Source organism: Arcicella lustrica (assembly GCF_034930985.1).
In the GTDB taxonomy this organism is placed as follows: domain Bacteria; phylum Bacteroidota; class Bacteroidia; order Cytophagales; family Spirosomataceae; genus Arcicella; species Arcicella lustrica.
On sequence record NZ_JAYGIM010000001.1, the window covers coordinates 230,686 to 346,028 of the forward strand.

The window sequence follows — 115,343 nt, forward strand, 5'->3', positions numbered from 1 at the left end:
TCATAAAATATTTTTCATTTCCAACATGTAAGGATAAGGAACTCGCCGAGGCATTATTTTTATTTCCATCTTTTTCATTTCCACAACCGATGAATAAAGGAGCAATAATTAAAATTAAGTAAGTGATTGATAGCTTGTTGTTCATAAACAGGAATAATATTGATTAATAATAAGAAGAAAAAACTTATAAGGGTTTTCTGCCATTGTTCGTGTTTCACTAATAAAAAAGTGATAATGAATTAATGAAAATATATCAGAGAAACGCAAGTCGTCGAATTGTTTGTGGAGACACAAACAATGGCAAGACAACAGGAACAATGACAAGAGAGGTTTATACAAAAAAACTTACTTTTTAAAAACCATGTCTAATTTAATTGGTATTTCATCAGCGATTAGATGGTCTTTCGCACTTGAAAAAATATTAGAGGCAAACAGACTTGGGGCTTTATAGGTGATTCCAAAGCTAGAACGTAAGAAAAATAAACTTGCTTTAGCTGTAATGCTCTCTTTATTGTTATCAATAAAAGCTGTGAAAGCAATTTGATTAGTAATTCCCCTTATATTCAAATTACCTTGCACTGCATATTTATTAGGTTCAGCCGTTTTATTGATTTTGGTAATGATAAAAGTAGCCTGAGGGTGTTTTTGAACAGCAAAGAAATCATCTCCTTTTAAATGCGATTCTAAATTGTTGTCTCCTTTCTCCTTTGGATTTCGCTCACGCTCATTACTTTTAATTGTTTTCATATCTATCACAAAGCTACCTCCTTGTATTTTACCATCTTTCCCCATTGTGATGTTGCCCGAAGCAAATTTTAAAGTACCTTCATGTCCACCGTATTCAAATGCAGGTGTTCCTTTCCAAAAAACCTGACTTTCGGAAACTGATAAATCAAATTTCTGTTGCGTAAATCCAGATAAATAACTCAATAGTAATGATAATGTAATAAGCTTTTTCATGATAAATAAGGTTTAGAGAAGGAATTGTTTGGTTATTGTATATTCAGCAGATTTTCATTTTGAGGTAAAGTATATAGATTTGAACTCGTTAATAAAACAGAGGTGTCTTTCTTTTTACAGGTAACGGGTACATTATTAATATCAATTTTAGGAAAGATTTCATTAAACGAAAGCAACTTTTGTTCTGAAGGTTGGTCTTTGATAGCAATACGGTAAGGCATAACTAAACAAAGGGGATCTTTCGTTTCTTTTTTTGTTGATTTAACACCAGTGGTTTTTACAACTCCTTTGTTTTTTGATGATGGTTTACAACATTTCTTTTTGTTAAATTTTTCAATCATTGTTTTACTGTTAAACAGTACAGCTGAATAATTACTAGATGGAATTTGTGCCATTAAAGAGTAAGAAAATAGCACAAGCGAAAGGATGAGTGTTTTTCTCATGTTGATAATTGTTTATGTTTTAATTAACTAAGACAAACCTATCAAATTGAAAAGCATTGGTAGTAAATGAAATGTAAAAAAGTGTAAAAGCTATGTAAAAACCGTTACTAATAGCTATTTATCGTTTAAATTGCTAATGTTTATGAAATCAAGATTATACATATTGCCATTGTTGCTGATGATAGGCTGTTTTTTCTTCATTGCAACGAATCGGAAAAAAGGAGATGATTATGCTGAAAAGCATCTGACAGTGGTGCTTAGAGACATAGGACATCAGTTATTACTTCATGCAAAAGACTCTAGTTCTAGAGTTTTGCCCATCAAGCAAATTAATGAGAATACTTTTGAAATCGCTTTTCAAAGTAAATTTACTTTTGTGTCAGATACTTTGATCGCATTGGTGCATAGGCGTTTGAAATCGACCAATTTGCCTACTGAATATATCGTTAATGTGATTGATTGTGGGAATAAAGAATTGATTTTTGCTTATGAAGTAAGTAAAAAGACCGATAGTATTTTACCATGTTTGGGAAGACAACAAGATGTAGGCTGTTACTTGATTCAAATTGAATTTTTAAGAGCAGAAACTTTGGCATTCAGTAATTATTTACTCTTGCTGATTCCTTTAGGACTAATAGGTTTTATACTGAAAAGTAATTTTGTAAAAGATAAAAGAGTAGCAGAAAAAGACGTTGTACCAGAAGAAATAGATTATATCGCAATCGGTCAATATGCTTTTTATCCTGAAAAGAATAGCTTGAAGTATGGAACTGAAAACATAGAATTGTCTGAACGAGAAGCCAAATTACTAAGCATTTTTGCGGTAAACCTAAATCAATTAATTGAAAGAGAAAGACTTTTAAAAGAAGTTTGGGAAGATGAAGGTGTTTTTGTAATCAGTAGAAATCTGGATGTATTGGTATCGAAACTGAGAAAAAAACTCCAAAAGGATGAATTGGTAAAAATCACCAATCTGCATGGGAAAGGATATAAATTGGAGGTTTTGGAGGATGAGGTTTAAGAATAAAGAAATGAATTTTTATAGAGAACATCATGATGTATCGGCAACCTTTACGGTTGCCGTTTTTTGTTGGTTATATCATGAAATACGCTAACCGCAAGGATTTATCGCTACTTGTTTTGTTGTTTTTTGAATGTAATAGAATTTGTTAAACCTTTATCATTTTCTATTAGCTGGCGAATTAATTCGCCAGCTAATAGAAAAATACTGATTTAGGAAGCTAGTGTAGAAACAACATTTTACAATTGCCACAAACAAAAAACGGCAACCATAAAGGTCACCGTTATCTTATTATAATGTGTTAGAAATACTCTAGGCGAATTTAGAAAAACGTAAGTTTGATGCTTACTGATAATTCCAATTAATGTCTTTGATGTGTTATTCAGTATAAGCCTCAATAATATTCATTAATAATTGATTAATTAGCCGTAGGCTTTTTAACCTTCAATTCATCGGGAGCATCTTTGGTATAAGTCTTAAATTGTGATTTGTAGTTTTTATCAAAAAGGGCTTTGATTTCTTTGATGTCAACCGAACTAGGAGGATTGAATTGCGGAGAATTCATATAAGTTTTTAGACTATACAATAACTGACGAGCCACAAAACGTTTGTCAGGTTCTGAACTGAGGTCAGCGCTAGAAATAATCAGTTTGCCTTTTCCAACTTTCGCTTCTAAGATTAAACCCAATTTACGATTCAAGAACCAAGTATCAATGGGCTGAACAATAGGACGGAAGCCCGCAGGGAAACTATCCAACAACATTACTTGCGAACGGTTTGTAATTTCCCACCATTGTAAATTACTGTGGTATTCTGTTGGGAAGTTTTGGAAAGCAGGATGAGTAGGCTCGCAAAGAAAACCCAAAGTATGCGGAGGACGCATTTTGAACCAAGAAGTATTCCAGAAAACAGGTTGGAAATAATTCACAACTTCTTTCCCTTTTTCGATTTTACCAGCCGCTTCTAAGAATACTTTTCCACCATTTTGTAAAACCTCTTCTGCTTTGGCATCAAGCTCTTTACAGAAGTAAATTTCATCGGTATTGATCGTCGGAAGTTTTTCTGGATATACCCAAAACTCCCAATTATTCATAAAAGCAGTATCATCAATCCGTACTTCAAAAACCAGTTTCTGTGCTTTTTGAATAGCATTTAAAGCAAAAGATACTTTTCCGATATTAAAATTATTACCGATTGGAATATTGGTTTTATCAAATTTACCTTTCGCCAATACTTGTTTGTTTTCATCCAGAATTTGCCATGAAGCCAAGGCATTATTCAACACATCTTTGCCAAAATGATACATTTCAACATTTGCTTCGAAGCTCTCAGAGTTTTTGTACACAAATTTTGGAATCCGTGCTAGAGGAACAGTAGTGTTACAGAATTGAGCAAATTCAGCTTGTGAAATATATCCTTTTTCTTCCCAGAAAGAATCCAGAATGCCAACCAAAGCTGTTCCCTGACCAGAGTAATCGTTCAAACCAAGCATTTGAATTCCTGCTGAAATGGGCGTGCGAAATGCCATTTCAATTTCAGTTTTATAACTCAAAGCCTGTAGTTTTCCAGTAGCTAGAAAGAATTTTTCACCCAATTCTCCCATGTCTTTATCTTTCAAATCTTCTTGGAAAAGTTCATAATTCTTGGCTTTGTAAACGCCAGTATATTTACTGATTTCCTTGAAATTTGGAAAAACACACCATTGACCTAATTCATGGGTTAGATATGGTACTTTAAAATCTTTTACTTTATCGGCAAAGTCCTCAGTACTGCTTGGAAGTTTATTCCAAGGCAAACCTCTTGGACCAGATTTAATCATGTATTCATTGGATGGGACTAAAGGCCAACTCATTGCTACTGATGCGCCAGTATATTTACGACGAGGGTCTTTAGTCTTCCAATAGTTTATGAATTTGGTTAGGTAATCTACTTGTTTGCCTCCTCTTGGTTCATTTCCATAAGCCAACATACAAAAAGAAGCATAATTTCCGTAAGCTTTTGCCATACGGTTGGTTTCATCCATAATAAACTGGTCGATAGGATGCCCATCACCTAAAGATGAACCATGATTCGCCCAACTTGGGCCTTCTGGTTGTAGATATATTCCCACTAAATCTGCGGCAATAAAAGCTGCCTCTGGCGGACAATACGAATGAAAACGGAAATGGTTTAAACCATAAGCTTTCGCTTTTCTAAAAACTTTTTCCCAAGACGCTACGTCCATCGGAGCATAACCAGTTAATGGAAATTGGCAGTTTTCAACTGTTCCTCTTAAAAATATAGGGCGACCATTAATTTCAAAACGAGTACCTTTTATGGCAAAATCTCGCATTCCAAACTGTACTTTCCTAGCAGATTGTACTTGTTTTTTAACAATGATTTCGGCAGATAGATGGTACAAGGCAGGGGAAAATTCATCCCAAGTTTGGAAGTCATCGCCCATCGGATAATCAATGGTGATACTTTTTTCTTGTCCATCTATCTGGAAATCAGATAAAATTAATTTTGGAGAGTGAGCTTTAATGCTGTTAAAACTTTTTGCAGAAAGCTTAATTTGTCCTTCAACAGGCTTTTGCAAAGAATTTTTTAATACGATTTTTACCTTCGCTAAATGATTTGCCAAATCTGGATAAATCTGAATATCATCAAACCAGATTTTACCTTCGGCTTCTAGTTCTATTTTGCCAACAATACCGTTCCAGTTTCCTTGTGTGTGGTCGGTTAAACTATGTGAATCTTTCCCAACATTGATAGCCTTGATGCGATTATCAACACGAATTGAAATGGTATGCTTTCCTGTGGATAATTTATCCGTTAAATCAAAGGTTTGTGCAACGCACATTGAGTTTTCTAAACCAATTTCTTCATTATCTATCCATACTCTTGTTTCTGTGTGCGGTCTTTCTAAAGTAAGAACAATGCGTTTGTTTGACCAATTTTTAGGAACATCTATTGCTTTCTGGTACCATGCAGCGCCTACATAATACTTTGCGGGCGTTAACCAAAAAGGGAATTTTAAATTTTCAGGAGTACGATACTTCGCTAAATGTGGATTGAAGTACCAAGAACTATCGTAAATACTGCCAGTCCACTGTGTATGAATTGTTACAGGACTTCCTTTGCCATTTTCTAGCATCGAACCCGGTAATTTGATGGTTTCAGAAAATTTACTATTAAACCATTTATTTTTTACGCCAACGTCTGCTGAATCAATTTTGAATTGCCAATTTCCTGCTAAAGAGATTTTTTGAGCATTGATTGTATTGCCAAACAACAAGCATAAAATAAATAAGTAATTTTTAATCATAAGCTTTTAAACGTTTTTTGGCAGTAAGACTTTGCTCTTTTCGGATTAAGAAACCCTGCCGAACTTATCCTCAGCAGGGCTTAGTCTTTACACCAAAAAATCTATTTTTATAATGTTGATATTAATTATTCCAATGCAAACAAGGTATCGGAACTTTTAAGTTTATGAATGAGTATTTTCTCTTATAAAGAAAATTTTGAGAGTGACAATTTGTGAATATTCTTATAATTCGAAAATAATTTTCTGAAAAAATATTTATTTTCTTTTGCAAATATAAACTGTATAAATTTGATAACAAATATTGATTATCAAAGAAATTATACTATCCTGTGCCTTCCTGTTATAGCCTTTTAGCTATATTGCTGGTGTTTTATGTTGATTTTTTTGGTGTTTTTTGAATTGTATTTTTCTAATAAATCAAAAAAATGAAAATTGTTTTTTTGATTTACTTTTTTGAAAATTTTGTATTAGAAAAGTGCAAGGATTTTTTATGTCATCGTTATCGGGAACGTTGCCATAAAAAATCAAATATTGTATTTCCATGAAAATTCTCTTAAGAGGAAGTGCTATGCTTTTTACAGAAGAGAAATGCTTAGCTGTATTTTACCGGTATCATTCATAAAGTGGTTTTCTTCAACAGCTTGAAAAATAATTTCAATAATTTTTCAGTCAATTCTCGAAAAACTGGTAAAAACAATTTTTTCATTCAGAAAAGCACTTTTTAAAAAGTTATATAATTTCAAAAAATACTACCAAACGCATGACATCACAGGACGCCTCAGGTAAGTACTTAATTTTTCTTTGCAATAAATAACAAACCATATTTGATGAAACAGCATAAATCAACGAAAGCTTTTCAGACGCTTTTACTTTTATCAATTTCTTGTTCTTTGAGTTTCGGACAAGCAAAATGGAAGCCTATTACACAGCAATCCAAACCGTGGTCACGTTGGTGGTGGGAAGGTAACTCAGTAAATCCCAAAGATTTAACTTACAATATGGAAACCTACCAAAAAGCAGGTTTGGGAGGTTTAGAAATTACGCCAATCTATGGTGTGAAAGGTCAAGAAGCGAATTTTATAGATTTTCTTTCGCCAAAATGGGTAGAAATGTTCAAGCATACTTTGAATGAAGGTACTCGTTTAGGTTTGGGTATCGACCTTGCCAATGCTTCGGGCTGGCCTTTTGGCGGGCGTTGGGTAACACCAGAAGACGCCTGCAAAAACGTGAATTTCAAAACTTACCAGTTGAAAGAAGGAGAAAAACTTTCAGAAGTAATTTCTTTCCAGCAAAGTCCATTGTTGCGATATGTTTTGCCAAAAAAGACAGATATTTCAGCCTTGGAATATCCAGTTTCGAAGAATGAGAATCTCCAAGAATTGGCAATCGACCAAATTAAATATGAAAAACCTTTGCCTCTACAAACGCTCATGGCGTATTCTGACAAAGGAGAAGTAATCAATCTGACAGACAAAGTAAGTGCGATGGGACAATTGAATTGGGAAGCTCCCAAAGGTAATTGGACATTATATGCCATCTTCCAAGGTTGGCATGGCAAAATGGTAGAACGTGCTGGACCCGGTGGAGAAGGTGATGTAATCGACCATTTTTCAGAAAAAGCGATTCAGAATTACTTAAAAGAATTTGATAAAGCTTTTGCAAAAACGGATGTTTCAAGCATGCGTGCTTTTTTTAATGATTCTTACGAAGTAGATGATGCTCGTGGTCAGTCGGACTGGACGGAAGATTTGTTCAAAGAATTTCAGCAAAGAAGAGGTTATGATTTAAGAAATTATTTGCCAAATCTTTTTAGCAAAGAAAATACAGATTTAAACCACAGAGTATTATTCGATTATAGAACTACGATTGGCGATTTGATTCTAGAAAAATATACAGGAGAATGGGCAAAATGGGCGCATGGTCGTGGTAAAATTGTAAGAAACCAAGCGCACGGTTCGCCAGCGAATACTTTAGATTTATACGGATTGGTGGATATTCCAGAAATTGAAGGGACAGATTTATTGAGAATTAAATTTGCTTCTTCGGCATCCAATGTTTTGGGTAAAAAATTAACTTCCTCGGAATCAGCTACTTGGGAAAACGAGCATTTCCTTTCTTCTTTAAGTGATGTTAAAAAAGCGCTAGACTTATTTTTAGTCGGTGGCGTTAACCATATTTTTTATCACGGAATAAATTACTCTCCTAAAAACGAGGCTTTTCCAGGGTGGTTATTTTATGCAGCGGTGCATTTTACGCCACATAATCCTTTCTGGAAAAACTTTTCGACCTTGAATAATTACGTGGCTCGGACGCAAACCTTCTTGCAAGACAGTAAACCGAATAACGATGTTTTGTTGTACTTCCCAATTACTGACCGACTCACAGAACCTTCTCACAAAGGTTTATTAGAACATTTTGATGGAGTAACGCCAGAATTTAACGGAACTGATTTTAAAGAAGTTGCGCAGAAAATGATTGACCGTGGTTATGGTTTTGATTTTATTTCAGATAAACAAATTGCGAATCTGAAAACACAACATCAGCAAATTATTACGGGTGGTGTTGCCTACAAAACAGTATTGCTTGCGGAAAGCGAGCAAGTACCTTTAGAGACTTTAGAGAAATTAGTACAATTAGCAAAAGCTGGAGCAACGATTATTGTGCATCATAAATTACCTGCTGATGTACCAGGTTTAGGGAATTTGGATGAACGAAGAGCAAAATTTAAGGCACTTTTGGCTCAATTGAATTTTGTAAAAGTGAATGCTAAAGTAAATCAGGCGAAAGTTGGAGAAGGTTCTTTCTTGTTAGGAGAAGATTTGGAAGAAATGATGATTTACGCTAAAATCTATCGTGAAACCATGACGGATAAAGGTTTACAATTTGTTAGAAAAACCTCTGCAAAAGGTAATTATTACTTTATCAATAATAAATCTGATAAGGCATTTGAAGGCTGGGTGAAATTGGAAGTAGAAGCGAAATCTGCGGCTTTTTACAATCCAATGACAGAAGTTTTGGGAATGGCAAAAGTGAAAAACAATGAAGTATATCTGCAATTGTCTGTAGGGGAATCGTGCATTATCGAAACATTTAAAACAGTAGAAAAAGGTGCAACTTATCCTTATTGGAAAGCAAGTAAAGAAGCCGAAGAATTAAAAGGTACTTGGAAAATTTCTTTTATTGACGGCGGACCAACTTTACCAAAAGCACTTGAAACCAAAGATTTAGGTTCGTGGACAAATGCAGGAAATGCTTATCAAGATTTTTCTGGAACGGCATTATATCAATTGAATTTTGCAAAACCCAAAACTAATGCACAAGGCTATTGGTTAGATTTAGGTAAAGTTGCGGAAAGTGCATCGGTGACATTGAACGGAAAATATTTGGCTACTTTATTAGGACCAACATTCAAAGTTTTTGTACCCAATACTTTATTGAAAGCACAAAATGATTTAGCGATAAAAGTCTCTAATTCAATGGCAAACAGAGTAATTGCTTTAGAAAAAGAAGGCACTGTTTGGCAGAAATTTTATAATATCAACGTCTCGGCAAGACTGAAACAAAACTTAGGAAAAGAGGGCTATTTTACAACTAAAAACTGGACTCCGAAAGAATCAGGGTTATTAGAAAAAGTAACTTTAACACCTGTAGAGGTTTTGAAATAGAAGCTTGAAAATGGAGAGACGTTGAATGAATAGGGAATTTTCAACCATTTTATTCATACATAAATAACAAAACAATCATGTTAAAACGTCTTTCCATTTTCGCCATTTATTTGTTTATCGCCACTTTTGCGAGCATTACTTTTGCAAAATCACAGCCAGAATACTACGAAACTAGAGTATACAGTTTCAAAACGCTAGAGCAGAAAAAAGTAGTTGAAGATTATTTTAAAGACGCTGCTATTCCTGCTTTTAACCGATTGGGAATCAATTCAGTAGGTGTATTCAACGAAGCTGACCAAAAAGATGGAATAAAATTATATGTTTTGATTCCCTACAAATCTTTAGAACAATTCAGTAAAATAGGCAGTAAACTGGCTTCTGATGCTGTGTATCAACAAGCGGCAAAAGCATATTTAGATGCTAACTTCGCTACGCCAGCTTATGAACGTTACGAAAGCTCGCTTTCAGTTGCTTTTAAAGATTGGACAAAATTGAAAGTGCCAACCACATCAGCTCCAAAATCTGAAAGAGTATATGAGTATCGTTTGTACGAAAGTCATAGTGAAGTAAAAGGATTGAGTAAAATTCACATGTTCAACGAAGGTGGCGAAATTAATATTTTTGTAAGATTGGGTTTTAATCCAGTGTTTTATGCGCAAACTATCATTGGTGGAAAACAGCCCAATTTGGTGTATATGACTACTTTTGATAACAAAGCGTCGAGAGATGAACATTGGAAAGCATTCGGAGCAGATTCAGAATGGAACCGTATTAAAGTACTTCCAGAGTATGACCATGCGATGACCAAAGCCGAAATCCATTTCTTGACACCAACAGATTTTTCACAAATTTAAGGGTGAGTTTATAAGTCTATGAGTTTAAAGTTTATGAGTATAAATCGTAGATAAAGTGTAAGAAGAATAATCTCATAAACATTGAACTCATAGACTCATAAACGCTAAACTCATAAACATTAAACTTAAAAATGCAGGAAATCGCTTTTACGATGAAGCTCAAAAAAGGATTTGAGCAAGAATACAAAAAACGCCATGATGAAATTTGGCCAGAATTGTCACAATTATTAGTGAAATCTGGTATCATTGAATACGCAATTTATTTGGATGAAGCTTCAGGAATTTTGTTTGCTGTTCAGAAAAGAGTAGATAACCATACGCTTGACGAATTACCCCAAACTGAAATTATGAAAAAATGGTGGGCATTTATGGGCGATATTATGGATACTAATCCAGATAATTCTCCAGTAGTAAAAGATTTATCTTGCGTGTATAGAATGGCTTAATCGCTAGATTTAATTAGAAAAGCACAGATTTAAGGATGGTCAATGTCAAGATTGATGACTTAATCTGTGCTTTTTTGATGCTTAAATTCGATTGATATTAAAAGATAGAAAACCTTAAAACTAGCGGAAAAATATTATTTTAAATTGATAATTCATCCATCACTCTCAACTATTTATTGTATGAAAAACATTAGATTATTACTCTTTTCACTCGCCTCTTTTTTTGTGCAAGACACTTTTGCACAAAGTAAAATCAACCGAAAAGCTTTGGTAGAACGCCACACGGTTGTGGTTAATAAAATTGATACGTTGGCGTCATTGTCGATCGGGAATGGCGGTTTCGCTTTTACGACTGATGTTACTGGTTTGCAGACTTTCCCCGATTTTTATGCCAAAGGTATTTCTTTAGGTACTCAGTCGGTTTGGGGCTGGCATCGTTATCCAAATACTGAAAACTATAAGGTTGAAGAAACGTTAAAAGAAATCAATTCGCATGGTAGAAAAGTACCTTATGCCGTTCAAGCTTCAAACAGCGAAAGAGCAAAGGCTGCCAATAATTTCCTTCGTCAAAATCCACATCGTTTGCAATTAGGAAATCTTGGTTTTGAGTTATTCAAAAAGGATGGTTCAAAAGTAAATCCACAAGATTTAACTAATATTCACCAAACCTTAAATGCTTACACAGGTGAAATTACCAGTCAATTTTCGGTAGAAGGCGTTCCTGTAAAAGTAATTACGGTGGCACATCAACAAAAAGATTTAATTTCGGTAAAAGTACAATCTGACTTATTGAAAACTGGTCAGTTGAAGTATCGTTTACGTTTTCCGTATCCTACAAATCAATTTACAGATGAAGGAAATAATTGGAAAAATGCCGATAAACACCAATCATCGGTCGTACTTGCTAGCGAAAAATCTTTTGTTTTTAAGCATCAGTTAAACGATACGGAATATTTTGTAAAAATCGAGAGTAATCAAGATTCAAAGGTTTTACAAAGCGAAGCGCACTATTTTGTGCTGAGTCCAGATACGAAAGAAAGTACTTTGGAATTCAGCGTTATGTTCTCTGAAAAAATCTCAAAAGAAAGTATTCCAAATTTTACTAACACTTTATTGAGTACAAAAACGGCTTGGAAAACTTTTTGGAGTAATGGTGCTGCGGTTGACTTTGCTGGAAGTACCGATCCACGTGCAAAAGAGTTGGAGCGAAGAATTATTTTATCGCAATATCTTACCAAAATACAATGTGCGAATAACGAGCCACCACAAGAAACAGGTTTAACTTATAATTCTTGGTTCGGAAAACCACATTTAGAAATGCACTGGTGGCATGGCGTTCATTTTGCTTTGTGGAATCGTACTGATTTACTTGAAAAAAGTATGAGTTGGTACAAAAAAGTATCACCAGAAGCGAGAATCATTGCAGAAAGACAAGGTTTTGAAGGTGTTCGTTGGCAAAAAATGACCGACCCAGATGGGAAAGAAGCACCTTCGTCGGTGGGGGCATATTTACTTTGGCAACAGCCACATTTTATTACTTTCGCTGAGTTGGCTTATCGTAAACATCAAAACAAAGCAACTTTAGAAAAGTATAAAGAACTTGTGTTTAAAACAGCCGAATTTATGGCTTCTTACGCTTACTTCGATCCAGAAAAAGGTCGATATATTTTGGGTAAAGGTGTAATTCCTGCTCAAGAGCGTTTTAAACCTGAAGATACTTTTAACCCGACTTATGAGCTGGCTTATTGGCAATGGGCTTTATCAACAGCACAAATTTGGCGTGAACGTTCGGGTTTAAAAAGAAATGAAAAATGGGATGATGTTTTGAAAAAACTATCGCCTTTGCCTGTACAAGATGGCGTTTATTTGGCTACAGAAAATGCGACAGATTCTTATATGAATCCAGTGTTTTTAACAGACCATCCAAGTGTATTAGGTACTTTCGGAATGTTGCCAGAAAGTAAAATGCTTGATAAAAAAATCATGCAAGATACTTTCGATAAAATCTGGAAGATTTGGCATTGGGATGATACTTGGGGATGGGATTTCCCGATGGTTGCGATGACTGCCACTCGATTAAACCAACCAGAAAAAGCGATTGACGCTTTGATGATGGACATTAGAACCAACACGTATTTACCTAATGGACATAATTTTCAAGATGCTCGTTTGCGTTTGTATTTACCAGGAAATGGGGGATTATTAGCAGCAGTAGCGATGATGTGTGGAGGCTATGATGGATGTAAAACGATTAATCCAGGGATTCCTAAAAATGGAAAATGGAAAGTGCGCTGGGAAGGGTTTAAAAAAATGTATTAATTGTGAATGAGTGATTTAGTGATTTTTTAATAATCACTCATTCACTAAATCGCTCATTCACAACTCACAAATAACAATTATATGAAAAAAACCTTTTTAGCTATTTTTTTACTTAGCCAAACACTTTGTTCTTTTGCCCAAAAGAACCTGACACTTTGGTACAAACAACCAGCCAGAAACTGGAATGAAGCTTTGCCAATTGGTAATGGACGCATCGGAGCAATGATTTTTGGACGACCTACCAATGAATTAATTCAGTTGAATGAACAAACCCTTTGGTCGGGAAAACCAGTTAATACAAATCCAAATCCAGAGGCTCCAAAGTATTTGAAAGAAGTAAGAGAAGCACTTTTTAAGGAAGATTATAAAAAGGCAGAACAACTTACCCACAAACTTCAAGGACTTTATTCAGAAGCGTATCAACCACTTGGTGATTTACGTTTAGAACAAAATTTGAAAGGCGAAGTAAGTAATTATTATAGAGATTTAAACATCGCTAATGCCACTGCAAGTACTCGTTTCAAAGTAGGAGATACAGAATTTACTCGTGAATTTTTTGTGTCTGCCCCTGCACAAGTAATGATTGTTCGCTTAAAGGCAAGTACCAAAGGAGCATTAAATTTCAAGGCTTCAACCACAGCACAGCATCCTATTCAAAAAGCAGTTTTTGGCACCAATCAATTGGTAGTTCGTGGTAAAACGCCTGTTCATGCCGACCCAAATTATGTAGGTTATAATGCTCAGCCTGTTATTTACAAAGATTCTACAGGTTGTGGAGGCGTTCGGTTTGATTGGAGAATCAAAGTGAAATCTACTGACGGCAAAGTAAGTACTGATACTTCTGGAATTTCTATTTCGGATGCTAGTGAAGCTGTGTTGATTATTTCAGTAGGAAGTAGTTTCAATGGTTTTGATAAATGTCCTGATTCAGAAGGAAAAGATGAAAAAGCCATTGCTGAAAAGTATTTACAAGCCGCTTTAAATCAAAATGTGGATGTAATGAAAAAGGCTCACATTGCTGATTATCAACGTTATTTCAATCGTGTAAGTTTTACTTTGAATGGAAATCCAACTGTAGATTTACCAACCGATGAGCGATTAATCCAATATGCAAATGGAGCAAAAGATTCTGCTTTAGAAAGTCTTTATTTTCAATTTGGTCGTTATTTATTGATTTCTTGTTCTCGTCCAGATGGTATTCCAGCCAATTTGCAAGGTATTTGGAATAATTCAGTTCGCCCGCCTTGGAGTAGTAATTTTACCACCAATATCAATACTCAAATGAATTATTGGATGGTAGAAATGAGTAATCTATCAGAATTGCATACGCCATTATTGAAATGGATTGGTTATATGGCTAAAACGGGTAAAGAAACCACTAAGAATTTTTACAATGCTCGTGGCTGGACAGTTCATCATAATTCAGATATTTGGGGATTGTCAAATCCAGTAGGAGACAAAGGAAAAGGTTCGCCTGTGTGGGCAAACTGGGCAATGGGTGGCGCATGGCTAAGTCAGCATCTTTGGGAGCATTATGCTTTTACAGGAGATAAAAACTACCTAAAAAACAAAGCTTATCCATTGATGAAAGAAGCGGCTATTTTCTGTGAAGATTGGCTCGTTGAAGATAAAGATGGCTATTTAGTAACAGCACCTTCTACTTCGCCCGAAAACGTTTTTATCACAGAAAAAGGTGAAAAAGGTTCGGTTTCTGTGGCTAGTACGATGGATATGGCTATCATTTGGGATTTGTTTACGAATACCATCGAAGCGTCTGAAAAGTTGGGTATTGATGAAGCTTTTAGAAAAGAACTAATCGCCAAAAAAGCTAAACTTTATCCTTTGCACATCGGTAAAAAAGGGAATTTACAAGAATGGTATAAAGATTGGGAAGACGAAGACCCACAACACAGACACGTTTCGCATTTGTTTGCTTTGCATCCAAGTCGCCAGATTTCGCCATTGCGTACGCCAGAATTCTCAAATGCAGCAAAGAAAACCTTAGAAATTAGAGGAGACGATGGAACAGGTTGGAGTAAATCTTGGAAGATAAACTTCTGGGCAAGATTACACGACGGAAATCATGCTTATAAATTAGTCCGTGAGTTGTTAAAACTTACAGGAATGGAAGGTACAAACTATACAAAAGGTGGTGGTACTTATCCAAATTTATTCTGTGCGCATCCGCCATTCCAAATAGATGGTAATTTTGGTGGTACTTCTGGCATTTCAGAAATGATACTTCAAAGCCACGATGGTTTGATTAATATTTTGCCAGCTATTCCAGACGATTGGCAGGATGGTGAAATCAAAGGAATGAAAGCCCGTGGAGGTTTTGAAATAGACATTACTTGGAAAAATAAACAAGTAACGCAATTGGTAATTCGTTCTTCGATAGGAGGGAATTGTATCATCAAAACACCAAATACCTTAAAGTTAGTAGGAAACCAAAGCTTGAAAAAAGCTAAATTATTTGATGCTTACGACTTCCAAACTGTTAAAGGCGGAGTGTATGTGTTAAAAAGTTTGTAAGTAATCTTTAATATGGCAGGCATGAAACTAAATCATGCCTGCTGTATTATTTTAAAGCTTTTCCCTAGATTCTTCTCTCAAAGTTTTCGATGCAATTGTCATCTTGTTTGATGTAATTGTCATCTTGTTTCATTGAACGAGCATCTTGTTTGATGTAATGGTCATCTTGTTTCATTGAATGAGCATCTTGTTCGATGCAATTGTCATCTTGTTTCAATGAATGAGCATCTTGTTTAATGCAATTGTCATCTTGTTTCATTGAACGAGCATCTTGTTTGATGCAATTGCCATCTTGTTTCATTGAATGGTCATTTTGTTTGATGAACAGACTCAAATTATCAGGAACAAGGGAAAGAGAAGCATTAGGATGGCTCAAATATTTGATAGAGCTTTATATTTGATACAGCCTATTTTTTATTCCTCATCACTCTTCATCACAGAAGAATTTCGAACAATTAATTCTGTATATAATTTAAAAGTTCGATAGCTTTTAGGCAGTTTAGACGTATTTTCTATTAAATCAAATAACAATTCTGCTGAACGTTTGCCCATATCCAAAGCGGGTTGCACAATGGTACTAAGCGATGGTGCTAGGAGTGCTGCTACTTTTAAATTAGTAAAACCTATCAAAGCAATATCTTCTGGTACTTTTATGTTTCTTTTTTTCAAAGTACTTAAACAACCTAAAGCCAGTCTATCGCTTGCGGTGAAAATAGCATCGGGAGGCGTTTCGTTGGAGAAAAGTTGGTCAATTACAAATTCAATATCTTGCAAACCATAATTACAGTACTTTAGCAAAGATTCATCTACAGGAATATTATGTTTTGCCAAAGCTGCCAAATAACCTTTTACTCTTTCTTTGGAAATTGATAAATGTGGCGAAGCTGCGATGTGCGCAATCCTTTTTCTACCTGTTTTGATAAGATGTTCTGTGCCATTAAACGAGCCTTCAAAATTATCTGAAATTACTTTATGCGTATCGATTTCATCAGAAATACGGTCGAATAATACAATGGGTAATCCTTTGTCATGCAAGTTTTTTAGGTGTTCAACATTGGTTGTTTGTCCCGAAAGTGAAATCAATAAACCATCCACACGTCTTGAAGTAATATGCTGTGTATTAATTACTTCTCGTTCATAAGATTCATGACTTTGGAAGATAACTACTTGATAACCTTTATTATAAGCAATATCTTCAATGCCATTGATGGCTTGCGAGAAAAATGGATTATCAATTTCTGGAACGATTACACCAATAGACCTACTTTTATTTTCCTTTAAACTTAATGCAATTGGGTTGGGTTGATAATTGAATTTTTCGGCATATTCCATCACCGAACGTTTGGTGTCTGGGTTAATTTCATGGCTTCCTCTTAATGCTCTCGAAACGGTTGAAGTCGAGAGATTTAAAGCTTTGGCGATATCTTTAATTGTTATATGTTCCAAAATGCTGTTTCTTTGAATTGTACAAATTTTTTCTTCCCTTTTCCTGCTGGCATTTTTCTATTTTGATTTAAATCTTGCCGTTAAATAGCTTTGGCTTCTCTCAACGAAATATAAATTTACATTAATGGCAACGTTCCCGAAAAGATTTGGGAAAAATATTCAATAAAATGTTTGTATCCTTCTACTTTAAGAGATATGTTTAACTAAGCCTTTATACTTAGCAAGAAATAGCACAAAATGCTAATTCTTGAAATAATCTAGTAATGTGTTTTCTTGAATTTGTTTTTTTGAGGATAATTTTTTCAAAAATCTATTTGATACTATAAGGGAAAAATAAACTAAAATTACTTATACGTTGAGAATCATTTTTTTGAAATCAAGTAAAAGTAAAGTGTTTTTCTCTTTAATGAAAAGCATGATTAATGTCGTTTTTCAGATGAAACATTGTATGTTAATCAAATGATTTTACAGTCTAATCCCAAAAAAATGAACAAGACGATTGGTAAGTACCGTTGGCAAATAGTTGCTTTACTCTTTTTTGCTACTACCATAAATTATTTGGACCGACAAGTGATAGGTCTTTTGAAACCAACTTTAGAAAAACAATTTAGTTGGACAGAAACAGATTATAGCAGAATAGTGATTGCCTTTCAGGCTGCTTATGCGCTTAGTTTGATGGCTTTTGGTGGAATTATTGATAAGATTGGCACGAAATTAGGCTATACTATTTCGGTAATCATGTGGAGTTTTGCAGCGATTGCGCACGCTTTTGCCAAAAGTACTTTCGGATTTGGTTTAGCAAGAGCAGCTTTGGGTTTAGGCGAAGCAGGGAATTTTCCTGCGGCAATCAAAGCGACTGCTGAATGGTTTCCTAAAAAAGAAAGAGCTTTAGCTACTGGAATTTTTAATTCAGGGGCCAACATCGGAGCAGTAGTTGCACCCATCATGGTGCCTTGGATTTTGGGGGCTTATGGTTGGGAAATGGCTTTTATTATTACTGGAGGTATAGGTTTTGTTTGGTTGATTTTCTGGATTATTTATTACGAAATTCCATCAAGACATAAGAAATTAGAAAAGGCTGAATATGAGTATATTCATAGTGATGCCGAACAAGTAAATGCCAATGAAAAGCCTGTAGCTTGGTTGAAACTTTTTGGAATCAGACAAACGTATGCTTTTGTATTCGGAAAAATGTTGACTGACCCAATTTGGTGGTTTTTCTTATTCTGGTTGCCTTCGTATTTTTCAACAACCTTTAATCTGGATTTGAAAAAACCAAGTTTGCCATTGATTTTGGTCTATACAGCAACAACGATTGGAAGTATTGGCGGAGGATATTTATCTGGTTACTTTATCAAAAAAGGTTGGGCAATTCCGAAAGCTAGAAAAGTATCAATGTTCATTTTTGCTATTTGCGTGGTGCCAATTATGGCGGCTCGTTTTGCAACAAATATTTGGGAAGCTGTGGCATTAATCAGTATTGCGGCAGCAGCGCATCAGGCTTGGAGTGCTAATATTTACACGGTAGCTTCGGATATGTTTCCAAAAAAAGCAATTAGTTCTGTAATTGGTATTGGCGGAATGGCGGGTTCAGTAGGAGGGATGATTTTCCCAGTTATTGTAGGTTCATTATTGGATTCTTACAAAGCCGCTGGCGATATTAATTCAGGTTACAATATTATCTTTTTACTCTGTGGAAGTGCTTATATTTTAGCTTGGGCTATTATGCACTTTTTCGCTCCAAAGAACGAACAAGTAGAAATTTAAGTAATTGAGGAATTGAATGAATGGTGATTTAGTGAATGAGTAGTTTAGCGGTTAATAATTTATAAATCAATGAATTACTCATTTTAATTTTGTCGTTTGACTGATTACTGAACAAAACTGTTTTAATAGCCCAAAATGTTTTGTTGTTTATCTCAAATAAAATGTAGTGGAAACTCTTGCAGTTGCCTCGAATGAAACGACAACCGCAAGGGTTGCCGCTACCGCAAATTATTAGTTAAAAAACATTTTGAACATATATTTAATCCTTCGTACAGTATTAACTCAAAATTCATTAGCGTTCCTCAAACATAATTATTTAATCAAAAAATGCAAAAAAAACCCTTTTTTACCCTTCCAACTTTTAGCAAGTACTTTGTGATTCTTGCTGGGATTTGTCTTTTCTTTTCGAATACTTCTTTGGCACAAATGAAGTGGTCTGAAAGAATGGCAGATATTATGCTAGACGTTCATAAAGACTCTATTACTTACAAAGAAGAAGGAAAACGTGCTCGTTGGGATTATGAACAAGCCATTCTTTTAAAAGCTATTGAAAGAGTATGGTATCGTACTGGTGATGCTAAATATTATCGTTTCATTTTAAACAATATGGATTCTTATGTAAACGATAAAGGCGAAATCAAAACTTATAAATACGATAATTTCAATTCTGATAATATCACTGGCGGTCGTTCTTTGGTAATGCTTTACCGTGAATCAGGAAAAGAAAAGTTTAAATTGGCAGCTGATTTATTAAGAAAACAACTTTCTGAACATCCACGTACTAAAGAGGGTGGTTTCTGGCATAAACAAATTTATCCAAATCAAATGTGGTTGGATGGTTTGTACATGGTAGAACCTTTCTATGCAGAATACAGCAAAGCGTTTAATCAACCACAGAATTTTGATGACATCGCCAACCAATTTATTTGGATGGAAAAAAACGCTCGTGATGCTAAAACTGGTTTATTGTATCATGGTTATGACGAAAGTCGTGAACAAAAATGGGCAGATAAAACTACTGGACGTTCGCCAAATTTCTGGGGAAGATCAATCGGTTGGTACATTATGGCTTTAGCCGATGTGTTGGATACTTTCCCGAAAGAACATCCTAAACGCAATGAATTAATAGCGATTTATCAAAGATTAGCAGCTGCAATTGTGAAATACCAAGACCCTAAAGAAGGCTGCTGGTACCAAGTTGTGGATAAATTAAACGGTAAAGGCAATTATTTAGAAGCTTCTGGCTCTTCAATGATGGTTTATGGTTTGGCAAAAGGTGTTAGAATGGGTTATATCGATAAATCTTATTCTTTGAATGCTAAAAAAGGGTATGATGGAATTTTAAGAAACTTTATTTCTACAGAAAGTAACGGCATCAATCACTTAGAAAAAGTAGTACTTGTAAGTGGTTTAGGTGGAAATCCATACCGTGATGGTAGTTATGAATATTACTTGAAAGAACCAATCCGTCGTGATGATTTAAAAGGAATGGCACCATTTATCATGGCAAGTGTTGAAATGGAAATCGCAGAAGATTTAGCAGTTGGTAAAGGTAAAAAAGTAGGTTTAGATAATTACTTCAACCACGAAATGCGTACTACTCGTGAAGGCATTACCGAACCTTATCACTATACTTGGTATGATGGAAAAGACTCTGGTTTTACCTTATTAGGAAGTATTTTTGAAAACTACGGTGCAGAATTAAAAACAGTTTCAGCTGCTCCAACTACCAATACTTTGAAAGGTTTAGATGTGTATATCATCGTTGACCCAGATACTAAAAAAGAAACACCAAACCCTAACTATGTAGATGCACAAGACATTGCAGCGATTGAAAATTGGGTAAAAGCAGGTGGAAATTTAGTATTGATGGCAAACGATTCTGCTAATGTAGAATTGCCTCATTTCAATAAATTAGCGGCTAGATTTGGTATTCAGTTTACTGGAAAAAGTATCAACATGGTAAAAAATAATGTGTACGAACAAGGAAAAGTAACGATTCCTGCCAACCACAGTATTTTTAAGGATGTGAGCAAAGTATTTGTAAAAGAGCTATCTGTTTTATCGGTAAAAACACCTGCGAAAGCGGTTGTAACTGAAGGAAATGATAATATTATGGCGGTAGCTAAAGTTGGCAAAGGAACTGTTTTTGCAATTGGTGATCCTTGGATTTACAATGAATACTTAAACGGAAAACGTTTGCCAATGGAGTTTGAAAACTTCAAAGCAGCAAAAAACTTGGCCGTTTGGTTATTAAAAAGCAATGCTAAAAAGTAATTAACAATACATAATGTGCAAAAGCACAAAAACCTTGAACTAATGAAAACATTATTGATATTAGGCACCATTTTATTGGGAACAGTTGGGCTTAGCCAAGCACAATCTGACGAAGAAGCTAAAGTAGGAGCGGCTGTTGAAACTTTCAGAAAAGCAGTGGTTGATGCTGATAAAGCTACTTTAGAGAAAATTCTTGATGAAGGATTAACTTATGGGCACTCTGGTGGAAGTTTAGAAGGCAAAGCTCATTTAATCGAAACTTTGATGAATGGCGATTCAGATTTCAAAACAATGGATTTGACCGAACAAACCATTAAAATATTCGGAAAAACTGCTGTTGTTCGTCATAAGTTATATGCTGAAACCAACAATCGTGGTGTGGCTGGAACTGTGAAATTGGGAATTTTATTGGTGTTTCAAAAAACAAAAAATGATTGGAAATTAATTGCTCGTCAAGCGGTGAAAATTTAATCGTTCATTAAAAAGTCAATAAAAAAGGTTTGGAGTTAATCCAAACCTTTTTTATTGACTTTAAGCTGGAAAGCTAAAAATCTTATGTTAGTTTTGGCACGTTATTTGTCATTTTTGCAATGAATATTGTATCAGACTTAAACGCCTAATCTATTCAATAAATCTTTAATTGATTAATGAACAACAAAATCCTTAAAATACGTTTGCTTTTATCTGTGTTTTTTATCTGCACATTTGGGAATTTGTATGCTCAAACTAAACTTAAAGAGGCTAATTATCAGTTTGAAAAACTGAGCTATCTTGAAGCAATTCGACAATATGAGGACTTTCTAAAAGAAAATAAAGACCCTAAAGTCAAATTAGAAGTTTTAAAAAAACTAGCTTTTTCCTATCGTAAAATACAGGATACTCGTAATGCAGAAAGGGTATTTTCTAATTTAATCAAAGATTTTCCAGATGTTGAAAGCGAGCACTATTTGTATTATGCTCAAGCATTGGCTTCCAATCAGAAATATCGTGAATCTCAGAAATATTACTCTTTGTATGGTGAAAAACAAAAAGCCGATTTAAGAGGTAAACGATTTACGATTTCGTACATGGATATGAGCCACTTTTATCGTGATTCATCTTCTTACAAAGTAGAATACCTGTCTATTAATTCTCGCCAAGCAGATTTTAGCCCGATGTATTATAATGGTGGTTTGGTTTTTTCTTCTGCTCGTGACGAAGCAGGAATTATCAAACGTGTTTTTGGTTGGAATCAAACACCTTTTTTGAATCTCTATTTCGTAGCTGATACTGCTCTTTTGTCTTCAAAAATGGGTTTGCAATCAGCTTCAGCAGTGGGTGGAATGTCGGCAAGTAATAATGAAACGCCAGTACAGGAATCGCCTTTATCCAAGATTGAAGATTTCAGCAGAATTCTAAACACGAAGTATCACGAAGGACCAGTAAGTTTTTTTAAAGATGGTAAGAAAGTTATTTTTACCCGAAATAATTATAACAAAGGGAGAGCCAGAGAATCAAAAGATGGTACAAATCGCTTGAAATTGTACTCAGCCAATTTGAATAAAGAAAGTTGGAGTAATGTAAAAGAATTGCCTTTTAATAATGATGAGTTTTCGTGCGGGCATCCTGCTTTGAATGCAGATAATACAAAATTATACTTCGTTTCAGATATGCCCGGAGGTTTTGGTGGAACCGACATTTATATAGTTGAATATAACGATGGCAAATGGGGAAAACCAATAAATGCAGGTAGAGAAATTAATACTGAAGGCAATGAAATGTTTCCGTTTGTGGATGAAAATAATAACTTATATTTTGCCTCAGATGGTCATGAGGGTTTGGGAGGTTTGGATATTTTTTTCGCAGAATACAAAGATGGGAAATTGAGTGAAACTGTCGTGAATGTTGGCGCACCGCTAAACTCTGAAAAAGATGATTTCGGACTGATTACTGATGGTGGCAGAAACTCAGGTTACTTTTCTTCCAACCGAAAAAAGGGAATTCATGATGATAATATTTATAGTTTCAAAAAAGAATGCCATCCACTCAATATCGTTGTTTATGATGCTTTAACCAAATTGCCTTTGGCAGATGTGGACATTAGAAGTGTGATAAATGGAGAGAATCAGGAATTGAAAATAACCAATTCAGTTGGTTTGATGTCAATCTGTTTACAATCGCTTTCTGAATATGAATTCAAAGCCATTAAAGAAGGCTATTTGATGAATGCTATTACTTTTTCTACAAGAAGTAATACGGCTCAAAATACAACTTTAGCCATTTATCTTGAAAAATCGAATACTTCTGTTTTAAAAGGAATTGTAAAGTCTGAAGTAAATCAAAAGCCGATTGCAGGCGTACAGGTAACTTTAGAAAACCAGAAAGATAAAACCAAACAAACCGTAATTACAGGAGAAGATGGTGGCTATGAATTTGAAGTAAAACCTGATACTGAAAATAAATTAATCGCTGAAAAAGACAATTACGCTACCAATAACGAAGTAATTAAAAGTACTGAAAACAATGCCTCTCCGCTTCAAAATGTACAGAAAATGTATGCCAAAGGAGATGTGATTAGGCTGAAAAATATTTACTATGATAGAGATAAATTTTTTATACGTACAGATGCCGCTCATGAATTAGAAAAAACAATTTTACCAATTCTACAAAAATATCCAAGCATGAAAGTTGAGATTCGTTCGCATACAGATTCACGTTCGAGTGCGAGTTACAACTTAGAATTATCCCAAAAAAGAGCTAAGGCTGTAGTAGATTTTTTAGTTGAAAATGGTATAGATACAAGTAGATTAATGGCTAGAGGTTATGGCGAAACTGAGCCGATAAACGAATGTGTAGATGGCGTTTCTTGTAGTGAAGAACAGCATCAAGAAAACAGAAGGACAGAGTTTAAGATTTTATCAGTAAAATAATGTTATTGTGAAATAGCCTGATTAACTGCTGATAATATAAATCCAAGATTTACAGGCATTCATGCTGCGATTCACTATCTTAGTGAACATTTAGCGAATTGAGTATGGAAAAATATTACCTTTTTTATCTACTAGCATTAATAAGCGAAGTAATCGGAACTGTTAGTGGATTTGGTTCTTCAATTTTGTTTGTACCAATTGCTTCACTTTTTTTTGATTTTAAAGTTGTACTTGGCATCACAGCATTGTTTCATGTCTTTAGTAATATTTCCAAAATCGTACTTTTCAGACAAGGGATTGATAAAAATATTGCCTTCAAATTGGGTATTCCTGCAGTAATTTTTGTCATTATCGGAGCTATTTTAAATAAATACATCAGTCAGAGAGAAATCGAATTATTGATGAGTATTCTACTGATAGGTTTATCTGTTTTTCTACTTATTTATTCAGAAAAAACCTTAGCACAGACTAACCAAAGTCTTTTTTTAGGAGGAGGCATTTCTGGCTTTTTAGCAGGTTTGATTGGTACTGGTGGCGCAATTCGTGGACTTACACTAATGGCTTTTAATCTTGAGAAAAACATATTTATCGCTACTTCTGCATTAATAGATTTAGGTGTTGATTCAAGTAGAGCAGTGGTCTATTTTTTGAATGGTTATATGGCTACAGAATTTTTATTTACTATTCCTTTTTTGTTAATCATTAGTATTGTAGGTACTTGGCTTGGGAAAAAAATTATCAATAAAATTCCTCAAACAGTGTTCAGGTACATCGTTTTAATTGTTATTATCATTACTTCAATTGTACAAACAGTAAAGTATATTTATTCTTAAACAGAAGTTATACCAATTTTTGTTTGATTTTCGTTCCGTTAGGAACGAAATATTTTAGCTACATTAAGCTTTTGCTTGAACCCTTTAAGAAGGCTCTTTTTTATAAAAAATTAGGGTGACCCATGTTGAGAACACGCATTTAAATATTAATCATTTTTTGCACCTGCATCAATCCATTTTTTCACAACAGCTAGTTGGCAATCTGTTAGTTTACCAATAGGTGGCATCGGGGAATATCCCGTTAAATTATTAATTGCGCCAAATAATCTTTTATTATCTATATAAATTTTTACATTGGTATAGTTTTCAAGATTTATTCCTCCAGAAATAGAACCCGTTTTGTGGCATCCTAAACAATTGGTAGATAACAAAGGCATGATTGTTTTTGAAAAAGTAACATTTTGAGTGTCAACAACTACAGCACAATCTACATTTTTTGCCCCTTGTGTAATCCATTTGGCAATCATATCTGCTTGTACTTTGGACAAAGCTTGGGAAGGAGCTGGCGGCATCCTATCCACATCTGTTTTAATCATTACAGTATAAAGCTTACTTTTACTAGGGTTGCCAGCGGTGATACCTTTTTGAACAATCTTGGCGTATGAGGTAAACTCATAACCATCTGCACGAGTTTTGGCATCATGACAGCCACTAGTAGCGCAATTACTTACGAAAAAAGGAAGAATTTGTGTATTGAAGCAAACAGAATCTCCTTTGGAAACATTGGCAGTTGTGTTTCCACAATTATTGGCAGTGCCAGTTCCTCCAGTATTACTACTTGGATTTGTAGAATTGCCTGAAGTAATATCAGTTGGATTTGCTGGTGTTGCAATATCTGTTGGTGCGGGGTCACCTTTTGAGTTTTTACATCCAATTGTAAAGAACCCAATCATAAAAAGTATGGCGATAAAACTTGAATTTTTCATGATTAGAGTTTTTTAGGAGTTAATGTAAATTTGTTTTTAATAGCTATTGATTCTGCTATTTTTTCAAATACAAGTTTTGGAATGTCAATTTTATGGTCTTGTAGTTTTACATTGAAATCACTAGTTACACTTATACTTTCAGAGTCAACAATTATTTGGGCTTTGATAATGTGCTCTTGTTTTACACCGTGCATATCTAAAATTCCTTTCACAGACACTTGATAAGTACCTTGTTTTTGTAAATCAATGTTTTCGACTATTTTTCCTTTGAATACACTGAGTGGATATTTCTCTGACTCTATATAATTTTCGTTGAAATGCTCTTCCATCAGTTTGTTCTGAAATTTGAAAGCCACATTTTGTATTCTTACTGCAACTTCTTTTGTTGTGATATTCAAAGCAACCAAGGTACTTTTATTTTCTGCACTGATATTTTCTAAAGGAGTTTCAGAGAAAAAACTTGTCTGACCATTGAGTGTCATAAATACTTGACCAAACGAACTTGCTTGAATCATTAAAATGATGAGTAGGATATTGATGAGTATCTTCATTTGTTTATTTGTGTGTCTTATTTGCATTTTTATCAAAACTGAAAATTCTTGAAATATTGAATCCATAAAAAAATCACCGTTAGCATGAACCTTTTCATAAAGCAATTTTATAGCATTAATATGAACTTAAAGAGAGACTAATTACTTACCGTCAAGATATTTCCAGTAATGCTTACTTTAAATACTTTGATGCCACCACTTCCATTTCCATTAAGTCCTTTTCCTGAAGTATTGAATGTAGCACCATGAGCAGTACAATAAAATTGATTATTGGTGAAAGTAATTTCACTTTTACCTTCATGACTACAGATTTGTGTAACGGCAACATAATCAGTCGCATTTACTTTGGCGACAACCACATTGTTTTGTCGGATGTATCCACCAACAGTTTTTAAAGCCGACGCTACTGTACTAGTTAAATCTAAATTGAGGAGTTCGCCTGTTTGTGTTGGACTGATGCTAGATTCATTTTTACAAGAAGTTAGGCTAGAACCCGTGCAATAAATAGCGAGAAGAGCAGCACCTTTTACGCCTAAACTTTTTAAAAATTCGTTACGATTAATTTTTTCTTGATTACTCATTTGGAAGAAAGTTAATGTGGTTTTGTTTTGTTATTTCAGATAAGATGAGAATTGAAAAAAAAGGTTGGGTAAAGGCAAAAAAATAAATGCGTTAGTGCCAGAAATCACACTAACGCATTTATTTATCGTTTTTTCTAAATTCTATAAGACATTAAAAATGCCATTTTAGTCCAAATTTTGCACCAAGGTTGTGGATATATGACTTTAAAGGTAAATCACGTACAAAACTGTCTATCGTTTTATTATAATTTGGCTCAATCCAAAAAGAAGCATTATGTGTTAAATCTATGGAGGCGCCGAATGCTAAATTATATGCCCAAAATGACTGTGTATTGTTGAAATTTCCAAGTGTTGTGTAAAAGTCATGACCATCTGCTTCATATATTTCTACGTTCAATTTTTGATGAGATGGTAAGTTGTAACTAATTCCTCCGATTCCATATAAGGATAAATACCGTTGGTTACGTCCTCCCTTTTTTAATTTCCACTGAAAAGCATTGTATTGAAAAGATAATGGTAATCTGATAAAACCAACAGTATGCTCATCCTCCGACTCTAAAGTAATAGGATTACCAATGGCAGGAACAGTTGTCATTTCTTCCGTTGGAATTGTAGCTACACCAAATACTGTTTTGTACAAGTAAGAGACTTGTCCATTGACTGATTCCGCTTGAATTGGAAATTTCCTGATTGAACTTGCAAATTGAATATTAGCCCATTCAATACCTGTCAAAATACTCAACTTAGGATTAATGTCAATACTTGCTCTTAAACCATAAGAATTTGACTGTGCTATTTGCTCATTTCCATAATTAAAAGCTTCTGGTTCAGAGCGATAAACGGTTAAATTACTGTACTCTGGCGAATAAAAAGCAGAAACAGCAATTCTGTTCATCAATGGTATTTTAGGTTTTTCTGGTTTTTCAATAGTTACTTCTGGATTAGGTTTATTTGATTGATGATAAGCTATTTTAAGAGTATTGAAATAGCCATTAATCGGCTTGTAATCAAGCTTTTTTAATGGAATCCTTACTAATTCTAGCGATATAGATTCATTGTTGGAATTGATTAAATTTGCGGATTCGCCAAAAGGTGGGATATTATTTTTTGAATGCTTTGAATCCTTATTTGTTAAAGTAAAGTTTTGTTCATCGGCAACTACTTTTAGATTGTTATGAATGGTTTGGTTTTGAAGAGAATAGTTGTCTCCTTTACTTACTTCTAAAGTATTTGTCAGATTTTTAGATGAAATATCTTCTGAAATGGCATCATTTTTTTCTTTTACATAAACATATTTTACTCTATCCACAAAAACAGTATCATAGTCATGAATATTAACAAGTTGATTTTTGTAAAGTATTTTGGTGGCTGGGCTTTCCGAATTCTTTAGTAATAAAAGATAAATTGCTCCACCCAAAAGTATCGTAATGATACTCGAATAAATACTTATCCATTTAGTAAAACCTTTGTATCGTGCTAGTTGAGTCTGTAATGCCAACAGACGGAGGCTTTCCCAAACACCATTTGGAGGTGCCATTGATATTTCTTCAATAGCATTTTTAAAAACCTTTCCTATATCTTCTGATTCTTGTTCGTTCATTGCTGTTAATATTTTATTTCTTTCATCATTTCTGAAACCAAACGTTGTAAAATTTTACGAGCATCAAATAAATTAGATTTCGATGTCCCTTCTGATATTCCTAATTGATTTGCAATTTCTTGGTGTTTAAAACCCTCAAATTCGTAAAGATTAAAAATCATTCTATAAGTTGGTGGAAGTTTCTGAACTAAGTTGAGTAAATCTCTCGCATGAATATTACTTAGAATGTCTTCTGATGAAATAGGATGTTGTTCTTCATAATCGGAGGAAATTTCATAAAGCTGTCGTTGGTTAGTATTTTTTCGGTAGAATTCTAAGGCCACATTCACAATAATTCTTTTAATCCAACCTTCAAATGAGCCTTCTCCTTTAAATTGATTGAGGTGTTGAAAAACCCTAATGAACCCTTCCTGTAAAAGATCTTTAGCTTCTTCTCGGTCATGAGAATACCTTATACAAACAACCATCATTTTTGAAGCATATTGATGATAGATTGTGCTAAAGGCATTTTCATCTCCTTTCAAACAACGTTTTATAATTTCAGATTGAGTTTTCAAATAATTATATTTTAGTCCAAAGAGTATTAAATAAAATTTTTACATTTTGAATGATAGGTTTATGTTTTTGATGAAATTACTTATTTTAACGTAGATGAAATGGATATAAAAAAGTTGGGTGAGCTTTTTATTATTTTATCAATTTTATATCTATTTTTTTTTGATTAATCCTTTAAGATGTGAAAGTTTGTGAACATTTCAATATTTATTTGTAAATTTCCACAGTTATCATTTGTTGTTAACAGTCAACATAATTGTCTTTGTCCTCTTGTCTATGAAATTATCAAATCTTAATCCAGAAAACTATACAGACCAATTGATGTGGTTGCGGTTTCTTGAAGGGGATAAATTGGCATTTGAAGCCTTGATGAAAGCTAATTTTTCGTCTTTATTTCATTATGGAACTAAGTTTTCGAAGGATAAAGAATTTATCAAAGATTGTATCCAAGATTTATTTTTACAATTGTGGGAAAGACGTGAACATCTGTCAGATGATATTGCTGTTAAACCTTATTTAATGGCTTCGTTGAGAAGACGAATTCACAGAGCTTCTTTACAATTACGTTATTCTGACCCTTATACTGAAGCAAATGATATTTTTGATATTGAGTTTTCTATCGAAGAAAAGTTTATTCAAGATGAAACAAGTTTGGTATTGACTCAGCGCATCAAACAAGTCATAGAAACTTTACCTAAACGACAAAAAGAAGTTATTTATCTTAAATTTTTTCAAGAATTAGAGCGTGAACAAATCGCTCAAATTATGGACATCGCTCCGCAGACTGCTTCCAATCTTCTTCAAATGGCAATTAAGCAACTCAAAAAATACTGGACTACCGAGTTCATTGCCTTGTTGTTCCCCTTTTTGTTCCAATAAAAAGGCTCAAAATAGAATAATTTAATTTTTTTGATATTTTTTTTAATAATTCATGGTATCTGAATGCCATTGATGTCTAACGCTATATAGAAAGGTATTATTAAGCTATATGAAAAACTATCGTGACTTCGATACAGAGGACTTTGTTTGGGATATTAATTTCCGCATTTGGGTATTAAGTCCAAACAGAGAAGTGAATGCCTTTTGGGAAAAATGGTTGGAAGAAAATCCTGACAAAACAGCTCAGGTAGATAAAGCTAAATCAATTATTCAAGCATTAGTGATTAAAAATGTCGCTTTTGAAAATGAAGAAGTAGATGAATTAGTAAGCCAAACCATTGCCAAAATAGATGAAAATGCCAACAGTACAACTAAAAAAATAAAATTGTTCTATACCAAACAAAACCAGTGGCTTAAAATAGCAGCATTGATAGTTTTGATTATTGGCGTGAGTATTAGTTATCAACAGATTTTTCATCATTCAATTCAGCCTAAAGGTGTTTATGAAAAATATGTTGCAGCCAGCACCAATCAGTTGATAGAAGTAAAGAATGAAAATGACATTGCTTTACCGATTCAATTAATAGATGGAAGTTTGGTACTGCTCAAAAAAGGAAGTAGAATTAGTTATTCAAAGGATTTTGTTGGTAATACTCGTGAAATATATCTTTCTGGAGAAGCTTTTTTTGAAGTAACGAAAAATCCAGAAAAGCCATTTTTAGTATATGCTAATGGATTGGTAACCAAAGTATTGGGTACAAGTTTTACCATTCGTGCTTATGATAAAGAAAAAGAAGTAACGGTTGAAGTAAAAACAGGGAAAGTATCAGTTTTTGCACAGTCGGATGCAAGAGTTGAGGAAAAAGCTACAAGTAGAGAATTAAAAGGAGTAGTATTGACGCCTAATCAAAAAATAGTCTATGCTCGTGAAGAAGTGAGAATGGATAAATTATTGGTAGAATTACCAACTATTACCATCAAAAAGAATATCAAACCGCAGTTTGAATTTGAAGATACACCTGTAAGCGAAGTGCTACAAACCTTAGAAAAAGCTTACAGTATCAATATTGTTTTTGATGAAGAACTATTATCCAATTGCCCATTAACAGCATCATTGACCGACTTACAATTATTTGATAAGCTTGATATTATTTGCAAAGGAGTAGAAGCTCGTTACGAAATATTAGACGGGCAAATTGTAATTTACAGCAAAGGCTGTAAGTAAAAGAGACCTTAAACTAAATCAATTATAAATTAAACCAATACTATTTAACTCAATGAAAAACTAAAACCCGTCCTCACAAAAAAAGTCGGCAATGTTCCAGCATTACCGACCTTAAAGTTCCCCTTTTGGTTCCAGCCAATGAACACTTTACAAGGTAAAGTGCGGGAATTGTTTTGCTCAAATTCAACCTAAACAAAACATCTCCAAATGTATGAAAAAAACATTACAAATCCATAAGTTACTACTTACGGCTATGAAAATTACACTCACTCAAGTTTTTCTTGCAATCTGGCTCATGAGCTCAACTTTTGCGAGTAATACTAATGCCCAAAACGTTCTCAATCAACGAGTAACGTTGCAAGCTCAGGAGTTAGGCATGAGAAGTGTACTAACACAAATTGAAAAGCAAACGGACATTAAGTTTGTATTTAGTTCAAAGCTTATTCAATCTAATCGCAAAATTACAGTTGATTTCCAGAACGCTCAATTATCAAAAATTTTTGATAATCTTTTCAAACCTTTGCACCTTACGTATGAGGTATCAGGTAAAATGGTTATTATCAATCGTTCAGCTGGAAATGCCAATTCTGCCAGTAATCTTCAAGAAAACAATGAAGTATTAAGCATCGAAATTGCTGAACAAACAGTAACAGGTACGGTAACAGACGAAGCAGGTCAGGCATTGCCGGGTGTAAATATCCTTATCAAAGGCACACAAAGAGGTGCCATTACTGATGCAAAAGGACAGTATAGAATTTCAGTGCCAGACAATAATACTGTATTAATTTTCAGTTCAATTGGTTTCCAAAAAAGAGAAATAACTGTTGGTGGAAAATCAGTCTTAAACATCACTTTGGCAAACGACACACAGTCGCTTGATGAAGTTGTGGTGGTGGGTTACGGAACTGAGAAAAAAGTAACCGTTACAGGTTCTGTAGTATCAGTAAAAGGTTCAGATGTTGTGCAATCGCCTTCTATCAACGTAAGTAATAGTTTAGTTGGGCGTTTGCCGGGTTTAGTGGCTGTTACTTCAAGTGGTGAGCCGGGTAACGATGGCTCAACATTGAGAATTAGAGGGGTGAATACTTTAGGCGATAATAATCCTTTAGTGGTTGTTGACGGTGTTCCTGGGCGTTCATTAGAAAGAATTGACCCAAGTACAATTGAAAGCGTAACCATTTTGAAAGATGCTTCTGCGGCAATTTACGGTGCGCAAGCTGCCAATGGTGTTATTTTAGTAACGACAAAACGTGGAAAAAGCGGAAAACCAACCATTACTTTCAATCTAAATCAAGGCTACGGACAGCCAACTCGTTTGCCTGCAATGGCAAGTGCAGCTGAATATGCTACGATGTTGAATGAAATAGATACTTATGCTAGTAGAACAGGAAGATTCACTCCTCAAGAAATCCAGAAATTTAGCGATGGTTCAGACCCTTGGCGTTACCCGAATACAGATTGGTTTGGGGCAGTTTTAAAGCCTTGGTCTTTACAAAATTATGCTAATATTGGTATTTCTGGCGGTAGCGAAAACTTCAAATATTTCGTTTCTTTTGGTGCTAAAAGCCAAGATGGTTATTATAAAAACAGCGGAACGAAATATAATCAGTATGATTTTAGAAGTAATATTGATGCCAATATTAACAAGTATATCAGCTTTGGTTTTGATGTTTCGGGTAGAATGGAAGATAGAAATTATCCAACTCGTTCTGCTGGAAGTATTTTCAGAATGGTAATGCGTGGAAAACCTAATTTGCCTGCTTATTGGCCAGATGGAACACCAGGACCAGACATTGAATATGGTGATAACCCAGCTGTAGTAAGTACCGATGCTACGGGTTATGATAAAGATAAATGGTATTACTTAAACAGTAATATGAAATTGAATATTCAGATTCCTTGGGTGAAAGGTCTGTCTTTATTAACAACTGCTAGTATTGATAAAGGTTTACGTTTTGACAAGAAATTTGAAACGCCTTGGTACTTATATTCTTGGGATGGACAAACGGTTGACGCCAGTGGAAAACCAGTGTTAATTAAAGGCAAAAAAGGTTTTGATGATGCTCGTTTAACGGAACAAATGGAGGATAATCATACCATTTTGATGAATGCTTTGTTGAATTATGAGAAAACAATCGGGCAACATCATTATTTGAAATTCATGGTTGGTACGGAATCTCGTTCTGGACAAATGGATAAATTCTCGGCTTATCGTAGATACTTTGTTTCAACGGCATTAGATCAACTTTTTGCAGGGGGAGATTTACAAAAAGATAATAATGGTTCTGCTTCTCAGAATGCTCGTAGAAATTACTTTGGTCGTGTAAATTATAATTTCAAAGAAAAATATTTAGCTGAATTTGTTTGGCGTTATGATGGTTCGTACATCTTCCCTGCTGATAAAAGATATGGTTTTTTCCCAGGTGTTTCTTTGGGATGGAGACTTTCTGAAGAAGAATTCTGGAAAGATAAAGTATCATTTATCGAAAACATGAAGTTGCGTGCTTCGTGGGGACAAACTGGTAACGACCGCATTGCAGAATGGCAATACCTATCTTCTTATGGTTTTTTTGCGAACAGCGGAGGCGTTCCTCAGCCCCTTATTTTAGGAATAGACCAAGAGAACAAAACCCTTTACGAAACTCGTATTCCTAATTTGAATGTGACTTGGGAAGTAGCCAACCAAGCAAATATTGGTTTTGATATGCAATTGCTGAAAGATAAACTTTCGTTCTCGGCAGATTATTTTTACAATACTCGGTCACAAATTTTATGGCCAAGAAATGCTTCTGTTCCAACATCAACGGGATTGACTTTACCAAGCGAAAACATAGGAAAAGTAGCTAACTCTGGTTTTGAATTTGATATTAATTATCACAACAAAGCGGGTGAATTAACTTACCAAATCGGTGCGAACGGAGGTTATTCTAAAAATGAAATTGTATTCTGGGATGAAGCACCGGGTTCTCCAGATTATCAAAAAACTACGGGTTACCCAATTCCTACTGACCCAAGAAACCCTAACGCAGATTTATATTACAATGCTATTGGTATTTTCAAAGACCAAGCTTCGGTTGATTCGTATCCGCACTGGGATAATGCAAGACCAGGTGATGTAATTTTTGAAGATGTAAACAAAGATGGAAAAATTGATGGCAACGACCGTGTGAGAAGTAGAAAAAGTAATATTCCTCGCTTTACTGCTGGTTTTTCAACCAATCTTCGTTATAAACAATTTGACCTAAGTATCTTGTTTCAAGGAGCTTTCGGGGCAACCAATTATATTTCTACAGAATCTGGTGAAATCGGTAACTTCTTAAAAAGCTTCTACGACCAACGTTGGACTTCAGAAAATCCGAATGCTTCAGGTCCTAGAACTTTCAACCGTAGCAATGAATATTGGGTAAGTAACAGAAATACTTATTTCTTGAAAAGTACTGATTATATCCGTTTGAAAAATATTCAATTTGGTTATTCTTTGCCTAAAAAGCTAAGTCAAAAATTAGGTTTAGAAGGCGCAAGAATTTATGTAAGTGGTCTGAATTTATGGACATTTAGTCCAGATTATCAAGACTTTGACCCAGAGATGGGAAGCGGGAGCGGACAAGGTTATCCACTTCAAAAAGTGTTTAACACTGGGCTTTCATTTACATTCTAAATTTCGATTTTTGAAAAGCGAATTATTCTTCAGTTGAACACTTTATTCACTGAAAGCAATACATAAACATTTAATCAGATGAAAAAAACAATATATATATTATTGACAAGTGTCCTTGTACTTTTTAACACCATTTCGTGTAAAAATGACCTCGACATTCAACCTTTAGATCAGTTTGCAGAAGATGCCGTATGGAAAGACCCAGCTTTGGTAACCACTTTTGTAAACAATATTTACTTGGGCATTCCACATGGTTTTAGCAATATGATGATGGCATCATTAAGTGATGAATCTATGTATAATGCCGATTTTGGAAGTAGCAATGTTACCAAATGTTTAGTAACAGCCAGTGATTATTCCGTTTGGGATTTCTGGTCTGGAAATCGTTATAAAGGAATGATTTGGCAAAATGTTTACAAATACATTCGTGCTTGTAATCTTTTCCTTGAAAAAATTGAAAGTACTCCATTTGATAATCCTGATACTAAAAAGCGTTTAATTGGCGAAGTATATTTCTTGAGAGCCTATTTGTACAATAACCTAGTGTCTGTATATGGTGGTGTGCCAATTATCAAGCAAGCCTACAAATTATCGGATGATTTTACGCCTGCTAGAGATACTTATGAAAACTGTATTAAATTTATTGCTGAAGATTGTGATAAAGCAGCACAAAATTTATTACTGGTAAATACTGGTGCTGATAAAGGAAGAGCAACGAAAGGAGCAGCTTTGGCATTGAAGGCAAGAGTATTATTGCACGCAGCAAGTGATTTATACAACAAAACTCCTACTTGGGCAGGTGGTTTTGCTCATCCTGAATTAATAGGTTATGTAGGTGGTGACCGTAATGCACGTTGGTTAGCGGCAAAAAATGCAGCTAAAGCAGTAATGGATTTAGGTGCTTACAGTATTTATAAAGCTACTCCAGCCACTGGCGATTCAACAGCCAAAAATTATGGTGAAATGTTTTTAATGAAAGAAAACACAGAAGATATTTTCGTGAGATTCTTTTTGCCTAAAACAGAAGATAGCTGGGACGGTTATAATCCAGGCTTATTCAACAACCCGAATGGCTATCATGGCTGGGGAAGTAATACGCCATTACAACAGTTAGTAGATGCTTATGAAATGAAAGACGGTTCGAAATTTAGCTGGACGAATACCGAACACGCTAAAAATCCATACAAAAATCGTGACCCACGTTTTTATGCAACTATACTTTATGAAGGAGTTCAGTGGAGAAAACGTCCATCGGATGTAGCCGCTTCTGACCCTAAAGGAGTAATACAAGTAGGTTTTTGGGAAAAGTGGAATGCTTCAACCAATTCTGTAGATGTAATCGCTGGTCTTGATACTCGTAAAGGTCCAATTGAAGACTGGAACGGTACTTATTCTGGATATTATCTACGTAAATTTATCGACCAAACAATTGATGCACAATATGTAAAACAAGATTTGCCTTGGCGTTTTATTAGATATACAGAAGTTGTGCTAAATTATGCCGAAGCTTGTATTGGTCTTGGGCAAGATGCAGAAGCTCGTCAGTATATTAACATGATTCGTAAAAGAGCAGGAATGCCTGAAATTACCGAAAGTGGACAAGCATTGGTAGAACGTTACAGAAATGAAAGAAGAGTAGAATTAGCATTTGAAGACCATCGTTTCTTTGATGTACGTCGTTGGATGACTGCTCCAAGTACTTTTGATAATGCAAAGGGAATTGAAATTCGTTATCCACTGAATCCAGATAAAACAACATCAAATACGCCAACTTTCAAAGTCATTGATGTTCAGGATAGAAACTGGAAAGATAGAGCTTACTTTCTGCCCATCAAACTAGATGAAATGAATAAAAATAAGAATCTCATTCAAAATCCATTATACTAAATCTAAAATCCCTTTGCTTGATAGGCAAGGGGATTTTTTTTGATACAAATTTTACCAAAAGACACAGTATTTTATCATCTATCAACAGAATGCCTCATTCCTACGAAAAAAACCTAAAACAAGAATTAGATTGAAACAGTAAGTATATTTTAAAGTAATTTGGCATGGTTTTAGCTAGTTTTTAAAGATTAATACATTAGTTTCGTACTAATACATTACGATGGCGAATGTATCCAAAACATAAAGAATCCTATTTAATAGTATTTACAATCTCTATTTAAAACAATTTTATGGTATTTTTCAGTTTGATGAAAAAAAATATTGTATTCAACAAAGGTTTGTTGGATGTCTTTTTTGAAAAAAATATGCTCAGAACTAGCGTTTTTATGAGCATTATTATTTTGTCATTGTATTTTTTATCAATCAATAAAAGTGAAGCATCGTTTAGTGAAATAAGATATTTTAGTCTTAATGTCCCAAAGTATATTCCCAAAAATGAGTTTGTATCATCTGAAGTAGCTTTGAAATGGGGAGAAATGTCGTTGAAAACAATGAAAAATACACCCGGAGGTTCGCCAACTTATGGTTCTCGTTCACTGGGATATTTGGGTTTAACAATGTATGAATGTGTAGTAGCAGGAGAAGCAAAGAAAAAATCTTTAGTAGGTACATTAAAAGGCTTAGCCGAATTGCCTAAGCCTGAAAAAGGACAAGTTTATAATTGGGCACTTTCATTAAATGCAGGGCAAGCCTTCCTTTTGAAAAAACTGTATAAGCAATCTGCACCAAAAAATATTAGTAGAATAGATTCTCTGGAAGAAGCGATATATCAAAATGAGCTTAAAACAACAGATGGAAAAGTAGCTGAACGTTCAAAATTATTTGGTCAGGCAATTGCGGAGGCTATTTTTGAATGGTCAAAAACGGATGGAGGACATGAAGGCTATAAAAGAAATTTTGATAGCACTTACAAAGTACCTGTTGGTAAAGGTCTGTGGAAAGCTCCAACTAGAGGACAGTCGGCTGTGGCGATGCCATTACATCCTTATTGGGGAAAAAACAGAACTTTTTCACCAACGAATAGTGTACTGCCGATTCCTGAAATGATAAAGTATGACTTTAAGCCTGATTCTAAATATTATGCTTATATGTATGAAGTATATACAAAACGCAAAACATTGACTCAAGAGGAAAAAGAAATTGCCAATTGGTGGGGAGACGATCCTTCTCAAACATTTTCACCTCCGGGGCACTCGTATAACTTAGCTAATTTAGCAGTAAAAACGGCTAAACCAGATTTGTTCAAAGCAGCCGAAACCTATGCTAAAGTAGGAATGGCAGTAGCTGATGCTTTTATCAATTGCTGGAAAATAAAGTTTATTTACAACGCAGAAAGACCATATTCTTTTATTTATTATAATATTGATAGAAATTGGGATTTATATTGGCCAGAGCCACCATTCCCCGCTTATTATTCGGGTCATGCAGTACAAAGTGCCGCTACAGCAACAGTATTGACAGAGTTGTATGGAACAAGTTTTAAATTTATAGATGACTCACACGTTGGCAGACCCAAAGATTTAGAAAGGTCAGTAGAATACAAAGCGAGAAGCTTTAACTCATTTTGGGCTGCTGCTGAAGAATCTGCAATGTCACGTTTGTATGGAGGAATTCATACTCGTCAAGACAATGAAGTGGGTTTAGTAGAAGGTAAGAAAATAGGTAAAAATATCAATTCATTACCTTGGAATATAATCAAAAAATAGGCTTTAACTGTATTAATAAAATATATTGGGGGAACAAATACAATCGTAAAATGATGAAAAATCTTAACTCATGGTTAATAAAAGTATTCAAGACTTTGTTTGACCTTTGCCTGTCAATAAAAATGATTGGCATATTTTTCCGACAAAACATAAATAATCAAGTGATGATAATGCCTTTACTTTCATCAGAAAAAATACATGCATTTAGAAATATCTTTAGTTTTTTTATGTTGTTGTGTTTGAGTTTTTCTTCACTACACCTGAAAGCTCAGAATTCTCCAGTTGGATGTGATAAAACCTATATGATTGTTGGGGTTGTCCCAGTTTCAGGAGATAAAGCTTTAACTCGTTCAGAAGTATTTGAATTTGGAAATGGTAATACAAGTAATCCAAATGCTGGCGCAATTGCATGTTCAATCCAAGGTGGTGGAGCTGAAGGTATTGTTGTAGATCCGGACAAGAATATTGCTTATATGGCAACATGTTGTAATCAATCAGAGATAGTAGTTTATGATTTTTCGAAAGGAGTTTTTTTAGCACCAATACCAATACCTGGAGAAGATTTGTTAGACCTTGCCATGTCTCCTGATAAAAGCTTTTTGTATGTTACAAGCTATAACGGAATATCGAAAGTAAGTACTGTTACTAACACTGTTGTAAATTATTACGAATCGCCAAGTTTCAATAATAAAATTGCTGGATTATGGGGAATTGCAATTCATCCAACTACAGGGAAAGTATATGTAAGTAAAAACTGGAATATAACAGGCGAAACAAGTACAATTGAATACGTAGATCCTTCGCTTTCAGGCGCTGCTACACTATTAGCAACTGCACCCGCAGGGTTTAATTATAGAGGAATAAACTTTGGAGATGATGGCAGTCTATGGGCTATTTTAGCCAGTGATGACTTAAATGTAGCCGATCGCTTAGTTCATTACAATAGTTTAACAGGTGCTATTATTGGTTCTTTTAATTTCCCAAGACCTACTTTAAATGCAGGTATCACCAGTGGTGCTGTTGATGCTTTTGATTTGGCTTTTGGACCTGATGGAGATTTATATATTACAAGTTATAAAGGCGACTGTGTTACCAAGTTTGATTTAGCAACGAATGCCTTCAGTACCTTCATTCCTTATCACGCTGGTGTACAAGGTAAATCTATTGCATTTGTTTGTGGTAATTTAAAATGTAATGACTGTAATGCTCCTGCTATAAGTACTAATGATATTACAACTACCCTCGGTACTTGTACTAACTTTGTACCAAATAATAATGGCACAGCAACAATCTCAAATCTTGTTTACAATGCTACCAAAACAATTGAAGCTAGTATTAAAGAAGGGGAAACATTTGGAACAAGTCCTATTTTTGGAGCTGGAGCAAATCTAACATTAGCTCCAGGAGCAACAACCTTAACATTTACAGGTTTAAAGCCTGCCACTAAATATACAATTCGTATTTGGAGTGGTTCAGATGTATGCTTTAATGATTTCACTTTTACAACTCCTGCCTTTAGTTCTAAGGTGTCAAGTTCAACGGGTGCAGTACTTTGTAGCCCTGGAATTGCTTCATTAACTGCTATTTGTGCTGTTGGAGTTCCTCAGTGGTACACTTCATCAACAGATAATACAGTAATAGGTTCGGGAAATAGTTTTTCATTCAATGCTTCTTCTAATATTACTTTTTTTGTAGGTTGTAAGCCAATTGAAAATAATTGTGGAGTACTTTCAGCGAATCGTACTGCTGTGACAATTTCAGTTAATACTACTCCCGCTGCTCCTTCACAATCAACAGTGGCTGGTGGTGTAGTTTGTGGTGCTGGAAGCCTCGGTTTAAAAGCGACATGTGCTGCGGGTTTTATACCAGTTTGGTATAGTTCACAAGTATCATCTTCTATTTTACACACAGGAAGTCCCTTCAATGTACCAGTAACCGAAACCAAAACATATTTTGTTGCGTGTAAAGACTTACTTAGTGGTTGTGAATCGCCTGCGGGAAGCAGAACTTCTGCGACTGCTACTTTTAGTACAGTTCTCAATCCAGTAATTACAACTTCTACTTTACCTGTTTGTGCTGGTACGAATGTTACGCTTTCTGTTACTCCTGCTACTGCTACTTATGCTTGGACAGGACCAAATGGCTTTACATCGTCATTACAAAATGTACCGCTTAATAATATTCAAGCAGCTCAAGGTGGAATTTACACTGTAGAAGTAAGTAATGGTTTATGTTCTGCTAGTACATTGATAAATGTTGTTGTTTTTGACAGACCATTAGGAATAACTGCTACTGCTACAAATTCTACTTGCGACCAAGATTTGGTTAAAAATGATGGAACAATAAAACTTGCAGGTTTTGGTTCAAATTTAAGATATGACATTAGTGCAGGAGCTACTTATACTGGCGGAAAATTGTATGCAACTTCAACGGCAATACCAACAGATGGAGTGCTTAGAAACGATGTTCCTAACCCAACTGCTGTAATACAACAATATACAGTACGTGTATTTAATGCCAATGATTGTTTTACTGATCATACTGTTACTATTCAAAAAGTAGTTTGTGATTGTGGAGTGGCTAGATGTGTTCCTTATACTATTATTAAAACCAAAACAGCTCCTAAAAAAGACTTAATTCGTACAACTAGCTCAAATTCAGGAACTACTCCACCTACAACTACTCCTTCCACAAGTAGCAAGATTACAATAAAGAATACAACTGGAGATAAGGTGCTTTTAAATACGAATGATTTGAAAGAAGCAGAGGATTGGCTCACAACCAATTCAATAACAGAAGATATTATTGTTCAATTTAATACCTCGGATACTTATTTGCTAGAGGACACATTTGCGCCAAAATACACAAATGGAACAAATAGAGTTACTTTTCAAGGGGCTACTGGAGTAAGACCTATTTTTGATGCCCAGAAAAAATCAGCATCTGTTTGGAGATGTGAACGAGATTATACCACACTTAAAAATATAGAACTAAGAAACGCCAACATTGATGATTTTGGCGGTGCAATTATCCGTGCGGATAGTAGAACTAACATGAAGTTCTTAGACATAATAGTAAACTTTGGCTTTTGTGTAATGAGAGCTACAACTGGTGTTTCTAATTTAGAAATAGATGGATTTATCGTCAGAAATGTAACTGCGGGGTCTTTCCGCATTAATGGTGAAAATGGTTTGAGCAATGGAAATATTAGTATCAAGAATATCAATTTTGACCATAGTACTGGGCAGGGAGGGAATATTATTGGAACAAGCCATGGATATTCTCCTTCTTTAGTATTAAAGTATAATAAGAATTGGGTTATTGAGAATATAGGTTCTGTTAATGGTGATATGCTGTTTGATTTAGGAATTATAGAACAGTCTGAAGATATTAAGTTTAAAAACGTCCGTGGTTTATTGATGTACTTCCAAAATAATAAAAACCTTAGTCTTACTAATTGTTATTTACCATCTGAAAGTAATCAACAAAGTAGTTATATGAGTGAGGTTGATGGTATTGATATTATTCACAGTCAGATTAAATTTTCAAAAATTTATTTATGCTCAAATTTAAGAAAAATTAGAGGTAATGTGTTTTTAGAGGGTTTGAGAGGTGACTTGTATGCAGCTAAAGATGTACCAGTAATAGAAGATAATAACCTTATCGTAGAGTATACTAGTGGAAGATATATTGACTTTGACTTTGTAGATGGAAGTCCAAACTTTAGCGTTAATGATTCAAATTTAGCTACTTATCAATTGGCAAAAGGACAAAATACTTTATTTGTTCCATTAGCGAATAAAGCACAAGTAATTTTTAATACATCAGGTTCATTGAGTAGTAGTTCTGTTGGTAAAGGAAAGATTCCAACAATTATTGAACAAGTAACAGATGATATTGACGGAGTTACTAGAACATTTCCAACTGATGTTGGTCCATTTAGTGGATTAACAGTAGAATAATTTTACGCTAGTTTTATCTATTCAGAATACTCTACCTAATATCTGAGAATACTCAATATTGGACATTACTAAAAGTCGTTTCGCTGTTCAAATCTCAATTCAAAAAGTAACAAATCCATACCAAAATCCCCTGTAAAAGCATCGTTCCATCCAAAATGCCATAATGATAAAATGACCATTTTTGAAGGATTTTACTGTTTAAAAAGAACAATGTACTGATTGCAGAAAGTACAAAAGCAAATAAAATGAAGTACGCAGAATTGTAATAATGCAGAAGACTAACAATTAGAAATAATACTGTAAAAGCATTGGCTAAAATCATAGATTTTTTAACACCAATTACCAATGGAATTGTCTTGAGTCCAGATTGTTCATCGCCTCTCATATCTCGAATATCAAATGGAATCGTAATGGCAAAGACAAATAAAAACCTTTCTAATAGCATCAAAGCTAAGTGAGCAAAATCAAAGCTTTTTCCAGATTGAACAATTGGTAAAATAATCGTTGTTGCCGACCAAACAATGGAAATTAAAAAGATTTTCAAGAAAGGGATTTCTCTTAATCGGAATAAATATTTTTGATTTTTAAAGATGGGTAAAGAATAAAAAAGCGTAATTAACGCAAAAGGAGAAAGTATAATGAGTACTTCTTTCTTGGCTAAAAAAACTGCAATGATAAAGCCAATTACTGAAAATACCACCAAAACATAAAACAGGCTCAAATATTCTTTTAACCATTTATGTTTATCACTATTCAATGCTTCTTTATTCGTTAAAACAGTAACGAGCCTATGCAAATTATAGTCGAACAGCGTAGCAAAAAAGATGATAAACAAATAAGGATGCCATTGCGGAGGCATCCCTAATTGCAATTGTGTTTCCACCGTTAACGCCACCGCTGCTAACGAAATGTAGATATTGGTATTGATTAAGAAGTTGAAAATTCTCAATGTCTGAAAGTATCGAAATAAAATCTGATAGCTGAAGGCTCAAAGCTCATAGCTATTTATAATGTTAACAAGCCAAAATCCTGCAAATTATTCACAGGTTTATTGAACCAGAATAATTCAAAGTCTTCCAATCCAGCTTTTTCATAATGTGTTTTTACTTCTTGAAAAGTATAAACTTTGTTGTTTGAAACTGAAATTTCTTTCAAAATCTCAACCAACCATTCGCCTTGTTTTTGCTCTACTGAAATATTAAAACTTTCTTTTTTATCATGAAATCCTAAATTGGTTAGATTCAATACTCTACTTTTTTGGTTTTTGGTAAGATGCTTCACCGTTGGTTTTGTTCCCAGCCAAACAATTTTACTACTTGGTTTTAAAGTATAATCTTCTTCTTGATTAATAGCTTGTTCGATGTAATTTTTCGGTACTTTGGTCTTCGGCACTTTAAATTCAAACCATTGATTCAGGTTCATCTCAAAGCCAATTCCGTGCATGAAATTAAAAAGTGATTTCTTCAAACCATCACTAAACAAACTATGGTCAGTTCCCGTTGGGTCGAGGTGAAAAATATCGTTATTGGCAAAAGTGCCAATTTTTGCACTTTCTTTTTGTACTTTGAATTGCTCTGGATACATCCCAACGGGACTATGAGCCGTCATCGCAAATTGGTGCCAAAAGCCTGATTGTAAAATGCCCAGTTCAAACATTTGACGTACCATTTCCAAAGAATCAATCGTTTCCTGAGCCGTTTGTGTTGGAAATCCATACATCAAATACGAATGCACCATAATTCCTGCTTCGGTAAAATTGCGAGTTACTCTGGCTACTTGGGCAACGGTTACACCTTTTTGAATCAATTCTAAAAGCCTGTCAGAAGCTACTTCTAAACCGCCAGAAACGGCAATACAGCCCGATGCTTTCAGTAACAAACATAAGTCTGCGGTGAAACTTTTTTCAAAACGAATATTTGTCCACCAAGTAACGGTCAATTTTCTTCTAAGAATCTCCAAAGCCAACGAACGCATCAAAGCAGGCGGAGCGGCTTCATCCACGAAATGAAAACCATTCTGACCCGTCTGAGCCATCATTTCTTCCATTCTATCACAAAGGATTTTGGCTGAAATTGGTTCGTAAAGTTTAATATAATCTAAAGAAATATCACAGAAAGTACATTTTCCCCAATAACAGCCATGTGCCATCGTGAGCTTATTCCAACGACCGTCGCTCCACATTCTGTGCATTGGATTCACGATTTCAATCACAGAAATGTACTGGTCTAAAGGCAAATCAGCATAATCGGGCGTACCTACTGCCGACTGTTTATAATCGTGCGTTTGGCTATGGTTGATGTATTTTACTTGTTTATCTACCAAAGTAAAAGTACGTTTCAGTTCTTCTAGTTTTCGCTTTCCCTCCAAATGTTCAAGCAAATTTTCGAGCGGAGCTTCACCATCATCTAAAGTGATAAAATCAAAATACTCAAATACTCTTTCATCCGAAAGTGACCGTAATTCTGTATTCGGAAAACCTCCGCCCATTGCTACTTTTACCGCTGGAAAATGCTTTTTAATCCATTGTCCACAACGAAAAGCACTGTATAAATTGCCAGGAAAAGGAACAGTAATCGCTACCAAAGTAGGATTTACTTCCTGCATTTTTACCGCCAAAATCTTGATGAGTAATTCATCAATAAAGGTATAATCTTGCGATAAAGCTTCATAAAGCTCATCAAAACTATTGGCAGAACGCCCCAAACGCTCGGCATAGCGACTAAAACCAAAATGTGAATCGACGCACTCGACGATAATATCTGAAATATCTTCGAGATAAAGTGTAGCAAAGTGCTTGGCTTTATCTTGCGTTCCCATTGTTCCGAAAGCCCAATCCAATTCTTCTAATTGAGCAAAGCGACTGGCTTCTGGCAAAAAATCTTCTTGACAAATTAGATGCGACAAAGTAGGATTTTTGCCTTGTAAGAAAAGCATTACCGCATCAATCGTATGAATATAATGTTCTTTCAGGGCTACAATTCTTTGGGCGTTATCTGATAATGCTTGTTCCTGACTTTCAATTTGGGCAAATAAATTCAACAAACCTTCTTTAGAAAAAAGGCTCAAAATTACTTCAATTCCCAAATCAGCCTGATAGGAAAGTATATTTTTAGTATTCAAAAACCCCTTAATATAAGCCGTAGCTGGATACGGAGTATTCAGCTGCGTAAATGGAGGAGTAATTAAAAAGACTTTTTGAGTGTTCAATGTAAATGGGGTTACTTTAAAAAAATGTTTTATAGTTGCTCTAACTTTGTAACCCAATCATTGAAGCGAGGGCATTTAGCTCTGATTTTTTGTAACCCAATTGCTTCTGCTAAAATTGAGCCATACATTGGCTTATTATATCCAAGAATAAGTTTTTCGAGCCTTTTGGAAGGAGCAGTAATAGAGCTATCGTTTATTAATTCGGGATTAGGGTATTCGACAATAATCCTTTCTAACTCTTCAATATTTTTTAATTCATTTGAAGGAATCTGTTTTTTGAATACATTGATGTCATTAAATAGTAAACTTTCAAATTCATGCAATTGAATATATGGAATAAACCTAAAGCGAATTTTGTCATTAATGTCGTTTTTCATGTTCAATTCAACAAAATTTAACATCTGAGATTTATCAATATATGTTAACCTCTCTGACCAATTTGGAAAAGCATGATTTTTATTAATTCCATAATAATCAATAAACGTGGTTACAAAGGATTGTGTTTCATATTTAAGATGAGTTTCTATTTGATTTTTCAGATGATACCAAGCTACTATCCCACCGCTTGATTTTTTTATTAAAACAGGTTCAGTTATAATACTTATGCTAATAAAATATGAAAACAGAATATTTTTACAAAATTCAAGTTCTGTTTCTCCTTCACAAATAATAATAAGTCTTTTCATCCTTTTGTAAATTTACTTAGGCTGACCACCAGAAATAATGTTTCTTTTCCACAAATCATCAATCGTATAATCTTCTAACCAAATAGCTAAAGAGGCTGTATTTAATCTGTTGAATTGACTTTCACCTTCTCTTTGATCTACTGTAATTATATCTTCTGGCTTGAAGTGACTTATTAAATCTGTTGACTGTGTTGCAATAATAATTTGACATCCTTTAGCTGATGCCGAAGAAATCATCCCTGATAACTTACTGATAGCAAAAGGGTGAAGACCTAATTCTGGCTCATCAATTACTATACTTGAGGGTAATTCAGGTTGCATAAAAAGAGTGGTCAGTGCAATAAATCTAATCGTACCATCAGACAAATCATTAGCCCCATAAATTGTTGAACTATACTTGTCTTGCCATAGTAACCTAATGAAACCATTTTCATTAGGTTGAAAGAAAAAATCTGAAAAATAAGGAGCAACACTCTGAATGATTTTTATAATTCTTCTGTAAGAAATTGGATGTTTGTCTTTGATAAAATATAAATACGCTGGCAAGTTTTCACCCCTCTCGTACAAGAAAAAAATATCATTATCAATATGACTTGTTTTCGTAAAAGGTGAATTTTTCCCAGTATCGTGAAAATGATATTTTTTGAAAGAGTTTAGATATTCTCGGATAAAATAAGCTCGTGGTAAAGTGTAATTTTTAACGTTAGCCTCATTTTTAAAATCAGAAATATCTATTGGATTTTGATAGTAAGGGTTATTATCATACCAAAGTCCTTCAGAAGTAAAAATAAATGAACTATCTCCTTTTCTAAGATTAAAAGAATAGGCATTTGAACCAAATTGTATTTTAGAGGAAATATTTTCAGTAACTTCTCCTCCTTTATGAAGCATTTTATCTTCTCCACCATTTAATCCAACATATTCAGTTAGTTTTTGATTATATAATCTATTAAGAAAGTCAAAAAAAGATAAAAAATTACTTTTGCCACTGCCATTACTTCCTATCAAAATATTGATAGGTCTAAGCGACATTTCCATTTTTTTTATGGATTTGAATCCTTCTATTTTTATGTAATCTATCATAGCTTAAAAATTTTAATAATAATTTCTACTATTTTTAAGTCTTTCAGTCCTAAAGTCCATAAATCCACTTAAAACCTATCTCGCCACTTCAATTTTGTACTTTTTCCCTTTCATTTTTTCATCACGAATAGTTTGTAGTAATTCTTTTACTTTTTCTTTTCTTACAGCAGCAAATGAGGTGAAATCTTTTACTTCTATCAGTCCTAAATCGCCTTTTTCTAATTTGCCTTTTTGCGAGAAAAAGCCAACAATATCTACTTTATTCAATTTGTTTTTCTTGCCTCCGCTGATGTAAATTGTTAAAAAATCTGGAGCTTTTGGCAAAGGATTATTTTCCGATAATTCCAATTCTTCTAAATTATCATCTACATAGGCTGGACGATGTTCGTTGCGTTGGAAAATTAAATACGACGTTCCTTCTGCATTCATACGTGCCGTTCTTCCATTTCTATGAATAAATTCATGGGCTTGGAGTGGCAAATGATAATGAATAACGTGCTTCATTTCTGGAATATCCAACCCACGAGCCGCCAAATCTGTCGTGACTAAATAACGAACACTTCCATTTCTGAATTGAATCAAAGCTCGTTCTCGATCGTCTTGGTCCATTCCACCATGATAGAAAATTGCATAAATGCCCATGTCTTGCAATAATTCACAAGTACGTTCTGCGGCATCTCTATGATTCAAGAAAATGATAGCAGATTCAGAATTCAATGAACAAAGTAGATTAAACAAAGCATCAATTTTATCTTTTTGTTCTGAAATCACTACTTTCATCACCAAGCCTTCTGCTACTTTATCTTCTGGAATAAAATTCAATAAAGTTGGCGAAGAAACGCCTGTAAAATCTGGAATTTTGATGCCTTTTGTAGCAGAAACCAATACTCTTTTGTTGAGTTTGCGTAAACCACCAATGATAAACGACATTTGGTCATGAAAACCAAGGTCGAGCGATTTATCGAATTCATCCAATACCAAAGTTTTGATACCATCCAAATTAAAAGACCTACGAGTAATATGGTCAGCAATTCGTCCGGGCGTACCGATAAGTACTGCTGGCGGATTGCTTAGATTTTTGATTTCAGTAGCCACATCATGCCCGCCATAACATACATTTACTTTATAACCTGTGGACATTTTCTTCCAAACCTGTTCGATTTGCGAAGCTAATTCACGAGAAGGCGTAAGGATTAAACACTGTACAAAAGGTACATCAGGCTTTAATAATTGTAAAATAGGCAATAAAAAACCAATGGTTTTTCCTGAACCTGTAGGAGAAATTAAAAGTACGTTGCTGTCTTCTGAAATGGCTTTTAAAGCCGCTTCTTGCATCGGATTTAAAGTTTCAATCCCTAAGTTTTGAAGGATTTGTGCTGTTGTTTGATTGGTTTCCATAGCACAAAGGTAAAACAAAATATCTGTTTAATTGGGCTTAATGAATTTTTGAAGAACTGGGTAAAAAGGCTTGTCTTTAAAAGACATCACAGAAACATATTTTATCTGATGCGAGCGATAAAATATGTCTCGGAAGAGATGTTTTGTGTCATCGAAGAGATGTTTTATGTCTTCGGAATGTTATTTTATCTGATGCGATAGATAAAATATGTCTCGGACGAGATATTTTGTGTCATCGACGAGATGTTTGAAGTCTTCGGAATGTTATTTTATCTGATGCGATAGATTAAAATATGTCTCGGACGAGATATTTTGTGTCATCGAAGAGATGTTTTATGTCTTCGGAGTCTTGTTTTATCTGATGCGAGAGATAAAATATGTTTCCGATGAGATGTTTTGTGTCATCGACGAGATATTTTATGTCTTCGGAATATTGTTTTATCTGATGCAAGAGATAAAATATCTCTAAGCAAAATGTTCACGGGCTACTTGCCAAATGATTTTGGTTTCAATTGGCATGATGCCTTTTTGTTGTTGCTGAATAGAAATATCTGCAATGATTTTCCAATGACGAGCCAAATCTCTGTAGGCATTCCAAACGGTGTTTTTAGGGTCATAGATATGTCCCGGTTCAGAACTTACTCCGTTCAATTCCATGATTCGGATATTTTTTCCTTCATATAAATCTTCGATTGACTTTACTTTCATATCAAATCTTCCATAATGAAAACCATCAATCGGTAGCGCAATTTTATCAAATACTTGATTCAGTTTTTCATTAATTAAGAAATTGTTATCTAAAAACTTTGTGCCTCTACAATGATTTCCTATCGGTTCTAATAATCGTTTTTCTCCTGCTGGAATTACTTCATGAATCTTTTCTCCTAAACGTAAACGCATCGTTTCAAGCTGAAATCTTGCACGAGTATTGGCTTGCATTAATGCTTCAATGCTAGATTTTCCATCGCCTGTTACCGACAAAAACTCTTTTCTAGTAATAGAACTTACTTGTCCTTTCTGTTGATTTGGATAACGATAATAGAGTACGCCCAATTCAATCTCAAAAGTGATAAATTCTTGAATAATAAAATCTTCTTGAAGGTTTTGCAAGTATTTTTCAAGCGCAATTTTGTCGATAATCTTTTCTACTTGCGAGCCTCTTTCACCTACATTGGGTTTACAAATAATCGGAAATTCAAGCTTGTTTTCTTTTAGCTTTTCAGGAATTATAGCTAAAGAAGTTTCTTTTTTTACAAAGAAATATGTCGGTAAAAAGTCAGAAGGAATCTGTTTAAGAATATCTATTTTACTTTCACCGAAGAAACCACCATAGTCAATACAAGGGTCGGCATTGGTGAAAAAAGTAAGCGAGCGAGTACGAGCGGCTTGATACAACCAATAGGGGAGAAGCGGAATGTAAAACATCCACCACGTCCAATATTCAAAATGCGTAAGTTTGATAAGCCAGAGCGGTAATTGTAATTTGTTCATGTTGCAAACTTACGGATAATGAGGAAATGATGGATGTCGGTTATCGGACAGTTTTATTGATTTGGGATTTATGATGTTGGATTTCGGATTTTAGGTCTTCGGCTTTCAGATGTCGGAAATCGGATTTCTGGTTTTAGCCTCGGATTATTAATATCACTAACTACTAATTCGCTAATTTTTGCCTGAAATGGCAAAGCAAGAGTTGCCGCTACAAAGTGCCTATTTTAAAAGCAGATTCCTAATCACTAATTCACAATTCGCTAACTCACAATTAAGAAAAATCACTAATTCACAACTCACTCATTCACTAAATAAATCATTGTCCCAAATGTTGAATAGTACTTCTTCTAGGAATGGTCAAAATTTGTTTTTGTCGCCCGTCGATATAATGTACTTTTCCGTTGATAAAAAGACCTTGTTCTTCAAGCATAATTCTTACTTCCTTATTTCCCCATTCTGGAATTTTCACCTTCGCATTCAGTTCAATGGCATAAGCAGTATTTTCGTTCAAAGGATATTCGCCATTGCCCGGCACGCCCCCTTGCATATCCCACATACCAATCGCTGGTCCAGCAGCATGACCGTGATAACCCACTGGATGCGAATAGATTTGTGCTACCAAACCATCTTGCTCTGCTTTACGAAGCGATAGTGCTAAAATTTGATTGCCCGTCATGCCCACTTTAAAGAATCCCGTCATAATATCTTGAACTTTGTTGCCCGCCGCTAAGGCTCTTCGTAAATATTCCGGTAATTCCTTTTCTTCAGGACGAAGAACGTAAGCCAATTCCTGCACATCAGTATTCAAACGAAGATAAGTAATGCCGAAATCGCAATGAAGTAAATCGCCGGGAAGAATCACATCTTCCGCTGGGCGACGGTCATAAGGCCAGTTTGTTTTATCTGGGTCTGGACGTTGCACATCAACCGTTGGATGAAACCAAGTATCTAATTTCAGTTCCGCTACTCTTTCACGCAAATACCAAACTACATCTTCGGTAGTCGTTACACCCGGAACGACAACTTTATCAGAAAAAGCTTCTGCAATAATTTGATGCGTAATACGGTCTAAGGTTTCGTAAAGAGCTATTTCTCTTGGCGTTCTACTTTCCAACCAGCCAACAGCTAGTTTTTCGCTAGAAACAATTTTCTCTTTACTTTTCTGAGATAAGTTTTCTATCAAAGCCTCATGTTCAGAATGTGAAAGTCCATCAGAATGTGCATATTGTTCAGAAACATCAATCGCAATTTTCTTAGGATTTCTTTCTTCGATCAAGGCAGAAAGACGCTTCCATTGGTTGGGTTCTTCTTCGGGTTTCCAAGCAGATTTGAAAATCGTGCCTACATTATAGCGAGCTACCGCCAAACATTCCAAGCCTTCTTTTTCGCCTTTATCGTAAATCAACAGAATCGTTCTGCGGCGAGCATTCAGCCAAGTAGAAGGAAGCATCGTTTTGATGATAGGGTCTTCGTTGTATTCACGGGCAATAATTAGCCACATATCAATACCTTGCTTTCGCATCAAAGAAGGCAAAAGAGATTTAAAGCGTTCATCCAATAATTGGTCTTGCAGAACAGCTCTGTCTTTTAACGCTAAAATTTTAGGAATGTCCTGAGCAAAAAGAGAATGAATAGCAAAAAGTAAGGCAATAAAGGTAAAAGCGTATTTGTTCATGATGAAGGATGTTAATGAAATTTGATTCTTATAAAAATAAGAGAATTTCATTAGAGAAGACTTATCATGGGCTGATTTATTTAAACTGTAACACGAATTTCCAACTCGTATTATGCAAAAGATAAAGCATACCTATCAAAATAATGTCAGCTACCCTTTATCTTTGTAACTATATCTATCAAACATAAACACATTTCTATGAAATTGACTTTTATACCTACTTTATGTATTTGTCTCTTCCTAACATTTTTCGCCAATGGGCAATCATTAAACAAAAATCAAATAGGAGTAGAGCTTGCCGGGAATAATATTCTCTATAGTCTTTATTATCAACACAACATTCCTGTACAGAAACATTATTTAGGGCTAAAGCTTGGGGTTACTCCATACTTTCCTGGATATAGCAGTGCTATAAATGGCGAAGTAAATACTACTTTGGGAAACACTAACAGATGGTTTGTTGGTGCAGGCTATAGCCGAATTAAGTTTGATGAAGACCATTTTAAAAGTGGAGGAGTTAAAGCTGAAAATGATATTCCACTTGAAATGTTAATGCCCCAAATAGGCTATCAAGTTTTGACGAGTAATCAACAAAACTTTTGGAGATTCAGTATGATAGTGCCAATTCAGGTAAGTAGTAAAGGGAGCACAGAATTGGTAGTACCAGTATGGGGATCAATTTCATTTGGCTGGATTTTTAACTAAGCTTTCTTAAAGAATAGTTTTGCCATTGTTGATGCTAAAAAAACATCAACAATGGCATTTTTTATTTCTTAAAAGTGAATTCAGACGTTTTACCATTCTCAACACTTCCTAATTTCAATTCTCCATTGCTACTGGTATATCTCAAATATCCATTTTGGTGGCTACTTGTTGTCCCTACTTCAATAAGATTAAAAGTATCTCCCGATTTCGTAATATTAAGCTCAGCACTTTCCGAATCAAGTGTATCAGTAACGATTACTGTTTTTAATATAGCGCTAACTTTATTAACACCAGTTGCTTTGAATTTTAAATATAAAGCAAATTCAGGGTCGTTAATTAAACTAACGGTTTGTCCGTCTTGAACGACAGCGGTAGCTTTCCAAGTGCCAACGAAAGTACTTGTGTAATCTGGCGTAGGTTCATCATCTTTTTTACAGCCAGATATTGTAAATAGAACTACTAAGAGTAATAAAGTTAATTGTTTCATGTGTATGTTATTTTAATTGTTTACGTAAAACTAATGATGAGAATGAACGGTTTAGCAGATACATTTCTCATAACAGAAATTGGAAGAATCGGAATTATTTAAAAGCCAGTTGAAGAAAAATATTATGCTATTATTAAAAACCGATAGTTAACCCAGCACTTAGTTGCTGATATTCGTTTTGATAAAAAACTGGTCGAAATGATATTTTACCGTTACCCGTATTTTTATTGAATGTTGATACTGCTTGTTTTAGTTTAGCATTAGCACCACCATTAATCAGCAAACCAATCAGCGAAACTCCAATGCCACCTGCAAAAAGACCCGTGTCAAATTTTCTTCCTGCGATTGCTCCACCAATCGGCCAACCCACAGCAAAGCCCCCGATAAAAGAAAATACTTTGGCAGTACTCAGGCTTGATTGGTACGAAGAGAAAAGTTGAGAAATCTCTTGGTTGGGAGTTGTAAGCAAAATTCGTTGCATATCTTCTATTTTAGAATAATGAACGCCTTTGTAAAGGATGCCTCCTTTTTGATATGCAACAGTATCTTTTGGTGCAAAAAAATCCTGTGAAAAAGAATTGCTAGAAAATAAACTAAGTAATAGAATTAATATAATGTGTTTCATAATTAGTGAATTTTAGATGATTGTATGTGATAGGTAATAGCATACTAATTTGTCTTCCACTGGCTTTTAGAAGCACTAGCAAAGATAAGTGAATCAGAAATATTACAAAGGTGTGTTGATGAAGATTTTAATAAGTTTTTGTTATGAAGCATTAAAAACGAAAAAAGGAAATCCATCGAAATGAATTCCCTTTTTATAATGACTGAAATCTGTGGACTAAAAGTACTCTAAATCACTGGTGTGGCAAATATTCTTACATCTTCTAGTGTAATTAAATCATTACACATAATCACTAATCTTTCCACTACGTTTCTAAGTTCACGAACATTCCCCGTCCAAGGTAAAGTTTGTAAATACTCCATTGCTTCTTTTTCTATTTGCTTACTCGATTGCCCGTACTCGTTAGCCACATCGTCTAGGAATTTATCAACCAATAATGGAATATCGTCTGGGCGTTGTTTAAGCGGTGGGACATAAATCGGAATGACACTTAAACGATGGTATAAATCTTCACGGAAACGTCCTTCTGCAATTTCAACGTGTAAATTTTTATTGGTCGCTGCAAAAACTCGCACATTTACTTTGATTTCTTTATCACCACCCACTCTGGTAATTTTACTTTCTTGCAAAGCTCTCAATACTTTTGATTGTGCCGAAAGCGACATATCACCGATTTCATCCAAGAAAAGCGTTCCGCCATCAGCCTGTTCAAATTTCCCAATTCTTTGTTTAACGGCAGAAGTAAACGAACCTTTTTCATGTCCAAACAATTCAGATTCTATCAGTTCAGAAGGAATCGCCGCACAGTTTACTTCAATTAAAGGCATGGTAGCACGGTTACTTTTTTCGTGCAAACGTTTCGCAACCATTTCCTTTCCAGCTCCGTTGGGTCCAGTAATTAGTACTCTTGCTTCTGTAGGACCCACTTTGTCTGTAATATCTTTTACTTTTTGAATAGCGATTGATTCCCCCACAATTTCATTCAAGCGGTAAACCTTTTTCTTCAAAACTTTCGTTTCAACAATCATTTTCCCACGTTCAATGGCATTCTTTACTGTTACCAAAAGACGATTCAAATCGGGTGGTTTCGAAATAAAATCAAAGGCACCACGCTTGGTAGCTTCAACGGCTGTTTCTACATTCCCAAAAGCTGAAATCATAATAAATTGCGTAGAACGACCCATTTCGGTTGCTCTTTGCAATAATTCTAGTCCATCCACTTTCGGCATACGAATATCACAAAGTACCACATCGTAGTCGTTCTGTTTGAACATCTCTAATCCTTGTTCACCGTCACTTGCTTCGTCAATGTTATAGCCTTCATATTCCAGAATGTCTCGTAGCGCACCTCGAATTGCTTTTTCATCATCAATAATTAATAATTTCGCCATGAATTGGAATGGGGGATATTTTGAGCAGTCTTAATTTGTAAGGGTTATTTTGTTGTGAATTTAAGAAGGAAATTCTTACAAATAGTTAAAAATGCCTTTTTTACTTCGCTATTTACTTCAAATTTATTAATAAAATTGCAGAATTTGCATCAAGAATTAAATTTGGTGCTTCCTTTTCGTGCAATTTTATGCGTCAGTTAAATTCAATTCCACACGATTAAGGATTTCTTTCCTTAAAAATTCATTGTTTTTTGTTTTGAGTCACCTAGCCGACAATGTAATGGTTCTGAGATTTTCAACTTTGTAAAGTAATCTAAGGAACTAAACAATGAAACAACTACTCATCTTTTGTCTAAACATTATTTTACTGAGTTCTTGCGTAAAAAACATAGAACTTGTTCCCGTCAATAATACTCCTAGTCCTGTAATACAAGAAGGCAAAGAAGAAGCCACAGGAATGTTTATAAATGGAGTTCATGCGGTTTCTGGAACGGTGAAAGTTATCAGTGATAGCAAAATGCCTGATAAAAAATACCTTTCTTTTGAGAATTTTAAAACTGACGAAGGTCCAGATTTATACATTTATCTGGCAGAGGATACTCGTTCAAGTAATTTCACGACGGTGGTAAAATTAGATAAAACGGGCACGTTCGTGTTGGAAATTCCCCAAGAAGCTAGGCTTGATAAACAACAATATGTATTGGTTTGGTGCAAACGATTTAGCGTACTTTTTGGTAGTGCAAAACTTTCTCAGTAAAATCTTTCAATGAAATACTTAAATTGAAGCATAATGAAAAAAATATTTGTATGTTTATTGTTGAGTCTTGTTAGCATCAACGGTTTTTCGCAAGGCTATGAAACCTCTTACAAAACAACCGATTTAGCTTTGGCTGCTGGCAAAGGATTTTCTCCAGCTCTGTCCTTTACCCAAATGTTTGGTGTCGGCAAATCTTATCGTTTCAAAATTGGATATGGCGTTCGGCTTACTTCTTTTTTTGCGAATGATATTCAAGCAAGAACAGCTCCTGCAAGTTTAACATCCGGAAAAGCTAGTTTTGCGGCACTTGTTTCTGAAGATATTATTGCCAATATTGATACTTTTTCAGTGAAAAAAGTACAAGTAAATGCCTTAAACCTGTCTATTAATTTACAATATTCACTTTCTCAAAAATTAGAAGCAGGAATTAATATTGATGCCATTGGTTTTACTTTCGGAAGTAAACAATCAGGAAATTTAATTGCAAATGCTTCTCAAAGGAAATTTACTAATGGGAGTACCGTTTCGGAAGCAAAGCCAACAAATTTTAATTTGTTATTAGTGAGTGATTCTGATTTAGGAAGTTTAAATTCAGAAGTATTTCTTCGATATTGGCTGAATGATAAAATCGGGATTCGTGGAGGTTTAAGTTTCTTGTTTGCTGAATATACTTCCAACAAAAAAGTAGCTGTAGCCAATGAACAAAACGACCGATGGCGTTATAAAAGCCTTTTGCCAATGTTGGCAGTTAGCTATAAATTCTAGACATTATGAAAAGAATCTTAATTTGTTTACTCTTCGTAAATATCATCACGAACAGTTTTGCACAACAATGGCGACCAGTAACTGCTGGTGTTTCTTTTAAGATAAAAATGTTGGGTTCTACCGTCGATGGGAAGTTCAAAGGTTTTATGGGCGTCATTAAATTTGATGCAAAAGATTTAAACAATGCAAGTTTCGTCGCTTCTGTGGATGTCAGTACTTTAGATACCGAAAACAATTTAAGAAATAGGCATTTGAAAGAAAAAGAAGATTTTTTCAATGTAGCCAAATATCCAGTCATCAAAATGAAATCAACCAAAATAGAAAGAGTAGGCGAAACTTACATTGGCTATTTTGATTTGACGATGAAAGAAACCACCAAGAATATTAAAGTACCTTTTACTTTTAAACAAGAAGGCAACAACGCTACTTTTTCAGGAAGTACTACCATCAATAGAAGAGATTGGGCAGTAGGAGGAGGAACATTAGGATTGAGTAACGATGTGACTTTTACCATTTTAGTAAATGCCGTTGCTCAATAAGTTGGAATAATTCAGGAGTAAGATAATAATACAGTCAAGGTTACACATTGCTTTTCAATTCAGAAAATATAAAAATATGCTTCAGAAAATAAACATTGATATTATCGAACAGCTAAGCGATTTGCTGAAAGATTTAGATAATGTAGTGTACAAAGAAAGCTTAGCCCCTTTACACTATCATTCAGTTGGCCAACATGTTAGGCATGTTACAGAATTTTATCTATGTCTTTTAAAAGGTTACGAAACAGGCGAAGTAAATTATGATGCTCGCCAAAGAGATTTACGCATAGAAGTAGATAAAGATTTTACGTTAGAAGTATTGAAAAATGTAACAAATCACTTAAACTTTTACCAAAACGATAAACAATTAATATTACAAACAGCTTTTGGCTTAGAGGAAGCGATAAACATTCCTAGTAGTTTTTTCCGAGAACTTACTTATTTGATAGAACATACCATACATCATTTGGCAATTATCAAAATTGGTTTGAATGAAGTATATCCTGAGATTCAAATTGCTCCAGATTTTGGCGTGGCTCATTCTACCATCAAGCACCGCAACATGCAGAATGCTTGAAAATAATTTTAAAATCCTTTGAATATCAAATAAGTATTAGGAATAAGTAAATTGCAAAAACCTATAAGGATTTGATGTTAAAGCTCTTATTGTTAGATAATTATATGAATCCTTATAGGTTTGACTAAATGAATGACTGTATTTTAATACTTTAAATAGCTTGTCGGCTTACTCAAAATTCATCATTCACAATTCATTACTCTTACTTAAAATGTGCGTACTTACTTATTTACCCAAGCAAAATGGTTTCTTTTTGACGAATAATCGAGATGAAACCCTTGCTCGCCCGAAAGCCATTCCACCCAAGAAATATATAATTAATGGAAAACAAGTGTACTTTCCGAAAGACGCACAGGCGGGAGGAACTTGGTTGGCTACTTCTGATGATTTTACATTGTGTTTATTAAATGGTGCTTTTGAAAAACATCAATCTAAGCCTCCGTATCGACAAAGCAGAGGACAAATCATCCTTGATTTCTTTCAATACGATTCCGTCGATACTTTTTTAGGAGGATACAATTTTGAAGGAATTGAAAATTTTACGCTGATTATCATTCAAAACATTGTTGATACAGTAAATATTTACGAGTTTCGTTGGGATGGCAAAAGATTATACCGTGCCGAAAAAGATAGTCTTTTGCCACATATTTGGTCGTCTGCTACTTTGTATAGTCATGAAATTAGGCATCAAAGAGAACAATGGTTTACTACTTTTCAGGAACAATTTCCAGCTTGTAGCGCAGAAGATGTACTTAATTTCCATTTAAATGGTGGTACTGGCGACAATCATAACGATATGCGAGTAAACCGAAATAATGAGTTAGTGACACAATGTGTTTTTCAAGTAGTTAAACAAAATCATTATTTGTCATTTTCCTTTCATGATTTACTTTCCGAACAAGCATTGCGCTATAGAGTACTCTGAGTATTCAATAATTCCCTAAAAGCTTCAATGCTCAATTCTCCTAATATTCGCCCTTTTACTTGAATAGCAATATCACCCTGATTTTTAATTAATTGAAGTCTTCCTTTGAATAGAGTTGCGTCATTCCCTTCCAGAAATTGATACAACTTTTTCTTGCTTTCAATTCTACAGACATATTCTTCTTCGTTATTAAAAATAACTAATCTAAGTTTTTCCTGATGTGGAAAAATGTTGAATGTGAAAGCGGGAGATTGTTGTATCATAATGCTTAAAGATTGTGCTTATTAGATATGTCAACTTTCCAAAAGTTGACATATCTAATAAGCTGAACCATATAATAATAAACATTTAGGACGGAAATTTGTTAACCTTCTTGGATAATGATTGAAAACAAATGAATTTAATTATTTTTTCGCTTAAAACTAAAACAAAAAAATACCGATAAAAATGAATACACCTAAAACTACAGCCCAGCAGTCACTTTTACTTACTTTAGTTTTGATTGGTTGGTTTGCCCTTATTGCTCAATTATATATTCAACTTGGTAGCTCACACGCCAGTACTATCGAATTGACCATTAGATATTTTAGCTATTTTACCATCCTTTCTAATTTGTTGGTCACCATTTCAGCGACAGTTTTACTGTTGAATCCTACAATTTCATTGACTAGTTTTTTATCAAAATCCAAAACATTGACGGCTATTGCAGTGTATATCTTGATTGTATGTATTATCTATAATGCAGTACTTCGCTCTATTTGGCAACCCGAAGGTTTACAAAAAGTAGTGGATGAATTACTACATTTAATTATACCGATACTCTATGTTATTTTTTGGTTTGTGTATGTGAATAAAAGCCAACTGCAATGGAAAGATTTTCAGGCTTGGTTAATTTTTCCTTTGATATATGTGACTTTTATCTTGCTTCGTGGAGAATTGTCAGGCTTTTATCCTTATCCATTTATGAATGTAACTAAACTTGGCTATCAGCAAGTATTCATCAATGCTTTTTTTATTACGCTTGCTTTTATGTTTGTCTCCCTAATTTATATTGGCATTGCCAAAATGAAAACAAATAAGAGGCAATAATGAATAGGCTAGTTTATTGTAAGTGTTTTTTTAAATCCCGAAGGGATGTAAGGATTATAGCCAAGGAAATCCTCAAAGACTAAAACCCTGAAGGGGTGATACCATCAAATGTATCACCCTTTCAGGGTTCTATAAACAACCTTTCAAACATTGCTATAATCCTGACATCCCTTCTGGATTTAGGGAAATCATCGTAAAAAGTTGTCAAAGCTAAATTTAGAATATTATTTGGTTTATAGTTCATTTTTGAATGATAAACCAAACAAAACGTATCTACTAGATAGGTTTTTCCATCTTTTTGATAAGTTATCCTGTCTCTGAGATGGGTTTCCCCATCTTTTTGATAGCTTGTCCTATTTCTGAGATGGGTTTTTCTATGTTTTTGATAGGTCGTCCTATCTCTGAGATGGATTTTCTTATCTTTTTAATAGGTTGTTCTATCTCCTAGAAAGCTTGTCCTATCTTTGAGAATTGAGACAGGTCTTTGCATTATTTCTTTCTCATAACACAATACAGTAAGAATGCTTTTCTCTTAATATTTCCCCTTTAAAAGTATAAAAACAATAAGTCAATAAGGCTTTTTTGTAACTTCGGGCAAATAAATATTAAGCTCGATAAAATAAACAAGGTTGTTATGTAGGTTAAATAACTGAGTACATAAATATCTGTCATCCAAAACGCACAATTCCCAATTAATAACTCTTACTTATACCATCTATGAAAAAATTAAGCCTTCGTCTATTTGTTAGTTTTGTTGTGGTTGCTTCATTGATTACATCTTTTGCAAGTTTTGCTCAACAAGACCAACAATATATTACTTATCCAATGATGCCCCTGAACGTCAATCCAGCTTATGCGGGTAGTCGTGAAGTAGTGAGCGTGGCTGCTTTATATCGTCGTCGTCCGCTTTTTAGTACAGTTGGTGCGGCTTCAACCAATCAGCAATATTTTAATTTCGATATGCCCATTGCTCAAGATAAAATGGCAATTGGTTTTCAAGCATACAATGCCGAACAATTGATAGGGACAAATACAGGAGGAATTATTGGGAATTTAGGTTTGTATGGAGACTTTGCTTATCGTTTTGTTTTACCCAATGATGGTAAATTAGCCTTGGGCGTGCAAGCAGGCGTAACCCAAGTACCTGCTTATATTTCTTCAACAGGCGGAGGTGTTGGTAGTACTAATTTTAATTCAAGTATTGGTTTGGGGCTGTATTATCATAATGATGATTATTATGCGGGACTTTCTATGATGAATTTGAATGCTGATAAAACCCAATTTAGTCAGCCTACTTTTCTAACGGCAGGTTATGTTTTTCATTTCGACGACCAAGTACAATTAAAAACAGGTGTGTTAGTCAGACGACTTTCAAATGCGTATAGTACTCAAACTGATGTTGACTTTAACGCAACGGCATGGTTTAATAACCGATTTGGTTTAGGGCTTTGGTATCAGAACACAGGTTCTGAATTTTCGGAGAAAGCTTTTTTAGGTTCTTTGCAGATTCAATTCAGTAAAATTCAATTAGGATATGCTTATGACTTTAAAGGTAATCCAAACGGAGCAGTCGGAGCGAAGGAAGGCTTTCATCAAATTATGTTACGTTATGAATTTGATTCAGGTAATGGGAAGTCGGGCGTATTTAGGTATTTCTAAGTCAGAAAGTAGGAGTTCATTTGTAATAATGAAGCAAGAAATTTCAGGAAAGTACAGGAATCTTAAAAAAGCTGAACGAATAGTGTAAAATAATTAACTTTTGAAGTTATTATTGTACTTTGTAAAGAAATATACCCTTTTAGAATCATTAAAAGCTGTGCTATATAAATTTGGCATTCTTTCAATAAAAAACAAATAAATTTTATGTTTTAATTTGAAAGCATAGCTTAACTTTGCCTTGGAATAAAATAAGTACAAAAAAGAAAACAAATAACGATAGTCCCAATTTTGGTTACGTCACATTATAATGGATCAATTTTCATACATTGCCAATGCTGATACGGCAGCGATTTCTGACCTTTATGAGTCATATTTAAAAGACCCTAATTCGGTAGATACAAGTTGGCAAAACTTTTTCAAAGGTTTTGATTTTCACGCAAGTTGGAATAACGCAGAAGGCGCATCCAACGGAATAAAAAGTGGAGGCACTTCTTCGCCAGATAGTTCAACGGTTCAGAAAGAAATGGCTGTAATTAGCTTAATTAAAGCCTTTCGTTCACGTGGACACCTTCTCGCAAAAACCAATCCAATCCGTAATCGTAAAAACCGTCAGCCACGTTTGGATTTGAAAGATTATGCTCTTTCAGAAGCGGATTTAGATACAAATTTTCAAGCTGGAAACTTCTTGGGTATAGGTGCAGTTTCATTGCGCAAAATTCTTGAATCATTGAACACTATTTATGCAGGTTCAGTAGGTTTTGAATATGCTTATATCCGTGAGCCAGAAGTAAAAGAATGGTTACGTGCTAAAATCGAAAGAGAGGCTTTAGCGTTTAATCCTTCTTTGGATGAAAAGAAACAAATCTTAACGAAACTGAATGAAGCAGTAGTTTTCGAGAACTTCTTGGGAACAAAGTATTTAGGTCAAAAACGTTTTGGTTTGGAAGGTGGCGAAAGTACTATTCCTGCTTTAGATGCTATCATCAATCGTTCTGCTGAATTAGGCGTAAAAGAAGCCATGATTGGTATGGCACACCGTGGTCGTTTGAATGTGTTGGCTAACATCATGCACAAATCTTACGATGCTATTTTTGATGGTTTTGAAGGGAATCTTCCAGACCAAATTCATGGCGATGGTGACGTAAAGTATCACTTAGGATATTCATCAAAACATATTTCTCCATCAGGTGTTGAAATTTCATTAAAATTAGCGCCTAACCCTTCACACTTAGAGGCTGTAAATCCATTAGTAGAAGGTTTCTGTCGTGCAAGAGCCGATGCTCATTACGATGGAGATTATGATAAAATATTGCCAATTTTGATTCATGGTGATGCTGCTGTTGCTGGACAAGGTATCGTTTATGAAGTAACACAAATGGCAAAACTAAAAGGTTATGAAGTAGGTGGAACTATTCACTTTGTGATTAATAACCAAGTAGGTTTTACAACGGATTTTGAAGACGCACGTTCGTCAATCTATTGTACAGACGTTGCTAAAATCATTGATGCACCAGTATTCCACGTAAACGGAGACGATCCAGAAGCAGTAGTTTTTGTATCGAAAATGGCAGCAGAGTTCCGTCAGCAATTCAACCGTGATGTGTTTATTGATATGGTTTGTTACCGTAGAAATGGACACAATGAATCTGACGAACCACGTTTCACACAGCCAACACTTTACGCAAACATTACGAATCACTTAAATCCAAGAGAATTATATACTCAGAAATTAATTGCTCGTGGTGATATTGAAGCGAAGTTGGCTTCTGAAATGGATTCAGAATTCAAGAGTGAATTACAAGCTCGTTTAGATTTAGTAAAACAAAAGATTCGTCCAGAATATCATCCATTAAAATTGGATAACCGTTGGGCAGAATTACGTTATGCTGAATTAGCTGATTTTGATAATTCGCCAAATACAGGAATTGCCAAAGAAACAATTGATAAAATTGCAGTGGCGCTTTCAAAATTGCCTGCTGGTTTTAGTGCCTTGAAGCAAATTGAAAAAGTATTAGCTGACAGAAAAGGTTTCTTTGATAATGGCGTATTGAACTGGGCAACTGCAGAAGCATTGGCTTATGGTTCTATTCTTTTAGAAGGAAATGCTGTAAGAGTATCAGGACAAGATGTACAGAGAGGTACTTTCTCTCACCGTCATGCTGTTTTACATGATGCTAATACGAATGAATCATATACTTCTTTGAATTACATTGAAGAAGGACAAGAGCAATTACAAATCTATAACTCATTACTTTCAGAGTATGCAGTATTAGGTTTCGAGTTTGGTTATGCTTTAGCCAACCCGAATGCTTTGGTAATTTGGGAAGCCCAGTTTGGTGATTTCTCAAATGGAGCACAAACTATGATTGACCAATTTATTGCTTCTTGTGAATCTAAATGGGGAACAATGAATGGTTTGGTAATGCAATTGCCACATGGTTATGAAGGACAAGGTCCAGAACATTCAAACGCTCGTCCAGAAAGATATTTACAATTAGCCGCAGAAGAAAACATCATTGTAACTAACCTTACAACACCAGCCAATCTTTTCCATGCTTTGCGTCGTCAATTAGCTTGGGAATTCCGTAAGCCATTGGTGATGATGTCTCCAAAATCTTTATTCCGTCATCCAAAAGTAGTTTCTCCAATCAGCGATTTTACAGATGGAAAATTCGAAGAAGTTTACGGAGATACTTTTGTAGATGCTAAGAAGGTGAAGAAAGTATTACTTTGCTCAGGTAAAGTATATTTTGATTTGTTGGATAAACAAGCAAAAGATAACCGCACAGATGTAGCCATCGTTCGTTTAGAACAATTGCAACCTTTCCCAGCTAAAAAAGTTCAGGCTGAATTAGACAAATATCCAAAAGCAAAAGTATTCTGGGTACAAGAAGAACCTGAAAACATGGGATATTGGTCGTTCGTCATTCGTGAATTCGGTTGGAAACCATTTGAAGGATTAGTAGCTCGCAAAAAATCAGCTTCGCCTGCTACAGGTTTCTTGAAGATTCATAATGAAGAACAAGTAGCTTTAGTAGAAAGAGCATTCTCATAAATTTAACCCATGTAGATTACTGATTCTAGGATGAGTAATCTACATTCTTTTTATATTATTATCTAAGTATTTTAATCATATAGTTTTGGTTTTTAGAGGTATCAGCATTCTAAAATCTAAATTCTAAATTATAAAATCAGAATATGGCAATTGAAATGAAAGTACCGCCAGTAGGCGAGTCAATAACAGAGGTAACTATCGCCGCTTGGAATAAAAAAGACGGAGATGTTGTTAAAATGGATGAAGTTTTGTGTGAACTAGAATCAGACAAAGCCACCTTTGAACTCCCTGCCGAAGCAGAAGGCGTCTTGAAAATCGTTGCAAAAGAAGGTGACACTTTGCCTATCGGTGCTGTTATCTGTATTATTGAAACAGTTGGTGGACAAACTGCTGTTGCACCTTCAGCTCCAGTTGTTGAAGCAGTAGCTGCTCCTGCGGCTGCACCAGTTGCAAGTGCAGAACCTGCAAAAACGATTGAAATCAAAGTTCCAGCTGTTGGTGAATCAATCACTGAAGTAACAGTTTCTTCTTGGAACAAAAAAGAAGGAGATTCAGTAAACATGGACGAAGTACTATGCGAATTAGAATCTGATAAAGCAACATTCGAACTTCCTGCTGAAGCATCAGGAACATTACATATTGTAGCCGAAGCTGGTACAACATTACCAATCGGTGGCTTAGTAGCAACTATTACAGTGGGTGCAGGTTCGGCAGTTGCAGCAGCAGCGCCAGTAGTATCTACTCCTGCTCCAGCAGCATCAACTCCTGTAGAATCTTCTTCAAGCTATGCCGCAGGTCATGCTTCGCCAGCAGCAGCGAAGGCATTAGCTGAAAAAGGAATCGACCCTGCAACTGTTCAAGGTTCAGGCGTAGGTGGAAGAATTACGAAAGAAGATGCACAATCAGCTCAAAAACCAGCACCAGCTCCAGCGGCTGCACCTGCTAAAGCAGCAGAGCCAGCACCAGTAGCTTCTGCTTCAGGTAACAGAGTTGATAGAGCTGAGAAAATGACTTCTTTGCGTAAAACAGTAGCTCGTCGTTTGGTTCAAGTGAAAAACGAAACAGCGATGTTAACTACTTTCAACGAAGTAGATATGAAGCCAATCATGGATCTTCGTGGAAAATACAAAGATAAATTCAAAGAGAAACATGGTGTTGGTTTAGGCTTTATGTCGTTCTTTACAAAAGCTGTTTGTGTTGCTTTAAAAGAATTCCCAGCAGTAAATGCTTCAATTGATGGCGATTCAATCATCTTCCATGATTATTGTGATATTTCAATTGCTGTGTCTGCTCCAAAAGGATTGGTTGTTCCAGTTATCAGAAATGCAGAACAATTATCTTTAGCAGGAATTGAATCAGAAGTAATTCGTTTAGCTTTAAAAGCAAGAGATAATAAATTGACTTTACCAGAAATGACTGGTGGTACATTCACGATTACAAATGGTGGTGTGTTTGGTTCAATGTTATCAACGCCAATCATCAATGCTCCTCAATCAGCTATCTTAGGTATGCACAATATCGTTGAGCGTGCTGTAGTAATTGGTGGACAAGTAGTAGTTCGTCCGATTATGTATCTTGCTCTTTCTTATGACCATAGAATTATTGATGGTAGAGAATCAGTTTCATTCTTGGTAAGAGTAAAACAACTCCTTGAAGATCCAACACGTTTATTGTTAGATGTATAGCATTTTATAAATCAATTGAGACACCCCAAAGTGTCTCAATTGATTTAATAATATATAATCTTTTTCTACTCAATGTCTAACTACGAATATTCAACCTTCAGTATTTCTATCAATGCAGATGAGCCAGAAGAATGGGAAGACTATGAGGAAATTGACGAAAAGTTTCTTGCTGAGACGCTCAATAAAGCAGCTAGAAGTGGATGGAACTTGTTAGTATTATTCCTGTTGTAGTAAAAGGAACTACTGTTCAGGTAGTGATAACTTATAAAAGAACAGTGTTTTAGTAAATTCATTTCCCTTTTTATATCAAAATCAATTTAAGTAATTAAACTTGCTGGTTATCAGTAAATCGCTGAATACCCAAAGCTCATAATATGCAATACGACGTAATAGTAATCGGTTCTGGTCCGGGTGGCTATGTAGCTGCAATCCGTGCCGCACAATTAGGCAACAAAACTGCCATCATTGAGAAATATTCAGTTTTGGGAGGTACTTGCCTGAATGTAGGTTGTATTCCTTCAAAAGCACTTTTAGATTCTTCTGAGCATTTTCATAATGCTGCTCACACTTTTGCAGACCACGGAATTGAAATCTCTGCTCCGAAAATTAACATCGAGCAAATGATTAACCGTAAGGCTGGCGTGGTGAAGAAAATGAACGACGGTATCAATTTCTTGATGAAGAAAAACAAGATTACAGTTTACAATGGTCTTGGCTCATTCGTTGATAAAAGTACCGTGAACATTGCAAAGGCAGATGGAACTTCAGAACAAATTACTGGTAAAAATATCATCATTGCTACGGGTTCAAAACCAACAGTTTTGCCTTTTATTCCTGTTGATAAAACAAGAATCATTACTTCAACAGAAGCTTTGAACTTGAAAGAAGTTCCAAAACACTTAGTTGTAATTGGTGCAGGAGTAATCGGAGCGGAGTTAGGTTCAGTATACGCTCGTTTAGGTGCTAAAGTAAGTTTTGTTGAATTTGCTGATTCGATGATTCCAACGATGGATAAAACGATGGGTAAAGAATTACAAAAGGCAATTAAGAAACTAGGGGCTGATTATTATTTCTCTCATAAAGTTACGGGTGTTGTAAATAATGGCGATGATGTAACTGTAACAGCTAAAAATAGTAAAGACGAAGAGGTACAAATAACAGGTGACTATGTGTTGGTTTGTATCGGTCGTCGTCCATATACAGATGGCTTGAATCTTGAAGCGGCAGGTTTAACAACTGAACGTGGCAAGATTGAAGTAGACGAGCATACATTACAAACTAAAGTGCCAGGAATCTACGCTATTGGTGATGTAATTCGTGGTGCAATGTTAGCACATAAAGCAGAAGAAGAAGGTGTTTTTGTAGCAGAGACTATTGCTGGACAAAAACCACACATCAATTATAATTTAATTCCGGGTGTGGTTTATACTTGGCCAGAGGTTGCTTCTGTAGGTAAAACGGAAGAAGAATTAAAAACGGCTGGAAAAGCTTACAAAGTAGGTTCATTTCCATTCAAAGCTTTAGGGCGTGCTACGGCATCTGGCGATACCGACGGTTTAGTAAAAGTATTAGCTGATAAAACTACCGACGAAATTTTAGGGGTACATATCATTGGAGCAAGAGCAGCCGATATGATTGCCGAGGCAGTAGTAGCGATGGAATATCGTGCTAGTGCCGAAGACGTAGCAAGAATGTCTCACTCGCATCCAACTTATACAGAAGCGATGAAAGAAGCTTGTTTAGCAGCTACTGAAAACCGTGCGATTCATTCGTAATCTAAGAATAAATGATAAAAATCAAAGGCTTGGAGGGTTGTCCCTCCAAGCCTTTTTTATTAGCTTTGGGAAATAAACCAAAAATAATCATGAAAACATCATCTTTAAATTTCATTTCCTTTTATAAATACACGTTTCTTTTTATCGTAACCTTATTTTTAAATGCTTGTTCAACCAAGCCAAATCAAGAAAGTAAAGTAGATTCTTCAGTTGTTATTACCAAAACTAAGAAAGAAATTATTACCAGAAGCAGTACTGAAAAAAGTGAAGGAATGTTTTTGGAAGATATTCTAGTCTGCGTAAGTTTTGATGGATTAGTCAAAAAATATGGCGAAGCAAATATCAAAAAAGAAGTAATGATAGAAACTGGCGAAGGACAGTTTAAAGTAACAAAACTATTCCCTGATACAGAAAAAGAAGTAGAAATCTACTGGAAAGATGGTAAAGAGTATCAGCAAATTCAAGATGTAATAGTAAGAGTACGTTTTACAAAAGATGAAAAAACAGATTTAAGCTCGCCTTGGTCTTCAAAAGATGGAATTCATCTTGGTATGCCATTGTCTGAGATTGTTCAGTTGAATGGAAAAACATTTACCATTACTGGTTTTGGATGGGATTTAGGCGGAAGTGTTGTGAGTTGGGAAGGAGGAAAGTTAGCCAATAAAAATATTAATCTTCGTTTCAATGATTTTTCAGATAATAACGGTGGATTAACAGATGAAGAATTTACGGCGATTTCAGGACAGCTAGAATTTGATGTTTTACACGCTTCTATTAAAAAATTAAACCCTTTAGTCGATCAAGTTTCTGTTTTTATCAAGCCAGAAATCAGTAAAGATTTAGGGCAAAAAATGGTGAAAGAAGTAGAGGCAAAGCAGGTGAAAAAGTAGATTTTAGCTTTGAGAAGTGAGCTATGAGCCTTTAAGATTTGGAGATAATATCAGATTTCTATTAGGGTGTGACTTAAGTCGCACCCTAGTAGAAAAATTTGAAGGAATCGTTTTTATGTGTGATTTTTATTCTTTTATTTAAACAAACTCAAAGCTGACGACTCATAGCTGACAGCTATTTAAGTTTTTCATTCTCCAAATGCCGAGTAGCATCTCTTTTCGTTTTCTTATCTAGGTTTTTCTGTAGTGCTTCTGTGAGATTAATGCCCGTTTGGTTGGCTAAACAAATCAATACGAATAAAACATCTGCCATTTCATCACCTAAATCTTTTGCTTTGTCAGATTCTTTTTCGGATTGTTCACCATATCTACGAGCAATTATTCTGGCTACTTCGCCCACCTCTTCTGTAAGCATTGCCATATTTGTTAGTTCATTAAAATAACGAACGCCAATGGTTTTTATCCAATTATCAACAGTACTTTGTGCTTCTTCTATTGTCATTTTTGATGAATGGTTTTATTGAAAAAACTACCCATAAATCCACCAAATAAACAAGGCAATGGCGAAATATAAGTAGAGAATTGATTGATATTAGGAAATTTGGCTGATACACCCAATAATTGGGCAATAAAGAAACCTGCAAAAATGCCAGCCGTCAATTGTATGGCAGAAATCCAACCTTTTTGTGGTTGTAAATAACCCAATGATAAAGCTGAAAGTAATATGACAAAAAGTGGCCAATGTACCACATCAGCATTTAGGTTTACCACAACAATGATGATGGTAGCAATTAGCGTAAAGATGGTATTTCGTATCATTTTAAACGACTTAATTCTTGTTTTTTGAATCAATAATAATGGTAACTGGGCCATCGTTAACAAGCGATACTTTCATATCAGCACCAAATTCTCCAGTTTGTATATCTTTGCCCATGTCTTTGGATAATTGCTTAATCATTTGTTCGTATAAAGGAATGGCAATTTCTGGTCGGGCGGCTTCAATAAAACTTGGTCGATTTCCTTTCTTGGTACTTGCATGCAAAGTAAATTGACTGATTAATAAAATATCACCATTTACAGATTTTAGGTCAAGATTCATTTTGCTTTCTTCATCCGAAAAAACCCTCATGCCTATAATTTTCTTCGAAAGCCATTCTACATCTTCTAATGTATCGTCATGAGTAATGCCTAACAAGATTAAAAAACCTTTTTGAATACTGCCCTTTATTTTATCTTCAATTTTTACAGAAGCTTCCGAAACTCTTTGTATTACTGCAATCATAATTACATCAATAAATAAACAATCAATAAATACACGCCATAACCCAATAAATCGTTTGTAGTGGTAATAAATGGTCCAGAAGCGATGGCTGGATTAATATTAAATCTGTTCAAAGCCAATGGTGTAAGCGTACCCATGAACGAAGCTAGAAGGACCACAGAAAAAAGAGAAAGAGAGACTGTAAGTGATAAATCGACGTCTGCACCATCAACAGCAAGGGAACCGAAAAATGCTACCACACCTGCAAGTACTGCATTCAAAAGTGCTACTTTTAATACTTTCCAAAGACGTTCGCTCAGTGGAATATCAATACCAGATTTATCAGCCAAACTTTGAACAATGAGTGAAGATGATTGAATCCCAACATTTCCACCAGTTGAACCAATCAGTGGAATAAAGGCTGAAACGGTAGCCGTGATTTGAATGATGTTTCCAAGACTTGCAATTAATTTTGCTGCTAAAAAACTACCGAACATACCAACAATTAGCCAAGGCAAACGTGAACGAACTAAACGCCAAACGCTGTCATCTTCTTCCACATCTTCCGAAATACCCGTCATCGCTTGTACGTCTTCTTGAGCCGATTCTGTGATAAAATCGACCACGTCATCAATCGTAATTCTACCCAATAATCGTCCTTGAATATTCACAACTGGTACTGCTTCTAAATCGTATTTCTGCATGACATCGGCTACTTCTTCACCTTTAGCTGTTGTTTTTACAGAAACAATATTTTCATCATAAATATCGGCTACTCTTGCACCTCTTTTGGCAAGAATAATTTTCTTTAAAGAAACTCTTCCTAATAAAATACTTTCATCATCAACCACATAAACTGAAGATACATTTTCAACATCTTCGGCTTGTCTTCTGATTTCCTCGATACATTCTGTAATTGATTGCTTAATGTTAATTTTGATTAACTCTTTTTGCATCAAACCACCCGCAGAATCTTCATCATAGTGCATCAAATCGTTGACAAAACGAGCTTGTTCTCTGTCTTTCAACAAACCAATAATGTCCTCCGAAATATCTTTGGGTTGTTCGTTCAGAATATCAACGGCATCATCCGAATCCAACACATCAACGTATTCTGCAATTTCCATTGCCGTAAAATTCTTGAGGAATTTTTTACGGTCATCAGCGTCAAGATTTGTGATGATTTCAGCACCAAGCTTTTTATCCAATAATCTTACCAAATAATGAGCTTCTTCGCCTTCCAATTCATACAAAATATTGGTTATATCGGCAGGATACAACTCATCCATTTCAGCAATGATTAATTCATTTTCTTGCTGATTGATGGCCGTTTGTATTTTCTCTAAATATTCCTTTGTGAGTTCAAAAGGAGTAAGTTCAAAAGGTTGTTGATTAGTTGGTTCCATGATTTTGTCGTCACAAATAATACTATTTGACTTGACTATATAATTTAGAGGCTTCTATTCAATAATCGGATTATTTGCTTCTGCTAATCGAGTCAATTCCAGAAAATCAGCTACAGATAATTGTTCTGCACGTTTATTCAAAAATGGATTTTCAGGCAATTGTAAAGCTCTCAAAGCATTTCGGAGTGTTTTTCGGCGTTGATTAAAGCCCATTTTTACAATGGCTTTAAATTTACTTTCTGATACGCCTAAATCAGATACATTGTTTCTTTTCAGACGAATTACGCCAGAATTTACTTTTGGCGGTGGCGAAAATACTTCTGGTCCTAATGAAAAACAATATTCAATATCATAGAAAGCTTGCAGTAATACGCTCAAAATACCGTAATCTTTATTGCCCGGTTTTGAGGCAATTCTTACCGCTACTTCTTTTTGAAACATTCCTGCTATTTCTGGTACAAAGTCTTTGTAATCAAGTACTTTGAATAAAATCTGAGAAGAAATATTATAGGGGAAATTTCCAACGATTCCGAATTTTTTTCCACCGAAAAAAGTCGATAAATCTAAATGCAAAAAATCGGCTGAATGTACTCTTCCTTTTAATTGTGGATAATGTATATTCAGATACTCTACTGATTCTCTGTCTAATTCAACAACGGAAGTTTGGTATTCGGTATGTTGTAATAAATATTGAGTAAGTACGCCCATTCCTGGTCCAATTTCCAGTACTTGGTCATAACCGCCATGAAGCGACATCAACTCTACAATTTTCTGTGCTGCCTCTAAATCTCTTAGAAAATGTTGCCCTAGACTTTTTTTAGCTCTTACGTCTTTCAATGATTCTGTCGTTGGTTTTTGGATGATAAATAATGTTAAAAAGACTAATGAATTGCTTTTATTCCTTAAAATTACGCCGTTTTTTGTACTTTTAAGATAAAATTTCGTTAAAATCGAAAAGGAAAATAACCAAGAACTAAAAGCTATGCGTTGGTCTCATAAAACAAAAGAAGAATTAATCATAGAAATTCGTCACCTCAAAAAAGAATTAAGAGTATTAGAAGTCAATGAACGAGCAGGCGAAATGCAACCTTCAATGGCATCTGAACTTGAAAAAGCGGTAGAAAACCTTAATTTGGTGGGAATGGTGCTTGAGGATAATGGGACGATTGTGTATTGTAATCCTTTTTCAATCAGAATGTTGGGCTACCAATTGGATGAATTGATTGGGAAAAACTTTTTTGACGTTTTAGTACCAAGTGAAGAAAAAGTACAACGAATTACTTCTTTTCAAGATGCTATGGAAAAAGGAGGCTTGTTCGACCAAAAGGAAAGAACAATGCTTGCCAAATCTGGACAATTAAAATATGTTGAATTAAATTCTACGATTTTCAATGATGCTGGTGAAGATATTCGATATTTAACCATCATTGGTGAAGACGTAACCGAGCGAAGAAAAGTAGCAGAAGCTCTCGCTCGTTCAAATGCGCAATTGCAAGATTTAATTACCAATACGACTGATTTAATTCAAATCACAAGTATTTCTGGAAGGTTTTTGTACGTCAATAAATCATGGTTAGAAACCATGGGTTATGAATCGAACGAATTAGCTTCTTTGCGTTTGAAAGATATTCTTCATCCAGATTTTGCGAATGATGCCCTTCAAAAATTTGAGAAAGTAAAAAGCGGAGCGAATATGCCCGATTTTGAGGTCGTTTTTAGAAGAAAAGACGGTCGCCGACTTTACTTGGCAGGCTCTGTAAACTGTCGATTTGAAAAAGATGTTCCAACGGCTTTTCGTTGTATTTTTCATAACTCAACCGCAAAAGTAAGAGCTGAACGTGCTTCTAAATTATATTCAAGTATTGCGCAAGCAACGATTCGTTCTACCAATTTGGATGATTTATATGTAAATATTCATAAAGAATTGGGCGAAGTAATTGATGTTAAAAACTTCTTTATTGCTCAGTACGACTCAGCGAAATCTTTCCTGTATTTCCCATATTATGTTGATGAGTATTTTGATAATAGAGTACATTTTACCAAAAGAAAATTGGGAAATGGACTGACAGAATACGCCATTGCAGCCAACAGACCGTTGATTTTGCGAGATGAAGATATTTTTAAATTGGCGGAAGATAAAACGATTTATCTCTATGGAGTAGTACCCAAAGTAATGATTTGCGTGCCTTTGCGCATTGGCAATAAAGTAACGGGAATCATCGGTTTAAAATCGTATGAACGCCAGAATAAGTACGAACAACGAGATTTAGAATTATTAGACTTTATTTCTGGACAAGTAGCCTTAGCAATTGCCAGAAAGCAAGCTGAAGATGTGTTGGCTAGAGAAACAGCTCGTTTAAATGCCATCATCGAAGGTAGTTCGCACTTAATGTGGTCGGTAAACCGAAAAATGTTATTGACTTCTTTCAATAAAGAGTATTCTCAATTAATTGAAAGACAATTAGCGGTAAAACCACAATTGATGTTAAGTACTGAAAAAGTAGGTTTTAGAATGGTTTCGTCGGCTGATAGGAGAGTACTTGAAGAAAAGTATAAATCTGCTTTCAGAGGTGAGCAACAGCATTTTGAAGTAAAATTAGATTCGGACGATGGCAATCCGAATTGGATAGAAATTTATCTGAATCCGATATTTCTAAACAATGGAATGATTGAAGAAGTATCTGGCATTGGTCGTGATATTACAGATTTAAAGAAGTATCAGCAAGATATTGTAAAAGCCAAAGATGAAGCAGAACGTTCGTTGAAAGTAAAAGAAAGATTTTTGGCGAATATGAGTCACGAAATCAGAACACCGATGAACGGAGTAATCGGGATGATTGATTTATTGAACGATACCGTTTTGGATATTGAACAAAAAGATTATGTTCAAACCATTAAGAAATCATCAGAAACGCTTTTACACATTCTGAACGACATTTTAGATTTAGCGAAAATCGAAGCCGGAAAAATGGCTTTACATGAAGCCCCACTGGTTTTCAAAGATGTTTTTGATAGATTACAAGCACTTTTCTCACAAATTGCGGCGAACAAAGGCAATAGAATTATTTGTGAATTTGGCGAGAATTTACCTGAATTTGTCATTGCTGACGAAACTCGTTTGCTACAAATTCTTTCAAATCTTACTTCAAATGCTTTGAAATTTACTGAGAATGGAACGGTAGAAATTAATGTAAATTTGGTAGAAAAAAGAGGGAAGTTCAATAGAATTAAAGTTGAAATTAAGGATTCTGGCATCGGAATTACAGAAGAAAATTTAAAAATGCTCTTCAATGCTTTCCAGCAAGTAGATAATTCAACAAAGAAATCATTCGGAGGAACAGGTTTAGGTTTAGCAATTTCAAAAGAGCTTTGTCGCTTAATGAAAGGTGAAATTGGCGTGCATTCGGATTGGGGCAAAGGTTCTACTTTTTGGTTTATAATCGAAATCAAGCAAACTGATATTAGCCCAATGATGGCTAAAAAGGATGAAGTAGCATTCCAAGTACTTGGTCATTTTAGTGATATTACGCCATACATTTTGTTGGTTGATGATAATGCGACCAACCGAAAAGTAGCGAGTGAAATCATGAGAAAAGCAGGTTGTGAAGTAATTACAGCCGATTCTGGTAAAAAAGCAATTGCTTTGGTTGAAGCGTCCTTACTTGAAAAACCATTTGATGTAATCTTCATGGATATTCAAATGCCAGAAATGGATGGCGTAGAAACGACTCATAATTTAAGAGCAATTTCTGATAATTTACCGCCAATCATCGCCATGACAGCTTATGCCATGCGTGAAGACCGTGACCGTTTTATGGCAAATGGCATGAACGATTATGTGCCAAAACCAATCAGAGCCGAAATTTTGGTTAGAAAAGTACGAGAATGGATTGAAAGAGGAAGTACTCATAAAAAAAATGTAGCAAAAACAATTGCCAAAACAGAAGTCTCTAAAGCTGAAAGTACGCCTGTAATTGTTGAAAAACCGAAGGAAAAAGTGAATGCTCCAACGCTTATTTCTTTAGATGCGTTTCCTGTGCTTGATCATGAAATCATTAAACAATTAGCAAGTAGTGTTGGTGGTGATATGAGTTTTGTAAGTTCAATTCTTGAAGGATTTGAAGAAGAAGCCACCGAACAAATTCAATTGGCTATCGAAGGTTTCCATGCAAGTAATTGTAAACAAGTACAAAGCGAATTACACACCTTGAAAGGAAATTCTGGAACTTTAGGTGCGGCACGATTACACGAAATCACAAGAATTATTGAAGAAAAAGCCAAGCATTGCGATTTTACTTTCTTTGAAAAAGAAATTGTGATTTTACAGGAAGAATTTGAAGCGTTTAAAATTGCCTATAAAAAGCTGTAAACATGAGTCATCCCGAATTTTGTGGATGACTTGCCAAACAAAAACCTCCTTGTTTATTTTGTGAATTACGACAAACACAAAAAAACAGGAGGTTTTATCATGCACAAGGCACTTCTACAAAAAAACGATAGTTTTACAAAAAAAACAAATGCTTCGTATTTTCTTCTTAAAAAAATAGATGTTTACCTTTCTGATTTAGCGTTTACTTTAGACAATCTTCTTGACAAACGTCTTGTTGGGACTTTCTATAATTTATTTGTGGCTATTCTTTTGAACAGGAATCGCTCTATTGGGTTGCTTCTGAGTGAGTTAGGAGGCTTTATTTGTGGATTCAATCATGCTCCAGCTGGAACAAAACGTATCAGTAACCTTCTACGTTCAAAGAAATGGACAGCTACTGTAATTGATGATTTCCTATTTGCTCGTAGTAAAAAACGCATTGAACAACTAATCCAAATAGGAAAACGTCCCTTGTTAATATGGGACGATAGTAAAATTGAGAAACATGAGAGCTGGCGACCGACGCTCGGTTTACCGAAGGTCTATGCAGTGTAGAAAGTAGTAAAGCAAAACGTCTGACAAAAGTCAAGAAAGGTTTTTATCGTCCACCCGTAAGTCGTATCTGTGTGCCAGGTTATCGCTGGACTGCTACATTGCTTTCAGCTTTGGGTGAAGCACCCAGTGTTTGTCAAATGTCATGGTGGACTACCAGAGGAAAGTACAAAGAACACGGTAGTAATATTATTTTTAGGATGCTGGAAAAATTGCATCAATCTATTGGTAAAGGTGTTTTACATGTACTTGATAGAGGTTACGCTAATACTTGGACGATTGAATGGTTTACGCACTTTGAACAAGATTTCTTAGTTCGTTGGAAGAAAAATCATCTACTCGTTCATGCTGATAAAGGTAAAAAGAAGACACATTTACTCGCTCGTTCCTTCAAAGCTAGACACCGTAAAATTGTATTTGATAACCAACGTAAAATAGCCAAGAGTATTTCTATCGCATGGGCAGAGGTACAACACCCTGATTTTGAAGGACTTCCTTTGTCTTTAGTGATTGTTAGAGATAGGAAAAATCATCAATCCCCTTTGTATCTACTTACTTCAATTCAAATTGAAAATGTCGAACAGGCTTGGGAAATGTGCCATTCTTATATGCACAGATGGTCTATCGAACAGACCTTTAGATTTTGTAAAACAGAATTAGCCATTGAGTCACCAAGATTATGGTTTTTCGAGAATACTTGTAAGTTACTTGGAATCGTAGCACTTATCTATGACTTTTTGATGAACCTAATGAACAATTGGGGAAATTGGATACAATTAGTATTAAAACAGTGGTGTCATAGAACAGGAAATCGGTACCGAAAGGCTTCGATACCGATTTACAGAGTAAGAATAGCCATTCACAATATCCTATGGATAAGCTTTGCCCAAAATTCGGGATGACTCATGTTTTAGTTTTTTTAAAAATAATAAAACCTTAAAAATATTAAGATTTTAAAGTTGCTAATTGTTTGATTGATGATTAGATCGAATGAACGACTTAGTGGTAATTCAAAAAAGTATGCAAAAATAAATTATTTTTTGATATTTTTAAATTTTTTAAAATATCAAAAAAACTTTGGAGCTCTAAAAGCTTGTCTTTTAATTATTTAATAAAATAAATGCGTTTTTTGCCATTAACCATGATAGAATTTATAGAGATAAGCATTAAATTAAGCGTTTCTGAATATTAAAAACTATCAATCTTTACTTTATTCAATACAATAAATTATGCGTATTACTACTAGAATTCAGCTGATGTTCATGATGTTCCTAATGTTTAGCACATGGGGAGCTTGGTACGGTCAAATGGGTAAATATCTTTTTACTGCTTTACACGCAAATGGCGACCAGATAGGAAGTGCCTATGCTACTTTTTCAATTGCCTCTATTTTTGCTCCTTTTTTTGTAGGATTAATCGCAGACCGCTACTTTTCAGCTCAGAAAGTAATGGGTGTTTTGAATTTATTAGGTGCGGTAATTTTATATTTTCTGATTCAAACAAAAGACCCTGATACTTTCTTTTGGTACATTTTGGCTTATACTTTGACTTTCGCTCCGAATTTGGCATTGTCGAATTCTATTGCAATGAATCAAATGCAAGACCCAAGTAAAGAATTTCCAGCGATTCGTGTGATTGGTACTTTAGCTTGGATTGTTATTACAAATATTATTGGAAAATACGAACTTGGTGATAAAGTAACCATTTTTCAGTTAGCTATGTTTACGTCTGTGGCTTGGGGAATTTATGCTTTCACTTTGCCAAATACGCCACCGAAAGCTACTGGAACAGCTTCTGTTTCACAAATTTTAGGGACAGACTCTTTTGTACTTTTTAAAGACCGTTCTTTCTCAATTTTCTTTGTTTCTTCTGTATTGGTATGTATTCCTTTGGCTTTTTATTATGCTCATGCTAATTTATCGTTGACGGAATCACACATGACAAATGTTGAAAACAAGATGTCATTAGGTCAAGTTTCAGAAGTGTTGTTTATGCTTTTGATTCCTTTTGCTTTGCAAAAATTTGGAATTAAGAAAATGCTGATTGTTGGTTTGGTAGCTTGGATTATTAGATTTGTGTGCTTTGGTTATGGCGATGGAATTTCATCAGAATGGATGTTGTATTTAGCCATTGTCCTTCACGGTGTTTGTTATGACTTTTTCTTTGTAACTGGTCAAATCTACACTGACAATAAAGCAGGGGAGAAGATTAAGAATTCAGCACAAGGTTTAATTACTTTAGCTACTTATGGCATTGGAATGGGAATTGGCTCTATTCTTTCTGGAAAAGTTTTGTCGAATTATACAAATGGAGAAGTACATGATTGGACTTCCGTATGGATGGTTCCAGCGGGTATTGCAGCTGTAGTACTGGTATTATTTGTTATTTTCTTCCACGATAAAAAACAGACAAACTAGTAAATAAGCTCGAATTTTTGTTAGATAATCATTTGTAAAACGCTTATTTTGAGAACTTTGTCATTGATATTCTTCATTAAAAAATATTCTATTCTTTTGTGAATATTTGAACAGTAAAGAATAGGTAATTTGACAAACAAATTCTTTAGATAAGCGTTTTACAATATATTTATAAGAAATAAAATGCCGATTTAGCTGTTGTCGAAATTAGTATATATTTCATGTTTCACGATTTTTTTGCTCTTTTTTGATGAATATTTTAATGTTGTTTTGATATGTTCGCTAAACTATAATTCAAAAAAAGGAAGTTTATGAGTATTATCTATCAGTTTACTTCCTTTTTGGAAGTAATAATTCGAGACTAAAGTGGTAATTATTTACTTCCAATTATTTGATAAATACCCTTTGCAAGCTTTTATCCTGCTTTTAAGTAATTCGGATGTTTTTTTTAGAGCATTTAGTAGCATATATTTTCAAAGCATTTATATTTGTACCCTACAAATTTTGTTAGACATAATTTGTTAATCATTGAATCGATAGATATAGTTTTATAATAGAAATGCGAAAACTAAAACTATAAGAGTATAACTCAGTATTTAACACAAGTAAAATATCCTAAAATAAGTCAACTTAAAGATAAATACTAATACTTTTTGAGCATTAGATTATTTACCCCCAGAGAAATGAAAAGAATTGAAGACAGAGTAAGAGTACTGATTGTAGAAAGAGGAATGACATTGCTACAATTGGCAACCCAATCAAAAATCACAGAGGCTACTTTACATGCGATTTTGAATAGAAATGATGCAAAGTATTCTCAACTAATGAGAATGGCGCAAACTTTGAATGTTAAGGTTGCTTATCTGACTGGAGAAACAGACTTGCCTTCAATGTCTGTAGTTCATGAATCTGAAGCTGGCTATGTTGCCCTAAAAGCGGATGATGTAATCGCTATGCAAAAACAAATTATAGAGCTACAAAGCAAATTGCTTACAATTAATACTCCAAAGGATTAACTGTAAAGCGAATGCCTTACTGAAATTAATAATCAGAATATTGTAATTAATATTCTGATTATTAATTACTTATCTATTGAACTTGTCTTTCAAACGTAAGAGTGGAGATTCTATAAAACGGAATGATAACTCACAAACTAACACTGTTAAACCAATAACCAACGTGTATAGGAGGACGTTAAAAACAGGAAGACTAAGTTTATCTCCAATAAAATAATGTATTGCATTAATACAAAAAACTATCACTGCTGAGTGATATATATAAATCCCGTATGAAATCTTACCTAAGTAATGGATAATCGGTTTTTCAAGGTTTAAAATTGTATTTGGGTTTGCTGCTACATTGATAATGAAGTAGCAAAAGAAAATACCATGAAATTCAAGGTTGAAGCCAGGAATGTAAACATCTGAGCCTATTATCAAAAGTGTAATCGTGTAAACGATAATCTGAGTACTTTTCTTAAAAAGAAACGATAAAATTCTTTCTTGTTTGCTGAAAACTAAATATGCTCCAATACCGCCAATTACCATTGTTAAAATCCTAAATTGACTAAAAAATAAGGCTAAATTTTCATAAATTTTCTCTTTTGTAGCTACTGGCAAATCACTTATTTTCAAGAAATAAAAAGAAGTACTTCCCACAATAATTACAAATACAGCAACAACAATTAAGAATGATTTAACAGGATTTTTTCGTTTGATAATCCAAGGCCAAATAGCATAAAATTGTTCCTCAATGCCTATCGACCAAGTTTGTGCACATAAATAAGGCGCTCTGAAAAAAACGTATCCAAAATTTGGTAGAAAAAATAAAAAGAAAGGAAGGCGTTTGTAAAAATTAGCATCGTAATAGAAATCATCACGAAGTGGACCATTGAAAAAGGGAATTTCAGGAAAAACAAAAAAGGCAAGCAGCACGATGATGTAGTATAAAGGCCAAATTCTAAGAATCCTCCTGACGTAAAAATTCTTCGTTGAAATATCACCTCTTCTAGTTTTTTCGCTTAATAATAAATAGGTAATCAGAAAACCACTCAATACAAAAAATAAGCCTACGCCCAATTTTCCCATGTTTTTAATGATGTAAAAGCCATAGAAATGTTCTAAGCCCATCATATATCTAATTTGTTCGGTGTGATGAATGAGTACTGAAAATGCGGCAATAAAACGAACGCCGTTCAAATTAGGAAAGTAAACAGGTTGATGAGAATTTTGCATTATTTGGGTTATTAATTAATGGGTTTTCAAGATTCATGCTTTCGATGATGTTTAGCATTTATCTGACAATTTTATAGATAAACCATGTTTCGTTATGATTATGTGATGGATTCAACACATAAGCAATGTTATCTATAAAGCTTGGTTCAATGTTGGTATCGTGTTGTAATTTTGGAAATATCTTTTTCATCATTGCTAGCCTTGCTTCCAAATCTGCCGAACCTACAATGATTAAATAATTTGGATATACTTTTTTGCCTGATTTTAATTCATTAGGTAATGCTGCGAGTTTTTCAGGATTATCAATATCATAATAATCTAATCGTTTATCTAAATAGAAAATAGCCACTGGCTGAGATGCTTGAAAGTTTTGAATAACAAAGTTTTGTAAATCGCCTTTTTCTCTGAAATAATTCATACTTTCTACTCTCGAACGCTTCGTGTAAGTTACTGAAAGAATACAAAGTAAAATTGTGTTTAAGACGATAAACCAATAAACCAATACTTTGGTGGTGGTTCTGAACCACGTTTTATTTTGTAAATTCTCGTAAATATCACGGAAACCAATTACTCCTAAAATTAAAAAGAAAGGAATAAAAGGTAGGATGAATCTTTCTTGCTTGTTAGGATAATACGAATGAAAGGCAAAGAAAAACAAAGAAGCTAAGAATAACATTCGTCTATTTCCTGCTTGTGTCGCTGTTTTAAAGTAACCTGCAAAAAATAGGAGTGACGATAAGCCTAAACTCAAGCCAGCCATTGTACCAATATAGCGATGCCAAGGCCCGTTCGGATAAATTTCTATATTTTTAGCATCAGCATTGAAGGTAAAATAGGCTTTGATAGACGCAATCGGATTTCCCCAGTAGATATAATCGAAAATTCCCTGTGTAAGTAAGTAAAAACCAATACAGCCGAAACCAAATAAAATGGCTTTTTGCCAATTTGTTTTGCTTAATAGCCAAGTTAAACCTACAGTAAAAGGAATAAAAACGATTTGATACCGAAATACAAAAGCGATGACAAACCAAAAAGCTGATAGAAGAACAGATTTGTTATTAAGTTTTTGATTTACTGCGTAATAACAACCCATTAAAAGTGGTGGAATACAGACAAATTCTCTTAAATTTCGAACCGACATAAACGGGAAAACCCAAAATACAGCCAATAGTAATCCGACAATTTTTGCATCGTTTTTATGATTACTTAATCGTTCTGTCAGTTTATAACCGTAATAAATACTAAGAAGTGAAAATAAACTATTGACAATTCTTGCCAACAACATTTTGGTTTCTGGGTTGGTTGTGCCAAACCATTCACAAATTCCAAAAATTAAGTAATGAATATAAGGATAAATTAAGCTGAATAGATAGGCTTCGCCATTTACTAAAAAGTCTTGTGTAAAGGGCGAATCAACTTTATCAAGTAAGTTTTGGGCAAGTACAACTACTTCGTAGTGGTCGTCAGTGAAAGCATAACCTTTTGAAAAAATGATTGATAATACTCTAAAAAAAAGACCAATCAATAATATTTTTCTGAGATTTAAAGACTCTAAGTATTGTTGCATAATGTAATTGCCTAAAAATGTTTTGCAAAATTAGACATTTTACGGGCAAAAATGAAACTAGATTAAGCATCTAATAAGATTCTGAAAGTAGTTCCTTTGTTTAATTCAGATTGTTTTACGAATAGTTTTCCATCATGGTAATTTTCAATGATACGTTTGGCAAGCGTTAAACCTAAGCCCCAACCTCTTTTTTTTGTACTAAAACCTGGATCGAATACTTTGCTAAGATTTTGTTTAGAAATTCCTTTTCCACTGTCTTTAATGTCGATGGCAATTTTATTGTTTTTGGTTTCACTCAACGTAATTTTTAATGAACCCACACCACCCATTGCATCCACTGCATTTTTACAAATATTTTCAATAACCCATTCAAATAAGTAACGATTGACGTTGACCGTATTACGCTGATTGAGTTGATTATCAAGCGAAAAGACAACTTTTGTCGAAATCCTTTTTTGTAAATACGACATAAATGTTTCGATGGTTTCAATGATATTTTCAGGTTTCAATACTGGAATTGAGCCAATGTTTGAGAAACGAGTCGTGATAATATCAAGTCGGGTAACGTCTTTTTCTAATTCTTTTACAATTTCTTGGTCATAAGTAGGGTCATTTTTGAAATATTCGACCCAAGCGGTAAGCGACGAAAGTGGAGTGCCTAATTGATGTGCCGTTTCTTTTGCCAAACCCACCCAAACCTGATTTTGTTCTGAACGTCTCGACGCATCAAAAAATAAATAAGCCGCCAAACCAAAAACCAATACTACAGCCAATTGAAAAAGCGGATAATAACGAAGTAAATCTAGTAAGCGTGAATTTCCAAAATAAATATATTCTTTATGGAGTGTCATATCAAGCTCAATCGGCGGATTATCGTCTCTGATGATTTCTTGTAGTTCTTTTTGTAGAAAAGCCTGTTTTTCATCCGAATTCAATCCTTCTGGCATTTCAATATTTTTTGCAGTTAAATAGCCAGTTCCATCTTTGTGAATAATAGGAATCGTATTGTTTTCATTCGATTTTTTAATTTTTTCAAAGAAGAAGTTTACATCTTGATTTGGGTCGCTGGTCATGGTATATTTTAACGACTCGGCATATAATTCAATTTGTTGTTTTTCACGTTCTTCTAGTTTTGAAACAATTTTATCGGTGAAGTACAAAGAAAATATACCCACAATTAAACAAAAACCCAAAAAAGCTACTTTCCACCAAGTATTACGGCTATAAATATCTACAGATAAAATCATAAAAATGTCTTAAGCAAAGGATTTTAGCGTGAAATAATCAATTTTCCACTAGTTCTTAACGCCAAATCTACTGCTTTATTTTTTAAAATTAAACGATAAAAATAGGTTCCAGAAGGCAAGTAATTGCTTGTGAAATCTTTGCCTTCCCAAATGATTTCGTTTACTCCAATTTTTATAGAATTATCAGGTCTTACCAAGGCTACTTGTTTACCTTGAAGGTCGAAAATTTCAATATAAAATTCATCAGGAATACTTTCTCCAGATAATACCAAGACAAACTTCGTAAACAACTGAAATGGGTTAGGAAATACTTTGAAAGCCATTAAAGTATCCTTTGGAAGGATTCTAAATGAAATTTGATAAGGACGATTCCCAGCAAAATTCCCTGTTACATCTTGTGCTTGAACGGAAATAGTCAAAGTGTCTTTGGGTAAATTTTGTGGGAAATAGTCAATTAAGAAAGTATTAGTCAAACTATCTGTTCGCCAAGTAATATCATTTTGACTGAAATAAACTCTTTTGAATGCGCAAGTTGGACAGTATTTTATCTTTAAATCTATGTCATTTGTATCTTTTTTAATGCGAAAAATATTCTCGTCTTTCAAACCAATTTTGATGAAAGGTTTAGAAGAAACAATCTCATATTGTTGAATTTTCCGACCGTCGAAAGTAACTGATAAAATGGGGTTTATTTCGTCAGAAATTACTTTAAAAGTATAATAAATGGAATTGTTTTGATAAGATTTTTCTGGTAAAATTTCTGAATTAAAAGTAAGACTAAATGTATTTTCTCCTAACCAGCCAGCTGTTTGAATAAGTAAACTTACACTTACTGAATCTTGACTTTTTAGCGCTTTTACTTTAAAGCTTTTAATCTCTTTTTTATTCAAGAATGTGTTTGTTATTACTTGTTTGACGCTAATTGAGTCGCTGAAATCTTTATTTGAAATGTTTTTGAAAGTAGCCTGAATCTTAAAATTTTCATATTCCTGTTTATCGGTGAGTTTGTTGTTCTCTACTTCTGAAAGAATTCCTTCAGGTGGGCTTTGATAATGCACAATCAGTGATTTTAATTGCGGTGATTTTTCCGAGAAATCAGTGTTTTTCAAATGAATAATGATTTTTAAGAAGGGAAATTCTTTAGCATCAATATTACTGATATTAAAGGTTTTTTGCTGAATATTTTCGGCTAAAATGCGCTCTTCTCCTTTTAGATTTACTCCTAAAATATCATAAGAAAATGTTTGTTGCTCATTTTTTTCAACATCAATCAAAACTTCGTCCCATTTTGAAGCAACACCAATAAGTGGAGAAGTAATTTTTCCAGTATCAAAATTATCCTTGATGGTATAATTCTCTAGGTTTAAAATCTGTGTGTCGCCACGCTTGTTAACATCAGGAAATAGCTCTAATAAAGCCTTTTTTGCTCCTTTTCTACCGATAACTAGAAAAGGAGAACCTTTTGTTAAACGCTTAATTTTATTGGTATCAACCCCAATTTCAATAAAATTTTTCCTGAATTCATTCGTCCAATTTTGGTATTCTAAATGTCCAGAATTCCAAAGTATTACATAATTTCCAGACTCGGCAGCCGTGAAATAATCTTTTAAATCATTAGAATATTCTTCTGTTGAAAGATAATTGACGGCATAAGGAGCATAGCCACAAACTAAACTTGGAATGACGGCGTAGGGTCGCAAAGCTCGGTTGAAAGCCACAGCATTGAGGTTAAACCAAGGATAACAAACGCCATCGCTAATCAAAATTTTATCATTCAATATGACTGAATTTGCTCTGTGAGAACGTGGAACTCCGCTATTTGTTCCATAGATTTTAGCCGATAAAGTAATAGAAGAAGTATGAAATTTCCATTGTGTATTTTCCAAATAAATACGTTCATCAGTTACTGATTTTGATAGTTGTGGAAAGCTAAATTGAGCAAAACCTTCTGAGCTATTTTTTAGAAAAAGGAATGAGTTTTCTATCCAATTATCACTTTCTGTTTTTACTCTCCAATAATATACAGTACTGTCTTTTTCTAAGATGTTATGTTTGAAAGATAAGAAGTTTTGATAAGGTAAAATGATACTTTTTTTATAAACAGAAAGAAATAAATGATTTGTGTCTATTTCAAAAATGATATTTGGATTATCTATCTTAAAAGGTGTTTGTATTTGAAAATCAACGATTTTTTGGTTGGTGATACTAAAGTTCTGAGGGGTCAAAGTACTAATATTTTGTGATGGAAAATTGTACTCTAGTACGAATGTGTTATTGTTTTCTTGGAGTTCTGAAATATGATTATTGTAATCTACCATTACTTCAAAACGATTGGTTCCAACACTTGAAAATTTGTCGTTTGGGATTTTAAAATAGACTGTATCCTGATAAGAAATTTCTTTCAAAAACGTATTTTCAAAAAGTACTGTTTTCCCATTTGGAAATGTTCTTTTGACTTGAATGTTCAAAGCATTTCTGTAAACTCTACCTAAATTTTTAATGACAATTCCGATGCTTAAAGAGTCTGGAAGTATAGCTGAGTTTTCTTTCTGATTAGGCAATAAAATAGCAGTATTATCAATAGCAAAATCGGGTTTACTTGCTGGGAAAAGTACGATAGCAGGGTCACCTTGTAAAGTGAATTGCTGTGCATTCGCCAGTTCAAAAGCTGAGTTTGGAAATCTTTGCAAATAACGATTGATGCTGGTTTGCATAATTGTTCCAAAGGCTTTGTCAATATAAATACTGTCTTGAAAAAGGGTTTGAAATAACTCGTCGGAATATGATTTTAAGCTAAAAGAATAACTCAAATAACTATGAGCTAAAAACAAAATTGAGCCCCGTTTGGGCGTGTTTATCCAGTCAGTTCCAAAAGAATTTTGTGAGGCAAATAAATCACCAGCATTGCAGCCATTCACCAAAATAAAAGGGTATTTTCCTTGATTTTTGTAGCCCAATAAATCATTAGAAACATAACCAATGTCCATATCGGTTTGCTGTGAAGCCGAATGACCAAACATCGTAATCATTCCCACACCTTGGTTTACTTGTTCGGTAACGTTGATGAATTCAGTTGGATTGTCAGTCTTTTTGGCAAGTAATTGTACTTGCTGTCCGAGAAGTCCGTTCTCACTAATTTCCTTCAATTCAGTTACATAATCTTTAAACGTGTTGAGTTCAAAAACACTCCTTCCACCAGACATCATTAAGGATTTTTTTCGCCAAAGTTCATTCATTGCTTGAGCTTCATGTTCTTTTACTTTCTCTAAATAATCCAAAACTATTTGCGGATTATTAGTAGCTAAACGTCCGACTGGAATGTTTAATTGGTCATCGTTGAGATTCATCCCAAAGGGAATATCTCCACAAGGAAAACCCCAAGTTGGCACTAAATCTAATTGGTAGTCTAATGAATTTTTCCGTGCTTTTTGTGGATAAATAGCAGTGCCAATGATAAAACAGAATTGTGATTTTTCCGTGTTTTTCATAAATGCTAAAAACCGCTGAATTGCCAATGGGTTTTTATCACCATAAGTAAAATAATTATACAAAAAGTCTGTCGTTACGCACAAAGTATCATGTTTTCCACCTTTTTCAGAAGCTCTATAATTAGCATATTCTTGAGCCGATTGAAGTAATTTTTGATGTGTAATTATCAAGAAATCGACCTTGTTTTTTGGCAATTCTCTAAAGGATATTTGTTCAATGGCATCAAGTTTTTTGATTTGATTGCTTACCAAAATACGTTGTCCATTGGTTTGAAAAGTAAGAGTAGAATCGCTTTGCTTAAAATCAATTTTGATAGGATTGGATTTATCAGAAATGTCATAGACAAAAGCGTTTTTTGGCGGGTTTTGAACGATAATTAACCTTTCTGTTGAAGAGTTGGGCAGAAAATGAAAAACCTTTTCATTCAAACCTTTCATTTGGAAGCTTTGTGGATAAGTAATTTTCAAAAATGAAACTGAAAACTGGTCATTTGATTGGCTGGAAAGTATGGAAATTTTATTTTTTTCCATTCCAAAATCTACTTCCTTTTTATAAAGTTCAGTAAAGTGATTTTCAAAAAACAAACTATCTACAAGCTTGTTACTAAGGCTGATTTGTAAATGATGTTTTCCTTCCGAACGTCCTGAAAAGAGTATTTCAATCTTTGGTTTGGACGAACTGTTTTTTATAAAATTTTTAAGTTGAAAATCAACATGAAGTTGGCTGTTCGGTTTCTGAATTTCACCCGTCCAAGCTTTGCCAAAGCTATAATTACTGTTCAAAATACCTGTGGAAAGTGAAGAGCCAATTGGTTCAGGTTGACCTTCAGAAAAGGAAGAAGTAAATATTTGTAAATCTTCTTCTAAATGAAACTCTTCTGGTTTTAAGCTTTGAAAAGGAGCTTTTTCTTGAATAGATATTCTTTTATTTTTCTGATTATCAATGTGATAAGTGATAAAATAAGAAGCTGTATCTGTAAATAAACTATAATACGGATGCGGTTGAGCATTTCTGGGTTGATACAAAAGTGAATCTAAAGAACCATCATTGTTTTCAGCGTAAAATGCTATGAAATCATTTGCTTGAAACACAGTAGAATTATTATGATGAACCGAAATAGCTACTTCTTTTCCATGTCTGAATATTTGTATTTTTTCAGGATGTACATTCTCGGGAAAGCCTGATTTCAGTAGTGCTTCAAAGCTAATTTGATGAATTCCTTTTTGGGTGATTTTGAGCTTGAAATATTGTTGCTGAGGATTAATCCATTCATTACCAATTACTTGTGCAGAAGTGTTTGAATGGAGAAGAGGAAAAAGAAGTATCAAAAATATTAATACTTTCTTGTAGATTGTAGCTAATTTTCTCATATTTTTATTAGTAGAATTCTACCCTAAAATACAAAAAAATGGCGTATCAATTCATTTCTTCATATAATTTTTCTTTCATTCCAACATCCGAGTTCAATTTTACTCGATTTTTCTTTAACGAGCCTGAACATTTACGCCAGCAGGCTGGGGAAGAAGTATATACTTTTTACTGGAAAAATCTTGAAAACCAATTGCTTGAAGCTCGTTTTTCGGTCATTATTTTAGATGAAAAAGGTTTTAGCCCTTTACGAGCAACTTTTGGTGGAATAGAATTTAGTGAAGTACTTCCAAAAGAATCGCTTACAGCATTTATTCAGTCAGCTTTTTGTGCTTTGCCAAAACTTGAAAGTTTACAAATTACTTTTTGTCCAGAAAGTTATCTTAGCATGAATCAGCGACAAGTATTAGATTTTTGTTTTGAGAAATTATCTTTCAAACATTGTGCTGTTGACCAAAATTTTGAAATAGCAATAACTGATTTAAGTTTTTATGAAACGATTAAATCGTCACGACACAAACAACTTTTGCGAAAGGCGGTGAAAAATACTTTTTTCTTTCGAGAAGAAAAAGAACCTGATTTAGCTTTACTTCATGCTTTTATTACTCGGTCGAGAGTACGAAAAAATAGGAATATGACGATGACTTTAGTGGATTTAAGGCAAAGAGTTAAGCTGTTTCCAGATAATTTTAATTTTTTTTCAGTCTCGCACGAACAAAAAATAATTGCTGTTGGAGTAACGGTCAAAATTACGGAAGAAATACTTTACACTTTTTACTTGGCTGATGATGAAGATTATTTGAAATTTAGCCCAACAATATATTTAATTTCAGGTATTTATGAATTTTGTCAGCGAAACAATTTTAAACTATTAGACCTCGGAATTGCTACAGAAAAAGGTATTATAAACGAAGGATTGGCTCAATTTAAAAAACGTTTAGGAGCCAAAATGTCACTCAAAAAAAGTTTTTTTTACGATTTTGAAAATAAATAAAAAATAATTGAGATTTGATGAATCCTTTTTGTCAAAATTCTCGTATGTTCATTTTAAGAAGTAAAATTTTTGTCTTTAGCGGGCAAAAATTATTATTTTGGTGTGTTAGTGGCAGTATGGCGAATCTCTTTGAGGTTCGCCATATTTTTTTTGCTAGTATTTTAGTTTAAAAACACATTGTTTATCCTTTTTTCGCTACAAAATTTTGAGAAAAACATTTTTTTCAAAAGAAGCTTCTTGATTGTCATATATTTTCAAACATTCTGTGCTTCTTTAACTGTTTTCACAAAATCATGTATTATTTTAACAATTGAATTAACTTTGCAAAATATTCTCCGAAAAATTAATCTGCTTAGTCTTATTTGGAGAGATTAATCAAAATATTTGAATCAATCTGTTAAAAAATATGCAAAATTTTTTGTCGGTCAAAGATGCCGTTGATGTGCAAGCACTTGTAAAAGAAGCTCTATTATATAAAAAAACTCCTTATGCAGATAAACACCTTGGTAGAAATCGAACAATGGGGCTTTTGTTTTTTAACTCAAGTCTTCGTACTCGTTTAAGTACACAACGTGCTGCGCAAAATTTGGGTTTGGAGCTTATGGTAATGAATGTCGGACAAGATAGTTGGGGTTTGGAATTTGAAGACGGTGCTATTATGGATGGCAACAAAGCTGAACACATCAAAGAAGCAGCACCAGTTATTGGGCAATATTGCGATATTGTTGGGATTCGTAGTTTCCCTGGTTTGACCGACCGTGAAGAAGATTATTCAGAAAAAGTAATCAGTCAATTTGTTAAAAATACTGGTCGTCCAATCGTAAGTTTGGAATCGGCTACTCGTCATCCGCTTCAGTCTTTAGCAGATTTAATTACGATTGAAGAATTAAAAACAAAGCCACGTCCTAAAGTAGTTCTTACTTGGGCACCGCATGTAAAGGCATTGCCACAGGCAGTACCCAATTCGTTTGCAGAATGGATGAATGCGGCAGATGTTGATTTCGTCATTACTCATCCAGAAGGTTATGAATTAGCACCAGAATTTGTAGGAAATGCAAAAGTGACGCATAATCAAGAAGAAGCATTTAAAGATGCTGACTTTATTTATGCAAAAAACTGGTCTTCATATACTAAGTACGGACAAATATTGAACCAAGACCCATCATGGATGGTGACGATGGAAAAAATGAAATTGACGAACAATGCTAAATTTATGCACTGTTTGCCAGTTCGTAGAAATATTGTTGTAGAAGATGCCGTATTGGATTCTCCAAATTCAGTAGTTGTTCAGCAAGCTGGAAATAGAGTATGGTCTGCACAAGTAGTTATGAAACAGATTTTGCTCAGTATCATCAAAGAAGAAAGTCCTTATTTATTTTAGCTTTTGTTGAGGAAACGTTTGAGGAATTCCGAAAGCGTTTCCTTTAAAATAATATGAAATTAACAGTTGTAAAAATAGGCGGGAACGTTATTGATAATCCTGCTTTTTGTAAACAATTTCTAAGAGATTTTTCAGATATTCCTTCACCCAAAATTCTAGTGCATGGCGGTGGGAAAATCGCCACGCAAGTGGCAGAGAAATTGGGCATTGAAACGGTAATGGTAGAAGGCAGAAGAATCACCGATAAAGCGATGTTAGATGTTGTAATAATGGTTTATGGTGGTTTGGTAAATAAATCGTTAGTTGCCCAAATGCAACATTTCAGTGATAATGCAATTGGTTTGACGGGCGCAGATGCAGGAGTGATTTTATCGCAAAAACGTTTGGTTAAAACGGTTGATTATGGCTTTGTTGGAGATATTGAAAAAGTAAACAGTACTTTTATTGATAGTTTGTTACAACAAGGTATTGTACCTGTTTTTGCTCCGCTGACTTTCGATAAAGAAGGAAATATGCTCAATACCAATGCTGACACGCAAGCACAAGCTATTGCAGTAGCGATGACAGATGCTTACGAAGTAAACTTGGTATATTGTTTCGAGAAAAAAGGAGTATTATCAGATCCAGAAGATGATGATGCAGTGATTGCAGTTTTGAAACCTGAAGATTACGAAAAGTATAAAGCAGCAGGTGTTATCAATAAAGGAATGATTCCGAAATTAGATAATGCTTTTAAAGCATTGGTGGATGGAGTTTTGCAAGTAACGATATGTCATGCAAAAGAAGTAAAACTAGCGGTGAAAGACGGGGTGGCTGGAACAAAGATTATTAAATAAGCGATTCGACCTTTTCAAAGAGGTTAAATTGCTAAATAGCATTGTAAAGCCATTATTTAAAATTATTTTTACGAAAATAAAATCTAAGAATAATGAACGTTACATTTGAAGTAAATAGCCAAGCTGAATTGGAAAAACTATTTTTACTGTTCAAATCATTGCAATTTGAGAATGTAAAAGTCGTTTCATCTGAATTGAAAGGCAATACTTTGATTACAAAAGGAAATAAGTCTCTCAATCCGAAAGATTTATTTGGTATTTGGAAATCAAATCCACGGTCTTTAGAAGAGATTCGTAGTGAAGGGTGGAAAAGAAATTGGGAATAATGGTACTTTGTGATACAAATATTTTCATAAGTGCTTTTAATGGTAGGCAAGATACCATTGATGAAATGGACAAAATCGGTTTTGAAAATATTGTGATTTCATCAATTACCTTGATGGAACTTTATCAAGGTATGAAGAACAAAACTGAACTTGTCCAAATGAAGAAAAAAATCAAATATTTTGATGTAATTGATATTGATGCTGAAACCTCTAAATTAGCTACAACTTTGATTGAAAAATTCAAATTAAGTCATGGTTTACAAATTCCTGATGCTATTATTGGTGCTACTTCTGTAATTCATCGTATTCCTCTTTTTACATATAATCTAAAAGATTTCAACTTCATTCCTAATTTGGACTTGTATGAAATCTAATGTTTTTATTAAAAAACTCAAAAATGCACAGTAAAGGACTACTTTTTGGCATTGCTACAGGCGATGCTTTAGGCGTACCTGTAGAGTTTATGAGTCGTAAACATTTACAGGCAAAGCCCGTAGTGGGTATGCGTGAATATGGAACGCATCATCAACCAGCTGGTACTTGGTCGGATGATAGTTCGATGTCTTTCTGCTTAGCTGAACAATTGATTGAGGGCTATGATATAGAATTACTCGCTAAGCGTTTGTGTAAATGGTACGAGTTTAATTATTGGTCATCTACTGGAGCAATGTTTGATATTGGTGTTTCTACTCGAAATGCCATTGATAAAATTTTAAAAGGTGTTTCTCCTTATCAATCAGGCGAATGCGATGATTATTCTAATGGAAATGGTTCTTTGATGAGAATTTTACCATTGGCTTTTTATCTGAAAAATAAACCGATAGATCAACGTTTTGCAGTTGTCAGAGAAGTATCAAGTATTACTCATGCGCATATTCGTACCATTATTGGGTGTTTTTTTGCCGTTGAATTTGTAATAAATCTTATCAAAGAAGAAAATAAATTCAAGGCTTATCACGAAACTCAAAATACTGTTCGTGATTATTTACATTTGATTCAAATCAAAAATGCTGAAATAGAACTTTACAATAGAATTTTATTTGATGATATTTCAGAGCTTTCACAAGATGAAATCTTCTCTTCAGGTTATATTCTTCATACTTTAGAAGCAAGTCTTTGGGCATTTCTTACTACCGACAATTTTCATGATGCCGTACTCAAAGGCATTAATTTGGGCGATGATACCGACACCATCGGCTCGGTTACGGGCGGAATGGCTGGTTTGTATTATGGTTTCGACCAAATTCCAAGCGAGTGGATTAATCAATTAGCTCGTAAAGACGATATTTTTGAACTTGTAAATCGATTCTCAAGACTCGAATAAACGCTAATGGTTTTTGAAACCAAGTCAATTGTATGACCTTACAACAACAACTCACTCAAGATGCCATCACTCTTTTAAAACAATTGATTGCAACACAATCTTTTAGTCGTGAAGAGCAACAAACAGGTGATATTCTTGAAGAATTTTTCAGAGAAAGAACAATTCCATTCCGCAGAAAAATCAATAATATTTGGGCAAGAAATAAGCATTTTAATCCAGCTTTACCAACCGTATTGCTTAATTCTCATCACGATACCGTAAAACCGAATCCTTCTTGGACATTGAATCCTTTTGAACCTTTGGTGAAAGATGGAAAACTCTTTGGCTTAGGAAGTAACGATGCTGGTGGTTGTTTGGTAAGTTTATTAGCTACTTTTTGTTATTTTTATCATAGAAGTGATTTAAGTTTCAATGTGCTTTTTGTGGCTTCTGCCGAAGAAGAAATTTCGGGTGTAAATGGTTTAGAATTACTCTTGAAAGAAAACGATTTACCAGAAATTTCCTTTGCCATCGTGGGCGAACCTACCGAAATGCACTTGGCAATTGCTGAAAAAGGTTTGATGGTTGTGGATTGTACCGCTCAGGGAAAAGCAGGACATGCAGCCCGTGAAGAAGGTGATAATGCCATTTATAAAGCGCTTCGTGATATTACTTGGATTCAACAATATGAATTTCCGAAAGTATCGCCTGTGTTGGGGAAAATGAAAATGTCGGTAACGATTATAAATGCTGGAAAACAACACAATGTGGTGCCTGATACTTGTACGTTTACGATTGATTGTAGAGTAACCGAGCAATATTCTTTGGAAGAAACTTTGGATACAATTCGCCAAAATATTGAATCGGATGCACAAGCTCGTTCCATTCGTTTGAAACCATCTTCGATTCCTTTGGAACATCCAATTGTACAAGCAGGTATTCAATTGGGAAGAACTACTTATGGGTCGCCGACTACTTCCGACCAAGCTGTGTTAGACTGCCAATCACTGAAATTAGGACCGGGGCATTCAGGTCGTTCGCATACTGCCGATGAATTTATTTATTTATCTGAAATCGAAGAAGGAATAGATTTATATATTAAAATGTTAGGTGAAGTAATCATTGCTCGATAGCTATTTTAAACTCAAAAACAATGTCTCAATCATCATTTCAAAATCGACTAACTTCGGCAGACGTTTACCGTGGCTTTGTGATGTTTTTAATGATGGCTGAGGTTTTGAGTTTTGAAAAAGTTTCAGAAGCTTTGCCCCAAAGTACTTTTTGGCAATTTCTTGCTTTCAATCAATCGCACGTAGAATGGATTGGTTGTTCACTGCATGATTTAATTCAACCTTCATTTTCTTTTTTGGTGGGTGTAGTTTTGCCTTATTCGGTGGCGAATCGCTTGCAACATCAAGAGAATTTTACCAAAGTATTCAGTCATGTGCTTTGGCGTTCTTTGAAATTGATTTTGCTGGGTATTTTCCTTCGTTCGCAGTGGAAAGAACAGACAAACTTTACTTTTGAAGATACACTTACCCAAATTGGTTTGGGCTATTCTTTCTTATTTTTATTGAATTTCCGTTCTCAAAAAATGCAAATCGCCACTTTAGTATTCATACTTCTGGGCTATTGGTTGGCTTTTGCTTTGTATCCTCTGCCTGCGGCTAATTTTGATACCACAAGTGTTGGCGTTGCTAAAGATTGGTCGCATCATTTATCAGGATTTGCCGCTCATTGGAACAAAAACACCAATTTAGCTTCTGACTTCGACCAATGGTTTTTGAATCTTTTTCCAAGAGAGAAACCCTTCGTTTTCAATGGTGGGGGCTACGTTACTTTAAGTTTTATTCCTACTTTAGGAACGATGATTTTAGGACTTTTGGCTGGCACTATCTTGAAAGCCAATACTTCTTCTAATGAAAAATTAAAGACTTTTATCATTTTGGGCATTAGCGGTTTGGTGTTGGCATCAATCTTAAATTACTTTGGAATTAGTCCGAATGTAAAAAGAATCTGGACGCCCACTTGGGTACTTTTTAGCGGAGGCTGGTGTTTTCTGTTAATGGCATTTTTTTATTGGACGATAGATGTACTTCAAAAAGGGAAATATGTTTTTTTCTTCATCGTCATTGGTACAAATTCCATCGCTGCTTATATAATCGCACACACTGTTGATTCTTACATTGCAAAATCTTTATTGATTCATTTGGGGAAAGATTATGCCACAATTTTTGGTATTCCATATCAAAGCTTGGTGCAAGGAACATTAGTTTTAGGTTTTGAATGGCTAATTTTGCGGTGGATGTATCGCAAAAAGATATTTATTAAGGTTTAAACGAAATATAAAAAATAAAAAATTGAGCAAACTCTGGCAAAAAGATAATGTTTCGGTAAATGAAAAGATTGAAAAATTTACCGTTGGGCGTGACCCTGAATTTGATGTACTTTTAGCTGAATTTGATGTGTTGGGTTCTTTGGCTCATACGCAAATGTTAGAAAGTATTGGCTTGCTTGAAAAAGCAGAATTAGCCGAAATTCAGCAAGAATTAAAGGCGATTTACCAAAGTATTCAAGCAGGAGATTTTACGATTGAAGAAGGCATCGAAGATGTGCATTCGCAAGTAGAATTGATGCTTACTCGTAAATTGGGCGAAGCTGGTAAGAAAATCCACTCTGGACGTTCGAGAAACGACCAAGTTTTGGTGGATTTAAAACTTTTCACTCGTACTCGTTTGCAAGAAGTAGCAGAATCTTCAAATCGTTTGTTTGAATTATTGATTACTTTGAGCGAAAAATTCAAAGAAGTATTGTTGCCGGGTTATACACATTTGCAAATTGCCATGCCTTCAAGTTTTGGTTTGTGGTTTGGTGCTTATGCCGAAAGTTTGGTGGACGATATGGAAATGTTGCAAGCCGCTTATCGTTTAGCAAACAAAAATCCACTGGGTTCTGGTGCTGGTTATGGTTCGTCTTTTCCTTTGAACAGAACTATGACGACGGAATTATTGGGTTTTGATAATTTGCATTACAATGTGGTTTATGCCCAAATGTCTCGTGGAAAAACTGAATTATTTGCCACAACCGCCATTGCTCAATTTGCTTCAACGCTCTCAAGATTGGCTATGGACATTTGTTTGTACAATTCTCAGAACTTCGGTTTCATTAAATTACCTGATGAAATGACGACGGGAAGTTCGATTATGCCGCACAAGAAAAATCCTGATGTGGCAGAATTATTGAGAGGAAAAACGAACCGTTTGAAAGGACTTCCCAACGAAATAATGTTGGTAATGGGCAATTTGCCTTCTGGATATCATCGTGAAATGCAGATTTTGAAAGAAATTTTAATGCCTGCTTTTGATGAAATTTTGAATTGCTTAGACATGACTTACTTCATGCTTTCAAATATTCAAGTAAAAGAAGGAATTTTGGAAGATACCAAATACGATTTATTATTTTCGGTAGAAAGAGTAAACGAATTGGTTTTGCAAGGCGTGCCTTTCCGTGAAGCGTATAAAATTATTGGTAACGAAATCAATTCAAATACTTATACGCCCAACCGTGATTTAAAACACAGTCACGAAGGAAGCATTGGCAATTTGTGCAACGAACAAATTTCGACGATGATGCAAGAAGTAGTAGGAAGATTTGGCTTTGAAAAAGTACAAAATGCCATTGACGACTTGCTGAAATAGAAAACTTTTCACCTCAATGAGATAAAAAATCATTGAGGTGAAAACTAATTGAAAAGTAATGGCGTTAATCTGGAAATCACTCATTAACATTGGAAACAAATCAAACCCCACCCAAAAAAGATTTTCGTGCATGGCTCAAACGCTTAGGTTGGGCAGGTTTTTTCTTTTTCTTGATTAAAGGATTACTTTGGTTAATTGTACCTTATTTAATTGCTAAAGGAATTTTTTAGTTGTGAATTAGTGAATTGTGATTTAGTGATTTTTATTTTTCAGTTCTAAAATCCTCAAGTCTCCAATAAAAACCTCCCGGCATCTTGTTTCTTGCTTCTTTCATCTTCAAGTCTTAAAATCCTCAAGTCCCCAATAAAAACCTCTTGCATCTTGTCTCTTGCTTCTTCTGTCTTACAGTCCTAAAGTCCCCAATAAAAATCTCTTGCATCTTGTCTCTTGCTTCTTCTGTCTTACAGTCCTAAAGTCCTCCAGTCTTTAAGTCTCCCAAAAACCTAAATCTCAAACAAAGCCTTAATTGCCTCTCCAAAAGTACCGCCAGAAATCATTTTACTTTGAGCTTTATCTTTCATCGTAATTTGAAACTTTCCGTTGAAATGCTTCTCAATTTCCTTGATTTTCAAAGTATTAATAATATTTGCCCTACTAATTTGCAAAAACTGATTAGAAGGTAATTTCTCCGCAAGAATAGAAATCGTATAACTTGTCAAGTATTTTTGTCCATCAAGTGTTATCAGAAATACATATTTGTCATCTGCTTCAAAATGGCTAATGTCTTGTAAATCAATCAATAAAATCTTACTTCCTGTTTTTACAGAAATAGAACTAATTGATTTTTTAGGCTTCATTGCCTCAATCATTTTCAAAAGATTATCATTGAACAAATGCTCTTGATTGTTCGCTTGTTCAATTTTTGCTTTTGTATTGGCTTGCCAAAGTTTAAGTTTTTGCACTGTTTTATCTAATCTTTCATACTCGATGGGTTTGAGTAAATAGTCAATAGAATTTTCCTCAAAAGCCTTAATCGCATACTCATCAAAAGCCGTGGCAAAAACTACTAAAGGCATAAAAGTAAGGCGAGAAAGCATTTCAAAGCCCGTCATCACAGGCATTTCAATGTCTAAAAAAATCAAATCAGGTCGAAGTGTTTCTACCAACGAAAGCCCTTCAGCACCATTATTGGCTCGTCCGATTATCTCAAAAGTATCTGTATATTTGCCCAGCAATCTCTCAAGGCGATTGATAGCCAGTTTTTCGTCGTCGATAAATATTGTTTTAAACATAGATTTTTCACACGATTTGCCAAATCGCTGGTTAATTTTTGATATACACGATGTGGCGAATCGTGGAAAATGGGATGATAGAAATATATTCAGAACGATTAAAATTAATTCCTTTAGATAATGATTTACTGACGCTCTGGTTTATCCAAAGTAGAGAAAAAATGGAGCGACAATTAGGGCTGAATCCATCTAATTGGCAAATTGAAGATTTCTTCAAAGCCGAAACTTTGGATGCTTTAGTAAATTTCTGGCTTCCGATGACTGCCGAAAACCCTGATAACTTTTTTTGGTACACCAATTGGGAAATCGTTTTAGTTGCCGAAAATATTTCAATTGGAGGTATCGGTTTTGCTGGTTTTCCAGACCAAGATGGCGTAACGATGGTCGGCTATTTTATTGATGGAAAACACCGAGAAAAAGGTTATGCGAGCGAGGCTCTCAAATGTTTGTTAGACTGGGCGAGCCTTGAACCTTCTTTAAAAACCATTCTTGCCGATACGCCATTTTTTAATTTACCTTCACAAAATGTACTTAAAAAAGCTGGATTCCGAGAATTTGGCATTGCCGAAGTACACCATATCGAAAAAATACAAGTTAAGAACTGGAAATTGGAAATAAGATAGCTTTTTAGCTTTTTTAGCTGTGAGCTATGAGCGACGAGCTTTGAGCTTTTTTTAATAAATGCTTGCTCAAAGCTCATAGCTCAAGGCTCAAAGCTCGTCGCTGGGAGTAGGCCCACATAAACTGAGTTCTAATACAGTATTTCCGACTATCAACTCAATTTGACTGAGCTTTAACTCAGATTTATTGAGTACTGACTCAGTTCAAGTGAGTAGGTACTCGGATTTTATGAGCTACAATACACTTTTAGCGAGCTTTAACTCCATTTCTCTGACTCTTAACTCAGATTTTGTGTATTACAAGTCAGAAAATGTGCATTAGCATACAGCTTTTCTGAGTTAAGACTAAGTCTTGAGCTATGAGCTACGAGCTTTGAGCTTTTTAAATTAAGGTTCGCTCATAACTCACAGCTCAAAGCTAAACCGAGCTAACTGGCAAACTAATAATCACCACTTTCTCAGGCGAATTGGTCAATTCCATCGAAGCCGTTTCGCCCGAAAGTAAGCGAAGTTTATCTTGAATCGACTTCAAACCATAACCCGAAAAAATATTATCAGGAAAAGGAACACCGTTATCAAAAATCTTAATGTTTAAGTTTTCCTTCTCTTTGCTTACTTTAATTTTCAGAACACCTTGTCCCGCAATTTTAGAAATCCCATGTTTGATGGCATTTTCAATAATGGGTTGGAGTAAAAATCTTGGAATTTTATATTTTCTGAAAGCTTCGTCTTCAAATTCTACAGTATAAATCAGTCGTTCATCAAAACGAATTTTCTCAATTTCTAGATAGGTTTTTACAATTTCTAATTCATTTTCCAAAGTATCATAATGTTCCTGACTTCTACCTGTGGAGTATCGGTAGAATTTTGAAAGATTCAACACCATGTGTTCAGCTTTATCAGGGTCATCGTGTACCAATGAAGCAATTGAATTCAAAGAATTGTACAAAAAATGAGGATTGATTTTTGCTTCGAGAGCTTCTAATTCTGCCCGAATTTTCAGGTCGTTTAATTGTAATAATTGATATTCTTGTTCGGTCATTTTGATGAGCCTTGTGCGTTCATGCGTAAACCAATAGTAAATAATATTTGCGCCAAGTAATGGTCCCAAGACGAATAATGCGTCATAATTATCTCTTGAATAATTGGTGATTTTTGTAGGGATGTCGTCTTCAAAGAATTTGTAAAGCAGTGAAAAACTAAAGAATTTTAACACTGCCGAGAGCATCGTACACAATGATAAAATGCCATGACGAACCCAAATAAATCTGCTAAAAGAACCAAATTGGATGAATAACCAGCATAAGCCAATCATCATTGTAGCATCGTAAATATTACTGTAAATAATGTTGATAATGAAATCTTTGTATTGATTTTTTCCTCTGATAATGCCAATGATGAAGTAAATATGCCCATTGAATGCCATCACTGTGAAAAAACTCAGCAACCAAAAACGACCCCAAAAACTTGATTTTAATTCCTTTGCCATAAAAATGAATGACGGCTTTTTACACCGTCATGATTCATATAAGATTTTATTTTACTTGCAGGCTTTTGCCATTTCTTTGATTTGCTCTGCTCCCCAATTTGGATTAATTGGGCTTGTTGCTTTGAAGTTAGCGAATTTTTCTAAAGCTTTCTGAATTTCAGGACAAGCATTTTTGGCTCCGCCACCAAATTGCTCTGGTGTATAAAAAATCATTTGCGCTTTTAAAGAATATGCTCTTGGGTTTTCAGGATTAATACTTTTTGCTTTAGCAATTGCTCCTTCAAAAGCCGAACCATATTTCATAAAACGGGCTTGACCATCTACCGAAATTCTCATCATAGCAATTTGCGCTTTTAATACTTCTACTTCGTCCTGATTACTTACTTTTTGTTGTGCTAATTTTTCGATAAAAATATCGGCTTTGTCTAAATACTTATCGATTTCGCTACCGCTTTTTTGTTGCATGGCGATTAATGAGTAAGTTAAACTAGCATAATAATTTGGTAGCCATTCTGAAGTTTCAGAACTGGCAATTCTTTCAAATTTATTGGCTACTTCTTGGTACGAAGTCAGGTCTTTTGCTTGCCCTAATTGACCAAGGGTTTCGCCCATTGCTTTGTAAAAACGTTCGTTGTCAGTTGCTTTAGCAGTGAAAAAAGTTAATGCAATTACGATAGTTAATAATAGATTTTTCATGATAATATTCGTTTATTTTAATGTTTAAAGATTTCTTTTTTGATGAATCAAAGGTATTTTAAGATACGTTTTGAATGAATATAATTCCGACGAACTAAGTATTTCAAGGAGTGAATTGTCGTTTCTTTAGCGTGAAAAATATTTCAGTTTTCTTAATTTTTACGCATATCTTCTGGCAAAACTTTTTTCTTTGAAATAGTGATAAAAGTACCAATCATAATGGTACGATATGCCGCTGGTCTTACTTCTGTGCGAGTTTTTCCGTCTGCTGAATAACGATAGTTATAGACATTATGAGTACCTAAAATATTATCAACCGAAAAGTAAACTACCATAAAATTCCCTTTGATATTGGTCAAGTAATTTATCCAAATGCTAGTGTTATGAACATTTGGAGTACGATCTGATAAGAAAACTGGATTATTCGGATTGTAATACGGGCGACCGCTTGTGAAAGAGTACGTTCCAGAAACCGTCATCATCGGTTTGGCGATGTATTGTTTGTAAATCACATTCAAATTATGGTTTGAAACGAAGGTCGGTTGTGTTTCTGTCAAGTAATTACCCGACAAACGTTTGGCATCGCAATAACTATAATTCACCCACAATTGTCCGTTTTTAAAAGATTTATTATCACGGAAAAAGACATCAATTCCTTGTGCAAAACCCTTTCCAGTATTATCAGTTCTACCATTTGGAAAGCGTTGAGGATTTGCATCAAAATAGTTTTCTTGTTCAGCATATTCACGGACTAAATTCGCATACTTTTTATAATAAGCCTCAACCCTGAAAGTACGATTATCTTTGATAAGCTGATAATTCAACACTGCATGTGTAGCCTTTTCGTAACCAAGCGTTTTGTTGTAATAATAATATTGAAAATCAGGAGTTTGGTAGAAAGTGCCACCAGCCGCTGAAATTTGAGAGTAAAGTCCAGTTTTATAAGCCAAAGAAAATCTCGGAGCAACATTAAAGCTTGAAGCCAATGAAGAATGTTCGGCTCTGATTCCGATTCTTCCAGCCAATTTACGAGTCAGGTAAAATTCTGATTCAGAGAACATTGCTTCAAAATTATCGGTTAGTTGGTATTGCTTTTTATCGCTTGTCGCTTGTTCTAGTTTCAAACCATATTGAGCGATATGTCCTTCTGTACCAAACAGAATATTTGAATTATTTTCAAATGATTTTACCAATACTGCTCTGAACTGAGAACGCTGTTCTGTTTTTTCAAAAGCATCAGTATTTACACTTAATAAATCTTGATTGTAAGAATATGAAGCTCCCGATTTTAACACCCAATTAGCATTTTTATCTAAAGCCTTTTGATAAGTACTTGTCAGTAAGAGGTTGTTGTTTTTTACACCGAATTTTGAAAGAGCAAGATTTTGTTCGGCATTAGTAAACATCATTCCTGATTCACTTTTTCCATAAATAGCATCTATTTTAAAAGAGGCGTCTGCCGAAGGTTTCAAACGATAGGAACTAGCAACATTAATTTGTTCAGGGATTTTTACCCAATCTATATTTTGCGGATAGATTTTGAACAAAGGCGTAAGGTTATTGTAAGCAAGTGTTCCGCTTAAAGAATGCTTGTCAGCTAAATGTGTGTAACCCGCTGAAACTTGTGCTAAGTTAGCATTGACGGTATAGCTGGTTTCTGTAGCTAAATCAGTCGTATTCATCAACAAAACTGCCGATAAAGCCTGACCATATTGTGCGGAATATCCACCTGTAGAAAATGCTGAACCTTTGAATTGAAAAGGAGAGAAGCGAGAACGAGCAGCAACATCTGGAGAAGAAGTATTGTACGCATTTTGTACAGTCAAGCCGTCAATTAAAATTTTAGATTCTTGCGCCGAACCTCCTCTTACAAACATTCCTGTAGATTCTCCGTTTCGTTGTGAACCGGGCGTAAGTAAAGTCATAGTTTGCGTAATATCTGCTCCGCCACCCGCAGTCGTAACAATATCTAAAGGTTTGATTAAAGTGGTTTTCTTTTCGTCCGAAGCCTCAAACGTACCAGCAGTTACCGTAACAGTATTCAATTCATTGGCTGATTCTTTGAGTTTAAAAATCACTTCAATGTTTTTTTGATTCATCAAAATACTTTTACTGAAAGTATCAAAGCCCACGAAAGTACAAACAAGTATTTGTTCGTCTTTTTCAGTACTGGTAAATTTGAAATTTCCATCAGCATCGGCAGTTACTCCATCATACGAACCTTTTAATGAAATATTTGCACCGGGCAAAGACTTACCTTTTTCGTCAAGTACTTTGCCTGTAACAGTAGTTTGTGAAAAAACTTGCGTAGCGATAAATAAGAAATAGAGGATTAACAGATAAGTAAATGTTTTCATCGTCGTGTTGTTTAATTGATGATCCAAAACAACTTGAAAATGAATTTTTATTGAATTGTTTTCCGACGAAATGATGATTATAATGGATGAACTCAGTATTTTTAGGAGGGAATTTTTAATAAAAAACTACTGAATGCCTTTTAAAATTAACTTATGTTGTTTTACTACATTAAAATGGAGTCATTTATTTTATAATAATCAATCCCTTAGAAAACTAATCACCATTAACTAATTTCTAATAACTATTTAAACTTTTGTAATTAAAATCTTCAATCACAGACTAAACATAGAATTGATAGTAGGTACAGTGGCGATTCTGACCAGCGTAATTTCTATTTTTATTTATCTCGAACAATTAAAAATGTCAAGAGAACAACAAAAAGCCTCTGTATATCCATATTTGTGGTTTGAAGGTGGAGTTTATGATAATAACGTTTTTCATTACGAAGTAGATAATAAAGGTGTTGGTCCAGCTTTTATAAAAAATGTAGAAGTTTATTATCATCAAAAAAAATATGATTCTTTTTCTAAATTATTCACTTCAGAATGGGTACATATCAATGGAAGTAATTTTAATAAATTTCCTTATTATTTTGATGATTTAGAAACGGGAAGTGTTATGAAAATAGGAGAGGAAAAAGAATTGTATGTTCTGAAAAATAATCAAATATTAGCCCAACATCTGGGTTATCAAGTAATGAATGATTCATCTTTTCATTTTAAAGTTTTATATGAAGATGTTTATGGCGGAAGGTTTTTGAATTACGATAATAAAATTACAATCATAGAAAAAAAATAAATGCTTAAACTTGCGACTTTGTCTATTTAGAGTGTCTAAACCTTACTTAGAATAGACTAAATATAAACTATAATCATTAATAATAATCACTATTAAAACGATTTCAATGATTTAGGATTTTAAGATTAACAATTGATAATAAATGACAAGTTTTTTACCGTATAATAAGAAAAAGATAATTCAAATTTGAATTAACAAGTTATTGTTATAAGTTTGTTACTAGCATTTAGAATAGTTTTTATTTAATTCTTTCAAGTGAAGATTAATGTAGCGTTTTGTCAGACTGACTAACGTGATTATCTATAAATTCAAATAGGTTTTTAGTAAGAGGAGTTTTTCTCTTTGAGCTCAAAACCATATTTTGGTGTGTTAGTGATACATTTTGGCGAACCTTAATAAGGCTCGCCAAATTTTTTTTATGCCAATCTCAGTTTCTTCTCTCTTTTTATTCTTCAATCTTTTGCCATTTGTAATTATTTAACTCCATTTATCTAAATAAAAAAATATTTTACCATAGTACCTTGCATGACATAGTACCTTTTTATATCTTTGTTTCAACATTAAGCTATAAGCTTTTAGATATGAAGCAAATAGACAAATATTAACTCCCAGCAATTACGAACGATTTTAAACAGAAATTAAAAATATGGATTTAGAAAATGCCAAAGTGCAGATGCGGAAAGGGATTTTAGAATTTTGTATCCTGCACATCATTTCCCGAGGAGAAGTATATGCTTCAGATATGTTAGAGGAGCTGACTTCCGCCAAAATAATGGTTGTGGAAGGAACGCTTTACCCTTTGCTTACTCGGTTGAAAAACTCAGGACTGTTAGACTACAAATGGGTAGAATCGGTATCTGGTCCGCCAAGAAAATATTATATTCTTACTGACACTGGTAAAATTTTCCTTGAACAATTCGGAGAAACTTGGAATGAACTACAAGCTTCTGTCAATCAAATTATTCACGAATCTTTTCATCATCATAACAAAGAGTCAGAAGAAGAAGGCGTTTAACCAATCCTTTAAAAGCCAAATAAATATTTAAAATAGCATCTGGGTATTTCACTCATATATTCATTCAAACATGAAAAAGACCATATCAATCAATATTGCAGGCATAGTTTTTCATATCGAAGAAGACGGCTTCGAGCGATTAAATGCCTACCTGAAATCCATTCAGAAGTATTTTGCTTCTTATGAAGGTTCAAAAGAAATTGTTGCAGACATTGAAGCCAGAATTGCTGAAAAATTTTGGACAAAACATAAAAGTGAAGATTCTCAAGTAATTACACTTGAAGACGTAGAAGGTTTAATAGCTTCTATGGGTTCTGTTTCTGATTTTGCGGCAATCGAAGAAGAAGAAGATTTTGCAGTAAACGGACAGAAAAAAGAAGAGACTAAAGAAGAAAAGAAACAAGAATCTTCTCAAGAAAAAACTTCAAGTAATTTTGAAAACTTCAAATACGAACCACGTGACCGCAAACTTTACCGTGATACAAAAAGAAAATTATTAGGAGGTGTTTGTGCAGGTTTAGCTCATAATTTGGGTTTTGACCCACTTTGGATTCGCCTAGCATTCTTGTTTTGTTTACTAGGAATCGGTCCAATTACAGCGGGAATTTTAAGTGGAATTACTTTTGTATTGTATATCGCTTGTTGGATTGCTTTCCCTGCAAATGCCATTTTAGAAGAAGATGAAAGAATTCGTAAATTCTATCGTAATCCAGACGGAAAAGTAATGGGTGGCGTAGTGAGTGGTATCGCTTCTTATACAGGTTGGGATTTAGGAATGCTCCGTTTTGTATTTGTATTAAGTATTTTCCTTTTTGGTTCAGGTATTGTTTTGTATTTGATTCTCTGGGCAATTGCGCCAGAAGCAAAATCTTTAACAGATAAAATGCAAATGTCAGGTGAACCAATTACGCTTGAAAATATCGAATCGAACATTAAGCGTACTTTGCATTCAGAAGATAAACCTGAAGAACCATTAACAAGATTATTATTATTGCCTTTTAGAATAATTTCTCAGGTATTCAAAGCTTTAGGACCTATCACCGTATTTTTAGCTTCAGTGGCTCGTATTTTCGTTGGTGGAATGATGGTTTTTAGTGGAGTAGTATTTATCATCGCTCTTTTCTTCTCGCTTTTTGTAGGTTTAACAGCTTTAGAAAATGCAAATGTGTATATCGGCGACCATTTTCCAGTAGGTTTAATTGCTCGTGATGCTTCTCCGATATTGTTCTTGGGTGGATTTTTAGCCTTAGCAGTTCCTGCCTTTTTGGTAGCTTGTGCAGGTGTTTCCTTGGTAATTCGTAGAAATTTGTTTACACCAATTACTTGGCAAAGTTTGTTAGGCGTATTTTTAATTGGCTTGTTAATTACGATGTACACAGGAGTAAAATATGCCAAGAATTTCGCTAAAACTGCTTCTATTGAAGAAAACGTAACGTTCAACTTTAATAATAGTACACCAATTTTTGATGTTACAACAACTGGATTAGACCAAGACTGGGAACCTTCTGTAGAGCTAATTGGCTACGATGGAGCAGTTATTAAAATTGAGAAAATTTTCAGAGCAGATGGTGTCGATAAAAAAGATGCTGAAACCAATGCAATGGCTGTTACTTATAATATCATTCAGAAAGACTCTATCTTGAAGTTTGACGACAGATTTGAATTCAAAGACGATGCTCATTTCCGTGACCAAAGAATCAGAATGAAAGTTTATATTCCTTATGGAAAAACATTCTCTATGACTCGTGGATTTGCAAGTTTTGTGGATAATGATTTTGATGGAGGATATTTTGACGAAAGTAATGGTGATTTATTTAAAGGTTCTATCTGGAAGATTACAAAAGAAGGAGATATTGTTTGCGAAAACCGTTTCCCAAAAAGATATTCTGACAATGATGATGACCAGTCAAATTATTTTCCTGATGGAGTAGCAATTCAGACTTTACCATTAAAAGATTTTGAAAGTCTAAAAGTAAATCTTAGCGGAATATCGAATGTTTTGGTCAATCAAGGCGATGAGTTTAAGGTTGAAGTGAGCAGTGCTGGTGAAAATGCCCTTGAAAAATTAAAATATACAGTATTTGATGGAACATTGGTTATTGATGCCAAAGACGGACAAAAATCAAGAGACATTTATGATATTCATATTACGATGCCAAGATTAAAAGCCTTTGCTATCAAAGGTGGAGTAGGCACTAGTAAAATAAAGAATTTTGATGGAGAAGAGCTTTTTGTTGACCTTGCCAATGGAGCTAAACTAAAGATTAGTGGAAACTATAACAGATTGAATGCTAAACTAGATAATGAATCAAAATTAGAATCATTTGATTTAGATGTAGTATCTGCTACTTTAGAAGTAAAAGGTACAGCTTCTGCGGAAATCAATGTCCGTGAAAAACTAGAAGCTAAAACCATAGGTTTAGGCTCAGTTCGTTATCGTGGAGAACCTTCTGTTACTCGTTCGGTACAAGAAGGTGGTTCTATTGAAAAAGATTAAGATTGAAAATCATTGATTGGTCAGCATCAAAAACCTTTCATAAAAAAAACAGTCTTCTTGCAACCTTTCTACGATAGATTGCATCTCAATAAAAAATACTTAAACAACAAAGACATGAATACTAAAACCTACTTTCGTAACACTTTACTATTGAGTTTTTTATTGGGAATTGCTAATGTAATGTTTGCTCAAAATACAAAAGAGTATTCGTTAAAAGGTTTTGATAAGTTAGATATGGCAAGTGCTTTTGTAATTGATGTGAAATACGGAAATACTTACAAAGTACAAGTAGATGCTGAACGTTCAGAAGACCTTGAAGATTTGGATGTAAGATTAAGTGGCAGTATGTTGATTGTGAAGTACCGTGACAGCAAAGGTTGGAAATGGAATAATAATCGTAAAAGAGTAAGCTTTACGATTGTGATGCCAAATCTAAAACAAGTTGATTTTTCTGGTGCAACGAAATCTAAAATTTCTGGTTTCAATGATTTAGAAGACGTTACTTTGAAATTCTCGGGTGCTGCTAATGCCGAAGTAAATATCAATGCCGACAAAGTAAATTTAGATTGCTCTGGAGCATCTAGGTTGAAATTGAACGGTAAAACCTCTAAACTAAACTTTGATCTTTCTGGCGCAAGTAATGTTGATTCTTACAATTTTATAGCAAGAGATGTTGATGCTGAAGTTTCTGGCGCAAGTTCTGCTAAAGTAAATGCAAGTAAAACTTTGAATGTAGAAGCTAGTGGAGCTTCTTCTGTAAGATATAAAGGTCAACCTTCTGTCAGATCTGATGTTTCTGGTGCTTCTTCAGTAAAAAGCGCTGAATAAATTTACCAGTAATTAAAAACTAAGCCCGCAAGCGTTTCAGAACTCTTGCGGGCTTTTGTGTGTTAGCCAACAAAGAAAATGTTTATTTAAAATTTATGCAACACTACGACTTGATTATTATTGGCGGTGGGCCTATCGGCTTGGCTTGTGGATTGGAAGCGCAATCGGCTGGTTTAAATTATGTGATTTTAGAAAAAGGCTGTTTGGTGAATTCCCTGTATAATTATCCATCTAACATGACTTTTTTCAGTACTTCGGATAGACTTGAAATTGGAGATGTTCCTTTTGTTTCTAATAATGCTAAACCTACTCGTTCAGAAGCTTTAGAGTATTATCGTAGAGTTGCCATTCACCGAAAATTGCATATCAAACTTTTTGAAAGCGTTGAACAAGTTAGCAAGACGTATCAAGAAAATGATGAAATTAATTATACGCTGAAAACAAGTAAAGCCGAATATCAAGCTCAGCACATTATTATTGCGACTGGTTTTTACGATATTCCATATTTAATGAATGTGTCTGGTGAGGATTTACCGAAAGTAACACACTATTACGAAGAACCACATTTTTATGCTTTACAAAAAGTTGCCGTAGTCGGTGCGAACAATTCAGCTGTTGATGCAGCCTTAGAAACATGGAGAAAAGGAGCGGAAGTAACCATGATTATCAGACAAAGCGAAATTGGAAGCAGAGTAAAGTATTGGGCAAAACCAGATATTGAAAACAGAATCAAAGAAGGTTCTATCAAAGCGTATTTCAATTCGGAAGTAGCGGCTGTTCGTCAAGATGAAATAGACATCAAAACGCCAGAAGGTATCGTTACTATTCAAAATGACTATGTAATTGCGATGACAGGCTATCAGCCTAATTTAGATTTTTTACGAAAAATAGGCATTACTTTATCAGACGATGAAATATTGAAACCTACTTATGATGAAGAAACCCAAGAAACGAATTTGCCAAATATTTATTTAGCAGGTGTAATTTGTGGAGGAATGAATACACATTCTTTATTTATTGAAAATTCAAGAATTCATGCGGTAAAAATTTTGCAGAAAATCACAGGGAAAGAAATTTATCAACCTAATTATTGATTTATTGTTGAGTGTACAACTCAAACTACGATAAAATACCACATAAAGAAGGTGAGAAAATAGGTTAATTCAGCATCAATTTGTCTTGCCTTCACTTCAAAAAATGCTCAATTTGAGGCTTCTTAAAATTGAGTCCTGAAATAATTGTCATTCACCGACACACTTCTGTATTTGGTCGAAAATAGTCATAATCTAAGAGACGAGTATGCAATTTTTGTGTTGTATCCTTGTCTAATGCTTGATTTTCCTGCTTTTCCTTTTATCTCAAAATCAATCCATTTGTACTTTTTTAATTTATACAATAAACTATTTACCCCAACTTTGTTTCTAATTACAAAAAAGAGCGAACACTATAAAATTATATTTATGAAAAAATTATTATTATCATTAACGTTAATCAGTCTTATCAGTACCAATCTTTTCGCTCAGTTTCCAGGTGGCGGAATGGGAGGAATGGGCGGCGGACGTCCGAAAGAGACGACTCCACTTCCTGGCACTGCTCAGGCAGCACCAAAAGGCTCAGCAAAAATTACGGGTTATATCATAGATTCAGCAGCTACTAAAGCAGTTGAATTTGCCAGTATAGCATTAATCGCAAAAGCAACGAATAAACCAGTTGACGGAACAGTTTGCGACGATAAAGGTAAATTTACCTTGGCAAAAGTAGCCACTGGCGATTACGTATTAGCGATTACTTTCTTGGGTTATCAATCTAAAAGAGTAGAGGTGAAGATTGTCAACAAAAATGATGATATCGATTTAGGCGTGATTAAATTAAGCCAAAAAAGTGAGATTTTACAAGAGGTTACTGTAGAAGGACAACGCTCTTTAATTGAAGACAAAGTTGACAGAATGGTTTACAATGCCGAAAAAGATGGAACTAACAAAGGCGGTGATGCAACAGATGTTTTAAGAAAAGTACCTTCATTATCGGTAGATTTAGACGGAAACGTTACGCTTCGTGGTAGCCAAAATGTTAAGGTATTGATTAACAACAAACCTTCAACAATTGTAGCAAGTAGCGTTGCAGATGCTTTGAAACAAATTCCTTCAGATATGATTAAGTCGGTTGAAGTAATTACTTCTCCTTCGGCTAAATATGATGCAGAAGGTTCTTCAGGGATTATCAATATCATTACTAAAAAGAATACTTTACAAGGTTTGACCTTGAACTTTGATAGCAGTGTTGGTATTCGTGGTGGAAATATGTCGTTGAATGGAAACTACAGAAAAGGCAATATGGGTTTTTCATTAGGTGGTTTTGGTCGTGCTAATTACAACGTAAACGGAGATTTTGTAAACGAACAATTATCAAAAACCAATGGTGTATTGAATGGAACAAGTACTACACAAAGTGCAGCTACTCGTAACAATGGATTGTTTGGTTCGTACCAACTAGGTTGGGATTGGGACATCAACAAAACTAATTCGATTACTGCTTCTGCTCGTTATGGTGCAAGAAATCAAAATACTTTTCAAGATGCTCTATCTACTATTATCAAAAGAGCTGATGGCACAAGTACTTCAACTATTCGTGATGTAGAAACAAAAGATAATTCAGGAACAGTAGATTTGAATGTTGACTATACTCACCTTTTTGCAAAACCACAACAAGAATTCAGTTTGTCAGCTCAATATAGCCGTAACGACCGTAAAAATAATTTTACAAATATCATTCGTGGAGTACCAGATTCTTTGAGTCGTATTACAAACATCAACCCAAGCTATAACCAAGAAGCGACTTTACAAGCTGATTATCAATCACCAATTGGTAAAACACAAATGATTGAATTTGGTGGAAAAGGAATTTTTAGACAAGTAAACAGTAATTTTACTCAGATTGGAAATAGCGGTTCATTAGATTATGACCAAAACATTGCGGCATCATATTTTTCTTATACTTTAACGACGAAGAAAAAATATAGCTTCAAAGCAGGTGGACGTTACGAGTACACAACTATCAACGCTATTCAAACAGCTGAGGGTGGTACTAAAACTGATATTAACATTCCAAGCTATGGAACATTCGTACCAAGCTTCAATGTCTCTAAAAGTTTGAAAGGTGGAACTACTTTGAAATTGGCTTATAACCGTCGTATTCAAAGACCATCATTACAATTCTTGAACCCGAACCGTAATGCTTCTAACCCTTCAAATGTTACAGAAGGTAATCCGAACTTATCGCCAGAGTTTACGAACAATTATGAATTTACAGTAAATACTTTCTTCAAAAATACATTCTTGACTACCGCATTGTTTATGCGTAATACAATGGGTTCTATCCAAAGTATTCGTACTAACGAAGTTGATGCACAAGGAAAACCATTCCTTTTAACAACTTTCCAAAACATCGGTAATGAAGATGCTTATGGGATGAACTTATTTGGAAATGTAAATATTTCAAACAAATTCCAATTGGGTGGAGGAACAGATATTTATTACTCTAAGTTGAACAATAATAACCCGAATCCACTTTTAAATGCTAAAAACGAAGGTTGGGTAGCAAGTTTCAGAATGTTTGGTAGTTATAACTTGACAAAAGGCTGGGGCTTACAGGTATTCTCGTTCTACCGTGGTCGCCAAGTACAATTACAAGGTAGCCAAGGTGGTTTTGGAATCTATAGCTTAAGTGTAAAGAAAGACTTCTTGAACAAAAAAGGAAGTATTGGTTTAGGTGCTGAAAACTTCTTTACTCCTGGCGGATTCAAAATTAACAACAGCATTGAATCATCAACGATTTCACAAACAAGTACAAATACTTTACGTAACATGAACTTCAAAATTAACTTCAGTTACCGTATTGGAAAAATGACTTTTGATGCACCGAAGAAAAGAAAGAAATCTGTGAACAACGATGACTTGAAAGACGGTGGTGGTGATGGCGGAAATGGCGGTGGCGGTCAGCAACAACAACCAGCGGCAACTCCAGCAGCAGGTGGCGGTCGTCCGAGATAAGCCAATAATTTTTTAAAGAGTACAAAAGCGACTTTGAGCAATCAAGGTCGCTTTTTTTATGTCTGTCCGTTTAGCTTCCCAAACAATCGTATAAGTTAATTGTCTATCATCAAGTAACAGAAATTATTATATTCTTTTAGTGAAATATGGCTTGTGAATCGAGTTTAATCTTGATAAAATACAAAAAAGTCTATTTTTTTAGAGTAATAAGTACTTGCTATGTTATTTCGACGTGCTTGAAAAACAACAAAATTACTTTGAAAAATAATATAACAAACAATAATATAATCCATTCTTTTGAATAAATATCCATTGTTTTGCTTCTCTGCTTCAATCAATTTTGCAAGGTGAAATTTATAATATTTCAATATTTTATTTTACTATTTCGATAATTTTCTAATTAACATTTAACTATTATAAAACTGTATATGAAGCAATTATTACAAAAAAGCAGAAGAATAGCTTATGGTTTTATTCTTTTAGCTGTCACAGGGTTTTCGACCTTTGCCCAAAGGTCGGTTACTGGAAAAGTAACAGGAAGCAATAATGAAACGCTTGCAGGAGTAAGTATTTTTGAAAAACAGTCTAAAAGAGGTACAACAACGGCATTAGATGGTACTTATAAAATTGATGCTCCTGCAAATGCGGTATTGGTATTTAGTTTTGTGGGTTTCAAATCTCAAGAAGTAGCAATAGGTAACAAAACCAATGTAAATGTAGAATTAGCTGTAGATGTACAAGCCTTGGAAGAAGTAGTGGTTGTGGGTTATGGACAAGTGAAAAAAAGTGATTTAACTGCTTCGGTTTCGAGTATCAAAGGAGATGTAATCAAAGAATTTCCAGTTTCTTCATTAGACCAAGCCTTACAAGGTAGAGTCGCTGGGGTACAAGTATCGCAGGCTTCTGCTGCTCCGGGTGGAGGGCTTTCGGTGCGAGTGAGAGGACCGAACTCAATTTTGAGTGGTTCAGAGCCATTGTATGTAATTGATGGATTGCCAATTTATCCAGACAATAATGCACTCGGAACTGGCGGAAACAGACAGCCTTCAAACGCTTTGGCGATGTTGAACCCGAATGATATTGAATCTATCGAGGTATTAAAAGATGCTTCTGGTACTTCTATTTATGGTTCAAGAGGAGCGAATGGTGTAGTAATGATTACGACAAAACGTGGTAAAGAAGGAGATGGGCGCTTGACCTACGATGCGTCGTATTCTATGCAAGATATTGCTAGAAAAATTGACTTAATGCGTGCGGATGATTACATGAAGTATATCAATAAGTTAGAAGTAAGTCAAGGAGGAGCAGGACGTTATAGCGCTGCCCAAATTAGTGCGGCTGGGGCAGGAACAAACTGGTTGGATGCAGTGACTCGCCAAGGAAATATCCAAAGCCATCAATTGACATTTGCAGGTGGAACAAAAGGAATGAGATATGCTTTTAGTGGAAATATTCTTGATAATCAAGGTGTTGTTATTAGTACTGATTTCAAACGTTATGGATTTCGTGTAAATTTAGATAATGATTTTTTGGGCGGAAAAGCTACTTTGAGTAACAGTTGGTCTTACAGTCATTTAGAATCAAGTAATGTACCGACTGATAGAGGTGGACCAGGTGGTTTGATTATTACCGCACTTGGTTTAGACCCAACAGTGGCTATTTATGACCAAAATGGAAATTATAACTACCCAAGTTATGATGGTCGTTTTAGCATTAATCCAGTAGCCGAAGCGAAACAAGGTTATGACAAAGATGTAACGAACCGTATTTTCGGTACTTCTGGCGTTACTTTTAGCATTATCGAAGGTTTGAAATTTAAGACAAGTATTGGGGTTGATGTGGTAAATGCCAATCGTAAATCGTTCTACAATAGTTTTACTCGTTTGGGCCGTCAGAATGGACGTGAATTAGATAAATTCAATCGTAATCTTACGAATTTATTGAACGAAAACTTGCTGACTTATACCAAAACCTTGAGTAAAGGACACAATGTTGATGTAACTGCAGGTTATACCAATCAGCATGAAATTAACCAGTATGATGCAGCTTCTTCTTGGGGTTTGCCTTCAGACGATGTTAATTCAATGAATTTGCAAAACGGGGCAAAACCACAAACGCCATATTCTGGAAGACAAGAATGGAATTTAGAGTCATTCATCGGAAGGGTAAATTATTCTGCTTTAGATAAGTACTTATTAACCGTAACTGTTCGTAGAGATGGTTCTTCAAAATTTGGACCTAACAACAAATGGGCAACTTTCCCTTCGGCAGCAATTGGTTGGAAAATCGCTAATGAAGAATTCTTCAAAAATTCTAAAATTTCAGAAGTTATCAATGACTTAAAACTTCGTGCAAGTTATGGTATTACTGGTAATTCAAATATTCCTCCTTATCAATCTGTTTCTGGTTTAGTGCCTTTC

Annotated in this window: 88 protein-coding genes (2 of these 88 only partly in view); 53 read left to right on the forward strand and 35 right to left on the reverse strand. The window is 34.5% G+C overall.

Annotated features, from left to right (window positions below):
- From VB798_RS00945 to VB798_RS00955, 3 genes are all read right to left on the reverse strand, one after another.
- Positions 1-145, reverse strand: partial view of a YceI family protein gene (locus VB798_RS00945; protein ID WP_323255004.1) — the 5' end (the start) only. 506 nt of this gene lie to the left of the window's left edge; 145 of the gene's 651 nt are visible here — the first part of the coding sequence; the start codon lies at positions 143-145; its stop codon lies beyond the left edge, outside the window.
- A 200-nt stretch (positions 146-345) separates the two neighbouring features.
- The gene (locus VB798_RS00950; RefSeq protein WP_323255006.1) at positions 346-960 is read right to left on the reverse strand and encodes a YceI family protein; all 615 of its coding nucleotides are present in this window, start codon (positions 958-960) and stop codon (positions 346-348) included.
- 32 nt (positions 961-992) lie between these two features.
- A complete protein-coding gene (locus tag VB798_RS00955; protein WP_323255008.1) occupies positions 993-1,403 on the reverse strand; it encodes a hypothetical protein in 411 nt (136 codons plus the stop codon).
- Positions 1,404-1,545: 142 nt separating this feature from the next.
- On the opposite strand from VB798_RS00955, the gene VB798_RS00960 reads away from it, so the two are divergent.
- Entirely contained in the window at positions 1,546-2,424 is an 879-nt protein-coding gene (locus VB798_RS00960) for a helix-turn-helix domain-containing protein (RefSeq protein WP_323255010.1), read from the forward strand.
- A gap of 418 nt (positions 2,425-2,842) precedes the next feature.
- On the opposite strand, the gene VB798_RS00965 is transcribed toward VB798_RS00960, so the two are convergent.
- Positions 2,843-5,731: an exo-beta-1,4-galactosidase gene (locus VB798_RS00965; protein ID WP_323255012.1), complete on the reverse strand. Its 2,889-nt coding sequence runs from the start codon at positions 5,729-5,731 to the stop codon at positions 2,843-2,845.
- A gap of 827 nt (positions 5,732-6,558) precedes the next feature.
- Here VB798_RS00965 and VB798_RS00970 point away from each other — a divergent pair.
- The 5 genes from VB798_RS00970 (at position 6,559) to VB798_RS00990 (ending at position 15,547) form a co-directional block, all read left to right on the forward strand.
- The gene (locus VB798_RS00970) at positions 6,559-9,396 is read left to right on the forward strand and encodes a glycosyl hydrolase (protein WP_323255014.1); all 2,838 of its coding nucleotides are present in this window, start codon (positions 6,559-6,561) and stop codon (positions 9,394-9,396) included.
- A 77-nt stretch (positions 9,397-9,473) separates the two neighbouring features.
- Positions 9,474-10,250 (forward strand): NIPSNAP family protein, encoded by a 777-nt coding sequence (locus VB798_RS00975; RefSeq protein WP_323255016.1) that lies wholly within the window; start codon positions 9,474-9,476, stop codon positions 10,248-10,250.
- Positions 10,251-10,381: 131 nt separating this feature from the next.
- Entirely contained in the window at positions 10,382-10,696 is a 315-nt protein-coding gene (gene rhaM, locus VB798_RS00980) for an L-rhamnose mutarotase (protein WP_323255018.1), read from the forward strand.
- Between the two features lie 180 nt (positions 10,697-10,876).
- Positions 10,877-13,015, forward strand: a complete 2,139-nt coding sequence (locus tag VB798_RS00985; RefSeq protein WP_323255020.1) for a hypothetical protein — start codon at positions 10,877-10,879, stop codon at positions 13,013-13,015.
- Positions 13,016-13,096: 81 nt separating this feature from the next.
- Positions 13,097-15,547: a glycoside hydrolase family 95 protein gene (locus VB798_RS00990; protein ID WP_323255022.1), complete on the forward strand. Its 2,451-nt coding sequence runs from the start codon at positions 13,097-13,099 to the stop codon at positions 15,545-15,547.
- Positions 15,548-15,611: 64 nt separating this feature from the next.
- Here the strand turns inward: VB798_RS00990 and VB798_RS00995 are convergent, their stop codons facing one another.
- Both VB798_RS00995 and VB798_RS01000 read right to left on the reverse strand, forming a co-directional pair.
- Positions 15,612-15,923, reverse strand: a complete 312-nt coding sequence (locus VB798_RS00995) for a hypothetical protein (protein WP_323255024.1) — start codon at positions 15,921-15,923, stop codon at positions 15,612-15,614.
- Between the two features lie 38 nt (positions 15,924-15,961).
- A complete protein-coding gene (locus VB798_RS01000; protein WP_323255026.1) occupies positions 15,962-16,993 on the reverse strand; it encodes a LacI family DNA-binding transcriptional regulator in 1,032 nt (343 codons plus the stop codon).
- A 486-nt stretch (positions 16,994-17,479) separates the two neighbouring features.
- Between VB798_RS01000 and VB798_RS01005 the strand changes: the two genes are divergently transcribed.
- The 5 genes from VB798_RS01005 to VB798_RS01025 all read left to right on the forward strand — a co-directional run bounded on the left by VB798_RS01005 (position 17,480) and on the right by VB798_RS01025 (position 24,779).
- Complete coding sequence (locus VB798_RS01005) at positions 17,480-18,760, forward strand: MFS transporter (protein ID WP_323255028.1); 1,281 nt, start codon at positions 17,480-17,482, stop codon at positions 18,758-18,760.
- 327 nt (positions 18,761-19,087) lie between these two features.
- Positions 19,088-21,037 (forward strand): glycoside hydrolase family 88 protein, encoded by a 1,950-nt coding sequence (locus VB798_RS01010; RefSeq protein ID WP_323255030.1) that lies wholly within the window; start codon positions 19,088-19,090, stop codon positions 21,035-21,037.
- 42 nt (positions 21,038-21,079) lie between these two features.
- The gene (locus VB798_RS01015) at positions 21,080-21,508 is read left to right on the forward strand and encodes a nuclear transport factor 2 family protein (protein ID WP_323255032.1); all 429 of its coding nucleotides are present in this window, start codon (positions 21,080-21,082) and stop codon (positions 21,506-21,508) included.
- A 176-nt stretch (positions 21,509-21,684) separates the two neighbouring features.
- Positions 21,685-23,946, forward strand: a complete 2,262-nt coding sequence (locus VB798_RS01020; RefSeq protein ID WP_323255034.1) for an OmpA family protein — start codon at positions 21,685-21,687, stop codon at positions 23,944-23,946.
- 104 nt (positions 23,947-24,050) lie between these two features.
- Positions 24,051-24,779 carry a sulfite exporter TauE/SafE family protein gene (locus VB798_RS01025; RefSeq protein WP_323255037.1) on the forward strand — a complete coding sequence of 243 codons (729 nt, stop codon included), beginning with the start codon at positions 24,051-24,053 and terminating at the stop codon, positions 24,777-24,779.
- Positions 24,780-24,925: 146 nt separating this feature from the next.
- Here VB798_RS01025 and VB798_RS01030 read toward each other — a convergent pair whose 3' ends face one another.
- From VB798_RS01030 to VB798_RS01050, 5 genes are all read right to left on the reverse strand, one after another.
- Positions 24,926-25,705, reverse strand: a complete 780-nt coding sequence (locus VB798_RS01030) for a hypothetical protein (RefSeq protein ID WP_323255039.1) — start codon at positions 25,703-25,705, stop codon at positions 24,926-24,928.
- Positions 25,706-25,707: 2 nt separating this feature from the next.
- On the reverse strand, positions 25,708-26,256 hold the full coding sequence (locus tag VB798_RS01035; protein WP_323255041.1) for a YceI family protein: 549 nt from the start codon (positions 26,254-26,256) through the stop codon (positions 25,708-25,710).
- Between the two features lie 137 nt (positions 26,257-26,393).
- Positions 26,394-26,837, reverse strand: coding sequence for a Rieske (2Fe-2S) protein (locus VB798_RS01040; protein ID WP_323255043.1), 444 nt, complete (start codon positions 26,835-26,837; stop codon positions 26,394-26,396).
- 151 nt (positions 26,838-26,988) lie between these two features.
- Positions 26,989-28,437 carry a hypothetical protein gene (locus VB798_RS01045; protein WP_323255045.1) on the reverse strand — a complete coding sequence of 483 codons (1,449 nt, stop codon included), beginning with the start codon at positions 28,435-28,437 and terminating at the stop codon, positions 26,989-26,991.
- A gap of 5 nt (positions 28,438-28,442) precedes the next feature.
- A complete protein-coding gene (locus VB798_RS01050; protein WP_323255047.1) occupies positions 28,443-28,994 on the reverse strand; it encodes an RNA polymerase sigma factor in 552 nt (183 codons plus the stop codon).
- 274 nt (positions 28,995-29,268) lie between these two features.
- Here VB798_RS01050 and VB798_RS01055 point away from each other — a divergent pair, with 274 nt between their 5' ends.
- From VB798_RS01055 to VB798_RS01080, 6 genes are all read left to right on the forward strand, one after another.
- Positions 29,269-29,871 carry an RNA polymerase sigma factor gene (locus VB798_RS01055; RefSeq protein WP_323255049.1) on the forward strand — a complete coding sequence of 201 codons (603 nt, stop codon included), beginning with the start codon at positions 29,269-29,271 and terminating at the stop codon, positions 29,869-29,871.
- 109 nt (positions 29,872-29,980) lie between these two features.
- Complete coding sequence (locus tag VB798_RS01060) at positions 29,981-31,096, forward strand: FecR family protein (RefSeq protein WP_323255051.1); 1,116 nt, start codon at positions 29,981-29,983, stop codon at positions 31,094-31,096.
- A 211-nt stretch (positions 31,097-31,307) separates the two neighbouring features.
- Positions 31,308-34,754 carry a TonB-dependent receptor gene (locus tag VB798_RS01065; RefSeq protein ID WP_323255053.1) on the forward strand — a complete coding sequence of 1,149 codons (3,447 nt, stop codon included), beginning with the start codon at positions 31,308-31,310 and terminating at the stop codon, positions 34,752-34,754.
- Positions 34,755-34,832: 78 nt separating this feature from the next.
- The gene (locus VB798_RS01070; protein ID WP_323255055.1) at positions 34,833-36,641 is read left to right on the forward strand and encodes a RagB/SusD family nutrient uptake outer membrane protein; all 1,809 of its coding nucleotides are present in this window, start codon (positions 34,833-34,835) and stop codon (positions 36,639-36,641) included.
- A gap of 308 nt (positions 36,642-36,949) precedes the next feature.
- A complete protein-coding gene (locus VB798_RS01075; protein ID WP_323255057.1) occupies positions 36,950-38,407 on the forward strand; it encodes a vanadium-dependent haloperoxidase in 1,458 nt (485 codons plus the stop codon).
- A gap of 122 nt (positions 38,408-38,529) precedes the next feature.
- Positions 38,530-42,369, forward strand: coding sequence for an Ig-like domain-containing protein (locus tag VB798_RS01080; RefSeq protein WP_323255059.1), 3,840 nt, complete (start codon positions 38,530-38,532; stop codon positions 42,367-42,369).
- Between the two features lie 94 nt (positions 42,370-42,463).
- On the opposite strand, the gene VB798_RS01085 is transcribed toward VB798_RS01080, so the two are convergent.
- The 7 genes from VB798_RS01085 to VB798_RS01115 all read right to left on the reverse strand — a co-directional run bounded on the left by VB798_RS01085 (position 42,464) and on the right by VB798_RS01115 (position 51,909).
- On the reverse strand, positions 42,464-43,318 hold the full coding sequence (locus VB798_RS01085) for a UbiA family prenyltransferase (RefSeq protein ID WP_323255061.1): 855 nt from the start codon (positions 43,316-43,318) through the stop codon (positions 42,464-42,466).
- Positions 43,319-43,374: 56 nt separating this feature from the next.
- The gene (locus VB798_RS01090; protein ID WP_323255063.1) at positions 43,375-45,576 is read right to left on the reverse strand and encodes a B12-binding domain-containing radical SAM protein; all 2,202 of its coding nucleotides are present in this window, start codon (positions 45,574-45,576) and stop codon (positions 43,375-43,377) included.
- A gap of 29 nt (positions 45,577-45,605) precedes the next feature.
- Complete coding sequence (locus tag VB798_RS01095) at positions 45,606-46,262, reverse strand: DUF4276 family protein (RefSeq protein WP_323255065.1); 657 nt, start codon at positions 46,260-46,262, stop codon at positions 45,606-45,608.
- A 12-nt stretch (positions 46,263-46,274) separates the two neighbouring features.
- Complete coding sequence (locus VB798_RS01100; protein WP_323255067.1) at positions 46,275-47,345, reverse strand: AAA family ATPase; 1,071 nt, start codon at positions 47,343-47,345, stop codon at positions 46,275-46,277.
- A 75-nt stretch (positions 47,346-47,420) separates the two neighbouring features.
- Positions 47,421-48,743, reverse strand: coding sequence for a DEAD/DEAH box helicase (locus VB798_RS01105; RefSeq protein WP_323255069.1), 1,323 nt, complete (start codon positions 48,741-48,743; stop codon positions 47,421-47,423).
- Between the two features lie 465 nt (positions 48,744-49,208).
- Positions 49,209-50,234: a hypothetical protein gene (locus tag VB798_RS01110; protein WP_323255071.1), complete on the reverse strand. Its 1,026-nt coding sequence runs from the start codon at positions 50,232-50,234 to the stop codon at positions 49,209-49,211.
- A 316-nt stretch (positions 50,235-50,550) separates the two neighbouring features.
- Positions 50,551-51,909, reverse strand: a complete 1,359-nt coding sequence (locus VB798_RS01115) for a M24 family metallopeptidase (RefSeq protein WP_323255073.1) — start codon at positions 51,907-51,909, stop codon at positions 50,551-50,553.
- 198 nt (positions 51,910-52,107) lie between these two features.
- Between VB798_RS01115 and VB798_RS01120 the strand changes: the two genes are divergently transcribed.
- Entirely contained in the window at positions 52,108-52,614 is a 507-nt protein-coding gene (locus tag VB798_RS01120) for a hypothetical protein (RefSeq protein WP_323255076.1), read from the forward strand.
- Between the two features lie 61 nt (positions 52,615-52,675).
- Here VB798_RS01120 and VB798_RS01125 read toward each other — a convergent pair whose 3' ends face one another.
- The 3 genes from VB798_RS01125 to VB798_RS01135 form a co-directional block, all read right to left on the reverse strand.
- Positions 52,676-53,101, reverse strand: a complete 426-nt coding sequence (locus VB798_RS01125) for a hypothetical protein (protein WP_323255077.1) — start codon at positions 53,099-53,101, stop codon at positions 52,676-52,678.
- A gap of 133 nt (positions 53,102-53,234) precedes the next feature.
- Entirely contained in the window at positions 53,235-53,726 is a 492-nt protein-coding gene (locus VB798_RS01130) for a hypothetical protein (RefSeq protein ID WP_323255079.1), read from the reverse strand.
- 227 nt (positions 53,727-53,953) lie between these two features.
- Positions 53,954-55,117, reverse strand: a complete 1,164-nt coding sequence (locus VB798_RS01135) for a sigma-54-dependent transcriptional regulator (protein WP_323255081.1) — start codon at positions 55,115-55,117, stop codon at positions 53,954-53,956.
- A gap of 328 nt (positions 55,118-55,445) precedes the next feature.
- Here VB798_RS01135 and VB798_RS01140 point away from each other — a divergent pair, with 328 nt between their 5' ends.
- The 5 genes from VB798_RS01140 to VB798_RS01160 all read left to right on the forward strand — a co-directional run bounded on the left by VB798_RS01140 (position 55,446) and on the right by VB798_RS01160 (position 58,680).
- Positions 55,446-55,874, forward strand: coding sequence for a DM13 domain-containing protein (locus VB798_RS01140; RefSeq protein WP_323255083.1), 429 nt, complete (start codon positions 55,446-55,448; stop codon positions 55,872-55,874).
- A 33-nt stretch (positions 55,875-55,907) separates the two neighbouring features.
- Positions 55,908-56,639: a hypothetical protein gene (locus VB798_RS01145; protein ID WP_323255085.1), complete on the forward strand. Its 732-nt coding sequence runs from the start codon at positions 55,908-55,910 to the stop codon at positions 56,637-56,639.
- Between the two features lie 5 nt (positions 56,640-56,644).
- The gene (locus tag VB798_RS01150) at positions 56,645-57,178 is read left to right on the forward strand and encodes a YceI family protein (protein ID WP_323255087.1); all 534 of its coding nucleotides are present in this window, start codon (positions 56,645-56,647) and stop codon (positions 57,176-57,178) included.
- 76 nt (positions 57,179-57,254) lie between these two features.
- Positions 57,255-57,755, forward strand: a complete 501-nt coding sequence (locus tag VB798_RS01155; protein ID WP_323255089.1) for a hypothetical protein — start codon at positions 57,255-57,257, stop codon at positions 57,753-57,755.
- A 211-nt stretch (positions 57,756-57,966) separates the two neighbouring features.
- Entirely contained in the window at positions 57,967-58,680 is a 714-nt protein-coding gene (locus VB798_RS01160) for an NRDE family protein (protein ID WP_323255092.1), read from the forward strand.
- Here VB798_RS01160 and VB798_RS01165 read toward each other — a convergent pair.
- Positions 58,665-58,943 (reverse strand): hypothetical protein, encoded by a 279-nt coding sequence (locus VB798_RS01165; protein WP_323255094.1) that lies wholly within the window; start codon positions 58,941-58,943, stop codon positions 58,665-58,667. The genes VB798_RS01160 and VB798_RS01165 overlap by 16 nt on opposite strands.
- A 184-nt stretch (positions 58,944-59,127) precedes the next feature.
- On the opposite strand from VB798_RS01165, the gene VB798_RS01170 reads away from it, so the two are divergent.
- The 7 genes from VB798_RS01170 (at position 59,128) to VB798_RS01200 (ending at position 68,833) form a co-directional block, all read left to right on the forward strand.
- Entirely contained in the window at positions 59,128-59,769 is a 642-nt protein-coding gene (locus VB798_RS01170) for a Pr6Pr family membrane protein (protein ID WP_323255096.1), read from the forward strand.
- Between the two features lie 717 nt (positions 59,770-60,486).
- Positions 60,487-61,428: a PorP/SprF family type IX secretion system membrane protein gene (locus tag VB798_RS01175; RefSeq protein WP_323255098.1), complete on the forward strand. Its 942-nt coding sequence runs from the start codon at positions 60,487-60,489 to the stop codon at positions 61,426-61,428.
- Between the two features lie 307 nt (positions 61,429-61,735).
- Positions 61,736-64,483 (forward strand): 2-oxoglutarate dehydrogenase E1 component, encoded by a 2,748-nt coding sequence (locus VB798_RS01180; protein ID WP_323255100.1) that lies wholly within the window; start codon positions 61,736-61,738, stop codon positions 64,481-64,483.
- A 143-nt stretch (positions 64,484-64,626) separates the two neighbouring features.
- Positions 64,627-66,168, forward strand: a complete 1,542-nt coding sequence (gene odhB, locus VB798_RS01185; protein ID WP_323255103.1) for a 2-oxoglutarate dehydrogenase complex dihydrolipoyllysine-residue succinyltransferase — start codon at positions 64,627-64,629, stop codon at positions 66,166-66,168.
- A gap of 72 nt (positions 66,169-66,240) precedes the next feature.
- Positions 66,241-66,399, forward strand: a complete 159-nt coding sequence (locus VB798_RS01190) for a hypothetical protein (protein ID WP_323255105.1) — start codon at positions 66,241-66,243, stop codon at positions 66,397-66,399.
- 143 nt (positions 66,400-66,542) lie between these two features.
- Complete coding sequence (lpdA, locus tag VB798_RS01195) at positions 66,543-67,943, forward strand: dihydrolipoyl dehydrogenase (RefSeq protein ID WP_323255107.1); 1,401 nt, start codon at positions 66,543-66,545, stop codon at positions 67,941-67,943.
- An 89-nt stretch (positions 67,944-68,032) separates the two neighbouring features.
- Entirely contained in the window at positions 68,033-68,833 is an 801-nt protein-coding gene (locus tag VB798_RS01200) for a hypothetical protein (RefSeq protein ID WP_323255109.1), read from the forward strand.
- A 175-nt stretch (positions 68,834-69,008) separates the two neighbouring features.
- On the opposite strand, the gene VB798_RS01205 is transcribed toward VB798_RS01200, so the two are convergent.
- Genes VB798_RS01205 through rsmA form a run of 5 tightly spaced genes read right to left on the reverse strand, consistent with a single transcriptional unit; the run spans position 69,009 to position 72,337 of the window.
- Positions 69,009-69,335 (reverse strand): nucleotide pyrophosphohydrolase, encoded by a 327-nt coding sequence (locus VB798_RS01205; RefSeq protein ID WP_184132504.1) that lies wholly within the window; start codon positions 69,333-69,335, stop codon positions 69,009-69,011.
- A complete protein-coding gene (locus tag VB798_RS01210; protein WP_323255112.1) occupies positions 69,332-69,652 on the reverse strand; it encodes a hypothetical protein in 321 nt (106 codons plus the stop codon). Before VB798_RS01210 ends, VB798_RS01205 begins: the two co-directional genes overlap by 4 nt.
- A gap of 10 nt (positions 69,653-69,662) precedes the next feature.
- Positions 69,663-70,115, reverse strand: a complete 453-nt coding sequence (gene dtd / locus VB798_RS01215; protein ID WP_323255114.1) for a D-aminoacyl-tRNA deacylase — start codon at positions 70,113-70,115, stop codon at positions 69,663-69,665.
- Positions 70,116-70,117: 2 nt separating this feature from the next.
- The gene (gene mgtE / locus VB798_RS01220; RefSeq protein ID WP_323255115.1) at positions 70,118-71,500 is read right to left on the reverse strand and encodes a magnesium transporter; all 1,383 of its coding nucleotides are present in this window, start codon (positions 71,498-71,500) and stop codon (positions 70,118-70,120) included.
- A 54-nt stretch (positions 71,501-71,554) separates the two neighbouring features.
- Positions 71,555-72,337 (reverse strand): 16S rRNA (adenine(1518)-N(6)/adenine(1519)-N(6))-dimethyltransferase RsmA, encoded by a 783-nt coding sequence (gene rsmA, locus VB798_RS01225; RefSeq protein WP_323255117.1) that lies wholly within the window; start codon positions 72,335-72,337, stop codon positions 71,555-71,557.
- A gap of 145 nt (positions 72,338-72,482) precedes the next feature.
- On the opposite strand from rsmA, the gene VB798_RS01230 reads away from it, so the two are divergent.
- From VB798_RS01230 to VB798_RS01250, 5 genes are all read left to right on the forward strand, one after another.
- A complete protein-coding gene (locus tag VB798_RS01230) occupies positions 72,483-75,869 on the forward strand; it encodes a PAS domain S-box protein (protein WP_323255119.1) in 3,387 nt (1,128 codons plus the stop codon).
- Positions 75,870-75,968: 99 nt separating this feature from the next.
- Positions 75,969-76,424 (forward strand): hypothetical protein, encoded by a 456-nt coding sequence (locus tag VB798_RS01235; RefSeq protein WP_323255121.1) that lies wholly within the window; start codon positions 75,969-75,971, stop codon positions 76,422-76,424.
- A gap of 71 nt (positions 76,425-76,495) precedes the next feature.
- A complete protein-coding gene (locus VB798_RS01240; protein ID WP_323255123.1) occupies positions 76,496-77,323 on the forward strand; it encodes a transposase in 828 nt (275 codons plus the stop codon).
- A gap of 327 nt (positions 77,324-77,650) precedes the next feature.
- Positions 77,651-78,838, forward strand: coding sequence for a nucleoside permease (locus VB798_RS01245; RefSeq protein ID WP_323255125.1), 1,188 nt, complete (start codon positions 77,651-77,653; stop codon positions 78,836-78,838).
- Between the two features lie 683 nt (positions 78,839-79,521).
- Positions 79,522-79,854: a helix-turn-helix domain-containing protein gene (locus tag VB798_RS01250; protein WP_323255127.1), complete on the forward strand. Its 333-nt coding sequence runs from the start codon at positions 79,522-79,524 to the stop codon at positions 79,852-79,854.
- 69 nt (positions 79,855-79,923) lie between these two features.
- Here the strand turns inward: VB798_RS01250 and VB798_RS01255 are convergent, their stop codons facing one another.
- From VB798_RS01255 to porU2, 4 genes are all read right to left on the reverse strand, one after another.
- Complete coding sequence (locus VB798_RS01255) at positions 79,924-81,072, reverse strand: acyltransferase family protein (protein ID WP_323255129.1); 1,149 nt, start codon at positions 81,070-81,072, stop codon at positions 79,924-79,926.
- A 58-nt stretch (positions 81,073-81,130) separates the two neighbouring features.
- Positions 81,131-82,639, reverse strand: a complete 1,509-nt coding sequence (locus tag VB798_RS01260; protein ID WP_323255131.1) for a glycosyltransferase family protein — start codon at positions 82,637-82,639, stop codon at positions 81,131-81,133.
- Between the two features lie 62 nt (positions 82,640-82,701).
- Positions 82,702-83,886, reverse strand: coding sequence for a sensor histidine kinase (locus tag VB798_RS01265; protein WP_323255133.1), 1,185 nt, complete (start codon positions 83,884-83,886; stop codon positions 82,702-82,704).
- A 23-nt stretch (positions 83,887-83,909) separates the two neighbouring features.
- Positions 83,910-88,745 (reverse strand): putative type IX secretion system sortase PorU2, encoded by a 4,836-nt coding sequence (gene porU2 / locus VB798_RS01270; RefSeq protein ID WP_323255135.1) that lies wholly within the window; start codon positions 88,743-88,745, stop codon positions 83,910-83,912.
- Positions 88,746-88,783: 38 nt separating this feature from the next.
- On the opposite strand from porU2, the gene VB798_RS01275 reads away from it, so the two are divergent.
- The 10 genes from VB798_RS01275 to VB798_RS01320 all read left to right on the forward strand — a co-directional run bounded on the left by VB798_RS01275 (position 88,784) and on the right by VB798_RS01320 (position 97,511).
- Positions 88,784-89,737, forward strand: a complete 954-nt coding sequence (locus tag VB798_RS01275; RefSeq protein WP_323255138.1) for a hypothetical protein — start codon at positions 88,784-88,786, stop codon at positions 89,735-89,737.
- 406 nt (positions 89,738-90,143) lie between these two features.
- The gene (locus VB798_RS01280) at positions 90,144-91,118 is read left to right on the forward strand and encodes an N-acetylornithine carbamoyltransferase (RefSeq protein WP_323255139.1); all 975 of its coding nucleotides are present in this window, start codon (positions 90,144-90,146) and stop codon (positions 91,116-91,118) included.
- Between the two features lie 53 nt (positions 91,119-91,171).
- Positions 91,172-91,954: an acetylglutamate kinase gene (gene argB, locus VB798_RS01285; protein WP_323255142.1), complete on the forward strand. Its 783-nt coding sequence runs from the start codon at positions 91,172-91,174 to the stop codon at positions 91,952-91,954.
- Between the two features lie 92 nt (positions 91,955-92,046).
- Positions 92,047-92,280: a hypothetical protein gene (locus VB798_RS01290; protein ID WP_323255144.1), complete on the forward strand. Its 234-nt coding sequence runs from the start codon at positions 92,047-92,049 to the stop codon at positions 92,278-92,280.
- Positions 92,259-92,654: a type II toxin-antitoxin system VapC family toxin gene (locus VB798_RS01295; RefSeq protein WP_323255146.1), complete on the forward strand. Its 396-nt coding sequence runs from the start codon at positions 92,259-92,261 to the stop codon at positions 92,652-92,654. The genes VB798_RS01290 and VB798_RS01295 overlap by 22 nt, the downstream gene beginning before the upstream one ends.
- Positions 92,655-92,677: 23 nt before the next feature.
- Complete coding sequence (locus VB798_RS01300) at positions 92,678-93,604, forward strand: ADP-ribosylglycohydrolase family protein (RefSeq protein ID WP_323255148.1); 927 nt, start codon at positions 92,678-92,680, stop codon at positions 93,602-93,604.
- A gap of 32 nt (positions 93,605-93,636) precedes the next feature.
- The gene (locus VB798_RS01305) at positions 93,637-94,716 is read left to right on the forward strand and encodes a M20 family metallo-hydrolase (RefSeq protein WP_323255150.1); all 1,080 of its coding nucleotides are present in this window, start codon (positions 93,637-93,639) and stop codon (positions 94,714-94,716) included.
- 20 nt (positions 94,717-94,736) lie between these two features.
- Positions 94,737-95,921 carry an acyltransferase family protein gene (locus VB798_RS01310; protein WP_323255152.1) on the forward strand — a complete coding sequence of 395 codons (1,185 nt, stop codon included), beginning with the start codon at positions 94,737-94,739 and terminating at the stop codon, positions 95,919-95,921.
- 22 nt (positions 95,922-95,943) lie between these two features.
- Positions 95,944-97,281, forward strand: coding sequence for an argininosuccinate lyase (gene argH / locus VB798_RS01315; RefSeq protein ID WP_323255155.1), 1,338 nt, complete (start codon positions 95,944-95,946; stop codon positions 97,279-97,281).
- A gap of 89 nt (positions 97,282-97,370) precedes the next feature.
- On the forward strand, positions 97,371-97,511 hold the full coding sequence (locus tag VB798_RS01320; protein WP_323255157.1) for a hypothetical protein: 141 nt from the start codon (positions 97,371-97,373) through the stop codon (positions 97,509-97,511).
- Between the two features lie 273 nt (positions 97,512-97,784).
- On the opposite strand, the gene VB798_RS01325 is transcribed toward VB798_RS01320, so the two are convergent.
- Positions 97,785-98,573: a LytR/AlgR family response regulator transcription factor gene (locus VB798_RS01325; RefSeq protein WP_323255159.1), complete on the reverse strand. Its 789-nt coding sequence runs from the start codon at positions 98,571-98,573 to the stop codon at positions 97,785-97,787.
- Between the two features lie 50 nt (positions 98,574-98,623).
- On the opposite strand from VB798_RS01325, the gene VB798_RS01330 reads away from it, so the two are divergent.
- Positions 98,624-99,196: a GNAT family N-acetyltransferase gene (locus VB798_RS01330; RefSeq protein WP_323255161.1), complete on the forward strand. Its 573-nt coding sequence runs from the start codon at positions 98,624-98,626 to the stop codon at positions 99,194-99,196.
- A 415-nt stretch (positions 99,197-99,611) separates the two neighbouring features.
- On the opposite strand, the gene VB798_RS01335 is transcribed toward VB798_RS01330, so the two are convergent.
- The 3 genes from VB798_RS01335 to VB798_RS01345 form a co-directional block, all read right to left on the reverse strand.
- Positions 99,612-100,682: a sensor histidine kinase gene (locus VB798_RS01335; protein ID WP_323255163.1), complete on the reverse strand. Its 1,071-nt coding sequence runs from the start codon at positions 100,680-100,682 to the stop codon at positions 99,612-99,614.
- Between the two features lie 51 nt (positions 100,683-100,733).
- Positions 100,734-101,378 (reverse strand): hypothetical protein, encoded by a 645-nt coding sequence (locus VB798_RS01340; RefSeq protein WP_323255165.1) that lies wholly within the window; start codon positions 101,376-101,378, stop codon positions 100,734-100,736.
- A 152-nt stretch (positions 101,379-101,530) separates the two neighbouring features.
- Positions 101,531-103,735, reverse strand: coding sequence for a TonB-dependent receptor (locus tag VB798_RS01345; protein WP_323255167.1), 2,205 nt, complete (start codon positions 103,733-103,735; stop codon positions 101,531-101,533).
- Positions 103,736-104,096: 361 nt separating this feature from the next.
- Here VB798_RS01345 and VB798_RS01350 point away from each other — a divergent pair, with 361 nt between their 5' ends.
- From VB798_RS01350 to VB798_RS01380, 7 genes are all read left to right on the forward strand, one after another.
- On the forward strand, positions 104,097-104,534 hold the full coding sequence (locus VB798_RS01350; RefSeq protein ID WP_323255169.1) for a hypothetical protein: 438 nt from the start codon (positions 104,097-104,099) through the stop codon (positions 104,532-104,534).
- A 646-nt stretch (positions 104,535-105,180) separates the two neighbouring features.
- The gene (locus VB798_RS01355; RefSeq protein WP_184136936.1) at positions 105,181-105,549 is read left to right on the forward strand and encodes a PadR family transcriptional regulator; all 369 of its coding nucleotides are present in this window, start codon (positions 105,181-105,183) and stop codon (positions 105,547-105,549) included.
- Between the two features lie 70 nt (positions 105,550-105,619).
- Positions 105,620-108,046 carry a PspC domain-containing protein gene (locus tag VB798_RS01360; protein WP_323255173.1) on the forward strand — a complete coding sequence of 809 codons (2,427 nt, stop codon included), beginning with the start codon at positions 105,620-105,622 and terminating at the stop codon, positions 108,044-108,046.
- Between the two features lie 114 nt (positions 108,047-108,160).
- Positions 108,161-108,874: a head GIN domain-containing protein gene (locus VB798_RS01365; RefSeq protein WP_323255175.1), complete on the forward strand. Its 714-nt coding sequence runs from the start codon at positions 108,161-108,163 to the stop codon at positions 108,872-108,874.
- Positions 108,875-108,969: 95 nt separating this feature from the next.
- Positions 108,970-109,968, forward strand: a complete 999-nt coding sequence (locus VB798_RS01370) for a YpdA family putative bacillithiol disulfide reductase (protein ID WP_323255177.1) — start codon at positions 108,970-108,972, stop codon at positions 109,966-109,968.
- 366 nt (positions 109,969-110,334) lie between these two features.
- Positions 110,335-112,923, forward strand: a complete 2,589-nt coding sequence (locus tag VB798_RS01375) for a TonB-dependent receptor domain-containing protein (RefSeq protein ID WP_323255179.1) — start codon at positions 110,335-110,337, stop codon at positions 112,921-112,923.
- Positions 112,924-113,351: 428 nt separating this feature from the next.
- Positions 113,352-115,343 carry the 5' portion of a SusC/RagA family TonB-linked outer membrane protein gene (locus tag VB798_RS01380; protein ID WP_323255181.1) on the forward strand. 1,080 nt of this gene lie beyond the right edge of the window, so 1,992 of the gene's 3,072 nt are visible here — the first part of the coding sequence; the start codon lies at positions 113,352-113,354; its stop codon lies beyond the right edge, outside the window.

Coding starts and splice junctions, on each gene's coding strand:
- VB798_RS01250 (WP_323255127.1), top strand. CDS start 79,522: ATGAAAAGAATTGAAGACAGAGTAAGAGTACTGATTGTAGAAAGAGGA.
- VB798_RS01345 (WP_323255167.1), bottom strand. CDS start 103,735: ATGAAAACATTTACTTATCTGTTAATCCTCTATTTCTTATTTATCGCT.
- VB798_RS01075 (WP_323255057.1), top strand. CDS start 36,950: ATGAAAAAAAATATTGTATTCAACAAAGGTTTGTTGGATGTCTTTTTT.
- VB798_RS01005 (WP_323255028.1), top strand. CDS start 17,480: ATGAACAAGACGATTGGTAAGTACCGTTGGCAAATAGTTGCTTTACTC.
- rhaM (WP_323255018.1), top strand. CDS start 10,382: ATGCAGGAAATCGCTTTTACGATGAAGCTCAAAAAAGGATTTGAGCAA.
- argB (WP_323255142.1), top strand. CDS start 91,172: ATGAAATTAACAGTTGTAAAAATAGGCGGGAACGTTATTGATAATCCT.
- VB798_RS01280 (WP_323255139.1), top strand. CDS start 90,144: ATGCAAAATTTTTTGTCGGTCAAAGATGCCGTTGATGTGCAAGCACTT.
- VB798_RS01200 (WP_323255109.1), top strand. CDS start 68,033: ATGAAAACATCATCTTTAAATTTCATTTCCTTTTATAAATACACGTTT.
- VB798_RS01025 (WP_323255037.1), top strand. CDS start 24,051: ATGGAAAAATATTACCTTTTTTATCTACTAGCATTAATAAGCGAAGTA.
- VB798_RS01065 (WP_323255053.1), top strand. CDS start 31,308: ATGAAAAAAACATTACAAATCCATAAGTTACTACTTACGGCTATGAAA.
- VB798_RS01150 (WP_323255087.1), top strand. CDS start 56,645: ATGAAAAGAATCTTAATTTGTTTACTCTTCGTAAATATCATCACGAAC.
- VB798_RS01160 (WP_323255092.1), top strand. CDS start 57,967: ATGTGCGTACTTACTTATTTACCCAAGCAAAATGGTTTCTTTTTGACG.
- VB798_RS01265 (WP_323255133.1), bottom strand. CDS start 83,886: ATGATTTTATCTGTAGATATTTATAGCCGTAATACTTGGTGGAAAGTA.
- VB798_RS01175 (WP_323255098.1), top strand. CDS start 60,487: ATGAAAAAATTAAGCCTTCGTCTATTTGTTAGTTTTGTTGTGGTTGCT.
- VB798_RS01060 (WP_323255051.1), top strand. CDS start 29,981: ATGAAAAACTATCGTGACTTCGATACAGAGGACTTTGTTTGGGATATT.
- VB798_RS01035 (WP_323255041.1), bottom strand. CDS start 26,256: ATGAAGATACTCATCAATATCCTACTCATCATTTTAATGATTCAAGCA.
- VB798_RS01105 (WP_323255069.1), bottom strand. CDS start 48,743: ATGGAAACCAATCAAACAACAGCACAAATCCTTCAAAACTTAGGGATT.
- VB798_RS01375 (WP_323255179.1), top strand. CDS start 110,335: ATGAAAAAATTATTATTATCATTAACGTTAATCAGTCTTATCAGTACC.
- VB798_RS01125 (WP_323255077.1), bottom strand. CDS start 53,101: ATGAAACAATTAACTTTATTACTCTTAGTAGTTCTATTTACAATATCT.
- VB798_RS01155 (WP_323255089.1), top strand. CDS start 57,255: ATGCTTCAGAAAATAAACATTGATATTATCGAACAGCTAAGCGATTTG.
- VB798_RS01135 (WP_323255081.1), bottom strand. CDS start 55,117: ATGGCGAAATTATTAATTATTGATGATGAAAAAGCAATTCGAGGTGCG.
- VB798_RS01145 (WP_323255085.1), top strand. CDS start 55,908: ATGAAAAAAATATTTGTATGTTTATTGTTGAGTCTTGTTAGCATCAAC.
- dtd (WP_323255114.1), bottom strand. CDS start 70,115: ATGATTGCAGTAATACAAAGAGTTTCGGAAGCTTCTGTAAAAATTGAA.
- VB798_RS01040 (WP_323255043.1), bottom strand. CDS start 26,837: ATGAGTAATCAAGAAAAAATTAATCGTAACGAATTTTTAAAAAGTTTA.
- VB798_RS01165 (WP_323255094.1), bottom strand. CDS start 58,943: ATGATACAACAATCTCCCGCTTTCACATTCAACATTTTTCCACATCAG.
- VB798_RS01205 (WP_184132504.1), bottom strand. CDS start 69,335: ATGACAATAGAAGAAGCACAAAGTACTGTTGATAATTGGATAAAAACC.
- VB798_RS01360 (WP_323255173.1), top strand. CDS start 105,620: ATGAAAAAGACCATATCAATCAATATTGCAGGCATAGTTTTTCATATC.
- VB798_RS01100 (WP_323255067.1), bottom strand. CDS start 47,345: ATGATAGATTACATAAAAATAGAAGGATTCAAATCCATAAAAAAAATG.
- VB798_RS01310 (WP_323255152.1), top strand. CDS start 94,737: ATGTCTCAATCATCATTTCAAAATCGACTAACTTCGGCAGACGTTTAC.
- lpdA (WP_323255107.1), top strand. CDS start 66,543: ATGCAATACGACGTAATAGTAATCGGTTCTGGTCCGGGTGGCTATGTA.
- VB798_RS01080 (WP_323255059.1), top strand. CDS start 38,530: ATGATTGGCATATTTTTCCGACAAAACATAAATAATCAAGTGATGATA.
- VB798_RS01010 (WP_323255030.1), top strand. CDS start 19,088: ATGCAAAAAAAACCCTTTTTTACCCTTCCAACTTTTAGCAAGTACTTT.
- VB798_RS00970 (WP_323255014.1), top strand. CDS start 6,559: ATGAAACAGCATAAATCAACGAAAGCTTTTCAGACGCTTTTACTTTTA.
- mgtE (WP_323255115.1), bottom strand. CDS start 71,500: ATGGAACCAACTAATCAACAACCTTTTGAACTTACTCCTTTTGAACTC.
- VB798_RS01365 (WP_323255175.1), top strand. CDS start 108,161: ATGAATACTAAAACCTACTTTCGTAACACTTTACTATTGAGTTTTTTA.
- VB798_RS01230 (WP_323255119.1), top strand. CDS start 72,483: ATGCGTTGGTCTCATAAAACAAAAGAAGAATTAATCATAGAAATTCGT.
- VB798_RS01340 (WP_323255165.1), bottom strand. CDS start 101,378: ATGAAAAATCTATTATTAACTATCGTAATTGCATTAACTTTTTTCACT.
- VB798_RS01335 (WP_323255163.1), bottom strand. CDS start 100,682: ATGGCAAAGGAATTAAAATCAAGTTTTTGGGGTCGTTTTTGGTTGCTG.
- VB798_RS01275 (WP_323255138.1), top strand. CDS start 88,784: ATGGCGTATCAATTCATTTCTTCATATAATTTTTCTTTCATTCCAACA.
- VB798_RS01325 (WP_323255159.1), bottom strand. CDS start 98,573: ATGTTTAAAACAATATTTATCGACGACGAAAAACTGGCTATCAATCGC.
- VB798_RS01030 (WP_323255039.1), bottom strand. CDS start 25,705: ATGAAAAATTCAAGTTTTATCGCCATACTTTTTATGATTGGGTTCTTT.
- VB798_RS01020 (WP_323255034.1), top strand. CDS start 21,685: ATGAACAACAAAATCCTTAAAATACGTTTGCTTTTATCTGTGTTTTTT.
- porU2 (WP_323255135.1), bottom strand. CDS start 88,745: ATGAGAAAATTAGCTACAATCTACAAGAAAGTATTAATATTTTTGATA.
- VB798_RS01235 (WP_323255121.1), top strand. CDS start 75,969: ATGCACAAGGCACTTCTACAAAAAAACGATAGTTTTACAAAAAAAACA.
- VB798_RS01070 (WP_323255055.1), top strand. CDS start 34,833: ATGAAAAAAACAATATATATATTATTGACAAGTGTCCTTGTACTTTTT.
- odhB (WP_323255103.1), top strand. CDS start 64,627: ATGGCAATTGAAATGAAAGTACCGCCAGTAGGCGAGTCAATAACAGAG.
- VB798_RS00990 (WP_323255022.1), top strand. CDS start 13,097: ATGAAAAAAACCTTTTTAGCTATTTTTTTACTTAGCCAAACACTTTGT.
- VB798_RS01210 (WP_323255112.1), bottom strand. CDS start 69,652: ATGATACGAAATACCATCTTTACGCTAATTGCTACCATCATCATTGTT.
- VB798_RS00965 (WP_323255012.1), bottom strand. CDS start 5,731: ATGATTAAAAATTACTTATTTATTTTATGCTTGTTGTTTGGCAATACA.
- VB798_RS00960 (WP_323255010.1), top strand. CDS start 1,546: ATGAAATCAAGATTATACATATTGCCATTGTTGCTGATGATAGGCTGT.
- VB798_RS01330 (WP_323255161.1), top strand. CDS start 98,624: ATGTGGCGAATCGTGGAAAATGGGATGATAGAAATATATTCAGAACGA.
- VB798_RS01180 (WP_323255100.1), top strand. CDS start 61,736: ATGGATCAATTTTCATACATTGCCAATGCTGATACGGCAGCGATTTCT.
- VB798_RS00985 (WP_323255020.1), top strand. CDS start 10,877: ATGAAAAACATTAGATTATTACTCTTTTCACTCGCCTCTTTTTTTGTG.
- VB798_RS00950 (WP_323255006.1), bottom strand. CDS start 960: ATGAAAAAGCTTATTACATTATCATTACTATTGAGTTATTTATCTGGA.
- VB798_RS01245 (WP_323255125.1), top strand. CDS start 77,651: ATGCGTATTACTACTAGAATTCAGCTGATGTTCATGATGTTCCTAATG.
- VB798_RS01055 (WP_323255049.1), top strand. CDS start 29,269: ATGAAATTATCAAATCTTAATCCAGAAAACTATACAGACCAATTGATG.
- VB798_RS01170 (WP_323255096.1), top strand. CDS start 59,128: ATGAATACACCTAAAACTACAGCCCAGCAGTCACTTTTACTTACTTTA.
- VB798_RS01370 (WP_323255177.1), top strand. CDS start 108,970: ATGCAACACTACGACTTGATTATTATTGGCGGTGGGCCTATCGGCTTG.
- VB798_RS01300 (WP_323255148.1), top strand. CDS start 92,678: ATGCACAGTAAAGGACTACTTTTTGGCATTGCTACAGGCGATGCTTTA.
- VB798_RS01130 (WP_323255079.1), bottom strand. CDS start 53,726: ATGAAACACATTATATTAATTCTATTACTTAGTTTATTTTCTAGCAAT.
- VB798_RS01110 (WP_323255071.1), bottom strand. CDS start 50,234: ATGAACAAATTACAATTACCGCTCTGGCTTATCAAACTTACGCATTTT.
- VB798_RS01045 (WP_323255045.1), bottom strand. CDS start 28,437: ATGAACGAACAAGAATCAGAAGATATAGGAAAGGTTTTTAAAAATGCT.
- VB798_RS01140 (WP_323255083.1), top strand. CDS start 55,446: ATGAAACAACTACTCATCTTTTGTCTAAACATTATTTTACTGAGTTCT.
- VB798_RS01255 (WP_323255129.1), bottom strand. CDS start 81,072: ATGCAAAATTCTCATCAACCTGTTTACTTTCCTAATTTGAACGGCGTT.
- VB798_RS01115 (WP_323255073.1), bottom strand. CDS start 51,909: ATGAACAAATACGCTTTTACCTTTATTGCCTTACTTTTTGCTATTCAT.
- VB798_RS01305 (WP_323255150.1), top strand. CDS start 93,637: ATGACCTTACAACAACAACTCACTCAAGATGCCATCACTCTTTTAAAA.
- VB798_RS01015 (WP_323255032.1), top strand. CDS start 21,080: ATGAAAACATTATTGATATTAGGCACCATTTTATTGGGAACAGTTGGG.
- VB798_RS01190 (WP_323255105.1), top strand. CDS start 66,241: ATGTCTAACTACGAATATTCAACCTTCAGTATTTCTATCAATGCAGAT.
- VB798_RS01095 (WP_323255065.1), bottom strand. CDS start 46,262: ATGAAAAGACTTATTATTATTTGTGAAGGAGAAACAGAACTTGAATTT.
- VB798_RS01120 (WP_323255076.1), top strand. CDS start 52,108: ATGAAATTGACTTTTATACCTACTTTATGTATTTGTCTCTTCCTAACA.
- VB798_RS00975 (WP_323255016.1), top strand. CDS start 9,474: ATGTTAAAACGTCTTTCCATTTTCGCCATTTATTTGTTTATCGCCACT.
- VB798_RS00955 (WP_323255008.1), bottom strand. CDS start 1,403: ATGAGAAAAACACTCATCCTTTCGCTTGTGCTATTTTCTTACTCTTTA.
- VB798_RS01290 (WP_323255144.1), top strand. CDS start 92,047: ATGAACGTTACATTTGAAGTAAATAGCCAAGCTGAATTGGAAAAACTA.
- VB798_RS01260 (WP_323255131.1), bottom strand. CDS start 82,639: ATGCAACAATACTTAGAGTCTTTAAATCTCAGAAAAATATTATTGATT.
- VB798_RS01355 (WP_184136936.1), top strand. CDS start 105,181: ATGGATTTAGAAAATGCCAAAGTGCAGATGCGGAAAGGGATTTTAGAA.
- VB798_RS01350 (WP_323255169.1), top strand. CDS start 104,097: ATGTCAAGAGAACAACAAAAAGCCTCTGTATATCCATATTTGTGGTTT.